The following is a 112,189-nucleotide window of genomic DNA, read 5'->3' on the forward strand; positions in this document are numbered from 1 at the left end:
CATACGCACCATTGGTTACATAGGACTGGCTGCCATCGACGCTGGCATAGAAGCCTTCCTTGATGTCTGGCTTCGATCCTTCGTCCAGAGTCTGCAAAGCCATGGGCTCATATCCGCGCATTGTTGGCGAGTGGCTCAACGCAATTTCATCCTTCTCGCTCTGGGGAAGGCTGAAGAAACGACGTGCACATTCAATTTGTGCTTGAAGCATACCTTCGGGGATGCCGTGGTTCTTGATATAGAAGAAACCTATGTCTCGACAGGCCTTGTGAATTTCCCACGCAACAGCACGCTTGGCTTCAGCATTATTGGAAAAGGTGTCGGCCAGGTCGATAACGGGAACAAACTTGGCTGCAGCGGGGGGGCTATAGATGATCATTTCAAACACCGGTCAAAGGAATTTCACACTTGCCCGAACCTCGCCTTGGCAAGCAGGGATGGGCCCTTGTTGCATAACATGATGTAAATATAGGCGTGGGAGGCCGGATTGAGGAGCGTCCGGCGGGAACATCATGTTCCAGATTTGGAACGGAAGGCGGTTCCGTGTGTGATCCTGTTCATCGCTGGCGCGGTGTCGTTTTATGGCAGAGTTCCCTTTGCCGCCGTAGTTCTAGCTTGTCGCTGTAACCGCCGTTCTCGCGCCCGTCCGCCTCCCCCGAACGCCCGCAACCTTGCCTGATCTTCGTTCCAACAAGATCAACGGTTAGAGCGGCGTATGTCGTGCACGCGCCTTCTCCCGGCAGTCTAGTGGGCATGGGCCACACCCATCAGCGATGCCACTGCAGCAAGCATCTGCTCACGCCTGAAGTTCAAGCGTTCATTGATGCTTGTGCACCAAAAACCAGCAAACTCGCTTGCTCCCGCACCACAACAGGGAAGGGTGAAAGAAATGGCACGCCAGTGGTGCGTTCCATATTTTCACCGGAGGTTTGAGGCTATTTATCTATCCACTTCGAGGAGGTGAGAAATACAGTCCTTCCAGGGCGCGCTCCAAATCAACTCTCTACCAAAGCTTGGACTCTGCGAGGAGTTCAATCAAGAATCACCCACCCTGGAGGTCAAATGAAGTTCAATTCGCTAGTAGGAACTGTTGGAATGGCGGTTGCCATGTCGGCCACGTCAGCAATGTCTGCCGACTGGAGCACAAGTAATTTTGAGTATCGCCGAGGCAGCAGCTATAACGACAACGGATCTACAGGCGGCCCGAAGTTTTCAAAAGATATATTGCAATTCGAGAACGTAAGTGGATTTGACTGGGGTCGCTCCTACTACTTTCTTTCGATGGCAAAATCAGACAACAAAGACGCCGGGTATAGTGAGTTGTATAGCGAGGGGAGTGTATACCTTAGTCTTTCCAAGGCCTTGAAAAGGGATTTTTCATTTGGCTTCATCAAGGATGCCAATCTTAACGTGGGCTACAACTTCGGTAGCAAAAACAGCGCTTTTGGTTCGAATCCGAAAGTGCTTACGTATGGACTCGGAGTTGAACTCGACGTGCCGAAGTTCTCCTACTTCAACGTCGACATTGCTGCCTTTAGAGATGTCGGAACATACAGCGGCTTCGGCGGAGGCAAGTTGTGCGGCAGGAACTCAACCACATATCAGATCACGCCGTATTGGAGCGCCCCCATTCGCATGGGGAATTTTCGATTCGTTTTTGATGGCTACATGGATATCATTGGGGCTCATGGAAGCTGTAGCCAGCAAGTTCTGACGCAGATTCAGCTGAAATTGGACGTTGGAAACTTCTGGGGAAAGCCCGACAGTGTATACATGGGAGTCGAATATCAATACTGGAAGAATAAATTTGGTAATAGCGCCAATACCGAAAGAGTTCCTCAGTTTGTGATTAACTGGACACTGTAACCAGAGATCACTTATGGGGTTCCAATTGGATTTATAGATTGACGGCGAGGTTCCAAGCATCTCACGATGCTTGATATCTGCTACAGGAATTTGGATTCATGGTGAGTCTTCGCTGCAGGTTCAGTGCGACTTGAGGAACGCCTGCCAATTGGTCTTGCCGTTGAACAAGAACCGATAGCTTTCCCTGCATCTCGGCCCAACTGCTACAGGCATTGGGAATGCTCTCGATAATAGGCTTGCCTACTAAACGCTCGGCCAGCAGTGCTGCCCGCCCCTCCAATCTTTCGTTCAATTCACGCTCCTTTAAGCCCCCAGGGGAAAAAGCGGCGCTGAAGAAAGGCCACGAGCCCGTACAGCGTCAACGATGTCAGGACCAGAATCGCCAGCGCTGCAAACGCAACAGGAACCTTGAACGAAGAAGTCGAAAACAGAATTAGATAACCGAGCCCCAGTTCGGCCGCAACGAACTCCGCGACAACTGCACCAATAATGCTCAAGGTGATTCCGACCTTCAATGCACTGAACAAATAGGGCATGGCATATGGGATGCGAATCTGCAAATACTCACGACGCACGGGTGCCCGAAGAGATCGTGAAAGCTCCACCAGCTCCGATGGTGCCGACGCAAGACCAGTTGCAGCAGAGATCACCAACGGGAAAAAAGTAATGAGCATCGTGATCACCACTTTTGGCAAGTGCCCGGTTCCAAGGGTCACCACGATGATCGGGGCTACCGCGATGATCGGTGTTGACTGAACGACGACCAGCCAGGGAAGAATCAAGCGAGACAGAAACTCGGAGTTGACGATCCCGATGGCCAGCGGCAAGGCGACCAAGATGGCGCAGCCGTAGCCAGCCAAGGCCACGGACAAGGTGGCGAATGCGTGGTCGAACCACCGTTGAGCGCCCACTTCTATCAGCGCACCAGCAATTGAGCTTGGTGCGGGCAGCACAAATTGGGGAATCTGCAGGCCCCGGCAGGCCAGTTCCCACAGCAGCAGCACCGCAAAGAACGCGATCATGGAGATATGGGTATTCACAACCGCCAGCAGCGGATTAACCTTGCGCTCGGATTCGCTCATGATTTGTTCCGACTGAAAAGCTTCAGTCGCATCTCGTTGGCCATCTGGTGGAACGTCGGGTCGGTCAGCGTCTCGAGGGCTCGCGGACGCTCGAACGGCACATCAATGATTTCCGTAACGCGGCCTGGGCGGGCACCCATCACCACGATCCGATCAGACAGGAGCAACGCTTCTTGAATGGAATGCGTCACGAACACCACGGTTTTTGGTCGCTCGGTCCATATGCGAAGGAGTTCTAGGCTCATTTCGTCACGGGTTAAAGAGTCAAGCGCCGAGAACGGCTCATCCATTAGCAAGATGTCCGGATCGTGCAGGAGCGAGCGCGCGATGGCGACGCGTTGTTGCATGCCGCCGGAGAGTTCGCCCGGACTGCGCTGCGCAAAGTCGGATAGGCCTATCATCGCTAGCAGTTCGTGCGCACGCTGTGTGTCCCGCGCGTCAACGCGTCCATACTTGTGCTTCATGGGAAACGTGATGTTGTCCAGCACGTTGGCCCAAGGAAGCAGTGTCGGCCGCTGAAACACGATGCCGATTTCATCGCGTGGTTCGACCACGGGTATGCCATAGATCTTCACTGCGCCTTGGCTCGGCGCGAGCAATCCCGCGATCAAGCGCAGGATCGTCGATTTGCCGCAGCCCGACGGCCCGATCAACGAGACGAACTCATGTCGGCGCAGCTTCAACTCGACGCCCTGAAGCGCGGCGACCTTCGATCCGTCCCTGCCAACGAACGTCTGGCCCACATTTTCCAAGCTGATGACGTCGTTCATCGCCCCGGCTTCGTGAGGAATGATCGATTGACCAGCGACTCGGGGTTCACCTTGTCCATGGGGTAGTTCATCGATTTGGCAACCCAGCTCCAAGTCGCGGCCAGCAGTTGGGGGTTGAAGGCACCGAATCCGTCCCGCTTGGCGATCGGGTTGTCGATGAGGGGGATAGAGGCGCGGAACATAGCGGCTGCCACCACAGCATCGGTTTCAGGGACGGCAGCCTTCAAGTCGGCCGCGGCCTGCTCCGGGTTGGCCACCGAGAACCGGATGGCCTTTTCCGTTGCCCTGAGAAAGCGCGCCAGCACCTGTGGACGCTCCTTGATGAGCTTGTCGGAGGCATAGAGGCTCATTCCGTAGCCATCCAAGCCGTACTTGGACCATGGAATAACCGTGAGCTTCTTGTTGCTCTGCTTGAGTGCGTCCTCGAACTGAGGCACCACCGTTGTCCAGTTGATACTTGCATCGACGCGGCCTTGGGCGAGCAATGGCGCCTGTGCACTCGGATCGACTTTCACGGTTTTGACCTTGGATGGGTCGATGCCGTTCGTCTGAAGGATGACGGGCCACAATACGTTGGAAGACGAGAAGGTGGGCATCGCGACTGTCTTCCCAACCAAATCCTTCAACTCGTTGATACCGCTGCCGCTCAGCGTAAAGACCGAGTCGGGCTGCATGGAGTAGATCGACATCACAGCCTTCACCGGAATTTGCGATTCAGCGGCGGCCATCATCAAAGAAGCGAGACCACCGTTGCTAACGTCGGCAGCACCGGTAGCAACCTTAGTGATGGCATCCGACGATCCGCGGCCGGGAATGATGGAAACCTCCAGGCCCTCAGCCGCATAGAACCCTTGCTTGAGCGCGACGTAAGCGAAGGCCTTGTCCCCATTGGGTAGCCAATCGAGCTGGAAAGTCAGCTTGTCGGCTGCGCTTACCCCCACCGACAGCAGGGTGCACGATAGGGTGGAAATAACTGCTTTAATTTTCATCGAAGTTCCTTGTTAAGCCGTCGCCGGTCTTGTTGTCGAAAACCCTGCCAGCATCTTGGCGAGTTGTTTGGTGAGTTCCCCAGGTTGGGCAAGTTGCGGAACGTGGCCGCAATCCAGGCTGATGCAGTGGGCACCCGGAACAAGTTCTTGCATGCGTCGCTGCAAAACCAACGGCACCGAGAGATCTTGGCGCGCCTCTACGTAGATGCGTGGCACCCTGCCGGCGCGTGCAGTTGTCCATTCGATGATGATCGCGCGACCGGCTTCATCCTGTGGGCGGAGCTTTGCCGCAGCTTGTCGCGCAGCCACCTCGTCGCAATCTTGAAGAAAAACCGCCAGGGCAGCATCCTCGGGGACGATGCTGAATCGGCGATCTGGTGTCCAGACCAGCCGAGCGCCGATCCCCGTAAGATCGACTCCGGGCATTTCAGAAGCCACCTGCCGAATAAGTTCCGCGTAACTCATACCGGAAGGCAGCATCATCCCCGCCAAATAGACCAAGCAGACAATCCTCTCAGGCATGCGTTCTGCAACGGCAGTGGCAATCAACCCGCCACCGCTGTGACCCACCAGGACGACAGGCTCACCGATGTCGTTCAGCACCGCACAAACGTGGTCCACGTATGCCGCCAGACTCGCGGGTCCCGGATTACCCCAACCATTTCCGGGTAGATCAATGCCATGCGGTTTCCAGCCCTGAGCTCGGAGGTAGGGTGTCCACGCATCGAACGCCCAGCTTCCCTGCCAGGCGCCATGAATCAGAACGATGTGGTGATTCATTTCTTAACCGTATGTGCGCTTATAGCAATCCATCAGATGCTGCTCGACCGTTATCGGCGCGTGCTTGGGCTCCTCGCCTTCCTTCAAACATGTCGGGATGCATTCGACGACCGTGTCGTAGTTACCCGTGAAGAAGAACGGAACTGAGTGCCGCTCGTGGCCAGAGCGGTTGATCACACGGTGGAGCGTCGACTTGTACCGACCATTGGTCCAGCGTTCGATCAAGTCACCGATGTTGACGACGTAGGTGCCCGCAATCGGAGGTGCATCCGACCACTTGCCGGTGTTCGCCGGCTGAACCTGAAGTCCACCTGAATCGTCCTGCAGAAGGAATGTCAGTGCGCCAAAATCCGTGTGCGCACCACAACCCTTCTCATCCGGCTGCGCGATGACAGGCTGCGGAGGGTAATGAAGAAGGCGAAGATTGGCCGTAGCGTCATCGAGAAAGTCGTCGAAGTGGTTTTCAGGCAAATCGAGGGACAACGCAAGGCCTCGCATCATGATGCCGCCAAGCTCGTAGAGTGCGCCGAAGTAGGCTGTGGTGACCCGGCGAAAGTCGGGCAAATCTTCTGGCCACTGGTTCGGACCATGATTGAATTTCCCGGCTTTGACGGAAGGATGATCTTCGGGTAGATCGATACCCAGATAGAAGCTTTCTTTCAGATCGGGGGGCGCTCCTGCCTCGAGCGTTTGCGCCCGCAGGGGCTCATAGCCTCGATTGCATTTGGATTTCGATTTGGAGACCGCCAGCTTCTTTTCTTCGGGTTGATCGAAGAAGGAGGCGGTTTCTGCCAACACCTGCTCGATCAGCACGGGGGCGATCCCATGGTTCTTGATGTAGAAGAAGCCACTGTTCTCGCACGCCTTGCGGAGTTCCCGAGCAACAGCCTGACGCTGGGATAGCTCGCCAGATCGGAGCCCGGAAATGTCGATGAGTGGAACGGTGGTGTGGTCGATCGGTTGGGTCACGGGAGTTCCAGTGAAAGTGAGTAGAGGAGAAGTGCTGGCATCGTAGAAAGGATTGCCTGATGCCGATAGCGTCAAATTTCGTGCATGGCGTTGCGGAAAACTCAGCATCCCTAAGTAGGTATGCCGCATGCACCATCCAGATGCGGACGCAAGCGCAGTTCAGCCCCCAACAGACAATGCATGCGCCGAAATGGGGAAATCTGCTTCAGAGACCGCACCATCCCAAGGCGTCGTCAGTGGAACGAACCGTACGACCCAAACAGCACGGGAAACTAGCGTTCTTCCTCGGCCTCACGCCTGGCGAGCTCCTCGGATAAAACCCGCAGCAACGCATCCACGGCAGGTGGTAGCCATCGCCCGAGCCTTGCGTACACGCCCAACTCCGAGACAATGGGCTTCGGGCCTGAAAGGGGCAAGTGCACCATCGAGCCCTCACGCATCTCTTTCTCAATGCCGATCCTCGTCTGAAAAGCGAGGCCCACTCCTCGAATGGCCATTGTGCGGGCCAGTTCGATGGATGCACTTTCCATCACAACGGTCAGGGGACGCTTGTAATTCAAAAGGATCTGTCGTATCTGTTCGTGTATCGACAGGCCTGGTCCGGGCAGGATCAAGGGGTAGCGTGCACAGTCAGCAAAGGAAACGCTCTTGCGCTTTGCCAGTGGATGGTTCGTTCTCATGATCACACCGAGATAAAAGCGCCCTACGGCATGCTGGTGCAAGAGTTCGGACCGCTGCACGTTGTAGCCGATGGCCAGGTCTACTTCACCGCTCGCCGCAGCTTGAGCGACCTGGCTAGAGCCGCCGGTTGAAATGGCGATCTTCACTAGAGGGTGCCGGGTAGCCATCGTTTCCAGCACGTTGGGCAACACGTCTGCGTTGACACCTTCAACAGCTGCGATGCTGAGTTCGCCTCGCCGGATGCCGCGCAAGGCGTCCAACTCGCTGATAAAACGGTTCTGGTCCTGCAGGACGGTGGTGACGTGGCGGGCAAACAGTTCTCCAACCGCAGTAAGTCGCATCCCCCCCACTACACGGTCAAACAATGGTGAACCGATTTCCTCTTCGAGTTGCAGTAGCTGGCGGTTAACGGCAGATGCCGAGACGTGAAGGTGTCGTGCGGCCTCTCGTATCGAGTGGCAACGGCGAATCATGTCGAAATACTTGAGTGTTCTTGCGTGGATGTGCATGGTGCTTTCTCTCGCTCTGGTGTGCCGATCTTGATGACAGGCAACGCGAGAAGCGTGCCCGCTGCCGAAACCGCAACGGGATGTCAAGAATTTGCTTGTATCGACGGAGCTTGAAAATTCCTAGCATGACGGCTAGTTCAACACCAATAGCGCCGTCACATGAATCAAGTCCTTTACGCTGGCGGGTCACTGCCACTGTGTCGCAATCGTCTCGTCAGGGCCTCCACACTGGCAATCTGCATCATGGTCGGCGTGTGCGTCGCTCCATCCGCTCTTGCCCAGTCCTCCATATCGTTTAATGGACTACTCGACCTGAGCTTGGGCAGCATCAAGTCTCCCGGCGACGAGCGCTCGCAAACGAACGTTTCCAGTGGCAGCATGACAACCAGTTGGTTCGGGCTCAGGGGAGCCGAAGACCTTGGCGGCGGTCTATCGGTGATCTTCCAGCTTGAGAGCTTTATCCGTGCTGACACGGGCGAGCAAGGCCGCTTTGCCGGCGACGCCTTCTGGAGCAGGAACAGCTTCGTCGGGTTCTCAAGCACGGACTGGGGGCGCTTAACCTTTGGGCACCATGGCACACCGCTATTCGTCAACTCACTGCGCTTCAATGCTGTAGAGGGGTCGTTCGGCTATTCGCCCACCATCCGTCACTACTTCACCAGCGGCACCGTGACAGGTGACTCGGTTTGGAGTGATTCGGTGGTTTACACGAGCCCCACGGTTTCGGGGTTCACAGTTGGCGCATCCACCGCGATGTCGGAAGGAGACGGCGGCGGCAACGTTGGAGCGAACGCGACCTTCTTCAAGTCCGGCCTCGGTTTAGGGGTCGCGTGGCAGAAGGTCAAGAAAGGGATTGCAGTCCAGGACTCCGAAACCTGGCAGCTCAGTGGCTCCTATGACACTGGGGCTTTCAAGCTCTTTGCCCAAACTGGGCGAGTAAAGAACACTTCGACAGCAAACCACTTCGACATCCACGGACTAGGGGTATCGGTGCCCTTTGGGGCAGGCCGATTTTTCTTTCAGAACAGCGTTCTCCTCAACGCCAACGGTGCCGATCGTCGAACGCTGACGGCTGGATACGCACATTTCCTTTCAAAGCGGACCGACGTCTATATCGTGGGCATGAGGGATCGCCTCCAAAACGTATCAGCAGGTCGGTCATTCTCAGTTGGCATGCGCCACCGATTCTGATTCGAGGCACCCATCACAAAATTGCGCATCCGCATCGACAACCTGGACGAGCTGGCCAGCAACGGATGTCGAGCCGGCAACGCCACATGCGCATCGCGCCAGACAGGGATGGCGAAGATGCCATCGCCTATCCAAAAGTGCCGTGGCGCGTGCCTTCAAAGCTGCTATCGTGGCACGGTTGCCAGCGTTGCAAGACACGGTACCCATGCGGCGTTATGAGCGAGCGTCGCCCGGCGAACTGAGCCCTCCAGAGTCTCGCCACCTGCGGCGAGTGTCCACGGTGTTTCGACACCTGTCGGAACACATGGTGCTCTGAACGCGTGCGCTTGCCGAGGAACCCGACTGCCAGCGCGCACCGGCGGGCAGACGTCAAACCAACCCTATCCGGCGCGCGACAGCAGCGACTGCTCCATGTGCAGTTTCTCCGCTCCACGGGCGAAGTGCAGTTCTTCGGCCACGGCCAAGAATCAGCGAAGGTGACGCTGCTTCATAACCGTCTCTCATTTCACGGCGAAGGCATTGATGCCGGTGAGCATGACCGATAGCATCCAAAGGCGCTCCGCCCGCTCGGGATCAACGGCGTTGGCCGGACACCGACGAAAAGGACACGGGAAGCACGGGCTGGGGATGCTGGGTTGCCTTGTCGGCGCCGAGCGCCAGCGCCACAACGCGGTAGACGGTGCCGACCAGTTTCTGGGTCAGCGGTGTTCCGGGCATGCCGGGAACACCGAACGGCATGATGTTCTTTATGATGGTCGGCCCGCAGCACGTAGGAACCGACCGGATGGCTTGCCGAGCGTGTCCGTATAGAGGCGCGGCTGCTTGCCGTCGATGTCGCGAATGCCATAGCCGAAGCCCAGCTCCGCCGCGATCAATGTCTCTCCCGATCGGGCCATGCGCTCGGGATCACGCCACAAGCGTTCGATCACCAGGCCCGAGAACTCCGGTGTCTCGAAGTTCGGCAGGTCATCGAGTACGTGCTGCGGAATATATTCGCGCGGCACTGCCTTCAGCTCGTCGGTCAAGATGAGCCCCGGCCAGATCGAAACCGAGGCGACATCGTGCTCGCGCAACTCAACGGCCATATCGAAGCTCATCTTGTCCGTGCCGGCCTTGGCGGCACCATAGGCTGGCCCGTAGTGGTAGGACACCGCGCCATAGAAGGAGATGTGTGCCATCAGGCTGGCACCGGTCTCGATCATCAACGGCGCGGCGTAGTACGCCGCCACGTAGCTGGAGCGCAGGCCAACGTCGATCATGTCCACCAGATCAAGCGGCTTCTCCCAGAAGCCACCAGGAGCGGTAAGTTCCCGAGCATGTACCTGAGTCGCGTTGTTGACCAGAATATCCAGATGGCCACTCTCGGCACGCACGCGCTCGAACAGCGCGCGCACTTGCGCATCATCGGAATGGTCGCAGGCGACGGGCACGCCCCGACCACCGGCCTGCTCGATTTCCCGAACCGCATTGGCCAAGCCCTCGGTGCTGCGCCCGGTCACGTACACGGTGAAGCCGCGGCTACCCAATGCGCGGGCTATGCCGCGACCCAATCCACGGGTTGCTCCCGTCACGACGGCGATGTGCTTGCTGTTCATTGGATCATCCTAGGTCTGTTGGTTTAAGTGGCCTGATTTCGCTTGCGCAGACGCTACCGTGAGTGCAAGCGACGCATTCGAAAATGCTAGTAGCGGTGCCGATGAATCGCCCCGAGGCGATTCAAATTCGACCTAGAACGTTGTGCTTGAACCACCACGGAACGCACTATATAGCGCATCCGCAGTCATTCAATTGATTGATGGCCCTCGCTGCTTTCCAATCTCCCAAGACACGCCGCTGCCGCGCACCGCCGCGGCGATCTGCTGCCCCAGCCGCTGTTCGATCACCGGCCGCCACGGCACCAGACTGAATCCCATGCCGTCATCAAGCATTGCGTAGCGTCCGCTGGCAAGCATGACGGAGCGCCGGTAGATGCCGGCCACGCGCTGCCCGTCGGCCACGGGGCGATGCTCCAGGCCGGTATCAGCGGCAATGTCCTTCGCGGCCTGCGCCAGTTCCCGGTTGCGCAGCGTGCCCAGCAGGTTGCGCGCCAGGATCACGCGCTGACCGCGCCGCTCCGCCAGTCCCTGTTCGGCCAGGAAGTCGGCGCGCTGCTGCATGGCCTGCTTCGCATCGCCGCCAAAGCCCAGGTCGCCCAGCCCTCGGCCGCCGCCGATCAATTGCTGGTCAAGCCAGGTCGCGCCGATGACGCGGGCCTGCCGCTCGATGGGCAAGTGCGATTTCAGTTCCACGGCAACGCCGCCCAGCCGTTGCGCGTCGTACTGGCGGCCACGCTCGGCCAGGTCGTCCGGCACCTTCCATAGCCCTTCGGCCACGCGCTCCACGATGCCGGCTCGGCGCAAGGCTTCCAGCCGCCGGACATGGGCGGCGACAACCTCCTGCGGGTGACGGCCGGGCTTGGTTCGGCCCTGCTCGATTGCCAAGTGATGATCAGTGCGGTACAGACCATCGCTCGCCAGCGCGGCAATGTTCTTGTCGGCAGCGCGCATGTCGGCTGAACCCTTCACTTCCACCACCGCGCCCGTGGGGTAGTTCGCCAGCTCGTCGCGGGCGTTCAGCGCAACGTAGTGGGCCTTGCCGTCGGTGCCGTCGATCACCAGATAGCCCCGGTCGTGCAGCTCGTCAGCCAGTCCCTTCGCAGCCACGCGGCCGATGATGCTGCGGCCACTTCCATTGTCATTCTGGCCCGGCTCGAACACCGCCAGTTCGCGCGGCTGGCCGCTCATGGCCCGCTGCATCGTTCGGATGATGTCGCCGCGCTCGCCCAAGGCGCGCAACGTCTTCTCCGCGTCCGTATGGACGGCCCAGGTGACGGGCTGCACCTCGTCGGCCAGGCCCAGGCGCTGCAAGCGTTGCAGGCGGCCGATCAGCAGCAGGCGTTGGCGCTGCAAGCGGGGTTCGTTGAGCCGTTCGACATGCACCCGGCCATCCTCGCCGGCCTCGCGTTGCAAGGTGCGATCCAGACTCGTCCACCGCTCCTGTTCCACCTCGCGCCCCAAGGTCTGCTGGATCTCCAGTTCGGTGCGCGGCCCCAGCCACTCGGTCGCCAGTTCGGCGGCCCGATGGCGGAAGCCGTGGGCGATGTAGTCGCCCGCGATGATGAGGTCTTTGCCGGTGTCATCGCGCCCGCGCACGATCAGGTGGGTATGCGGGTTGTCGGTGTTCCAGTGATCGACTGCCACCCAATCCAGCCGCGTGCCCAGGTCGGCTTCCATGCGGTTCACCAGATGCCGGGTGTAGGTGCGCAGGTCGTCCAGCTCGGCCCCGTCCTCGGGCGAGACGATGAAGCGGAAATGGTGTCGGTCGTCGGCACAGCGTTCCTTGAAGGCGTCCAGGTCGGCTTCGTCCGCCTGTGGCCCGTAGGCACGGCCCGGTTCGCCATCGCGGCCTGCTGCGCCGTCGCGCTCGACGTAGCGCAGGTGCTTGGCGAGCGATTGCGGGCTGGCCCGCTGGTGATTGACCAGCAGCGTCTTGATGGTCACGCGCCGCGACATGGGCGTTAGCTTCGCCCCGGCGAAGCGCGCCGCCGTATGGCCGCGTCCCAGGCGCGAGCCGGGCCGCTGGCCGGTGCCTGCCGCCCCAGGACGGCGCACCGCCGACTTGCCGCTGCTGGCTTTGCCGGCCTGCTTGAGCACCTTGGAAACGAAGCTCTGCCCCTGGCCTTTGCCCCGGTTCTTCGGGGCGCTGGGGCGCACGCGGAAATCGTCATCGCGGCGGTCAGTCATGGCTGTGCTCCCTGCAAGCTCTGGCGTGTCCTGTCGTGCGAAGCACGCGGACATGCCTGCATTGGCGCGACCCTCGCGCCGAACGCGGCACGGCGGCGAAGCCGCTCCGTGCTGCGTTCCCCCCATGTGCAGACTGGCTTTCGACGCGGCCCGGTGCCGCGTCCTTTTGTCTTGCCTTCCGCCTTTGCCCCTCGCTGGCGCTCCGGGCAGCGGCGGCCCGGCGGCGCTGCTGCGCGAGCAGCCAGCGCGCCGGCGAACGCGGCGACGGCCAAAGGCCGGGCGCATTCGAGGCAAGACTCCTGCACGTGGGAAGGCTGCGCGAAGTGCGGCGCGGATGCGCTCGCACTGCACGCGCGACGACACGCGGAACGCCACCGGATCGGCACGCCCGATAGCACGATGATGCGCAGCGAATCGGCGGCGATCATGGGCGCTTCTCCAGCCAGACCGGGTGCGCGACGCCGATCACGGCGGACGCGCGCACCGGCCCGAAGTACCGGCCATCGAACGATGCCGGGTTGGTCACGCTCAACAGGAACAGCTCGCCCGGTTCGAGGCGGCGGCACTGCTGCCAGGATGGCAGCGGCCGGCCCCAGCGGTCGGCGCGCAGCACGGCGGCCGACGGCACGCCGTCGATGCGGACGATGCCGCCAGCGATGCACACCTCCTGCGGCGCGGTCGCGCCCACGCGCTTGAGCAGCGGCACACGCGCCGGCAGGTAGCCGCGCTGCGCGGCCAGCGCGGCAGCGTCTGGCGGCAGCGTGGTCAGGACGATGCTGTCCACGGACAACGGACGTGGCGGCGAGCCGGGCCGATGGTGCAGCGGATCGACGCGATACCAGCCCACGGGAACGCTGTCGGACGGGTTGTAGATCAGGCGCGGGAATGGATGCACGAAGGACGCCCAGGCCAGCGCAGCAAGGCCGCAGGCGGCGAGGCCCGCGAGTACGATGCGAGCGCGCAAGCGTGAGCGGGTGTGCGAGCGAGGACGCGGCGCAGTGCCGCCAGTGGAAACGGCGGTCATGGCAGCGCCCTCCCGGTCAGCCAGGCGGCGTGCCGCTCGGCGGTGTAGTCGGGCAGCGGCAGGCGCGCCGCGAGCCGGTTGGCGAGCGTGCGCCAGTACGCGGGCGAGACGGCGATGGGTGCGATGCCCAGCGCCTCGATGGCGTCGATGCGCTCCAGCACGGCGCGCACTTGCCCGTCGCCCTCGGCGTGCAGCAGCAGGCGCGCGCCGGGCTGCACGCCGGGGATGCGCTGCGCGCCGTCCAGCGGCGTGCAAGCCTGCATCACCATGAGCTGCCAGCGGATCGTGCCGTAGTCGTTGGCCTGCCAGCGCACGCGGCAGAACACCGCGCCCGGCAGGAACACCGCGCTGCGCCGCCAGCGGTCGAGCTGGTGCGTGCGCGCGGGTTCACCGAAGCGCAGGTAGAGCTTGAAACGGGCCTCGATGTAGGCCAGCGCCACGCGCGTCAGCGGCGCGCTGGCGGGCTGGCCGACAGGCGCAGCCAGTGCAGCCGTGGCCGCGCCAGCGGCAGGCGCGGCAGCAGGTGCAGTGGATGCGGTCATGGTGTGTTCTCCCTGCGGTTCTCGGGAAACTCCCGCTCCAGCAGGCCGCGCAGCAGGTCGGCCACGGTCACGCCTTGCGTGAAGGCCGACACCTTGATGCGCGCCCGCATGGCGGGTGTGATGTCGAGCGTGAGGCGGGCCGTGTAGAGGTCGCCCTTGCCCAGCGCATCGGCGTCGCCTTGCCGAATCCACGCTTCAGCGTGCGGATTCGCGGGCGGACGCGCGCCGATGCCGACGCGCTTTGCTGCGCGCTTGCTGTTCGGTGGTGGCTTCGCGGTCATGTCGTCCACCGCAGCAGTTCGTCCACCAGGGCGGTGATTTCTCGCGCGGCGGCGCTGTCCGGTGCCGTCTCGCGTGCAAGCCGGCCAGCGGCCACGCTGTCGGCGAACACGATGCGCTGATGCACTTCGGCGCGCAGCGCAGGAAGCGGCTGGTCGGCGAGCGCCTGGCGCGCTTCGCGCCCGATCACGGTGGTACTGACGCGCCGATTGATGACGAAGGCCGCGCGCAGCGCAGGCCGAAAGACTTGCGCCTCGCGGATCAGCGCGACCATCTCGGCGCTGGCCCACAGGTCGTAGGGGCTGGGCTGCACCGGGATCAGCACGCGCTCGGCCGCCAGCAGCGCGGAGCGCGCCAGGGCGGCGATGCGCGGCGGCCCGTCGATGACGACGTGATCGGCCCGCCTGGCAAGCTCTGGCGCTTCCTGATGCAGCGTTTCGCGTGCGAGGCCCACGGCGCTGAAAAGCCGTGGCAAGCCTTGCTGGCTTCGGCGTTGCGTCCAGTCCAGCGATGACCCTTGCGGGTCAGCGTCCAGCAGCACGACGTGCTGGCCGCGCATCGCCAGCTCGCCAGCGATGTGGGTGGCGAGCGTGGTCTTGCCCACGCCGCCTTTCTGGTTGAGCAGCGCGACGATCATGACGCTGCCCTCCATGCTGGAAAGCCATGCCTTGATCGGTCTGCAAAACCTGTCGGCTGGTGGCAGGTTTTGCCTGCTGTTGGTGGCCGCGTGGCGGTTGTCCACCGCAGCGGCGTTTCCCTACTACAAGTTAGAGAATTTAAGTTAGGGAAGTTAGAGGGCGCGCAAACCCAGTGCTGGCGCGGGTTTGCGGCCGATTGGCACGCCTGATAGCACGATAGTCCCACGCCTGATAGCACGATACCCCGCACGCCTGATAGCACGACACTATTCACAGGCTCTCCCGGAGTTATCCCCGTGCCGTATGCGGCACGGGCCGGAAGGTCAGCAGCTCGGCGCCGCTGTCCGGCATCCGCTCGATGCCCAGGACGTAGCCGGGCAGCGACTGCCGCGCGACGAGCGCGCGCAAGTCGCAGGCGAAGTCGTAGGGCTTGGCGGTGCTGCCGGATTTCTGGTGCAGGTAGCGGAAGTCGAATTGCCAGCCGTATGCCTGCTTGCCGCCGTGCTTGCGCACCAGGCGGTACAGCCACCGCTCGATGCCGCCGGTCAGCCGGAAATACGCCGGGTCGATGGTCAGCACCAGGGCCGCATTCAGCACGCCCGTATAGAACCAGTCCGGCAAGATCAGCTCGATGCCCAACGGCGTGCCGCTGGCATCGGCCAGTTCCTTCCATTCGTTGATCCACGAGAAGCGGTGCAAACGCCGCCCGGTTGTCTCGCGGATGGACGTGGCCACCGTGGTCGATTGCAGGCGATCCAAGGCCGCTTTGAGGCGCTGGTAGTCGCGCAGCGACTTGCCGCGCCCGACGAAGCGCAGGATCTCGTAGGGCGTCGCGCGGATCAGCCGTGATGGCCGCAGGCCCGCATCCTTCGCCTCCACGATCTGCGAGGCCGCCCAAATCAGCACGTCGGCATCCCAAATCGTGGCGATGCCATGCTCCTGCGTGCCTTCCACGCGGATCGTGACGTTGCCCGCCCGGAAGTCGATGGGCTTGACCCGCTTGGACTTGGCGAGCGAGAAGAACGAATAGGCCATCAAGTCCTGGCTGTCGCGCGGTGCCATGTCGCCCGGCAAGGCGCGGAACAGGTCGAGCTGTTCGCGTTCTTGCGGGGGCCGCTGCCGGAATGGCAGCGCGGAGATGGACATGGCTGTGGCCTGGCGCGCGCCAGCGATCAGCGCGCACGGCTGTCCGCCGAGTGGTGCTCGGCGTACTCGGGATCGGAAGTCGTCTCGAAGCTGCGGTCGGCCGCCCAGGCGTCGAGGTCGGCCACGGCGTACATGACGCGCCGGCCGAACTTGCGAAAGCGCGGGCCGCCGCCGATCACGCGCTGCTTTTCCAGCGTGCGCGGCGACAAGCGCAGGTACTCGGCGGCTTCGTCGTTGGTGAGGTAACGCTGCGGCTGCGCGGCAGCGGTCGAGACAGTGGCGGCAGGCCGCAAGGGAGCTGGTCGCATGGGATGAACCTCCATCAAGCCCGGCCACACCACGCAGCCGGATGAAGGCACTTTCAAGAAAGCGAGGCTTCTTGCTAAGGGACGAATTGCAGGGGCTGCGAAACGTCCCCCCTACTGCAACGGCAGTGGCGGAAGCTGTGCCAGGCGGCGATAGCCGCCGCGCATCAGCGCATCGCCACGGCGCACCAGCCGACGCACGCGGGCGCGCAAGGCGCCGTCCTTGTGCCAGTCGCCCGCGACGGTATCGGCGCCGAACAGCCCTTCGGCCACTTCGCGCAAGGACGCGCCCGCCAGGGTCGCGTCGAGCGCCTGCAAGGTGTGCAGCTCCAGCAGTGCGGCAGGCGTGGGCCGCGAACGGGCCGCCGCCGCAGGCGCGGCAACCGTGGCGGCAGCCAGGGCGTCGAGTTCCGCCGCGAGCGTGCGATAGCGCGTGCAGGGCGTGGCGCAGGCACGAGTGGCGTAGAGGTAGGCCACACCGTCCTCCAGGCCCGGCGCGAGCGCGAGCCGCAGGCAGCAGCCGGGCCAATGCGCCACCAGCACCAGGCGCTTGCCATCGTGGATCAGTTGCTTGCGGCCAGGAACGCGCCAGAACTCGAAGGCATGGGCTTCGGGTGGCGGGTCGGCGTCGGGATAGAGCTGCACCACGGCATCGTGGTCAGGGAACCAGGCCGGATGCGCTTCGCGCGCATCCAGGGCTGGGTTTTCCAACAGGCGCAGGCTCCAAGCCTGCGCCGCGTCCGGTCGGCGGCGACGGCGCAGCCAGTCGCGGCGGTAGTCGGGATTCCTGCGCAGGTATTCCCAGGCCAGCGCGGGGCCATCGAGGTGCAGGACGTAGAGATAGGCGGCTGTCGGATACCAGTGGTCGGCGCTGCGATCAGTCATGGCGAAAGCTCCCTGTGCTTGGGATGCGTCGCCACGATTTCCGCGATGCGGGAGCTATCGAAATGCCATCAGGTCATCATCAAAAACGGTTAAGCTGTAACTGTCGGTGTCAAGACCGTTTGGCTCCGGCGTGTTGGGGAAATCGTCTGAATGCGACGGCTGCGCCACCCGGAAATGGTGCGCGGCACCGGATACCGTGCCGCAGCCCGCGCCAAAGATCAGGACTGTTTGCATCAGACTGGCATCGCTTCGGTGCATCAATGCCGATTCAGACCTACCCGGTCTTGACCAAGACTGAAATAGTCACAGTGCGCCCCGGCTGGCCGGGCCGCGCTGGCGTTCATCAGTCCGTGATCGCGTCGTTCTCCTGCGCCAGCCGGACGTACTCCGACAGCGGGCGCACCGCCTGGAAATACCGATCCCGCTGCAACGGCAGCTTGCGCGGCCCGACGATGCCGGCCAGGTCGGACAGCCTGACCGTCCCCAGCGAGGGCATGCCGATGCCGAGGTCGATCAGGCCATAGGCCGTATCGCCATCGGCGGGGTCGAGCGACACCAGCAGCCAGGTCACATGCGCGTCAGGGGTGAACAGGCGCACCACCGGCAGCGGGTCGAGGCGCTGACCAGCGGCGAGCGCCGCGCCGTGGGCCAGCAGCCGGGCGCGTTCATCAGCGGTGACAAGCGGCAAGGTCATGGGCAGAACCCCCACGGAACCGTGCATGCGTGTGGAAGCACGGATGCACAAGCCATCGCATCCGTAGAAGAACGGAAGCGCGGAAGCGCAATTGCAGGAAGCCGGAAAGACACGGATGCGATTCCCCGGTTCTGTGGAAATCCGTAAATGCGGATTTCCGTAAAAGCACGGAACAGCGATTTTTTGGCAATGAGTTAAAGATAACGTGGTTTTAATTGTCCTGCGATTTGACGCTTCTGTCCATGCAGAAGCGCTCCGTCCAACCTGGCCGCCCGGCCGGTGCCACCACCTTCGATGCCGAACTGGCGCAAGCCTTCGGCGCGGCGGTGCGCGCGCTACGGACGGAACGAGGGATCGCGCAGGAATCGCTGGCACACCTGGCCGGCATCGAGCGTTCGCACATGGGCAAGGTCGAGCGCGGCGAACACATGCCCACGCTGGCGCTTATCTTCAAGATCGCCAGCGCGCTCGAATGCAGCACGGCGGTGCTGATGAGCGAGGCTGAAAGCCAGCTCGCAGCAGCAGCGGCCCAGCCGTAGGCGCCGGCCCGGCCGATCCGGCGCAGGCCGGTTCGGCGGCGCTCAAGGGGTGCCAAGCGCAGCGCGGCGGGGATAGCCCGCAGGGCTTTCCCCTGGAGGCAAGCAAAGCGCGCAGCGCCGCAGGCGCGAAGGCGTGAGGGATTGAAGCCGAATGGCCGTGACGACAACGACGGCACGGGGCGCAGCCCGAAAGCCCGGCGGCGCATCGCGCCGACACGCCATGCCCTGACCGACGGCACCAACGCAGCTTCCGCGTATGGAAACGCAACCTGCTATGGATTGCTGCTTGCCGCTGCCAGGTTTGGGGCGAAGAAACAGCGCAGCGCCCCGCCGTGTGGCGGGGCGCTGCGGGCGGCGGTCACGCCGCCTGGGGCTTGCTGCGCGACCAGATCAGGTCGTGCGTGCCGTCCTCGCTTTCGATCAGGCGGGCATAGACCGTGGCTGGGAACGATGGATCGTCGAGGGTCACGGAGATGTACTCCCGCCCGGCCTCGCTGGTCTTCTTCCACGCCGCGCCGATGTCGTGGCTGGCCGCCTGCAAGCGGAAGTCAGGGGCTTTCTCGTTGTCCCCCTTGTCGTTGGGAACCAGCTTGGCCTTGACGTTGAGCGTCAGGGTGCGAAGCGTGCCGGTGAAGCCGTCTTTTTCTGCGGTGAAGGTGCCGATGTTGGCCATGATGTTTTCCTTTCGGTTGAACAAGGTTCGCGCCCATCGCGTCCTTGTTGTGATCCGGCCGGCGGGGGACGGGCTGGCTGCACCGCTTGCGGTCGAAACGCAGTGGAGAGCCGGGAGGCGAAAAGAATTTGCTGCGCGAGGAAGCCGCGCAGCGGCGGGGAAATTGTTTTCGAAGGACGGTTGCAGCCATGAAGCCCGAGGCGCAGCCGCGCCACCGCCAGGATTCACAACGAGACAAGGACGCCTTGGGCCGAACCGCTCCGAAAGGAGATGGGGCCGGCTCGGCATCCCCGCATGAAGGCTGCACCGGCTCGCCCGCTGACGCGGGCCAGGTCAACCCCCCGACGACACGCGAGAACGCCCCTGCCGCACCTTGCGGTGCCGGTCTTGAGGCGTGGCGTGGAAGCTCCATAGCGATGCCGGAAAGGCATACCGTGAACTGGCGTGAACCGTCCTTCGTGACGTGATGGGTACGAACCGCCAGCGTTGAGGACGGCCTGCATTTGCACAACCTGCCGCAGCAAGCGCCAGCGTGTTCGCCAGTGCCGCGCCCATCGCGGTGGGGCGCTGGCCGGGCCGATCCGGCGTAGGCCGGTTCGGCGGTATCAAGGGGTGCCAAGCATCGCGCGGCGGGGATAGCCCGCAGGGCTTTCCCCTGGAGGCAAGCGCAGCGCGCAGCGCCGCAGGCGCGAAGACGTGAGGGATTGAAGCCGAATGGCCGTGACAGCGAAGTCGGCACGGGGCGAAGCCCGCAAAGCCCGGCGGCGCATCGCGCCGACACGCCCAGGCCGTTCTATGCTCTCAGGAAGAAAACCAAGACCAGTCCATGACCCTCCAGCTCCGACACGAAACCCCGGACGACGTTGCCGCCATCGAGGCAGTCACGGTGGCCGCCTTCGCCGATGCACCACATACCAGCCACACCGAGCAATTCATCGTGCGGGCCTTGCGAGCCGCCGGCGAACTGACGCTTTCCATCGTGGCCGAAGAACATGGCCAGGTCGTCGGCCACGTCGCGCTGTCGCCGGTGACGATCACCGATGACCACGGGCGAGAGGCCCAAGGCTGGTACGGCCTGGGGCCAATCTCCGTCCTGCCGCCAAGGCAGGGAAACGGCATCGGTTCGCGCCTGATGGAACAGGCGCTGTCCGAACTGCGAGCCATGCAGGCCGCAGGCTGCGTGCTGCTGGGAGATCCCGCGTATTACGCGCGCTTTGGTTTTGAGGCCCATGCGGGTCTGCAACTGCCGGGCGTACCGCCCGGCTACTTCATGGCGCTGGCTCTGCACGGGCCAGTGCCGGAAGGCGTCGCGCACTACAGCGATGCCTTCAACGCCGCCGCCTGAGCGAGCGCGAAGGCGGCGGCGTTCTGATTCGGCTGTTGGCCTTGAACACCGGGCGCGGCCACCGCCGCGCCCGGATTTGCATTTCACCGCGCCCAGGACGGAACGGCCTGGGCGCGGTGCTGTTCGGGTTATTTCTTCGTCTCGATGAGCCACCATACGGCACGCGGCAAGGCGCGGCCCGTGATGGGGTGAATGTCGGTCAGGTCGGCACGGGCTAACCAGCCCGAGGGCGGGCGGTAGCCGCGCACGTCGCCGTCGCTGTGCCAGCGGCGGGCGCGTACCGCGCCGGGGGCGTAGATCGCCGCCATGCGTAGGCGGCTGGTGGTGGTGTGGGTCATGGGGCGTTCTCCTTCAAGCGAAGCGCCCCGGTTCAAGGCCGGGGCGCTTGCCATCGGCGCAGGTCAAGCGGCCAGCGCCACGGCGGGTTCATCCGCCAGTGCCTCGGCATCCTCCGGGGCGTCATCCTGCGCCTGCGGTTCTGCCTGCGTGGCTTCCTGCGTGCCTTCGGTGGCGAAGATGGCGGGCATCCATCCGGTTCCATCCGCCAGCCGCTCGGCTTCGCTGGCAATGTCGGCCTTCTTCAACTTCGCCAGCCGGGTGACGTGCGACGGTGCGAACTGCTCAACGGCTTCCAGAATCGCGGCCTTCGGCACATGCCGGAAATAACCTTCATTGGATGGCTTCCACCACGCGGCCATGTCCAGCCCCACGGCCTGCGCCAGTTCTTCGCCCGGCTGCTGCCGCGTGGTGCGGGGTGTCACCACGTCCACCGTGACGGCCACGCATACCGCCAGCAGCCGCACCAGTTCGTCTCGCGACTTCGCCAGCAGCGCGGCGAACAGTTCGGCGCTGTCCTCGGGCAAGGCTTCGCCCGCCACCTGTTGCAGTTCGCGCAGCGCCACGGCGGCGGGCGATTCCGGCCAGTCCGGGGCCATGCCTTCCAGCCGGTCTTGCACTTTCAGGCTCACGCCCAGCGGCAGATCGTGGCCGTAGTGGCTTTCCTGCAAAACGGTCTGCACCATGCCATGCACCAGCGCGGCCAGCGCCACTTGCGGATGCCGTGCCACTTCGATTTGCAGCGCGGCGGTGCGATGGGCGCTCAACCGTTGCGCCAGCCGGTCGGACATGGCGGCGGTCTTGGGCTGCCCTTCGCTGTCTCCGTCTTCGCCTTCGTCGTCGTTCACGGCATCCTCGCCGCTGAAACCTTGGCGCAGGCGTTCCAGCGTGCGCAGCGCCTTGGCCTCGGCCTCGCGCAGCAGGCCGCAATGGATGACGGCCTGCCCGTTGCGGTCGATGGTGACGATGGCACCGGCTGCGGCCTTCACGGTCGGGCTGTAGTCCTGCAAGCCATCTTCCAGCGCCTGCAACTGCTCGCCCACGGCTTCGCCTTCTTCCTGCAAGGCATCGGCCTTTTCCTCGTCGTCGACGTCCAGCGCGTCATCCACGGCTGCGGCCAGTTCCTGCATCTTGGCTTGCAGCTTTTCGATGCGCTGCGCTTCGCGCTTGGTCGGTTCGCGCCGCTCCCTCGGCGCACGCTGGAAGGCGTGCAGGTCGGCATGGGTCACGCCCGGCGTGGCATCCACCCATGCCCAGCCTTCGGCCTTCACTTCGGCGGCGATGCCCGCCAGCCGGTCTTGCGCCAGCCTGTCCAGCAACGCAGCATCGGTCAGGTACACGCCCGCGTCACCTTCGGCGAACAGGTCACGGCGCACGCCACCGCCTGCGGCCTCGTAGGTGTCCAGCCCGACGAAGCGCACCAGCGGATGCCGGTAGGCGTCGATTTCCCTTTCGGTGAGGCGGTCGCGCAGCGCGGACGGCTGGCGTTGCCATGTTGGCGCATCGTAGAAGGCGACTTCCTGCGCGGTGTGGTCGTCGGTGATGGCCAGGGCCATCAACTGGTCAAGGCTCACGGCTTCGGCGCGGTAGTCGGCCAGCAGGCGGGGCGATACGTTCGCCAGCTTCAAGCGGCGCTGCACCACCAGCGGGGACACGCTGAAATCCGCTGCAATGTCCTCGATGGGTCGGCCTTCGGCCACCAGCGCGGCGAATGCCTCGAACTGGTCTGCCGGGTGCATCGCTTCGCGCTGCACGTTCTCGGTGAGGCTGGCCGTGCGGGCGGTGCCATCGGCCACCAGCAGGCAAGGCACCTCCCATTCCTTGCTGATGCGGTGCTTCTTCGCCAGCAGCTTCAACGCGGCCAGCCTGCGGCCACCGGCCACGACTTCGTAGTGCTCGCCATCGGCGGATGCAATCACGATCAGGTTTTGCAGCAGGCCCACGCGCTGGATGCTCGCGGCCAATTCGGGGATGGACATGCGCGGGGTCTTGCGCACGTTGCGGCCCGTGGGGCGCAGCACCAGCCGCGACAGCGGAACCAGAATCAGGTTCTTGGTCGGGTCGGCGGCTTCCAGCGGGACAGCGGCGGCGGTGTTGACGGCGCGGGCTTCGGTGTAGGTGATGGCGTTCATGGTGGTTCTCCAATCAAGTGAAACAAGGGAATGGAGGGGAAACCGCCCCTCCGGCGGGTGAAACATCGGAAGGGGTCAGGCTTTCAACTGGCGCAGGCCATCGGCCAGCATCCAGAGGGCGCGGTTCAGGCGCACATCGGAATCAATGCCCTGCACCGGGCGGGTTTGCTGGCGGCGTCCGTTGGCGCTGCGGCCATGCAATCCGCCTTTGGTCAGGTTTTCTTGCGTGCGGTTGAACACGCTCCACAAGTCCGGGCGGCGGTCGTCGAACCGGCGCGGCATCAGGATTTGCGATTCGGTGATGGGCGCGGGCTTGTTGTCGGTGGGGTCGTACTTGAGGGCCAGCGCGGCGCGGGCGAACACTTCGGCCTCGCCTTCGTCCAGCGTGATTGCGCGCATGGCATCGCGGGAATCCTTCACCCGGTCGAAGCCGCGCAAAACTTCGTAAGCGCCTTCGATGACGTGCCCGGAAACGTCGCCCTTGTGGGGCACGCGCACATCGGCCACGGTGTCGCCGCACACAAGGCCATTGCTGCACACGAACCGGAACATCCCGGCCAGCATCTGATAGCTGCTCGTGCCATCGTGCGAGTTCAGCAGCACGATTTCATTGGCCTCCGCGCCGTTGATCTGGCTGGCGTGGCGCAGGCGAATCATGTGCTTGGTGTGCTCGCGCTTGCCTTCGTCGCGCACGCGGGTTTGCGTCACCATGAAGGGTTGAAACCCCTCTTTGCGAAGCTCGGTCAGCACGGCAGCGGTGGGGATGTAGGCGTACCGCTGCGAACGGCTTTCATGCGGCGCGTCCGCGAAGATGGACGGCGCTACGCGGTGAATCTGGTCATCGGACAGCGGGTAGTCGCTGCGCAGCGAGGGGGAACGGGAAGCGAATCGGGATGCGAGTTGCATTTCATTTCTCCTGACAAAGAAAAAAGGGTTTGCTGTTCACACCGCACACCGGATTCCTAGATTCGGAGCCCAGCCTTTCGGCTGTTTGGTGCGGTCGGCGAGAGGAACCCGGTTGGCCCTGTTGCCACCGTCTTTCCTGAGTTCATCGCCCGCGACGGTCAGGAGCGCGCGAACGTGTGCCGTCAAGGAGGCAAGCGCAGGGTTGGTGCGGCCCGCAGGCGCAGCCGAGGACACGGCCCTGCGCGCCTTGACGGCACACGGGCGCGGGCTACAGTCGCGGACAAGGTGATGAAGTCAGGGGAGACGGCTGGACATGGCAACGGCCTTCCCCTTGCGCTGACCGCACGGCAAGCGAAGCGCGCAGGCCCGAAGCTGGAAGCCGGGCCGGAGGCGTCAGCCGAGCGGAGCGAGGGAACGATGGAAGCCCGACAGGGGCGAAACCCCGAAGGGGGTTTGATGCGCTACGCGCACGACAGCGCGACCGGCCATCTCCCAGGTGGCCGGGGACGCCCAGCCTTCAAGGTTCGATGAGCACCAAGCGCACTACGCCCCACACATCGGGAAGCGGGTTCTGCTGTGGCTGCGGATTTCTGGCCGATCCGGCGCAGCCGGTTCGGCGGTCTTTAGGGGTGCCAAGCCTCGCGCGGCGGGGATAGCCCGCAGGGCTTTCCCCTGGAGGCAAGCGCAGCGCGCAGCGCCCCGGAAGGGGCGCGAAGGCATCAGGCCGAGTCGTCAGGGCGCAGGCTGGATTGCGCAACCGGCATCCACGGCGCTGACGAATCGAGGTAGTAGCGCATACCGCGCGCATACAGCCCCGAAGGCTCGGTCGGGCGGTAGAACCCGTTGATGCAGCTACGGAACTGCACGCCGTATTCGTTGGTGTAGATCACCGCGTCACCGATCTTGAAGCGCAGCGGCTGGCCGTTCTCCGGCGCGAACGGCTTGAGCGCATCATGCTGCGCGGTGATTTCGATGATGTAGTCGTGATGGCTGCTCATGGCATTGATCTCCTGTGATGGTCGAAAAAGCGCAAGGAGCGCCTTGCGGCGCTCCAAGGGCGAAGTCAGACGACGATTCGCCCGGCCAGCCGCGCATCACGCGCATAGCCGCTTAGACGCTTCTCTGCCCGGAAAGACAGGTCGCGCTCGATCGGCAGGCCCAGCCCGCCGCGCACGCTCGCCAGCTCGTCCAAGCTGACCCAGCCGATTTCCGGCTCCCCCAGGCCCAGGTCGCAAAGACCAAAGGCGTGGTCGTGGTCGTCTGGATCAATCTCGGTCAGCAGCCAAGTCGCGCCGCCGTCCGGCGTGAACAGCTTGACCACTGGAGCCGGATCGAAGTCCGGGTTCTCCAGCGATGCGCGGCCGTTGGCCAGCAGCACGATGCGCTGCTCGGTAGTGATGAGTAGGTTGTTCATGGTGAACTCCTGAAAGGTTGCCGGGCGGAATTGCCCGACCCTTCCGGGGCACGGCGCAGCGCAAGCAGTCAGGGGTCAACGACGGCCGCCAGGACGCAAGCGCCATCGGCGCGCAGCCCTTGACGGCGAGAACGCCGTGGCACGATGAAGGGAACAGCAAGACCGCCTCCCTCACACCTCCACGCACCCCGGCTTTCGGCAAGTGCGCAGCACGCGCAGGCCCGCGAGGGCCGGAGTTGCGCCACCAGGCGCAGCAAAAAGGGGCCGAAGCCCCCAAGGTCAAATCAGGCCGCGTTCGGCGAAGGATGCCGTGCTGTTGCCCGCGACGATGACGTGATCCAGCACGTGCACGTCCACCAGCCTCAGCGCCTCATTGAGCCGCTGCGTCAGTACCTTGTCGGCCTGCGACGGCTCGGGATTGCCGCTCGGGTGGTTGTGCGAAATGATGACCGCCGCCGCGTTGTGCCGCAGCGCTTCCTTGACCAGCTCGCGCGGATACACCGATGCGCCGTCGATGGTGCCGCGGAACATCTCGGCGTATTCGATCAACCGATGGTGTGTATCGAGGAACAGCACCGCGAAGACTTCATGCTCGAAGCCGGCCAGCTTGGCGCACAGGTATTCCTTGACTGCCGCCGGCGATGTGAACGACGTACCGCGCTGCATCTTGCGCTCGATGGCCTGGCGCGCGGCGTCCAGAATCTGCTCGGCAGTCGCCAGCAGGTAGCGGCCCTGCGTGTCACGCACCATCAGCGAGGAATCGAACGAGGAAAAGGACAGTTGCGACATGATCGTGCTCCGGTTGCTCGGGCGGAATTGCCCGGAACCGTCGCCAGCACGGCGCAGCGCAAGCAGTCAGGGGTCGCAGACGGCCGCCAGGACGCAAGCGCGCATGGCGCGCGCCGCCCTTGACGGCGAGAACGCCGTGATACGGTGAAGGGAACAGCAAGACCGCCTACACCCCGCCCACTGCACACCCTCGGCTGTTGGGGCAAGCGGAGCGCGCAGGCCCGCCAGGGCCGGAGGCGTCAGTGATGGAAGCCCGCATGGGGCGAGACTCGCGCAGCGAGGCTCGATGCGCAGCACGACAGCGCGACGGCGGAACGCCGGGACGCCCGACTGCTGGGAACAGGACTACCCGCTATCGGTCTTGCGCTGCTCGATCTGCAACTGTGCCCGCTGCGTTGCCTGTTGCAACCGCTCCACCAGCACACCCCTTGGCGGCAAGGCGGTCAGGTACTCGGCGACGTGGATGCCCGACTTGTCCAGCTCCAGCAACTCGATCTGCTCGCGCTTCTTGCCGGTGCAAAGGATGATGCCCAGCGGCGAGGCTTCCTCCGGCTCCCGTTCGTGCTTGTCGAGCCAGCGAAGGTAAAGCTCCATCTGGCCCTTGTAGGCCGCCTTGAACTCGCCGACCTTCAACTCCACCGCCACCAGCCGCCGCAGCTTGCGGTTGTAGAAAAGCAGGTCGAGGTGGAAATCCTCGTCGTCAATCGGGATGCGCTTCTGCCGGGCCACGAAGCTGAAACCTGCGCCCAGCTCCAGCAGGAATGACTCCATTTCACGAATGATCGCGGCTTCGAGGTCGCTTTCCTGCCAAGTGTCACGCAGCCCCAGGAAGTCGAGAATGTACGGGTCGCGCATGACCAGCGCGGGCGACATGCGCTGCGCATCGCGCATCGTCGCCAGCTCCTGCGCGATCATCTCCCCTGGCTTCTGCGACAGCGCCGTGCGCTCGTACAGCATCGAGTCGATGCGCTCGCGCAGCGTTCGCACGCTCCAGCGTTCGGCGCTCGCCATCTGCGCGTAGTAGTCCCGCTGGAGCGGGTCTTTCAGCGGGATCAGGGCGATGAAATGCGTCCAGCTCAATTGTCGTATCAGTGATACGACAATTCGCTCGTCCGGGTAGGCGGCGGCGAACTGCACCATGCGGCGCAGGTTCTTGACCGCGAAACTGCCGCCGTACTCCTTGACCAACTGCGCCGCCAGGGTCAACACCACTTCCTCGCCGTAGTCGGCTCGCCGGCCCTCCAAGACCTGCGTGTGGATGCGCTGGCCGATGCGCCAATAGAGCATCGTCAACTCGCTATTCACCGCCGAGGCGGCGCGTTGCCGCGCCGCCTCGATCAGTGCCCGAATGTCGCCCAGCAGCGCCGAAGGCGCTGCGGGTGACGCTACGGATGCCTTGCGCTGGTTCATGCCGCCACTCCTTCGGCCTGCCGTGCGCCAGTGATGGCCTGGCGTCGGCTGGCCACCAGCTCGGCCGCATCGCGCACCGGCTTGTCCTCGGTGTGGACGTAGTGCATGAACATCGCCACGGTCTTGTGGCCCGTCAGCTTCATGCCTACCTTGGTCGGTACGCCCGAATTGGCAATGTCGGTCGTGGAGCGGTGGCGGATGCCGTGCGTGCCGACATGCGGGACGCCAGCGGCCTTGAGTACCCGGCACCAGCCGCCATAGTGCTCGCCGAAGGTCAGGTGCCGGGCCGGGTCGTTGGGAGACGGCAGGACATACGGGCAACCCTCCCGGCGCGGGGCCGTCGAAAGCAGCCGATGGGCTTCCGCGCTCATGGGCTTGGAAAGGCCGCCGGTCTTGCTGTCGGGCCACACGACGCGGCGATTTTCCAGGTCGATCCAGCTCCATTCGAGCGTGCAGATTTCAGAACGGCGGCCAGCGAACTCGAATTGCAGGCGGATCGCCAGCGGGATGACGTAGTTCTCCAGCCCTTCGGCCTCCAGCTTCTCCAGTTGGCGAAAGATCAGCGCCAGCTCGTCGTCAACGATGAGCCGGGTTTCCTCGCCGGGCGGGAACATCGGAACGTGGCGGCACGGGTTCGTGCCGTCCGGGCGGTAGCCCCACACTTCGGCCAGATTGAACATCTTGCGCAGCACGCCAAAGGCGTTGTTCGCCTCGGCCGGCTTGTAGGCGAACTTTTCCATCAACGCGGCAATGTCGGGCCGCTTCACGTCCTGCACTTTCTTGCGCCCCAGCACCGGAACGATGCAGCGGTCAATGACGGCCTGGTAGCCGCGCTGCGTGGTGGGCTTGTTGCGCTTCTTGGAGTAGTCCTCCATGAACTTTTTGCACAGCGCCTCCATCGTGGGCGCCTTGCGCGCCTCGGCCTTGGCGCCGCCGGGGTCGCCACCCCGGCGAACCTCGGCCAGCCAGTCCTGCGCCATGACGCGCGCCTGCTCCACGGTCAGTTCCCCGTACAGCCCCAGCGAGGGCTTGCGGGGCTGACCGGCGTTCGTGCGGTACTGGAGCATGAACACCTTGCGGCCCGCTGGGGTAATCTTGCACAGGAAGCCGGGCACTACGGTATCCCGCAGTTCGACGTCCTTGGCCTGGGGTTGCGCCGCCTCTACGGCGGTCTTGGTGAGCTTGATCTTTGCCATGATGACTCCTTGGAACGACCCGGTTCCAAGAGCCACATAGGAGCGGCGCGAGGGGAAACCGGGTCAAGTTTCAGAAAGCACCGGCATATGATGGACGCGCCTAAGTTATTGATAAACCTGCTGTATCGAGCTTCGGCGTAGTCCAGCGAAGTACCGGGCTGGAGTCATCGTCAAACAAAAAACCGCCCTCTCGGACGGTTTCTTGTTGGGCGATTGCCCTTCGTAGCTTGGGGCGACATACCGGTTTCGAACCGGTGACCTTTGGAGCCACAATCCAATGCTCTACCAACTGAGCTAATGCCGCCGCCGTCAGGACCCTGTCAATGACAAGATCCAGAAACTTGTAAATCCATTCCAGACAACTTCTCTGGCCTGCCCGGCAGGAATCGAACCTGCAACCCCCGGCTTAGAAGGCCGGTGCTCTATCCAGTTGAGCTACGGGCAGATCCCGCGGGCATCGGGGTGAAGCTGGTCGGGGTGGTGGGATTCGAACTCACGACCCTCTGCTCCCAAAGCAGATGCGCTACCAGGCTGCGCTACACCCCGAGAGCCGCGCACTTTACAGACACTTTCCCGGCCCGTCAAACATTTTTCTAATAATCGCTTCAAGGCGTCGTTTCAGCCCCGCGGCCGCCGCTTGCCACAGCGCCGGAATCGCGATCGAGACCGCTTGTTTAGCCTCGTCATTTCTGATATTTAACGGAACTCCAACTTATTGCCGCCCAGATAAGGCCTCTCAAGTCATGGCTGAAGAATTCCTCCACAGACAGTTTCCGTCCTACACCCCGGCGCCCGGCGAAGATTACATGAGCGAGAAGCAGACCGCCCATTTTCGGGAGATGCTCACTGCGCTCAGACAGGAAATGTCCGACGACATCGAACGCACCGTCCATACCTTGCAGGACGAGACGACCTCCTTTGCCGATCCCAACGATCGCGCAAGCCAGGAGTCCGATCTGTCGCTCGAATTGCGCAGCCGCGACCGCGAACGCAAGCTGATCAAGAAGATCAACGAGGCGCTCCAGCGCATTGAGGAAGGCGAGTATGGGTACTGTGACAGCTGCGGCGTGGAAATCGGCCTGAAGCGCCTTGAGGCGCGTCCTACGGCCACTTTGTGCATCGACTGCAAGACACTCGAGGAGATCCGTGAGCGCCAGATCGCGCGCTGAATAGCGCCCTTGCATTCAGCACGCTGCGACAAGCGGCGAGCACACAAAAAAAGGGACGCCGAGGCGTCCCTTTCTCATGCTCGGCGACTTCAGCCGATCAGTTCGTTGCGGCCTGCTCGAGCAGCGCCTTCATGCTCAGGCGGATCTTGCCGCGCTCGTCGGTCTCGAGAACCTTGACGCGGACGGCCTGACCTTCCTTGACGTAGTCGGCAACGTTATTCACACGCTCGTTGGCGATCTGCGACACATGCAGCAGACCATCGCGGCCCGGCATGATGTTTACGATGGCACCGAAGTCGAGCAGACGCACGACCGTACCTTCGTAGATCTTGCCGACTTCGACTTCGGCGGTGATCGCCTCGATCTTGGCCTTGGCAGCCTGGGCACCTTCCGCGCTGACGCAGGAGATGGTGACGTTGCCGTCGTCCTGAATCTCGATCACGGCGCCGGTCTCTTCCTGCAGACCGCGGATCACTGCACCACCCTTGCCGATCACGTCGCGGATCTTCTCGGGGTTGATCTTGATGTTGATCATGCGCGGAGCGAACTCGGACACTTCGACACGCGCGGTGTCGAGCGACTGCTTCATCAGGCCGAGGATGTGGATGCGACCCTCACCTGCCTGCGACAGCGCGACCTTCATGATCTCCTTGGTGATGCCCTGGATCTTGATGTCCATCTGCAGTGCAGTGATACCGTTTTCGGTACCGGCCACCTTGAAGTCCATGTCGCCGAGGTGATCCTCGTCGCCCAGGATGTCGGTCAGCACGGCGAAGCGGTTGCCGTCCTTGATCAGGCCCATGGCGATACCGGCCACGTGCGCAGTCATCGGCACACCAGCATCCATCAGCGCGAGAGAGCCACCGCACACGGAAGCCATCGAGCTCGAACCGTTCGACTCGGTAATTTCCGACACCAGACGCACGGTGTAGCTGAAATCTTCCGGCTTCGGCAGCGCGGCGATCAGTGCGCGCTTGGCAAGACGGCCGTGGCCGACTTCGCGACGTTTGGTGATGCCGAAACGACCGGTCTCGCCGGTGCAGAACGGCGGGAAGTTGTAGTGCAGCATGAAGTTCTCGCGGTACTCGCCGGCGATCGCGTCGATGATCTGCTCGTCGCGGCCAGTGCCGAGGGTGGCAACCACCAGCGCCTGGGTTTCACCGCGGGTGAACAGGGCCGAGCCATGGGCACGCGGCAGCACACCGGTACGGATCTCGATCGGACGCACGGTGCGGGTGTCGCGACCGTCGATACGCGGCTCGCCATTCAGGATGCGGCTGCGGACGATGCCGGACTCGAGATTGAAGAAGATGTCCTTCACTTCGTTGAGCGAAGGCGGCACTTCGACGCCATCGGTCAGCGCGGCAACGGTCGCCTTCAGGATCTCGCTGATGCGGGCGCTGCGGGCCTGCTTGCTGGTGATGTTGAAAGCGGCCTCGAGGTCGGCCTTGGCCAGCTCCTCGATACGCGCAATCAGGGTCTCGTTGGCAGGCGGCGCCTTCCAGTCCCACTCCGGCTTGCCGGCGACTTCGACCAGCTCATTGATTGCACGGATGGCGTGCTGCATCTGCTCGTGACCGAACACGACGGCACCAAGCATGACTTCTTCGGACAGTTCGCGCGCTTCGGATTCGACCATCAGCACGGCTGCTTCGGTACCAGCCACCACCAGGTTGAGTTCGCTCGTCTTGAGCTGCTCGGTGGTGGGGTTGAGCAGGTACTGACCATCGGCGTAACCGACGCGTGCAGCGCCGATCGGGCCGCTGAAAGGCACACCGGAGATTGCAAGTGCGGCCGAAGCAGCGATCATCGCCGGGATGTCGGCGTCAACTTCAGGGTTCAGCGACAGGACCAGCGCGATGACCTGGACTTCGTTGTTGAAGCCTTCCGGAAACAGCGGGCGGATCGGGCGGTCGATCAGGCGCGAGGTCAGGGTTTCCTTCTCGGTCGGACGGCCTTCACGCTTGAAGAAACCACCGGGAATACGGCCGGCAGCGTAAAACTTCTCAACGTAATCGACGGTCAGCGGAAAGAAGTCCTGACCGGGCTTGGCTTCCTTGGCCGCAACCACGGTGGCCAGCACCATGGTGTCGTCCATATTGACGATCACAGCACCGCCGGCCTGACGAGCAATCTCGCCGGTCTCGAGGGTGACGGTGTGCGCGCCGTAGGCGAATGATTTCTTGATGGAAGTAGGCAAGGGAAATTCCTTTAAACATTGGATGCAGCGAACAACAACTGCAGGAACAGGCCAGAAACCCGTCCTGAATGTGACAAAGCCGGAGCGACCCTAAGGGGTCGCCCCGGCTTTTGCTTGCTCAGGCAGCCGTTTCGGGCGCTGTCGGGCTGATCACGAGCAGCGACTTACTTACGCAGGCCCAGACGCTCGATCAGGCTACGATAGCTCTCGGCATTGCGACCTTTCAGGTAGTCGAGCAGCTTGCGGCGCTGGCTAACCATCTTCAGCAGACCACGGCGGGAGTGATGATCCTTCGCGTGTTCCTTGAAGTGGCCGGTCAGGCCATTGATACGGGCGGTCAGCAGGGCGACCTGGACTTCAGGCGAACCGGTATCGCCCGGAGCGCGCTGGTAATCGGAGACGACTTGCGCCTTGGTTGCAATATCGAGAGACATGTGCGTGTTTACTCTTTTCGTTCGGCCAATCAGAAGCGGCGGATTATACCCATTGCCGCACCAAAAATTCAATCAAAATCACGTACTTTGATTCGCCTCACCCGTTGCGATGAGGCGTTTCGCCCACAATTTTCCGTCTGGCTTCCACTCGGCAAGGCCGAGAAAAGCATCCGGACCGTAGATCCGGGCAAAACCTTCGCCCTGCTCCGTCAGGCTCAACGGCCGCCCCTGGAGCATGTACTGGGCCTGCTGCGCATCGAGATCGATCCGCGGAAACGCGCTGACCAGCGTATCAGCCGGCGCCAGCATCCCGTCCCGAGCATCCATCTCCGCAGCTTCGAGCTGCGCCAGCGGAACACCGTCCTCGATGCCAAAGGCACCGATCCGGGTTCTCCGCAAGGCACACAGATGTGCGCCGCAACCCAGGGCCGCGCCGATATCCATTGCAAGCGAACGAATGTAGGTTCCCTTGCTGCAATCCACACGGATCACGAAACGGCTACCGTCGAAGGACACCAGGTCGATCGAGGAGATCCTTACCCTGCGCGCACTGCGCTCGAGCTCGATGCCCGCACGCGCATATTCGTACAAGGGTTTTCCATCGCGCTTGAGTGCCGAATACATCGGCGGCACCTGATCGATGTCACCGACAAACCGCGACAACACCTCGCGCAATGCTTCTTCGCTCACTGCAACAGGATGCGTTGCAAGCACCGTTCCCTCGGCGTCGCCCGTATCGGTATCGACGCCCAGCTGCACACCGGCCTCGTAGGCCTTGTCCGCATCGAGCAGCATCTGTGAAAACTTGGTGGCTTCCCCGAAAGTCAGCGGAAGCAGGCCGCTTGCCATCGGGTCGAGCGTGCCGGTATGACCGGCCTTTGCCGCGTTGAGCAGACGGCGAGCCGTCTGCAGTGCTGCGTTCGACGTCAGCCCCTGAGGCTTGTCGAGCAGCAGCACGCCGTCAACCGCACGGCGAATGATCTTGCGCTGGGTACGCTTCAAGACAGCACGCAATCAGTCGTCGTTCTCATCCCGGCTGCGTGCTTCGTCCTCGCGCACGGTCTGGTCGATGAGCTGGGACATGCGGCTGCCCTCCTCTACCGACTGGTCGTACTCGAAATGCAGCTCGGGGATGGTGTGAATACGAATCCGGCGACCGAGTTCACGGCGCAGGAATCCGCTCGCGCGCCGCAGACCCTGAAGGATCTCCGGCACGGTTTCCTTACCCATCATCGCGGTAAAGAAGACCTTGGCGTGCGCATAGTCTGGCGTGATCTCGACGTCGGTCAGGGTGATGAATCCGACACGCGGATCCTTCACCTCGAGCCTGATCAGCTCCGCCAGCTCGCGGCGGATCTGCTCCACCACGCGCTGACTGCGGGAATATTCCTTAGGCATTGATCAAAGCGTCCGTGCAATTTCCTTGATCTCGAACACCTCGAGCTGGTCGCCTTCGTGAATGTCGTTGTAGTTCTTGAGCTGGAGACCGCATTCGTAGCCGAACTTGACCTCCTTGACATCGTCCTTGAAGCGCTTGAGCGATTCGAGCTCGCCCGACCACACGACCGTATGGTTGCGCAACAGACGCACGGAAGAACCGCGCTTGACCATGCCCTCGAGCACATAACAACCGGCGACCGAGCCAACACGGGAAATCGTGAAGACCTGGCGAATCTCCACCAGACCGATGATCTCCTCGCGCTTCTCCGGCGACAGCATGCCCGACAGCGCGGAACGCACCTCATCCACAGCATCGTAAATGATGTTGTAGTAGCGGATATCGACGCCAAAGGTCTCGGCCAGCTTGCGCGCACCGGCATCGGCACGCGTATTGAAGCCGATGATCACCGCACCCGACGCCTGCGCCAGGTTCACATCCGATTCGGAAATGGCACCGACCGCACCGTGAATGACGTTGACACGGACTTCGTCGTTCGAGAGCTTGACCAGCGACTGCACCAGCGCTTCCTGCGAACCCTGCACGTCAGCCTTGATGATGAGCGGGAGGCTCTTGACCTCGCCGTCCGACATTTGCTCGAACATGCTTTCGAGCTTCGCCGCCTGCTGCTTGGCCAGCTTGACGTCACGGAACTTGCCCTGACGGAAGAGCGCAATCTCGCGCGCCTTCTTTTCGTCGCCGAGCACGATCGCTTCGTCGCCAGCTGCCGGCACGTCGGAGAGACCCAGGATCTCGACCGGAATCGAAGGACCTGCGGAATCGATCGCCTTGCCGTTCTCGTCGAGCATTGCACGGATGCGACCGAAAGTCGCGCCCACGAGCAGCACGTCGCCCTTGTGCAGGGTGCCGGACAGAACCAGCATCGAAGCCACCGGACCACGACCCTTGTCGAGACGCGCTTCCACGATCAGGCCCTTGGCTGCAGATTCGACCGGTGCCGTCAGTTCGAGCACTTCGGCCTGCAGCAGCAGCGCTTCGAGCAGCGCATCCACGCCTTCTCCACTCTTCGCGGAAACCGGCATGAACATGGTGTCGCCACCGTACTCTTCCGGGATCACGCTCTCGGCAACCAGTTCCTGCTTGACGCGCTCGAGATTGGCCTCGGGCTTGTCGATCTTGGTGATCGCCACCACGACTGGCACGTTGGCGGCCTTGGCGTGGTGAATCGCTTCACGGGTCTGAGGCATCACGCCGTCGTCCGCAGCCACCACCAGAATGACGATGTCGGTCGCCTTCGCACCACGGGCACGCATGGCCGTAAAGGCTTCGTGACCCGGGGTATCGAGGAAGGTGATCATGCCACGCGGCGTTTCCACGTGATACGCACCGATGTGCTGCGTAATGCCGCCATGCTCGCCGGCTGCAACCTTGGCGCGACGAATGTAGTCGAGCAGCGAGGTCTTGCCGTGGTCGACGTGCCCCATCACGGTCACCACCGGCGCACGCGGCAGCACTGCCACATCCTTCTGCTCCTCGGTGACGTCGAGGAAGGCATCCGGATCGTCGAGCTTTGCAGCAACAGCCTGGTGGCCCAGTTCTTCGACGATGATCATCGCCGTTTCCTGGTCCAGCACCTGGTTGATCGTGACCATCATGCCCATCTTCATGAGCGCCTTGATCACTTCGGTCGCCTTGACGGCCATCTTGTGGGCAAGATCGGCGACGGAAATGGTTTCCGGCACATGGATCTCACGCACGATCGGCTCGACAGGCGCCTGGAACGAGGTCTGGCGATCGTCCTGCTGATGGCGGCTGTGACGGCCACCACCCTTGGCACCGCGCCAGGCGTTGCCGGACGTCGATGCACCGACTTCGCCACGGGTCTTCAGGCCACGACGCTTGCTGCTTTCGCTTTCACGCGCACCGCCGCGCTTGTTTGCCGAATCCTTGGTCTTGTCTTCGGTCTTCGCCGGCTTGTGCAGCGTACCGGAGGTCGACTTGGCAGGCTTCGCAGCCGCCGGACGCGCAGCTTCTTCCTTCGCCTTCTGCTCGGCGACGACACGCGCCTCTTCTTCAAGGCGGCGGTTCTCGGCTGCAGCCTTGGCGGCCTGCTCGCGCTCCTGGCGGGCACGGATGTCGGCCTGCTGGCGCTCTACCAGTTCGCGGTGACGGCGCGATTCGCGCTCGCGCGCTGCAACCTCTTCGTCACTGATGATCTGGCTGATCGGCACCGGACGGGAATGAACCATGGTCGGTGCCGGGCCGGCTTTCGGAGCCGCCTGGCGGTTGTCACCGCCACGGGACGCGCCGGCACGGCCATCGGCCTGCTTGCGGTCACCGCTCTTGCGATCATTGCCTTTGCGATCACCGCCCTTGCGCTCGTCGTTCCTTGCTGCAGACGCAGCAGGTGCGGGCACAGGCGCGCTGACCACGGATTCGGGAGCAGCCACCTCGGCCACGGGCTCGGCTGCGACCGCTTCGACAGCGGCTTCCGCTACCGGCTCGGGCGCAACAACGGGCTCAGGCTCGGGTGCAGCCTCGACGACCGGAGGCGCCTCTGCAGGAACGGGCTCGACGACGGGCGCCGGCGCGGCAACAGCCTCGACCGGTGCAACCGCTTCAACCTTCTCGACCGGAGCCTGATCTTCCGCCGCCGCAGCAGTCGCTTCGCCACCTGCGGTGTCATCGCGCTTGACGAAGGTCCGCTTCTTGCGGACTTCGACCTGCACGGTGCGCGCACGACCGGTAGAGTCGGTCGCACGGATCTCGGATGTCTGTTTGCGGGTCAGAGTGATCTTGCCCTTGGATTCGACGTCGCCATGCGCACGCCGAAGATATTCGAGCAGACGCGCCTTGTCCTGCTCGGTCAGCATATCGTTCGCACCGGTCTTCACGACACCGGCACTCTTCAACTGCTCGAGCAGCGCCGCCGCCGGCATTTTCAGTTCGCCGGCAAACTGGGTCACGCTCATTTGTTCCATTACTGCCCTCCCGTCATTCTTCGAACCAGTGGGCGCGCGCAACGGAAATCAGCGCCTTGGCTCGTTCGTCGTCGATCCCGGCCATCTCAACCAGCTCGTCGACCGCGAGGTCAGCCAGGTCGTCCCGGGTGCGAATCTCATGACTCGCCAGCGTAGCGGCAAGCGCCTTGTCCATGCCATCGAGGTTCAACAGGTCGTCAGCGACGTTTTCCAGTTTTTCCTCGGTCACAATTGCTTCAGTCAGCAACACGTTGCGCGCACGGTTGCGCAACTCATTCACCGTGTCTTCGTCGAAGGACTCGATTTCGAGCATTTCGGCGAGCGGCACATAGGCGATTTCCTCAAGCGAGGAGAAACCCTCGTCGATCAGGATATCGGCCAGCTCCTCATCCACATCCAGCTTGGCCATGAAGACCGAGCGCAAACCGCCGCGCTCTTCTTCCGACTTGGCGGCCGACTCCTGCTCGCTCATCAGATTGATGGTCCAGCCGGTCAGCTCGGACGCCAGCTTGACGTTCTGCCCGTTGCGACCGATGGAGATGGCGAGATTGTTCTCGTCCACCACCACATCCATCGCGTGTGCTTCTTCGTCAACAACGATCGAAACCACTTCGGCGGGCTGCAGCGCCGACACCACGAACTGGGCCGGGTCGGCAGACCACACGATGATGTCGATCTGTTCGCCACCGATCTCGTTACGCACGGCGGTTACGCGTGAACCACGCAGACCGACGCAGGTACCGATCGGATCGATACGCGGATCGTTCGACTTGACGGCCACCTTCGCACGCAGACCGGGGTCACGTGCGCAGGCTTTCATTTCGAGCAGGCCGTCTTCGATCTCGGGCACTTCAAGCTCGAACAGCTTCATCAGGAATTCGGGTGCGGTGCGCGACAGGATGAGTTGCGGACCCCGCGCGCCACGATCGATCTTGAGCAGATACGCCCGGACGCGGTCACCCACGCGCAGGTTCTCGCGCGGAATGTGCTGATCACGCGGCAGCACGGCTTCCATCCGGCCCACTTCGATGATCGCATTGCCCCGCTCCATGCGCTTGATCGCGCCGGAAACCAGGAATTCCTTGCGTTCAAGGAAGTCGTTAAGTACCTGCTCGCGCTCGGCATCGCGAATTTTCTGCAGAATGACCTGCTTCGCAGCCTGGGCGCCGATACGGCCGAAGTCGATCGGCTCGAGCGCTTCCTCGATGTAATCACCCAGCTCGACGTCGGCCTTGACCTCGCGCGCATCGATGATGCCCATCTCGGCCTCATCGTTGGTCACGTCCTCGTCGAGCATGACCACCCAGCGACGAACCGACTCGTAATCGCCGGTATCGCGATTGATGCTGACGACAACGTCGGCATCGTCATGAACGCGCTTTTTGGTCGCGGAGGCAAGCGCCGACTCGAGCGCGGCGAACACGATGTCTTTGGCAACGTTCTTTTCACGTGCCAGCGCATCCACAAGCAGCAGAATTTCGCGGCTCATTTCAGTAAAACCTCCACATCCAGAGTCTCAGAATTTCGGAACAAGGCGTGCCTTTTCGATATCAGCATAGGGCAGGCTCAGCTCGCCCTTTTCAGTCGTGAGCAGCACCTCGCCGTCACGCACACCCTGAAGCACGCCTACAAAATTTCGTTGATTGCCGATTGGCAGGGACAGTCGCAACTGGATCTCGTGCCCGGCAAAGCGCTCGAAATCAACCAGCTTCTTGAGCGGCCGATCGAGCCCCGGAGACGACACCTCGAGGCGGTCGTAATCGATATTCTCGACTTCGAAAACCCGGGTCAGCTGGTTACTGACGGTCGCGCAATCATCCACGTTGATACCACGCTCGATATCGATGAAGACGCGAAAAAGCCGCCCCTTGGGCGACAGTTCAAGGTCAACCAGCTCGTATCCGAGCCCACTGACCACTTGCTCAACCAGACTTCCCAGATCCACCCGCATACTCACGCCATCCGCGACTACAAATAAAAAATGGGCAAAAAGCCCATCCCTGTTGACCCCAACCGGAGAATCGGGCTCCCCATTATTGGGAGCACCCGATAAAGCCCGCCGAGTATAGCGCGAAAAGCCCGCGACGGGCAAACCGGCACAATTCATGCACGGCATGCCCGACGGGCTGCAAACCTGGCGGATCGTTCCTTACCCAAATGGCAGGCTGTCATGCACCTCGCAGCAGTTATTCTCGCGCCCGAACGCTCAGGCGCGCGGCGCTGTGCGCCGCAACTTGGGCGGTTGCGCCTTGCCCGGCGGCCCCTGCTTTGGCGGGGGTGGCGGCAGGCCGGCAAGCTTGCACACCTCAACCTCGGGCATTTCCATCCACATCCCGCGCTTGAGCCGTGAAGGCAGTTCGACCGGACCGTAACGCACCCGTATCAGCCGGCTCACGGTGAGTCCGATCGCCTCGAACATGCGCCGGACCTCTCGGTTACGCCCCTCCGAGAGCGTCACGTGATACCAGTGGTTCACACCCTCGCCACCGGCAGCCTGCAGGGAGTTGAAGCGCGCCGGACCATCGTCGAGCACAACGCCGTCAACCAGTTGACGCGCCTGCTCTTCAGTCAGTTCGCCCAGCAGACGGACCGCGTACTGACGGTCGATCTCATAGCGCGGGTGCATCAGCTTGTTGGCGAGATCGCCGTCACTGGTAAACAGCAGCAAACCCGAGGTATTGAAGTCCAGACGCCCCACTGCGAGCCAGCGCCCCTTGCGCAGGACCGGCAGGCGCTCGAACACGGTTGGGCGGCCTTCAGGGTCGTCACGCGAAACGATCTCGCCCTCGGGCTTGTGATAGATCAGCACCCGCGGCGTGCGCTGCACGAAGCGCAGCGGAATCAGCTTGCCGTTGAGCTTGACCCGGTCACCCGGCCCGATCTTCTGCCCGAGCGCTGCGGGCAGACCATTGACCGAGATGCGACCTGCAACCACGAGCTCTTCGATCTCGCGGCGCGAAGCCACGCCGGCCTGAGCCAGCACCTTCTGCAGACGCTCGGGTTCGGTGAAGGTCGCCGGACCATTCTGGGCAGGGCCACGGCGACGCTCCCGCCCTGGCCCTTCGAGGGTCATGCCTTCGGGCGTACCCAGCGCGGACTTGTGCGCGTCCGGGCGCATGGCGGGACGACGATCCTCGTCCACGAATTCATCGGGCGCGTCGCGGCGCCCACCCTGGCGGGGCTGATGCCGCCCCTGCTCAGTCGGTTTCTTGGTCGGCGGCCGCAGCGGCCGATTGGATTTGCGTGGTGTCGACAAGATCCATGATCCTTTCGATTTCAGTGAGAGCCGGCAGCTCGGTGAGGCTGCGCAGACCCATATCATCCAGGAAACGTCGCGTGGTCGCGAACAACGCCGGCCTGCCGGGCGTGTCGCGATGACCGACAACGTCGATCCATCCTCGCGATTCCAGGGTTTTCAGTACGCCAGGGGAGACTGTGACACCGCGAATATCCTCGATGTCGCCACGGGTTACCGGCTGGCGGTAGGCAATGATTGCCAATGTTTCCATGACCGCACGCGAATAACGCGGCGGTTTTTCCTCCTTCAGGCGATCCAGGTACACCTGGAATGCAGGGCGCGTCTGAAAACGCCAGCCGCCTGCCAGTTGCACCAGCTCGACACCGCGCTCCGACGCATCCCAGTCGTTGCGCAGCTCGTCGAGCAGACGCCGCACCAGATCCGGCCCCGGATCTTCGTCGAACAGCCCGCGCAGGACGCCCACCGTCAACGGTGCGGGCGTCGCCAGCAGTGCCGTTTCGATGATGCGTTTGCACAGTTCAGGCGTTGTCGCGCGATCCATCAGCCAGTTTCACGTATATCGGCGCAAAGGCCTCGTTCTGCGTGACATCGACCAGTCGTTCCTTGACCAGTTCGAGCACCGCCAAAAAGCTCACCACCAGGCCGGCCGCACCCAGCTCAGGCTCGAACAGCGTATCGAAGACCACGAAATCGCCGCCCCCCAGCTTGCGCAGGATCGACGTCATGTGTTCGCGAACAGACAGCTGCTCGCGCCCTACCCGGTGATTCTGGGTCAGCCGGGCCTTCTTCATGATGCGCAACCAGGACAGCTGCAGATCGTGCAGGCTGACCTCGGGCAGGCGCTCGACCACCTTCTCGGCGACAAACACGCTCACCCACTCGAAATCGCGCTCGACCCGCGGCATGGCATCGAGGCGCGCCGCGGCAAGTTTGGTCTGCTCGTACTCGAGCAGCCTGCGCACCAGTTCGGCGCGCGGATCTTCTTCCTCGGCATCGTCCCGAGGCGGACGCGGCAACAGCATGCGTGACTTGATCTCGAGCAGCATCGCTGCCATCAAGAGATAGTCTGCAGCCAGATCGAGATTGCTGGCACGCATCGCTTCGACGTACGTCAGATACTGAACCGTCAACGGCGCCATCGGAATGTCGAGAACGTTGAGGTTGGCCTTGCGGATCAGATACAGCAGCAAATCCAGCGGCCCCTCGAACGCATCGAGGATGATCTGCAGTGCGTCGGGCGGAATATACAGGTCTTTCGGCATTTCGAGCATGGGCTCGCCGTAAAGACGTGCGATTGTCGCCACATCCTCGACCGTTTCGATCGGGACCAGTGGCAGCGGCAGCGTCGCTTCAGTCATTGCGAAGCATGCGGATCCCGACGTCGAAACTCAGCACGATCCGCTCACCCGTAGCTCAAGCCCATTGCTTCGCGCACATCCCGCATCGTCTCCTGGGCAAGCTTGCGCGCGCGCTCGCAGCCATCGGCAAGAATGTTGCGCACCAGCGACGGGTCCTCGATATAGGGACGCGCACGCTCGCGCAAACCAGCCTGCTCCTTGATCACCGCATCGACAACCGGCTGCTTGCACTCGATGCAGCCGATCCCCGCACTGCGACAGCCATTCTGCACCCAGTCCCGGGTCGATTCGTCCGAATAGACCACATGAAACTGCCACACCGGGCACTTATCCGGATCGCCCGGATCGGTGCGCCGCGCGCGGGCAGGATCGGTTTGCATGGTGCGTATCTTGCGCGCCACGCTGTCGTCATCCTCGCGCAGGAAAATCGTGTTGTTGTGAGACTTCGACATCTTCTGCCCATCGAGACCCGGTATGCGCGGGGCATCGGTCAGCAGGGCGTCCGGCTCGACCAGGATCATCTTGCCGTTGCCTTCGAGGTAACCGTAGAGACGCTCACGGTCACCGAGGCTCAGGTTCTGTGTTTCCTCGAGCAAGGCCTTGGCCTGTTCGAGTGCATCCTCTTCGCCGTCCTGCTGGAAGCGGACGCGCAATTCGGCATACATGCGGGCACGCCGGGAGCCGAGCTTGCGCACCGCATCCCTGGCCTTGTTCTCGAACCCGGGCTCGCGACCGTAAAGGTGATTGAAGCGCCGCGCCACTTCGCGCGTCATCTCGACATGCGGCACCTGATCCTCACCCACCGGCACGGTATCGGCGCGATAGATCAGGATGTCGGCCGCCTGCAGCAGGGGATAACCGAGAAAACCGTAAGTCCCGAGATCCTTGCCACTGAGCCTGTCCTGCTGATCCTTGTAGCTCGGCACACGCTCGAGCCAGCCCAGCGGGCACATCATCGACAGCAGCAGATGCAGCTCCGCATGCTCGGGCACGCGCGACTGGATGAACAGCGTTGCCTGCGACGGATCGACGCCGGCTGCGAGCCAGTCAATCAGCATCTCCCATACATGGTCTTCGATCACCGCCGGGGTATCGTAGGCGGTGGTCAGTGCATGCCAGTCGGCAGCGAAGAACAGGCAGGGATGCTCCTCCTGCAGCTTGACCCAGTTCTTGAGCACTCCGTGGTAATGACCGAGGTGCAGACGCCCGGTCGGGCGCATGCCGGAGAGAACGCGTTCAGCGTACATGGCAGGTCTTAGATTCCGAAAATCAGGGCGAGAAAAAAGCGGAACATGGCGAGCATGGGCCCCAGAATGGCGCCCAGCAAACCGCTAAACAGCAACAGCAAAAGAATAGGAAACCCGAAGGGCTCGATGCGCGAGAAGTGCCACGCGAGGCGACCGGGCAGCAGGCTGACTGCGATGCGCCCCCCGTCCAGCGGCGGAATCGGCAGCAGGTTGAGCAACATCAGCACGCCGTTGATCTGCATGCCCGCATCCGCCATTTTCATCATCGGAATGGTGAAGGCACCCTGCGGCGAACTGATCGCAAACTTGAACAGCAGCGCCCAGCCGATGGCCATTGCCAGGTTCGCACCCGGCCCGGCCGCCGCAACCCACAGCATGTCTGCCTTGGGGTGCCGCAAACGGCCAAAGTCGACCGGGACCGGCTTGGCCCAGCCAAAAAGAATGCCGCCTCCGCCGAACAGAACGCTCAGGCCAAGGATGCCGGCGGGGACCAGCACGGTACCGACCGGATCGATATGTCGCAGGGGATTGAGCGTGATGCGCCCGGCCCGGTCCGCCGTTGGATCGCCGAAATAGCGGGCCACATAGCCATGCGCCGCTTCGTGCAGCGTAATGGCGAGCAACACCGGCAAGGCCCAGATGGCCAGATTAGAGATCAGCGATTCCATGAAAGCGGGGGCACAAAGCAGCGCATTCTAGCAGAGCCGGCCCTAGTCCTCCTCAATCCCGAAGGGGGCCAGATCGCCCCGACCTGCGCGCACCAGGGTCGGGCCGCCGCCAGTGAGGTCGATCACCGTGGTTGCCTCGGGGCCGCAAAAGCCCGCTTCGATGACGAGATCGACCTGCTTCTCCAGACGATCGCGAATCTCCTCGGGGTCGGTCAGGGGCAGATCTTCGTCCGGCAGCAGAAGCGTGGACGACAGCATCGGCTCGTCCAGCTCGGCAAGCAGCGCCGAGACGACGGCATGCTCTGGAACCCTCAGGCCGATCGTTTTTCGCTTTGGATGCAGCAGGCGGCGGGGCAGCTCGCGCGTACCTTCGAGAATGAAGGTGTAGGGTCCGGGGGTCGTCGCCTTGAGCAGACGGTACTGGGTGTTATCCACCCTGGCGTAGGTCGAGATCTCGGACAGGTCGCGGCACAGCAGGGTGAAGTGATGACGATCGTCCACACCACGGATGCGCCGGATGCGCTCGAGCAGCGAGGCGTCGCCCGTCAGCCCGCCGAGGGCGTACGCGGAATCGGTCGGAAAAGCGACGAGCCCTCCGCCGCGAATGATTTCGGCGGCCTGTCGGATCAGGCGGGCCTGGGGTTGCTCCGGATGGAGCGAGAAAAATTGAGCCATATGCCTTTCTTGTTTTCAGTCGTTCAACCCAGGCGCGACCATACGGGCGTCAGGTCTGACGGAAGCGGATTGCACCGGCCGAGATCGACCGGGCTCTCGCTCTCGCCATGAAAGTCGGAGGCGCGGGAAGCCAGCAGGTTACGCCGCCTTGCAATGCTTGCAAAACGTCGCATCTCGTCTTCGGAGTGCGCACCGGAGACCACTTCGACCGCTTCGCCCCCCGCAGCGACGAACCGATCGAACAGCTCTTCGAGCGCGGCAGTCGACAGACGGTAGCGTGCCGGATGTGCAATGACGGCAATGCCGCCCGCCTCGCGAATCCAGCCTACGGCCTCTTCGAGACTTGCCCACTCATGCTCGACGAAACCCGGTTTGCCACGCACGAGGTAATGCTCGAACACGGTCTTGACGTCGGGCATGACGCCGCTGGCCACCAGGAAACGCGCGAAATGGGCGCGGCTGACGAGTTCGGGATTACGCGCAAACTGCCTCGCCCCGCCCAGTGCGTCGCGGATACCGGCCTTCTCGAGCGCCTCGGAGATCCGTCTTGCGCGGGCATCGCGGCCGCTTCGCACCTGCTTCAGGCCCTCGATCAGTGCCGGGTGACGGTGATCGAAGCCGAGGCCGACGATGTGAATGGTTTCTCCCGCGAACGACACCGAGATTTCGACACCATTGACGAAGCGCAGCCCCAGCTCCCCCGCCACCCGCGCCGCTTCATCGAGTCCGCCGAGTTCGTCGTGATCGGTCAGCGCGAGCAGTTCGACACCGTTGGCTGCCGCGCGGCGCACGACCGCCTCGGGTTCAAGCCAGCCGTCGGACACCGTGGAATGGCAATGCAGGTCTGCGTTCATTGAAAAGTCTCCGGTCATGCGTGTTCAGACCGCAGGAAGGCTTCAATGATCCCGGCCACCTGCTGCGGCTGATCGTGGTGCAGGTTGTGCCCCGCATCGGCAATCGTCGTTACCCGGACATCCCGCAGGCACGCCTTGGCACTCTCGTACAACTCGTCGTTCACCCCGATCCGTTGCCGCACGCTCTGATCATCCGGCTCCAGCCACAATACCGGCGCCGACACCCGGCGCCAGCAGGCTTCGGACTCGGCTCGACGGTAAAGCACCGGATTCACCCGTCGGTGCGCGGGATCGCCCGCCAGCCTGATGCCGCCCTGCCCGTCGTCCTCACCCAGGTGACGCGCCAGCCAGACGGCCTGCTCGGCACTCAGGCGCGGGTTGTCCCGGCACAGACGTGCCGCCAGGGCATCGAAATCGGCATAGGGCCTGAACTGGGCCGGCGAGCGGAGGTCGTGCAGCCATTTTTCGTAGCGGCCAGGCGCTTCTTCGGGCGAGCGGTCCACCAGACCGAAACCGTCCATGACCACCACCCGGCCGACCCGTGACGGCCGGATGCCGGCGTACATCAGCGCCACGTTGCCACCGAGGCTGTGACCGCCGAGACGCACCTCACCATTTGGCTGCAACTGCTCGAGAATGGCGTCCAGGTCGGCAAAGTAGTCCGGAAACCAGTATGCGTCGCCGCACCACTGGCTGAGACCGAATCCGCGCCAGTCGGGCGCAATGACATGCCAGTCGCCCTCAAGCGCATCGACAATGAACTGAAATGACGCCGACACATCCATCCATCCGTGAAGCAGGAACAGACGGGGCGCACCTTCCCGCCCCCACTCTCGAACGTGGTAACGCACACCCCGGACTTCGAGGAAACGGCTTCGGCTTGATTTCATGCTGCGATGATAGCAAATGACGCCCCGCTCATCGCACGCAGGCGGTGTCGCTTCGATATACTTCGCGCCATGTTCGCCCCCCCATCCCGGCTTGCAGCGCTCGCCTTCGCCTATACCCTCGCCGGCTGGCTTGCGCTTCAGCTTGCCGTCCCGCCCGGCTATGCAGCCCCCTTCTATCCGGCAGCAGGCATTGCACTCACCGGCCTGCTGATTTTCGGCTACCGGCTCTGGCCCGCGATTTTTGTCGGCTCCCTGCTGGTCAACCTGAATGCGCAGATGCAGAGCAGCGGACCAGAGTCCATCGGGTGGACGCTTGCACTCGTGCCCTTTGGCGCCGTAATCCAGGCTGTATTCGGCGCATGGCTGGCACAGCGATTGATCGGCTTTCCGAATCCGCTGGGATCCCCGCGCCAGATCCTGCGCTTTCTCGGCGTGGTTGCGCCGGTAAGCAGCCTGATCAGCCCCTCTCTGGCCATACCGCTGCTGTATGCCTCGGGCACCATTGGCGCCGACGACCTTGCCTTCAGCTGGTGGAACTGGTGGATTGGCGACGCCGTGGGCGTCATCATCGCCGCCCCGGTGATGTTCGTGCTCTTTGCTCAGCCGGCCGAAGACTGGCGCTCGCGCAGACTGGGCGTCATCGTGCCCCTCGGCATCGCCATCGCCCTGCTTGCCTTCGCGTTTCACAACGTCCGTAACTGGGAAGCCCTGCGGGTGCAGACCCAGTTCAACCGCGATGTTGAGCACGTCGCCAGCGGAGTGCGAAAACGCCTCGAAGTGCAGATCGACATGATGCAGTCGATCGAGCGCCTGATGGTCGTCAGCGAGGAGGTCACCCGCACCGAGTTTCATGATTTCGTCACCCCATGGCTCAAGCGCTACCCCGGGACACAGAACTTCGGCTGGAATCCGCTCGTCCGCCATGCCGAAAGAATGCGCTTCGAGCAGTCAGTCCGGAACACGGGCCAGCGTGACTTCCGGATTCTCGGACGTGACGCCGAAGGGCGCACCTTTCCTGCGCTGGAAGCCGAGGAGTATTTCCCGATTACCTTTGTCGAACCACTGACCGCCAACCTGAGCGCGCTCGGTCTCGACCCGGCGTCCCTGCCGACGACCGCCAGAGCGATAGATGCGTCGCGCCGCACCGGAATGCCGGTTGCCTCGGAGGCGATCCGCCTGGTGCAGGAGGAACAGGTTCAGCGCGGCGTCGTCGTCTATCTCGCGGCATTTGGAAAAACGACAGGCCCTGATCAGCCACGGCCACTGCTAGGGGTCGTTTCCGGCGCCTTCCGCATGGACGACTCAATGACCACGGCGCGAGAGCTGGCAAGACGCACGGGTATCGAACTGTGCCTGATCGATGCCGACGGCAGCCCCGGCAATCGCCGCCTCTCCGGCGCGGCCGGTTGCGAAACCGACGCCTGGCTCAATAAGGGGGTGCGCCGCGCGCTGCCCATCCTGTTCGCCGCGCGCAACTGGGAGCTGCGCCTGAGCGCGACGCCCGAGTACATCGCCGGCATGCGCAGCTGGGCCGCATGGAGCACCGTTGCCGTGGGGCTGCTCGCGATCGGCATGCTGGGCGCCTTTCTGCTGATCACGACGGGAAACACCCGGCGCATTGCGCGCCTGGTCGATCGGCGCACCGAAGAACTGAAAACGGCAAGCGACAGCCTCCGCGCCCAGCAGGACGCACTCGCCGAAGCACAGCGCATCGCCCGGCTGGGTAGCTGGGAGGTCGGCAGCGACGGCAGAACCCTGCAGGTTTCGGGAGAACTCCATCAGGTCCTGAACTGCGACGCGACGACGCTTCGCACGCTCACCGACCTCGTTGCCTGTGTCGAGGAGTCCGACCGCGAACGACTGCAAGCCGCAATCGCCCGGGCGGCCGAAACAGCCGGGCGGGTCACGCTCGACTGCGACCTTGGCGCATCACCGGGTCATGTACTGCAGTTCCAGATCGAAAGCACCCGGGAAGCCGACAGCCGGCACCACCTGAGAGGCACGGTCCAGGACGTCAGTGCCGAGCGAGAGGCAGAAGCCCATATTCAGTACCTCGCCCATTTCGACCCGCTCACCGGGCTGCCGAATCGCAGCGCCTGGATGAATCAGGCGCAAACGGCGCTGATCTCGGCACACCGCAACGGCGACCTCCTGGGCATTCTGTTCCTCGATCTCGACAACTTCAAGACCGTCAATGACTCCCTCGGTCACCCCGTCGGCGATCGGCTGCTGGCAGCCGTTGCGCGGCGCCTGGCGGGGTGCCTGCGCGAAGAGGACATTCTTGCGCGCCTTGGTGGTGACGAGTTCGTCGCCCTGCTGCCGCGCCTGCCTCACTCGGACGATGCCGCACAGGTCGCGCGCAAGCTGATTGAAGTGCTTGCAGCCCCGATTCACATCGACGATCACGAACTGTCCACATCGGTCAGCATCGGCATCGCCCTCTACCCGGCCGACGGCGAGGATGTAGACACCCTGCTCAAGCATGCGGATACGGCGATGTACGGCGCAAAGGCCGCGGGCCGCAACCACTACGAGTTCTTTGTGCCCGACATGAACGCGCGCGCGTTCGAGCGGCTCATGCTGGAGAACGCGTTGCGGCGCGGTATCGAGCGCAATGAGCTGGTGCTGCACTATCAGCCGCAGATCGAAGCCCGCAGCGGGCAGGTCAACGGATGTGAGGCGCTGGTGCGCTGGAACCATCCCGATCTCGGCCTGGTGCCGCCGCTGCAGTTCATCCCCGTTGCGGAAGACTCCGGCCTGATCGGGCCGCTTGGCGAATGGGTACTGCGCGAGGCCTGCCGTCAGCAGGCGCAGTGGCAAAACGGCTCGATGAGCGAGCTGCGGATGGCGATCAACATATCCGCCCTTCAGTTCCTCAAACCCGACTTCGTCGATACGGTGAAACGCGCGCTTGCCGACACCGGCGCGAATCCGCAGCGGATCGAACTCGAGATTACCGAAAGCGCGCTGATGCAGCCGGGTGCAGCACTGACCGGACGACTGCTGCAGTTGCGCGACATGGGGCTGACGCTGGCGCTGGACGACTTCGGCACCGGCTACTCCTGCCTGGCCTATCTCAAGCGCCTGCCGATCCGGCGCCTGAAGATCGACCATTCCTTCGTCAAGGACCTGCCCGGCGACCAGGAAGACGCCGCGGTAACCTCTGCCACGCTGTCGCTGGCGCGCGACCTCGGCCTCGAAGTGGTTGCCGAAGGTGTCGAAACCGTCGAGCAGCGTGACTACCTGCTTGCCCGCGGCTGCCATTCACTGCAGGGCTTCATGTATTCCAGGCCACTCACCATCGCGGACTTCGAAGCCTGGACCGAAGCCAGACGGCAGCCGGCCTGAACGAAGAAATGCCCGCGCCGGCAAACCGGGCGGGCATTTCGGGATGGGGTTCAGGCGGACACGATCGCGCGTCCGCCCTGCTCCGTCTTACTGCATGCGCGAGAACACGATCTGTCCGTTCTCGATGTCTGCCCGGATGCGGTCCTCTGCACCGAACTGACCTTCGAGAATGGCCCTCGCCAGCGGATTCTCGATCCGCTCCTGAATCGCCCGCTTCAGTGGACGCGCGCCGAACACCGGATCGAAGCCCGCCGAGGCAATGTCGGCCAGCGCCGCATCGCTGACCTCGAGCTTCATCTCCAGACGCGCCAGACGCTTCTCGAGATACTGCAGCTGGATCTTCGCGATCCCGGCGATGTTCTTCTCGTCGAGCGAGTGGAACACGACGACCTCGTCGATCCGGTTGATGAACTCGGGGCGGAAGAAGGTCTTCACCTCGGCCATCACCGCCAGCTTGACCACACCGTAGTCGCTGCCCGCCATCTGCTGGATCATCTGGCTGCCAAGGTTGGACGTCATCACGATCACCGTGTTCTTGAAGTCCACCGTGCGTCCCTGACCATCGGTCATGCGGCCGTCGTCGAGCACCTGCAGCAGCACATTGAACACGTCCGGATGCGCCTTCTCGACCTCATCGAACAGGATCACGCTGTAGGGCTTGCGCCGCACCTGCTCGGTCAGATAGCCGCCCTCCTCGTAGCCGACGTATCCCGGCGGAGCGCCGATCAGACGGGCCACCGAGTGCTTCTCCATGAATTCGCTCATGTCGATGCGGACCAGATGCTCCTCGGAATCGAACAGGAACTCGGCCAGCGACTTGCACAGCTCGGTCTTGCCCACCCCGGTCGGGCCGAGGAAGAGGAAGGAGCCATAGGGCCGGTTCTCGTCCGCCAGGCCGGCGCGGGAACGACGGATCGCATCCGAGACCAGATGCACCGCCTCGTCCTGACCCACCACCCGGGCGTGCAGACGCTCTTCCATCTTGAGCAGCTTCTCGCGCTCGCCCTGCATCATCTTGCTGACGGGGATACCCGTTGCGCGCGACACCACCTCGGCGATTTCCTCGGCGCCCACCTGGGTGCGAAGCAGCTTGTTAGGGGTCGCATTCTCGCCGGCCTGTTCGGCCATCTTCAGCTGGGCTTCGAGTTGCGGCAGCTTGCCGTACTGCAGCTCGGCCACCTTGTCGAGCTGGCCCTTGCGCTGGAAGTCGGCCATCTGCGCACGCAGCTGGTCGATTTCCTCCTTGATGTGCGCAGAGCCCGAGGCGCGGGATTTCTCGGCCTTCCACACTTCCTCAAGGTCGTTGTACTCACGCTGCAGCTTGGCGAGTTCGTCCTCGATCAGTTGCAGCCGCTTCTTCGAGGCCTCGTCCTTTTCCTTCTTCACTGCCTCGCGCTCGATCTTGAGCTGGATCATGCGACGGTCGAGCTTGTCCATGACCTCGGGCTTGGAGTCGATTTCCATCTTGATGCGCGCACCGGCCTCGTCGATCAGGTCGATAGCCTTGTCCGGCAGGAAGCGGTCGGTAATGTAGCGATGCGACAGCTCGGCCGCCGCGACGATGGCCGGATCGGTGATATCGACACCGTGGTGGATCTCGTACTTCTCCTGCAGACCGCGCAGGATGGCGATGGTCGCCTCGACGGTCGGCTCATCGACCTGCACTTTCTGGAAGCGGCGCTCGAGCGCCGCATCCTTCTCGATGTACTTGCGGTACTCATCCAGCGTCGTGGCGCCGATGCAGTGAAGCTCGCCACGCGCCAGCGCCGGCTTGAGCATGTTGCCCGCATCCATCGCACCTTCGGCCTTGCCTGCACCGACCATGGTGTGAATTTCGTCGATGAAGAGGATGACCTGGCCTTCCTCCTGCGCGATCTCCTTGAGTACAGCCTTCAGGCGCTCTTCGAACTCACCACGGTACTTGGCGCCGGCCAGCAGTGCGGCCATGTCGAGCGAAAGCACCTTCTTGCCTTTCAGCGTTTCCGGCACTTCACCGTTGACGATGCGCTGCGCCAGGCCCTCGACGATCGCAGTCTTGCCCACGCCAGGCTCGCCGATCAGCACCGGGTTGTTCTTGGTCCGGCGCTGCAGGATCTGAATGGCACGGCGGATCTCGTCGTCACGGCCGATCACCGGGTCAAGCTTGCCCGAGCGCGCACGCTCGGTCAGGTCGAGGCAGTATTTTGCCAGCGACTCGCGCTGCCCCTCGGCATCCTGACTGCCGACACTGGCGCCACCGCGAACGGCCTCGATTGCGGCCTCAAGCGGCTTGCGCGAGAGCCCGTGCTCTTTCATCAGACGACCGGTTTCGCCCTTGTCATTGCTCAGTGCGAGCAGGAACATCTCGCTGGCGATGAACTGGTCACCCCGCTTCTGCGCTTCCTTGTCGGTGAGATTGAGCAGGTTGCTGAGGTCGCGCCCGACCTGCACCTCGCCACCGTGGCCTTCCACCTTGGGCAGTCGCTCCAGGGCTTTTTGCAGGGCGGCCTTGAGCGGCGGCACATTGACGCCGGCGCGCTGCAGCAGCGACACCGTGCCGCCGTCGTCCTGGCCGAGCATGGCCAGCAACAGGTGCTGTGGCTCGATGAACTGCTGGTCGTTGCCCAGTGCAATGCTCTGTGCATCGTTCAGGGCCTGCTGAAATTTGGTCGTAAGCTTGTCGAAGCGCATGGCTGACATCCTTGGTGAATTCGGGTTGAGCCTTATGTGGGGCGCATCCTCTGTGCTTCAAGCCCCCAAACCCTGAACTTGGAGCCAAAACAGCAAGCCCGCTACCCGAATCGGGGCGTCTGTGCGCAGAGCGGACGATGAGCGCACCGCCCCGCGCACTTGCGCGCCTGGCCTAGGCGGTCCTGCGCAGCGCCTGCACCTCAGCCCCTGCCCAATGGCAACGAACCCTGTGCCCGCCGCCCATGCTCTGCTCGGCCGGATAGGCTGCACGACAGATGTCGCTGGCAAGCGGGCAGCGTGGATGAAAATGGCAACCTGCAGGCGGATCCAGCGGCGAGGGCAAGTCGGCGGAGACGGTCATTGCCGGCTGGTGAGCGTCCGCACCGGCGCTGACCTTCGGCACCGCCGCAAGCAGGGCACGGGTGTAAGGATGTGCCGGTGCGCCGAGTACGCGCGCCGCCGGGCCGTGCTCGACGATGCGGCCGAGATACATCACCGCCACCTCGTCGGCCAGATACTCGACCACAGCGAGGTTGTGGGTGATGAACAGATAGGCCAGCCCGAGCTCCTGCTGCAGTTCGCGCATCAGGTTCAGCAACTGTGCCTGCACCGAGACATCGAGCGCGCTGGTCGGCTCGTCGCAGACAATCACCTTCGGCGACACGGCCAGCGCCCGCGCAATCGCAATGCGCTGGCGCTGGCCGCCGGAGAATTCGTGTGGATAACGCCAGCGCATGGAGGGTGACAGCCCGATACGATCCAGCAGGGCATCGACCGTCTTGCGCCGTGATGCGGCATCGCCCGCCACACCGAGGCTGAGCATGCCCTCCTCGATGATTTCACCGATCCGGAGGCGCGGGTTGAGCGACGCGAACGGGTCCTGAAACACCATCTGCACGCCGCGTCGCATCGGCATCAAGGCGTCGCGTGAGAGGCCGGTCTGACGCTCGCCGTTGTAGAAAACAGCGCCGCCCGTGCTCTGGTTCAACTGCAGGATGGCCTTGCCCACGGTGGTCTTGCCACAGCCGGACTCTCCCACCAGGGCCAGCGTGCGCCCGGCGCTCAGGGCCAGGCTGACACCGTCGACGGCCCGCACCTGCCCGACGACGCTGCGAAACAGCCCCTTGCGCACCGGGAAATGGACTTCGAGGTCGCGCACTTCGATCAGCGGCGTCCCCTCGCTTCTGCTTGCCGACGCGACATCGCCGGCCTCCACCCGGTGCAGGGGACGCGGCACGCTGACGCCGTCGTAAAGATGGCAGCGCACGGTCTGCGCGCCGATCTGCTGCCAGCCGGGCGATTCGTCGTCGCAGCGGTCAAATGCCTGCGGGCAGCGATCGGCAAAGCGGCAACCGACGAAATCCTGATCGAGCGCAGGCACGCTTCCAACCGGCGCATCGAGCATCGTGCCGCGGCGCGCACCGTCGGGCAGCGCTGCGAACAGCTTGCGTGCGTAGGGGTGGAGTGGCGTGTTGAAAAAGGCCTGGCGCGGACCCGTCTCAACCAGCTCGCCGGCGTACATCACCCCTACCCTGTGGGCCATCCGCGCCACCACGCCGAGATCGTGCGTGATCAGCAGCATGGCCATGCCGCGTTCCGCCTGCAGCCCCGCCAGCAGATCGAGCACCTGAGCCTGGATGGTCACGTCGAGGGCAGTCGTCGGCTCATCGGCAATCAGCAGTTCGGGGCGACCGGCCAGCGCCATCGCAATCATCACCCGCTGCTTCATGCCGCCAGAGAACTGGAAGGGGTAGTCGTCGAGCCGGGCATCGGCACCGGGAATCCCCACGGATTCGAGCAGCAGCCGGGCCTCGGCACGGGCCTCGGCGCCACGCAGCTTGCGGTGCAGTTGCAGGGCTTCGCCGATCTGGTCGCCGATCGTCATGACCGGATTGAGACTGGTGGCGGGCTCCTGGAAGATCATGCCGATACGCCCGCCGCGTACCGAACGCATCCGCGTTTCGGGCAGCCGCAGCAGATCGTCGCCGGCCAGACCGAGCTCGCCCCCGTCGATCCTGGCGGCGTCGGGCAGAAGGCGGCTGATCGCAAGCGCCGTCATCGACTTGCCGCAGCCGGATTCACCGAGCAGGGCAAAGGTCTCGCCTGCGGCAATCGAGAAGCTGATGCCGTCAACCGGACGGACATCTCCGCCGGCGGCACCAATGGCCACCTTGAGCGCGCGCACGTCGAGCAGGGGCGCCGCGCCCGGGACGGATACAACGGGCGTCGTGCCACTCATTCAGGGGGGGCCATCCGGAAGCAGATATGAAAAGGGCCGCTACCGCGGCCCGTCAGACGATCAGTGATGATGTCCGCCAGCACCATGGACGTGTCCATGGCCAATCTCTTCTTCAGTACCGGCACGCACTTCGGCCACCGTCACGTCGAAGATCAGCGCCACGCCGGCCAGCGGATGGTTGCCATCGACCACCACCTTGCCTTCGGCAATGTCGGTAATGCGGTAGATGATCTCTTCCTCGCCGTCTTCGCTCACGCGCTCGAAGGACATGCCGACTTCGATGTTGTCCGGGAAGAGCTTTGCATCTTCCACCAGCACCAGTTCTTCGTCGTAGTCACCGAAAGCGTCTTCGGGTTGCAGCTTGATCTTGAAGTTCTCGCCTACTTTCTTGCCGTGCAGGGCTTCTTCCAGCGTCGGGAAGATGCCGTCGTAACCACCATGAAGATAAACCAGCGGATGCTGACCATCGTCGATCACCGCACCGTCCGGGTCGGTCACGGTGTACTTGAGGGTGACGACGCTGTTCTTTGCAATTTCCGTTTGCATGCTATGTATCCAGTTCCTTGACCAATTTTAGAACCGCAGCCACATGGCCGCGGGGCGTGACATCACGGAGCACGTGACGGATGACACCCTGTTTGTCGATGACGAAGGTTGTCCGCGCCACGCCCATCTTCTTTACCCCGTCGACTTCCCTGGCCTGCCACACATCGTAAAGACGCGCGACCTCGGCATCGGTATCGGAGAGCAGCCGGACGGACAGTCCGTGCTGATCGCGAAACTCGGCATGCGTCAGGGCGTCGTCGGGACTGACACCCACGATGATGCAGTCGCAACGGGCGAATTCGTCTTCATGGTCACTGAAGTCGGCCGCCTGAAGCGTGCACCCCGGAGTGTTGTCACGCGGGTAAAAATAGAGAATCACACGCTGCCTGCCGCGCGTGGACAGGAGGTCGAATGTCTCCATATCCGCGTCCGGCAGGGTGAAAGCGGGGGCAGTGTCTCCGCTCTGAAGCATGAATTCTCCCTGACGTTCAGCGGATTCTAGCGGAGTGGCGGTGCGAACTCTACCGGACTGTGATCGGGGCTCAACAAACATGATGTCGCTCCTTTCTGGTTTTGGCACGGCCAGGTGACGGAAATACGTACCTGAGTCATCAATAGCCCAGTCCTGCATCATGCTCAAGACGCAGTGCGTCATTCGCCGTTTGCTGATAAAGATTTGCACACCGCACTTTACTGTTTAAAATTACAGCAACGATCAGGAGATGGCCATGAGCACCCGCAGCGAACACCTGACTGCACGCCAGCAGGAAATTCTCGATTTCATCCGCCAGACGGTGGAGAGCGAGGGCCGCCCCCCCACCCGTCTCGAAGTATGTACGGCTTTCGGTTTCCGCTCTCCCAATGCGGCAGAAACCCATCTACGCGCACTGGCAGCAAAGGGCGCAATCTTGCTCGAGGAAGGACGCGCCCGCGGCATCCGGCTGGCGCAGGCGCTGGGCCTGCCGCTGATCGGCCGGGTTGCGGCCGGTAGCCCGATCCTCGCCGCAGAACATGTCGAAAAACGTTTCCAGCTCGACCCGGCGCTGTTCTCCCCCCGCGCCGACTACCTGCTGCGGGTGCGCGGCATGAGCATGCGCGACGCCGGCATTCTCGATGGCGACCTGATTGCGGTTCATCGGGCCGGCGAGGCGCGCAACGGCCAGATCGTGGTGGCCCGCATCGACGACGAGGTCACGGTCAAGACCCTGCAGCGCAAAGGCCGTACCGTGGAATTGCTGCCGGCAAACCCCGACTTCGAACCGATCGTGGTCGACCCGCAACGATCGCAACTTGTGATCGAAGGCATCATGGTCGGCCTGATCCGCAAGGACAACTGAGCACCGGGACGCGCTGCCCGCAACTCCGCAGCCCGCCCCTGAAGACGCCGTTATGCCGGGGGCGCTCTGCCAGGACAGCAAGCCGTCCGGTTTGTGCCGCCCGGCGTCTGCCGCTATCCGCCAGAGGCTTCCGGACCACATGCTTATTCATTCCACGGACGAGCGCTGCACGACCCACCGACCGACATCGACCTGAGCACACGCTGCCGCCATGCCGACTCACACCGCACTCGCCACGCTTCCTGCCGGACTGGTCTGGCAGGGACGGCAACTCGCACATCAGGGTGGCCCGGTACTGCCGACAGGCCATGCCGCGCTTGATGCAGAGCTGCCCGGCGGCGGCTGGCCGGGCGCCGCGATGACCGAACTGCTGGCAGACCAGCGCGGTGTAGGCGAGCTTTCGCTGCTGATGCCGCTGCTGCGCCAATCCGGACCGGCGCGCTGGCAGGTCTGGATTGCCCCGCCACAAATGCCTTATGCCCCGGCCCTCCATGCTGCCGGCGTCGATCTTGGATCGCTGCTGCTGCTGACCCCGGCCACCGCCGGAGAAGCCGTCTGGGCCGCCCGCCAGGCCCTTGGCTCGGCCAGCTGCCATGTCGTGCTGGCGTGGCTGCCGCAGATCGACAGCGCCGGCCTGCGTCGCCTGCAACTGGCAGCCGAACAAGGCTCGACCCCGCTCTTCCTGTTCCGCGCACTGGCCACCGCACGCCAGCCCTCACCGGCGCCGCTGCGGCTGGCGCTCTCGGCCCAGCAGGGTGCCTTGCGCATCGACCTGCTCAAGCGCAAGGGCCCGCTCGCACACGCCCCCGTTGTGCTGCCGCTGCACGGCGACCGGCCTTGACTCCGCAGGCATCCCGACGTGCTGTGGCTGGCCCTGATCCTTCCCGAATTGCCCCTGCAGGTCTACATTCGCGGCCTGGCAGCCTCCGGCCTGCTCGCCATTACCGAGAACAGGCCCAGCGCTCAGGTCATCGCCGCCACGCCTGACGCCCGCGCACAGGGCATACAGCCCGGCCAGGGCGTCGCCAGCGCGCTCGCGATGCTGCCGACGCTGCGCCTGATGCCACGCACTCCTGAACGTGAAGCGGCCCTGCTGAAGGAGCTGGCGGCCTGGTCGGGTGCGTTTGCCTCCCGCGTCTGCCTCGACCCACCCGACTGCATCCTGCTGGAGGTCGCCTCCAGCCTGCGCCTGTTCGGCGGACTCGACGCCCTCGAAGCCGCCTTGCTAGACGGACTGCAGCAGCAGGGACTCGATGCCTGCAGCGCGAGCGCACCCACACCGCTGGCAGCACGCTGGTTCGCGCGCCATGCACATCATGATCCGCAGTCCGTCGTCACACCTGCACCGGACTGGCACGCCCGCCTCGATGCCTTGCCGCTGGAACTGCTTGCCGACGACGGCGCGATCAGCACGAGCAGCTTCGATCTGCTCCATGGCCTCGGCCTGCGTACCCTGGGTGAAGTCCGTGCGCTTCCCGCAGCAGGCCTCGCCCGTCGTCAGGCGCAGGCGGTCAGCGAAACCCTTGCCCGCGCCTACGGCGAATGCCACGACCTGCGCCCGGCGTTCATCCCGCCCGAGCGCTACACGGCCCAGCTCAGCCTGCCCGCGGCAACCGTCAATACCGAGCCCCTGATGTTCGCCGCCCGGCGCCTGTTTGCCGGCCTGGCGAGCTGGCTCGCCGCACGACACACTGGCATCGACCACTGCCGCCTGAGCCTGCAGCACGAACGCGGCGAGGACACCGTGCTCGACATCCTCACCGGCATGCCGAGTCGCGACGAAGCCAGGCTCAACCTGCTCGCGCGCGAACGGCTGGCGGTACTCGAACTGTCATCGGCTGTGGAAGGCATGACGCTGAGCACCGACGCGCCACGTGCGCTGGCCGCCCGCTCGGACGACCTCTTCGGCGACCCTGCGACCGAACGTGAAAACGCCTTGCTGCTGCTGGACCGCCTGCGGGCACGGCTGGGAGAAGACTGCGTGAGGCAGCTGAGCATCGTTCCGGACCGCCGCCCCGAGTGCGCGTGGCGCAGCACCGCATTGGGCACGATCTCACCGCGCCCGGCTCGAAATGCAGACACGCCTGCCGGCGCCACCCGGCCGCTCTGGTTTCTGACCAGGCCGCGCCGGATCGATGCGCCGCGCAAGCTTCACCTGCTGCGAGGGCCGGAGCGCATCGAACAGGGTTGGTGGGACGGGCATGACATCCGTCGCGATTACTACCTCGCACAAACGGCCGACGAAGGCTTGTGGTGGGTATTCCGCGAACTGGACCCGCCACACGACTGGTACCTGCAGGGCTACTTCGGCTGAGCCGCAACGCCCTGCAAGCCCTCATGCATCAGGAGGCAGGCGGGAACAGTCCGTTCATGAACCCTGCCAGCGCCACATCCTTTGCAGTAAGTCCGCCTGCGTCATGCGTGCTGAGCACGACATGCACACGGTTATAGACATTGAACCACTCCGGATGGTGATCCAGCTTTTCGGCCTGCAACGCCGCTCGGCTCATGAAACCGAAAGCCGCATTGAAATCCGCAAACCTGAATTCACGCTCGATCGCATCCCGCCCATCCACCATCTTCCAGCCGGGCAAGCCGGCCAGAGCGGCGGTTCGTTCCGCATCGCTGAGTTTCATCCTGCCCTCCCGCTTCAACGCAAGGAAAACACCACCAGTCTGCCGCCAGCCTCGGCCTTTGCCGCTGTGGGCTTGACCATGAAAACGCGCTCGGGCGGCACCTTGCCCGTCGTCACCAGCCACTCGCGCACATTCTGCGCACGCTGCTGCGCAAGCAGCCTGAGGTCTTCGTCGCCCACCGTCATCGTCGGCAGCAGCAGTGCCTCCATCTCGGCAACCGGCAGACTCTTGGCGACACCGAGGAAGTTGCGCGGCTTCTCGATCTCGGTGTCGTCATAGACCTCTTCGAGCAAGGCGGCGTACTCGCCCTCCGCAATCTCGATATTCTGCAGCGAAGGCGCAGACTGTCCGCTCTTGACCATCGCCTTGAGCTTGACCGCACGCACCTGATCAAGCAGCTTTGCGCGGCGAATGCCCTCGGGGTCGCTCGCAGGATCGGCAAAACCGGTGATGTCGAGCCGCAAGCCGGCCCGGTCGACCAGCACCTTGGCGAGCGTCGCCAGCTTTTTCTGCTGCGCCTCACCCGGACGTGACACGCCGGAGTCGAACTCGACCTGGGACAGCTCCTCGCCCCCTCCAAGCACGGACCCGAGCAGTGCGAAGGGCGAGGTGATCGCCTTGCCCACCAGATTGAAGAGCGCCTTCACCACCAGTCCGAACACGCTGAACTCCGGATCGTCCATGGTGCCGCTCACCGGCAGATCAAGATTGATCTGCCCGCGACTGTCCTTGAGCAGCGACACGGCCAGCTGCACCGGCAGGTTGACCGCATCCGGACTGTCGACCGCCTCGCCGAAGGTGAGCTGGTCGAGGAAGATCTGGTTTCCCGCCGTGAGCTTGCGCTCCTCGATCTTGTACGTGAGTTCTGCCGACAACTTGCCGCGCTGGATGCCGTAGCCGACATACTTGCCCGAGTAGCTCGACAAACCGGTCAGCTCGAAATCCTTCACCGAGGCACCGATGTTCAGGTACTGATCCTGGCGAAAGGGGTTGAACTCGCCGTTGATCGATACCGGCGCCGAATTGTCGACCCTGCCATCCAGCGTCAGCTTGGCAATCGTGGTCGGGTCCGAAGACAGTCCGGACAACTCCCCCGCCATCCCGGTCAGGTTGGCGTCGTAGTTGGGGCGCACGAAACGGTCGCTGAAGGCGATGTTGCCACCCTTGACCCGGATCCGGCCGATCTTGATCGGCGGCATGTCGGCCTGCGCCTTGCCGTCGGCAAGTGCCGCTTCGGCTTTCTGCCGCTCCGCCTCGGCCTCCTCGGTTCCGGCCTGAATCTCGCGCAGGTTGAGCTTGCCCTGGTCGCTCAGGATCAGGCGGGTATAGAAGTCGTTGAGCGCGATGTCGCGCACCTCGAGCGCAAACGGCGCCAGGCGCATGTCGATGTCGTTCAGGCTCAGGCTGCCCCAGCGCACGAAATCGGTCGCATTCAGACGATCGATCGAGGAAAAGTTGGTGACGCCGACATCGCCAGTCAGCCGCCCCTTGATGCCGTCACGCGCTGACTCCAGCGCAAGCTTCGCCTTCGCGTACAGACTGCCGCGCGAGATCGCGATCTTGGTTTCTTCCAGCACATAGGGCTGCAGGGGCAGCAGATCGACGTTGTCGAGGTCAAGTGCCATCGACGTCTTCAAGGGGTCGAGCACCGCCGTCCCCAACACGCCCAGCTTGCCGCGCTTGTTGATCCGGCTCTTCAGGTCGAGCTTGAGTTCCGCCCCCTTGTCAGTGGAAAAGTTTTCCACCTTGAGCGCGATGCCCTCGGCCTCAAGCACCACGGGCTTGCCCGCACTGCGGTCATCGACCCGCAGCGATGCGTCCTCAAGCGCGAGCTTCCTGACCGTCACCGACCATGGCGCCTCACCCTTGGCTGCAGGTTTCGCCGGCGCTGCCTTGCCTGCCAGCGCCATCAGGTCGAAGTCGCCATTGCGCTGACGAACGGTCGACACTGCCGCACCCTTCACCCCGAGCTCGCCCACGACGACCTTGCGTTCGGCCACCAGTACCTGAGCATTGCTCACGTTCACTTGCGGCAGCTTCAGTGCAGCGCCCTTGTCGCCTTTCAGACCGAGCACGAAATCCTTCAGGTTCAGGGTTTCGGCGTTGACTTCGATCTGTGGCTCACCGCCCTTGAGGGCGAGCTTGTAACGTATCGAGCCGTCGAGACGACCGCCACGGATCTCGCCGCCAGGCATCGCCGCGGCCAGATAGGGACCATAGCGGGCAGGCTGCAGCTGTTCGACGATCAGGTTGCCATCCAGCTCGAAAGGCTCGAGCCGCAGGCTGTCCTGGTGGCTGAGCTTCTCGCCGGCGTCACTGACATAGTCGAGGCGGATCTCCGCCGGCATGTCTCCGATGGTCGACAGGTCACGCAGGTCGAGGTTGATTGCCTCGATCCGGGTGCGGAAGGGTCCCGGTACGCTGCGATCCTCGAAGCGCACCACGCCATCACGAATTCGCGCCGATGCCAGCAGGAAATCGAGCGTGGCCGGCGCAGCGGGCTTGGCACCATCCTGCGCCGCCGCTGGCTTTTCAACAGCGGCCTCCGTGGCCTTCTTTGCCCCGTTCGCGGCTGTTTTTGCGGACGCCTTGGCAGACTTTGGCTGTTCGCCAGGAGCAGACCTGGGCAGCAACTGCAGCACGTTGATCCCGCCGTCGGCGAGGCGCACGAGATTGAGCTCAGGCTGCATCAGGCGCAACTTGCTGAACTGGAAGCGGTTCACCAGAGGCTGTACGTCAGCCAGTTCGATACCGAACTCGGCCACGGTCAGCACCGGCGCACCCGCCTTGTCCTGAACCTCCAGCTTGTCGATCTGCACCTGTCCGCTGACTGCCACGACCGGTGACGCATCCACCGGCTGACGGAAGCTCAGCTGCATGTCGGCACCAAGCACACCCGAAGGCAGCTTGAAAGCCGGATCGAACGGCAGGTACGGCATCCACTCGGGCAGCTGAAAGTCCTTCAGCGAGAAGTCGACGACGGTCTCCCGTTCTTCGGTGAAGGGCTTGGTGCGCCCACTGATGCCCAGCGGCTTGCCGTTGAGCATGGCCGACAGCGACGGCTCGACGAACACATCGACCTTGACCGGCAGATTGGACACGAAGGGAATGCCGATATTGATGTCCGACAGTTCGTGCTGCAGACCTTCGACCTGGTCATCCACCGAGATGCGCCCGCTGGTGAGCTGAATATTGCCCACCGAGAAGCGCGACTCGCCCTCGCTCTCGGGCTGTTCGCCGAGGCGCTCGACGACATCCGACCAGTTGTGTCTGCCCGCGGGCAGACGTGTCAGCGCAAGCTGCAAGCCGTCGACCGAGAGCTCATGCAGCACCGGACCGCCACGAATGATGGATTCGAGTTCGAGATTGAGGTTGAGACGCTCGAAGGACAGGTCGGGCTTCTGCCCGTCAGCGGCCATGATCCTTGCCCCGCGAACTTCCGCTGCGAGGGTAAAGGGGTTGAACAGGACACCGTCGATCGAAACCTCACGCCCCAGTGTTTCACCCAGGATCTTGGTTGCATAGTGCCGCGCCACTGGCGGCACCACGCCAAACCCGATCACGGCCACGGCCAGCAAGACACCCACTCCCCATTTCGCCGGGCGGATTAACCGCTGCAGACGGGGATGTTGCGTCGGGCCGGGGGTTGAATCAGACATTCACATGCTCCATGTGCTCGAAAACCGTTATGAATCGACCTGTGAAACCCTGGGGCGAACCCCGAAAATCGTCAGTACGTTTGCCGCCGGTCGTCACCGGGCGTATTCTGCGCCGCTTTCCACGCACCGGGCGCGATTGTGGCTGACCAGCGTTTCGACCTTGTTGTAATCGGTGCCGGCGCCGCCGGCATGATGTGTGCAGCGACCGCAGGCCAGCGCGGCCGGCGCGTACTGCTGCTCGATCATGCCCCCAAACTTGCCGAGAAAATCCGCATCTCGGGCGGCGGGCGATGCAACTTCACCAACCGTCGCGTCACCGCAGAACACTTTCTGTGCCGCAATCCGCACTTCGTCCGCTCGGCGCTCTCGCGTTACACGGCGCGCGATTTTATCGACCTTGTGGAACGTCATGGGGTTTCTTATCACGAACGCGACTGGGGACAGCTGTTTTGTGATGATTCCGCGCAACAGATCATCGATCTGCTGCGCGCCGAATGCGAAGACGGGGCAGTCCAGTGGGCCATGCCGGCCAGCGTGCAGGCAGTGGACCGCACATCGGACGAGCATGATCGATTCGTCATTGACACGACCATGGGTCGATTCTACGCCCACAGCCTGGTGATCGCGACCGGCGGGCTTTCCATCCCCAAGATCGGCGCCAGCCCTTTCGGCTACCGTATCGCCGAGCAATTCGGCATCCCCGTCATCGCGCCCCGCCCCGCGCTGGTGCCGCTCACGTTACCCCCGGAAACACTTTCGCTGCTGGCACCGCTGGCCGGCGCCTCCTTCGAGGTCGAAGCCTCCTGCCGCGGCCCCGCCTTTCGCGAGGCCGCCCTGATCACGCATCGCGGGCTGTCCGGCCCGTCCATACTGCAGGCGTCGAGTTACTGGCAGGCGCAGGCCTATGACAAGGATGACTGGGCACCCGTCAGCCTCAACCTGCTGCCCGGAATCGAGGCCGAGGAATGGCTGATGGCGCATGCCAGCGAGCGCGGCCTGCTTGCAAACCTGCTGTCCGAGCGCCTGCCCCGGCGCTTCGCCCACGCACTGTGCGCGCTGCAAGGCTGGGAGAAACCGGTCAACGCGTTCCGCCATGCGGATCTGCGCCAGATTGCTGCCACCCTTGCCGACTGGCAGCTGGTGCCATCCGGCACCCAGGGTTATGCCAAGGCGGAGGTCACGCTCGGCGGGGTCGACACCAACGCGCTGTCGTCAAAGACGATGGAAGCGCGCAAGCAACCCGGCCTGTTCTTTGCGGGCGAAGTCATGGACGTGACCGGCCACCTGGGCGGGTACAACTTCCAGTGGGCATGGTCATCCGGTTACGCAGCAGGCCAGCACGCCTGAGCCCGGCATCCCCGGCCCCGACCGACATTCATCACCCTGTCACACGCCTGCGCCACGCTTGACGGCGACCCCATCGCCCCAGGCCGCACATGCAGGAAAAACAGGTTCGCTCGATCTTTCTGTCGGATATCCACCTCGGCACGCGCGGCTGCCAGGCAGAACGTCTGCTCGATTTCCTGCGTTACCACGAATCCGAGAATCTCTTCCTGATTGGCGACATCGTGGACTTCTGGGCAATGAGCAGAAGCATTCACTGGACCAGCACCCAGAACACCGTCGTACAAAAGGTGTTGCGGCGTGCGCGCAAGGGCACGCAGGTGGTCTTCATTCCCGGCAACCATGACGAGGCCTTGCGCGAATACATCGGCACCACATTCGGCGACATCCGACTCGAGTCAGACTGGATTCACGAGACCGCGGACGGGCGGCGCTTCCTGCTGCTGCATGGCGACGAATACGATCAGGTTACCCGCCATCATCGCTGGGTTGCGGTACTCGGTGACGTCGCCTACAACGCGCTGGTCCGCATCAACGGCGGACTGTCACGCATCCGGCGCCGCCTGGGCATCTCCGGCTACTGGTCGCTCGCCGGCTACGCCAAGCGCAAGGTCAAGACCGCGGTCAGCTTCATCTTCGACTTCGAGGACTCAGTGATGCACGGCGCGCGCGAGCGCGGCGTGGATGGCGTGATCTGCGGACACATTCACTGGGCGAGCATGCGTGAGGTCGATGGGCTGACCTATGTGAATTGCGGCGACTGGGTCGACAGCTGCACGGCCATCGTCGAGCATCTCGACGGCCGGCTTGAGCTGATCCACTGGGGCGCTCAGACCACAGCACAGAAGGCGCTGCCAGCGCCCCCCGCCGCCGCACAGACACCGGAGCAGGCGCCGGAGCGGGAACAGGAGGCCGCAGTCAGCGCCTGAACCCGGCCGCACGCCGGGCGCTCAGCCCGGTTGCGCCCGACGCCACGGCAACAGCGGCAAATAGGCGAGCACCTGAACTGCGATCAGGCCGCCAAATGCGAGGCTCAGGGATGCAGACAGCGTATGCCCTGTCAGCTGCAAGGCATCCAGCGCCAAACCCAGGCCCCACTGCACGGCGAAGGCACCGGCAAACGCCATCAGGTTGATTGCCGTCGATACGCGCGCGAACACCTGACGGGGAAAATTCGAGGCGGTTGCGAGGTAGGTCTGTGAATTGACCGACGACAGCGCACCGAGCAGAAACCACAGCACCACCAGCGGCCCCAGATCAAACAGGATGCAGAGCTGCACGCTCAGCATGCCCGCATAGCCGAACTGGATCAGGTTGAGCGGGCGCACGCCGCGCGTTGCAAGGCGCACCCCGAGAAGGCCGATGGACAGTTGCCCCGCCAGCATGCCGACATTGAGCGCCACCAGATAGCCTGCGGCCTGGGCCAGCGACAGCCCGTTTACGCTCATCAGCCAGGGCACGGCCCAAAGGCTCTGCATGGCCATGAAGCCGCCGGTAAAGAACATCGACGACGCCGCGAATTTCAGGAATGCAGGGGCAGGAAAGATCCGCACCGCCGCGCGCAAGGCATCGAGCAGACGCTCGTTGTCCCCGTGGATGGCCTCGTCGGGCAAGGACAGGAAAATCCACAGCGAGATCATCAGCGCAAGCGCGGCGATGGTCCAGAACACACCGCGCCACCCCATAAACGGCAGCAAGGCCTCGACCGGTGCGCTTGCAGTGAGCGCGCCCAGCGCGCCCGCGGCCATGATGAAGCCGGTCATCGAGCTCTGCCGTTCGGCCGGATACCACATTGCGAAGCCTTTCAGCGCCCCCATCAAGCAGGCCGACACACCAACCCCGACCAGCGCGCGCGCGCTACCAAGGCCGGTAAGCGAATCGCCCATCGCAAAGGCGGCACTGCCCAGCGCGGTCAGCAGCATCAGACAGCCTTCGACCCGGCGCGGACCGAAGCGGTCGAGCGCAATACCCACCGGAATCTGTGCCAGACCGAAGGCCAGAAAATAGGTGCTGGTCAGCAGCCCGAGATCAGCGGCGGAAAGGCCGAGCTCGCCCGTCAGCGTGGGCGAAATCACTGCATTGACCGTACGCAGCAGATAGGACAGGTAATAGCCCAGCGCAAAGGGCAGGAAAATCCGCCCCAAGGCGCCTGGGGCTTGGGCAGGACTCATTTCGGGGAATCCGTTCGGCAAAGGCGGCATTCTGCCCGTTTTGCACCATTAAGGGGCACCCGCGGAATGCAGCGGCATGTTCACGATATTGACCCGCGTCAAGGCTGTGAAGGGATCGATGCGGAGAATCGAGACATTCCAGAGGAGTTCTGCCAATGTCACTTTCCAGCCTGATGACCGATGACCACCGTGCCTGCGACCACGTTTTTGCCCGGGTAGAAACCCTCGTCGCCAAGGGCGACTGGCCTGCCGCCGCAGCTGCCATGTCGACATTCGCCGCGGCGCTGAACGCACATTTCCTGGCGGAGGAAGAACACCTCTTCCCCGCATTCGAAGCCGCGACCGGCATGCGCGGCGGCCCCACCGCAGTGATGCGGGCCGAACATGCCGAGATGCGAACCTTTCTTGACAGCATGCTGGCCGCAATTGGCGCCCGCGACGGCGACGATTTTGCGGGCGAAGCCGAAACCCTGATGATCATGATTCAGCAGCACAACATGAAGGAAGAAAACATGCTGTACCCGATGTGCGATGCCCGCCTTGCCGACCGCAGTGGCGAACTGGCAGGCGCGCTCGATACGGCCCTGCATGCCCGCACAGCCCCCGGAGCCATGGCATGAACACACCGACGATCGTCGACGCCCGCGGCATGGAACCGCCCGTGCCCTTCGAGATGGCGATGGAGGCCGTGGCCGACCTCGCCCCCGGTCAGGCAGTCACGCTGCTGCTCGACCGCATGCCCCATCCACTGTTCCGTATCCTCGATCGCGACGGCTACCGCTATACCCCGACGGTTCGTGACGACGCAGTGGTCGAGGTCCTGATCGAGCGTCCATGAGCGGCGCCAACCCCGGCCTGGGCTATGAGGCAACGCCGCCGTTTTCGGCACCGCTGCGCTTCTTTCTCACCGCACCGTTGTTCGGCATCGTCGCCGGGTTGGTGCTGATCGGCGACAGCGGCCTGCTTGCATCGCGCTGGACGCCGGGCACCCTGGCCGTGGTTCACCTGTTTGCAGTTGGCTTCCTGCTGCAGATCATGCTTGGCGCGCTGATCCAGATCATGCCCGTGGTCGCCGGGGCGGCGCTGCCCGCACCGCTGCTCACCGCCAGACTGACCCACGTCGGGCTCAGTCTGGGTGCGGCCGGACTTGCGGCCGGACTCGGCTTCGGCCTGCCGGTCGTGCTGATCGGCGCCGCGGCACTGCTCGGGCTGAGCATTTTCGGCTTTCTCGGCTGCGCCACCGTTGCCATCATTCGTGCGCCAAAGTCGTCCATGGCAAGCCACACGCCGCGTGATCTGCGCCTTTCGCTCACCGGCCTTGCACTGTCCGTCGTGCTGGGCCTCTCGATCGCACTCGGGCTCAGCGGCGGCGCTGGGCTTCCCCTGCCCTTCACGACTCAGGTCAATCTGCACGCGGGCTGGGCGCTGCTTGGCTGGGCCGGCATTCTCCTCGCGGCGGTGAGCTGGGTGGTGGTCCCGATGTTCCAGATCACGCCCGCCTATCCGGTCGCGCTTACCCGTTACTGGGCGCCCGCCATTCTCGGCCTGCTGTGCGCATGGTCCGTGCTCAGTGTCACCGGCTTCGACCAGACTGCGATCATGCTCGCGCTCACCCTGATCGCCGCCGTGATCTGCTTTGCCGGCATCACCTTGCGCCAGCAGGCGCGTACGCGACGCAGCACGCCCGACGCCTCCTTTCGCGCCTTCCGCCTGGCGATGGTAGCCCTGATTGCCGGCGCCGCCCTCCTGATTTTTCCCCAGTTCTCCGATGCTGAGCGCTGGCCAGTGCTGGCCGGCATCCTGATCCTGCACGGTGGCCTGGGCGGCGCCACCAGCGCCATGCTGTACAAGATCGTGCCCTTTCTGGCGTGGCTGCATCTCACCCAGGCCAAGGTCAAGGCACCCAACGTCAAGAAGATGCTCCCGGATGCGCGCGCCAAAGCACAGCTCAGGATGCACGTGCTTGCGCTTGCAGCGCTGCTTGCCGCTGCACTGGCGCCAGCGCTGGGGCCGCTTGCGGGACTCGCGCTGATTGTCGAGTTCGGCTGGCTCATGCTCAACCTCCTCCATGTCGTCAGGATGTGGCGGGCAAACGCCCCCACGCCACAGCGCGCCGTCACACCAGCCTGATAAGATCGGCGCCTGTTCCGACCTCAGGCACCCGTCCCGCTCATGCTCCGAATCCCGCCCGCCCTCAGTCGCGGCCTCTTCGTCTTCGCCCTTGTGGCCGTGTTCTGGCTCGCCCTGCAACCGGCACCCGATGTGGTCCAGATCGTCAGCTGGCAGGACAAGATCGAACACGCGGTGCTGTTCGCCGTGCTGATGGTGCTGGGCAGCCTTGCCTGGCCGGATCGCATGCTGCAGGTGGTGCTCGGTCTGCTCGCCTACGGTGCGGCGATGGAGGTGGCGCAGTCCTTCACCGACTACCGCTTCGGTGACCTGTGGGACTGGGTTGCCGACGCCATCGGGCTCTTGCTCGCCGCCATCCCGGCCCGCCTGCTTGCGGCCCGCTTTGGCGCGCCCCCGGCGCAGGCGTCGAGCACTGCCGGTGCACGAAACCAAGCCTGAGGATTCGCGAACCGGTATCATTACCGCCTTTCCGATCAAGACCTTGAAGTCGCGCCGCTGATGAACGCCCGTCACCAACTCGAACTCCTGTCCCCGGCCAAGAATGCCGACTTCGGCATCGAAGCCATCACCCACGGGGCAGACGCCGTCTATATCGGCGGTCCGTCGTTCGGCGCACGTGCCTCAGCGGAAAACACGGTCGCCGACATTGCCCGCCTGGCCGCCCATGCCCACCGTTTTCATGCGCAGGTGTTCGTGGCGCTCAACACCATCCTGCGTGACGATGAGCTCGAGGATGCACGCAAGCTCATCTGGCAACTCTACGACGCCGGTGCCGACGCGCTGATCGTCCAGGACATGGGCCTGCTCGAACTCGACCTGCCCCCGATCCAGCTCCACGCCAGCACCCAGACCGACATCCGCGACGCAGCCAAGGCCCGCTTCCTGCAGGACGTCGGTTTTTCGCAGATCGTGCTCGCACGTGAGCTCACGCTGGACGAGGTGAAGAAGATCGCCGCCGCCACCGAGTGCCAGCTCGAGTATTTCGTCCATGGCGCACTGTGCGTGGCCTTCAGCGGCCAGTGCTACATCAGCCACGCCCACACCGGACGCAGCGCCAACCGCGGCGAGTGTTCGCAGGCCTGTCGCCTGCCCTACGACCTGGCCGACAAGGACGGCAACATCATCGCCCGCGATCAGCACATGCTGTCGATGAAGGACAACAACCAGAGCGCCAACCTGCGCACCCTGGCTGCGGCCGGCGTGAGCTCGTTCAAGATCGAGGGTCGCTACAAGGACCTCTCCTACGTCAAGAACATCACCGCGCACTACCGTCAGCTGCTCGACGAAATCATCGAACACCCCGATGCCGACGGCCCCGCATGGCAGCGCGCCTCGAGCGGGCGCAGCACCTTCCTGTTCACACCGCAGGCGGAGAAGACCTTCAACCGCGGCTATACCGACTACTTCACCAACAAGCGCCAGCACGGCATCGAAGCCTTCGAGTCGCCCAAGTTCGTCGGAGAGGCGATCGGCCGCGTGACCCGCATCGACACCAAGGCCGGCAAGTTCTTCGAGATCGAGCGCGTGGCGCCGATCCACAACGGTGATGGCCTCACCTGGTACGACGCCAAGGGCGACCTCACCGGCCTGCGCATCAACCGTGCCGAGCACGACGCGGCAGGCGAAGGCGTGGATCGCATCTTTACTGCCGACGCGCTGCCGGCCGACCTGGTGCCCGGCACCTCGGTGTTCCGCAACCACGATCAGGCTTTCGAGCGTGCGCTGGAAAAGAAATCCGCCGATCGCCGCATCACGGTGGACGCACGCTTTTTCGCAACTGCCGAAGGCTATGCGCTGACCTTGACCGACGAGGACGGCGTGACCGCGACGGCCAGCATTCAGGCAGCCCACGAAGCTGCCCAGCAGGCCGAACGCGCACTGGGCACGATCCGCGACCACATCGCCAAGCTTGGCAACACGATCTTCACGGCACAGGAAATCACGCTCGATGTCACCGACGCGCCCTTCCTGCCGGCCTCGGCACTCAATGCGCTGCGTCGTGACGCCGTCGAACAGTTGGAAGCTGCGCGCCTGCAGGCCCACGCCCGTCCGCCGCGTGCCGCGCCGGTCGAACCGCCCGTGCCTTTCCCTGACGACTCGCTGAGCTATCTCGCCAACGTCCTCAACGAAAAGGCGCGTGATTTCTATGTGAAACACGGCGTCAAGCTGATCGACGCGGCCTACGAGGCCAATGAAGAGCACGGCGAGGTGTCAGTGATGATCACCAAGCACTGCCTGCGCTACAGCTTCAACCTGTGCCCCAAGGAAGTGAAAGGCATCCGCCCCGACCCGATGACCCTGGTCAACGGCAAGGAGACCCTCACGCTGCGCTTCGACTGCAAGCGCTGCGAGATGCACGTGATGGGCGAACTGAAGCCGCACGTCGCCAGGCTGCAGGCACAGGTCGCACCGCAGAAGATCAGCTTCCATCCCACGCGCCCCGGCGCGGGCGTTACCGCTCAGTAGTGCGGCGGCACTTCGTCTTCCGGACTCAGACGTCCGGGAGGCTGAACGGCCTGCATCTGCTGCGCAAGTTGCCGCAGATGCTGCTGCATCAGGTCGATCTGCTGTTGCTGGCGGTAGACGGTGCGATTGAGTTCGTCGAGCAGATCCTCGGCAAACATCAGCTTCGATTCGAGGCGTTCGATGCGCTCTTCCATGACGGCGGCGGCAGGGTGGCCGCAAATTGGCTTCGGGGCGCGGATTCTAACCCGCGCCACCGTCAAACGAGCGCAAATGCAGCCCGACTCAGCGCGCCACTGCCAGCGCCTCGACCGCAGCGGTGAGTGCGGGTACGACCTCTGCGCCATCGCTTTCCGCCAGCAGGTCACGTGCATGGGCGAGCAGTGCATCGGCCTTGCCGGCCTCGTTCCCCACCTTCAGCTCGCTTGCAAAACGCCCGATACTGCCCGCCACCAGGCGCGTGATGCGGCCGTTCTCGCCGGCAATCCGGCTGGTGGCAACGGCATTTGCGATCAGCTCGGAGACAATGCGCGGGTAGTCCTTGTCGGCCACGATCTCACTCCTCGACCGACGCCGCAGCATAGTTGCGCAGCCGGCGCTCGGCGCTGACACCCAGGATCTTGGCCAGCCAGGGCGGCGGCGAGCCCTTCATCATGTCCTGAAACTCGGCCATCACCTCCATCGCCGGTCCGCCCTCGATACGCTTGATCGGGTAGATATTGCCCTTGATCACCTTCGCCGCCGCCGGGCCACCGATGGAGACGACGTAGAGCACATGGCAATCGGAGATGAGCTGCACGCGAAAGCCATTCTTGTCGTCGGCAAAGTCGGCTTCGAGCGCGTCGCGGATATCCACCAGGCGGATCTCGGTCGCCGACACCTGATAGACCAGATAACGGATACAGGACCCGAAATGCCCGTTGAGCGCCTCGCCACTGTCGGAGGCAAGCGCCACCCGCACCGACCCCGGCATGTCGCCCTCAGCAAAAGCCTGCACCGGCGGCAAGGGCTCGCCCTGGGTGTCACCCCACAGGATGCGCACGGCGAGCTTCATCGCCTCCAGGCCGATTCCGATGTCTTCGCCGTCCTCCTCGCCATCCACGCTGGCAAAGGCCGTCTTCAGATCCGTCACGGTCACCGTGCGCAGATCGTCGGTGTCGATCTGCTCGCTGCCAATCCGGTTCTGCAGCACATCGATCAGTTTCGGCAGGGTGATGCCCGGCATCGACCGGGCTGCGAGGGCGACGCGCAGCGCGGCGTCACGGGTGATGGGCATTGCGCTCTCTTGCATGGGGAAGACTCCTCTTGGTCGGGGTTGCGCTCCCTCCAGCAGATTGAGTGCCAGCATCGCCAGCTCCGCTCCAGCACCCTATCCATCTGTTTTTCAATGGGTTTAATAGACGTGGATCAGGCATGCAGACTGTGCGTTTCTCGACAAACACGGGTAGCACGCCAACAAAGACGACATGGCGAGCGGTGAAAGGCGTGCCGTGGATGCTACGGACTGCGCTGCAGCAAACAGCGCGCTATCATCGGGGCAAGACTCAACCAACGGATCTTCATGTCGAACGCGCCCTCTCAGTCCGCTCCGGAAGCCCCTGCCGAACTGAGCGCCCGCCACAGCCCGCTAGACGACGTGCAAGCCCTGCTCGTGGGCACGCTGTTTCTGGCCCTGTCGATCTCGTTCTTTCGCGACGCGGGCATGCTCACCGGCGGCACGGCCGGTCTGGCCTTCCTGATCCACTACGCCTTCGACCTGCCCTTCGGCGCAGCCTTCTTCGCGATCAACCTGCCCTTCTACATCTTTGCGCTGCGCGCACTCGGACGCGAGTTCACGCTGAAGACCTTCTGTACCGTGCTGCTGCTCTCGGTGTGCACCGAGTATCTGCCCAGCATGCTCAGCATCGCCCACGTCGACCCGGTCTTTGCCGCGATCATGGGCGGACTGCTAGCGGGTACCGGCCTGCTCATGCTGATCCGCCACCGCTCCAGCCTGGGCGGGGTCGGCGTGCTGGCGATCTACCTGCAACAGCGCAAAGGCTGGCGCGCGGGCTGGGTGCAGATGGCGGCGGACTGCGTGATCATGGCGCTCGCGCTGCTGGCGGTCGACGCCCGGCTGGTCGGGCTTTCGGTGCTCGGCGCGGTGGCGGTGAACTTCGTCATTGCTGTGAATCACCGCCCCGGGCGTTATTTCGGGATCTGAGCGTGGCGGTCGAAATCGCCGAGCTGCGCCGCTGCCCGACCTGCCAGCGCTGGGACGGCACGCGTCAGCTGGCCGCAGACGGCAGCACGGTCGAGCTCGACCCGGCAAACAACCGCGGCAAATGCACCGAAGGCCCCTGGCACGGCTCCCTGCGCGGGCCGCGCAACGCCTGTGGCCAGTGGCTGCAATGGATCGAAATCCTGCCCGTCAATACGCCAGACGGTTCAACGACTGACAGCTGAGGGCAGCGAAGCCCCCAGCCCGGCCACCCTTATTCTTCTTCGTCCTCATCCACTGCAAGGTCTGGATTGACCGGCGCGGGCCCGTTCGCAAGCGCAGCCGCAAGCATCTGGCTGCGGCTGTCGGGCGTTTCCAGACTGATCCTGCCCAGCGCGCCGCTGCGATAGTCGAGCAACAGGATCTGGGCGGCTTTCTCCAGGTCGAGACCGCCCCCCTTCTGCAGGCAGCCGCGACGACGTCCGACCTCCTCGACCAGCCCCGGTCCGTCGAAGTTCGACGGGTCAATGCGATAGCGGGCGGCGAGCAGCGCAGGGTAGCGTTCAAGCAGCACGTCACCCAGGAAGGCCGCGACCTCCTCGTCGATCACCGCATTACGGCCGATCGCATGGCTCGCCGCGAGCATGAAGCCGTCGGCATCGTAGTCAATCTTGGGCCACATCAGTCCGGGCGTATCGGTGAGCGTCAGGCCGGGACCGAGATCGAGCGTCTGCTGGCTCTTGGTCACCGCCGGTTCGTCGCCAACCTTGGCCACCTTGCGCTTGATGAGGGCATTCATCAGCGTGGACTTGCCCACGTTGGGAATGCCCATCAGGATCATCCGCAGCGGCTTGATGTTGTCGCTGCGGTGCGGTGCGAGCTGGCGACACAGGCCGGTGATGCGTGCCACGTCAGCCGGCTTCTTGGCCGAAATCGACACGGCCTTCACCCCGGGCTGACGGTTGTAGAAATCCATCCACGCCTGCGTCGCCACCGGATCGGCGAGATCCGCCTTGTTCAGCAGCTTGAGGCAGGGGCGATTGCGGAAGCGGCGCAGCTCTCCGATCATCGGATTGCTGCTGGCTTCGGGCAGGCGGGCATCGGTCACTTCGATGACGACATCGATCGCAGCCAGCGTCTCTGCAGCTTTCCGGCGCGCGGAGTTCATGTGACCGGGGAACCACTGGATGGGCATCGGAAGTCCGGACTAACAAAAAAGGGTCTGCATTATCCCATCTTCCGGCCACATCTGAATCCGCAGCGCACTGCAGCTTATGTTCCGCCTCGTCATCGTCATATCTGTCCGGTTGCATGACGAATCAAAAAAAAATCCCACACCCCAATAAAACCGTGTATTGTGGCGTCGCAGTCGATTCAAGCAGTTGTCTTTGTGGTGTCGTTTCCGCGTGTTCGTTCCGCGAACTTTACGGTTTGATTCCCTCGATACTTGTTTCTTGATCGTTCCTGCACTCTGGGCGCGAGCCCCTTCTTATGTTTTAAAGGAACGCAAAATGAGCACTCAAACCGGTACCGTCAAGTGGTTCAACGACGCCAAGGGCTTCGGCTTCATCACCCCGGAACAGGGCGGTGACGACCTGTTCGCACATTTCAGCGAAATTCAAGGCAAGGGCTTCAAGAGCCTGGCCGAGAACCAGCGCGTAGAATTCGAAGTCAAGAACGGCCCCAAGGGCCTGCAGGCGGCCAACATCCGCCCGCTCTGATTAGCCCTCGCTGATCAATCAGAACGCGGCCTCAGGGCCGCGTTTTTGTTTTTGTGGTGCCGGACAGCCATACTTGGACATTGTCCCGGCTGCAGATCACCGCGCCCTCCTGGCCCCGGCCTCACTACGCATCATCCTCTGCCATGACCGAATCCATCGAATCCTTTGCCCAGCTGGGCCTGCCCGACAATCTGCTTTCGGCACTCGCCGCAGTCGGCTATGAAACGCCATCCCCGATCCAGGCTGCGTGTATCCCGCACCTGCTCGCCGGTCGCGACCTGCTGGGCGAAGCACAGACCGGCACCGGCAAGACCGCCGCTTTTGCCCTGCCGACGCTGGCGATGCTCGACATCGCCGACACCCGCCCGCAGGTGCTGGTGCTCACCCCGACACGCGAACTCGCCATCCAGGTTGCCGAGGCCTTTGGCAAATACGCGCATCACCTGAAGAATTTCCACGTGCTGCCTGTGTACGGCGGGCAGAGCATGGTGGTGCAGCTGCGCCAGCTGTCGCGCGGCGCACAGGTCATCGTCGGCACGCCGGGCCGAGTCATGGACCACCTTGAGCGCGGCAGCCTGAAGCTCGACGCACTCAAGATGCTGATCCTCGACGAAGCCGACGAAATGCTGCGCATGGGCTTCATCGACGACGTCGAATGGATTCTCGATCACACCCCGGCAACCCGGCAGACAGCGCTGTTCTCGGCCACCATGCCCAACGTGATTCGTGACGTGGCACGTCGCCACCTGCGCGAACCCGAAGAAATCAAGATCCGCGCATCGACCTCCACCGTTGCCAAGATCCGCCAGCGCTACTGGCTGGTGCGTGGCGTGGACAAGCTCGACGCGCTGACCCGCATCCTCGATGCCGAGGAAACCTTCGACGCAGCCATCACCTTCGTGCGCACCAAGATTGCGACCGAAGAGCTGGCCGACAAGCTCGCAGCCCGCGGCTACGCAGCTGCAGCGCTGAACGGCGACATGACCCAGGGCCTGCGCGAACGCGTCATCGAGCAACTCAAGAACGGCGCGCTCGACATCGTCGTGGCAACGGACGTCGCCGCCCGCGGCATCGATGTGCCGCGCGTGAGCCACGTCATCAACTACGACATCCCCTACGACACCGAAGCCTATGTGCACCGGATCGGGCGTACCGGCCGTGCGGGCCGTGAAGGCTCGGCGATCCTGTTCGTCGCGCCGCGCGAAACGCGCATGCTCAAGACCATCGAGCGCGCCACCCGCCAGCCGATCGAACCCATCGCCCTGCCCAGCCGCGAGGAAGTCTCCACGCTGCGGGTGAACCAGTTCAAGCAACTGGTTCTGGACACCCTGAGCGGCCAGGACCTCGGTTTCTTCATGGACGTGGTCAATAGCCTCACCGAAGAAAACGAACTTCAGGCACACGAGATCGCCGCCGCACTGGCTTATCTTGCCCAGCGCGAACGCCCGCTGCAGGTCGAAGAGTCCGGCCGTGGCTGGGACGTGGCAACCACCGCGACCAGCGCCGGCGGTCGTCCTCCGCGCGAAGAGCACTTCACCACCGGCGCACCGCGTGAGCGCACCGAGCGCCCGAACCGGGACGAGATCCTCGCCCGCCGCCGCTCGTTTGCCGATGGCGCGCTGGCGCGCTACCGCATCGAAGTCGGTCGCAACCAGGGCGCGAGCCCCAAGGAGATCGTCGGCGCAATCGCCAACGAAGGCGGAATCGACGGTCGCTTCATCGGCCAGATCCACCTCTTCAACGATTTCTCCACGGTCGAGTTGCCGGCCAACCTGCCCGACGACCTGCTGGGCGTGCTCAAGCGCACCCGGGTCAAGCAGTGCGCCCTCAACATCCGCCCGCTGACCGACGAAGAGGCGCTGGCCACCCCCGAGCGTCCGCGCGCACCGCGCGGCGACCATGCACCGCGTGGTGACCACGCACCACGCCGCGAGGACAGCCCGCGCCGTGAGCACACGCCGCGTCGTGACGACAGCTTCAGCGATCGCCGCCCGCCCCGCCCCGCAGGCGGTGATGGCAAGCCGACCTGGGGCAACAAGCCTGCCGGTGGCTATGACAAGCCCGCCGGCAGCTATGGCAAGCCCGGTGCGCCGAAGCCGTGGAGCGGTGCCCCGCGTCGCGACGATCGCGGCCCTTCGCGTTCAGGTCCCGATCGCTCGGGCTCTGCGCCCTTCTCGGCCGGCAAGCCGAAAAAGCGCAGGGAAGACTGAGTGCCCGGCACCGCAAGCAGCGGGGCGCCGTTTGCGGGCCTGACACCGGACTTCGTCCTCGATGCACTGGAGAGTGTCGGCCTGCGGCCTGACGGCCGCCTGCTGGCACTCAACAGCTACGAGAACCGCGTCTATCAGGTCGGTATCGACGACGGCCCGATGCTGGTGGTCAAGTTCTATCGTCCCGCGCGCTGGACTGACGCAGCCATCCTCGAGGAGCACAGCTACACCGCGGAACTGGCCGAACGCGAGATCCCGGTGGCGCAACCCCTCATCATCGACGGCCGCAGCCTGCACCTCCATGAGGGCATGCGTTTCACGCTGTTCCCGCGCCTGAGCGGACGCGCACCGGAACTGTCCGATCCGGCCACGCTGGAATGGCTGGGCCGGTTCATCGGCCGCATCCATGCAGTCGGCGCGCTGCACCCGTTCAAGTCCCGTCCGGCACTCGATATCGCCAGCTTCGGCGAAGAACCCCGTGCCTGGCTCCTCGCACACGATTTCATTCCCGCCGACATCCTTCCGGCGTGGAAGAGCACGGCGGATCAGGCGCTCGACGGCGTGCGCCGCGCCTTTGACCGTGCAGGCAAGTTCGCTTCACTGCGACTGCACGGCGACTGCCATATGGGCAACGTACTGTGGCAGCAGGGCGAAGGCGGCGGGCCGCAGTTCGTCGACTTCGACGATGCGCGCATGGGACCGGCAATTCAGGACCTGTGGATGCTGCTCTCGGGTGAGCGCCACGAGCAGGTCGGGCAGCTCGCCGACATCCTTGCCGGCTACGAGGACTTCATGGACTTTGCGCCGCGCGAGCTCCACCTGATCGAAGCCTTGCGCACGCTGCGTCTCATCCACTATTCAGCCTGGCTCGCACGACGCTGGAACGACCCCGCCTTCACCGCCGCGTTTCCCTGGTTCAACACGCAGCATTACTGGCAGGACCGCGTGCTCGAACTTCGTGAACAGATAGCGCTGATGGACGAGCCGCCGCTCTGGCCGGCCTGAGCCCCGGACAAGCGTCCGGTCACACCGACATTGCAGTGCACAACTGCAGCCACGAGCGCTAAACTCATGCCACGCGTCTAGCCCTTCCATTCGTTCACCATGCAACTTCAGGCCTGGTATCACTCCTGCACTGCCGGTTTCACGCTGCGCGGAGAGCACTCCCTGCCTTCGGGCAAGCCGGTGCTTCATTTCGTACACGGAAACGGATACTGCGGCCGGACCTACGAGCCGATGCTCGCGCGCCTCACGCCCCACTTCGATCTCTTCCTGTCGGACATCCAGGGCCACGGAGACAGCGACCACGGCGGCCGCTTTCATGGCTGGAATCGCACGGCCGCACTGTGCCTGGAAGCATGGCACGCGCGCGGCACCCTCTTCGGCGATGTGCCGGTGTTCGCGGTCGGGCACAGCTTCGGTGGCGTCATTACCAGCCTGATGCTGGCCAAAGCGCCTGATCAGTTTTCACGCGCTGTCCTGCTCGACCCGGTCCTCTTTCCACCAGCCATGATCGGGCTGATGGCGCTGTCCGACGTTGTCGGGCTGTACTCACGCAACACCCTCGCCCGCCGCACCCGCCAGCGCCGCCACCACTGGCCCGATCGCCAGTCGGCATTCACCTCGCTGCACGAGCGCGGCATGTTCAAGGGCTGGAAAGAAGAAGCCTTGTGGTCATACGTCAATCATGCGTTGCGCAACACGCCGGAAGGCGGGGTCGAGCTCAAATGCAGACCGGCCCGCGAAGCGGAGATCTTCAGCTCCTACCCGCGCCGGCTGTGGTCGTCACTGGCGCGCATCACCACGCCGACGCATGTGCTGCGCGGGGAAAAAACCTACCCATTCGCGGCCAAAGGCATCACCCGCTGGCGCGACAGCAATCCGGCAGTCAGCGAACAGGTGATGCCCGGCGGCCACTGCTTCATGCAGGAAGATCCGGCGCGCAGCGCCGAAGCCATCTGCGCTTTTCTCAGCAAGGACGCGCAGCGCCAGCCCGGCGGATAGGGTCGATCAGTATCTGGCCGGCCCCATCAGCAACTCGGGCGCGACCTCGACCGTTTCCTCACCGTTGGTTACCCAGACGTGACCATCCTGCAGGGTGCATTGCAGGCGCATGCTGCGATCGGTTAGGCGCGCCAGTGCAGGTGCAACCTCGGGGGCGATGCGGAGCACACTGAGGCTCTGCTGGCGCGTGAGCTTGGCCTTGATGCCCTCCCACCAGACAGGGGCGGCCCGACCGTAGTTGATGACCACCACCTTGTCCGAGCGACCGCAGGCTTTGCGAATCCACTTCTCGTCAGGCTGCCCGACGAAGATCCAGCGCTTGATCTCGCCGGTCAGGTCACGCTCCCACAGATCGGGCTCGTCATCGACGCAGAGTGCGTTGCCAAAGCTCAGCGCCGGGTCTGCATAGAGTGCGAAGGCGAGAAGGCGCACCATCATGCGATCGTCGGTTTCCGACGGGTGCCGGGCGAGCGTCAGCGCATGGTCGCCGTAGTAGCTGCGATCCATGTCTGCAATCTGCAGCTCAGCCTTGTAAATCGTTGCCTTCAGTGCCATCCGAACCGCCTCAGTAAAGACTTAATGAACCGTATCCGACGGACGGTTTGCACGTTGCCAGGCCACCACGGCCTGAGCCGCATGAGCCATGACCACGTCGCGCTGCGGCGCCGGCAACTCGCGCGCGAGCGATGCGAAGAGTGCCTGCGTGGCCTCCTGGGCCACGCCCTCGGCCGCCAGCCCTTCGGACAGGCAGCGAATCTGGATATGTGCCAGCGCATCGGCCACCAGGCGCCAGCCTGCAACCGGCATGTTCCCGACCAGCGCCAGCAGCAGGCTGCCGAGCTGGCCCGCCAGGCGCAGCGCTTCGTCGCGATTCTCGCTGGCAATCGACGAATGCCACAGCGCGAGGTGAATCCCGCGGCGCAGTTCGACCTTGAAATCGATCGCATTGGCCTCGGCCGCCGTCAGCGCCTCGAACTGCTGCAGAAAGCGGGACTCGGCCTGCGCATCGAGCCCGGTGCGCAGTGCGCCGAGAAGCTCGGAGAGCGCCGGAATTGCGGTGAGACCGAAAGCCTGACTCCAGGCCAGCCCCCATTGGTCCGCACCGGCCACCAGCAGGGCCAGGCGCAGGGCCCGTGCATCTTCGCCCTCCCCCGCGCGAGCCCAGTTGCGCATGGCCTCGCACAAAGCGGTCACGCCCTCGGCACGCTCCTGATCAGAGGCTTCGATGCTGAGCCGGAAAACGCGCGCAAAGGCGTCCTGCGCCGTGCGTGCGGCCTGACGCTGCACCTCGGGCGCGGCCAGCTTTTGCAGCGGGTCTGCGGGCAGAACGGTATCGGTGGAGGACGCTGATGACATGACTCGGTTCCGGAAAGCGGGCGCATATTGTGCCGATCAGGACGCAATCGGGCAACGAAGGCCTTGCATTGCAGACAGAGTCAGGCTGGGCAGTGCAGCGAGGCGATCAGTCTCGCAGCACTGCCACGATGCGGGGATTGCTACGCGCCGGCCGCAGTTCTGCAGCCGGGCACGCGCTCAGGATGCCCAGCGGAAGCTGGAGCGCGGCTTCTCAAGAGTGGGAACGCCGTCGCGCAGCGATGTCAGCATCCGGCTAAGGGCACCCGCATCCTCTTCGGTGAAGCCGCGCTTGAAATCGGTCAGGATGAGCCGCGAGCGGCTGAGCCAGTTGCCCGGTGCATCGTCGATCGCACACCAGGCAGCGGAAGCGACGTCGGGCTCGTGCTGTGCAAGCCAGAGCATGGATTCGCGCTCACGCAGGCCGTGAAGCTCGGAGCCCAGTTTGGGCAGCATGTGCGGCGTCACGCCGGCGACCCGCGGGCGGATGTCTTCGGAGAAGCGGGCGACCAGCTTCTGCAGCGAAAACAGCATGCGCCAGTCCGACGAAATCACGATGCGCGCTTCCTCGAACTCTCGAATCACGGCTTCGATCAGCGGCAGGCAGCGGAAATCCTCCACCTCGCCCCAAGGGTGGGTCACCCCGTCGAAATCCATGAAAATGTAGGTCGTTCGATTCATTCGTTGTGCTCTTTAGCACTGTCTGCAAAAAGGTTTTTTCGACAGTGGGTTCATTGATGCTGCAATGCAGAATATACTGGAATCCAGTTTTTGTGCACCGCACACAAGAGTTTCTTTTCCTGTGCCCGACCACGGCCGTAATCTTCGTCTGGTCGAATAGGTCGGTGCAAGCCAATCTTTCACGCGTAGACACATGGAGCCCATCATGACCCCGATTATCAATCTGCAAGGCAAGGTCGGCCTGATCACAGGCATCGCCAACGAGAAGTCGATCTCTACCGGTGTTGCCGAGGCCTGCGCTCAGGCTGGTGCGACGCTGATCATTACTTACCAGAACGAAAAGACGCGCGCCTTCATCGAGCCGGTGCTTCATCGTCTCGGCGTCAAGGACGCCTACCTGCTGGACGTCACCAAGCCCGAAACCATGGACAACGTCTATGCACAGATCGATGCCAACTACGGCAAACTCGATTTCGTGCTCCACAGCATGGCCTTCGCCAAGCGCGACGACCTTCACGGCCGTGTCGTCGACACCTCGGCCGACGGTTTTGCGCTCGCCATGGACGTGTCCACCCACTCCTTCGTGCGCCTCGCCAAGATGGTCGAGCCGCTGCTGGTCAAGGCAGGTGGCGGTTCGCTCGTGACCATGACCTACCTCGGCTCCGAGAAGGTCATCCCCAACTATGGCGTGATGGGTTTGTGCAAGGCAGCCCTCGAAGCAGCCACCCGCTACATGGCGGCAGAACTGGGCGAGAAGAACATCCGCGTCAATGCGGTCTCCCCTGGCCCGCTGATGACGCGTGCGGCATCGGGCATCGCCGGTTTCGACGGACTGATGGCCGCAGCGGTCGAACGCGCCCCGATGCACAGCCTGGTGACGCCGGAAGACATCGGCGCCCTCACCGCCTTCCTGGTTTCCGACGCTGGCCGACTGATCAGCGGCGGCGTACACTTCGTGGATGCCGGCTACAACATCATGGGCTGATCGAAGGGGCTGTCCTTGATCGATCTCGAGAGAGCGCGTGCAGAGCTGGGACGCGAGTGCCTGGTCCTCCCGGACCCGGTGCCCGCGCATCCTTTGGTCGACGGCAAACAGGAGATCGGTCGGGGCGAATATTCGATCGTGATCGACAAGGGCGACGACGAGCGGGTCTACAAGATCGTCAGTTCTCCCGCCGACTATTATCTCTACACTGCCGAAGACCGTCCCCAGGGCGAACACTTTCCGATCGTGTATGCCGACCACGGCATCATCGGTCGCTCGCAGTCAGGCTATCCCTTTCACCTGCTTGAGATGGAGCGCCTCTACCCGCTCAACGCCGATACGCCGGCCGCCGATCTTGCGACGCGCATGATCGAGTGCTACTGGTCGGCCTGTCAGCAGTGGAGCCGGTTGGGCATGGACATGGGCCGCATCGCACTCCACCACATGACGGTAAGTCCACTGGATGTGAGCGAGAGCCTGCAAGAGGCCCTCAAGGCACTGTCCGACTTCGTCGAGGAGTATCACGTCCTGCCCGACATCCTCAACGCAAACAACCTGATGATGCGCAAGGACGGCACGCTGGTGTTTTCAGACCCGGTGTTCATCGCCTGAAGCACCGCCCCTTCCGGGCACGAGGGGTATCATTCCCGTTCGGGCAACGGAAAACATTCATGAATCAGGACCTAGAACACGACGCAGGGCACGAACACGTACCGGCGCCGCATCCACGCAGCATCGGCATTCCGCGCACGGGAAGCTTTGATGCGCCTGCGTTTGAGCAGGCGATTACCGATCTGTTGCGCGCCAGTGGCATCACGCCCGACTCGAGTCACACCGGCCGCACCGCACAGCGCGTGCGCGAACTGTGGCAAAAAAGGCTGCTTGGCGGCTACGAACTCGATCCAGCCGAAGCGCTCGGCGACGGGTTCGAAGACGAACGGCGGGACATGGTCGTCGTGCGCGGCATTGCCATTCACGGCGTCTGCCCTCACCACCTGGTGCCGTTCCGCGGCTACGCCCATGTCGGCTATGTGCCGGGCGGGCGGCTTCATGGATTCGGGCGCATTGCGCGACTGGTGGACGCCATCGGCCACCGTTTTACCTACCAGGAATGGATGACGCGCGACATCGCCGACGCCCTCATCACGCACGGGCACGCTGCAGGTGCAGCCTGCGTAATCGAGGCCGAGCAATTGTGTCTGCTGCTCGGAGAAGATCGCCGCGGCGACGAGCGCGTCATCACGCAGGCTTTTGCAGGCAGCTTCGAACAGTCGCCCCAGTTGCGCAACGAGTTCCTGCGCGCCATCGATCATACGATGCGCTGACCGTCTGCCGCCTGCGCAGGCAGGCAGCAGGCACCGCCGAACAAGCTGGGGAGCTCAGGGAAAGAGCTGACGCACCGTGCTGCGGTGCTCGGTGATGTCCAGCATCGTCACCTCGCGCCCGAGCAGCACCACCGACCCCCGGTAACGATCGAAGCCCGACCCGGAATACTCGAAGTCGTACGCACGCCGTATCGCCATGCGTCCATCTTCGTCGCGCGCAAGCCGCAGGGAGCGGCCGGCGACGGTCTCGTCGAGCAGTTGCACCCCTTCGCGCTCGCACGCATTGCGCGCGGCGGCAATACCCGTTTCGCGCGCCTTGAGGCTGTCGAACCAGAACCAGGCCAGCAGGCCCAGCAGCGACAGCGCAGAGAGTTCAGCAATGGACATGGACACAGATTAGCACTGCATCAGCTGATCATCATGCCCCGGATCATGTAGAAGATGAGCGCGGCCATCAGCGCCGAGGCCGGCACCGTAATCACCCAGGCCGCAGCAATCCGGATGAGCTGCGAACGCTTCACGAGTTGCCGTTTATAGACCTTGCGCAAGCCCTTGCGCTCAACCTTGGAGAAGTTGGCCGGGTCCTCGTGACGCTTTGAGCGCAGCTTGAGGTCCCGCAGCATGTCGCCCTTCTCATCAACCGAGGCCTTGTTGAACAGCACGAGGAAGGCGTCGATGGCAGCCTGGTCGCCTTCCGGGTGGTGCGCCTTGATCTCGGCCATCATGCGGTCGTAGTTGCTCTTCAGGTACTCACGCAAGAAGCCGACACCGAATACGCCTCCCACCGCGATATGGGTCGAGCTGACGGGCAGGCCGAGCTGGCTGGCGATGATCACGGTGATGGTCGCCGCCATCGCGATGCAGTAGGCGCGCATCTGATCAAGCTCGGTGATCTCCGTCCCCACGGTGCGGATGACCTTGGGACCGAACAGCGCAAGCCCGAGCGCGATGCCTGCAGCGCCCACCCCCATTACCCACAAGGGAATGGCAGCCTTGTCGCTGATCACACCACCCGAGGTGATCACATCGACAATGGCGGCCAGCGGCCCGACTGCGTTGGCGACGTCGTTCGAACCATGCGCGAAGCTCAGCAATGCCGCAGCGAAAATCAGCGGCATCGTAAACAGCTTGTTCACACCACTCTTGGTGTTGGCGATCACGTGGACTTCACGACTCGCGCGATGACGCACGACACCGAAAACGATGACGGCAAAGCCGAAACTGTAGATCAGCGCCTCGATGAAACTCAGCTTCCAGACCTTGCCAAGCCCCTTGAGCAACAGGTAGGCGCCGAAACTCCACGCCATGAAGCCGATCAGCAGCGGCACCATCTTGCGTGCAGCGGCAGCCATGTCGGCCTGATAGGTGATGCTGCGCTTGATCACGTAGAGAAAGAAGGCTGCGACCAGACCGCCGAGCACGGGCGAGATCACCCAGCTCGATGCGATGGCCGACATCGAGCTCCAGTTGACGATGTCGAAGCCCTTTGCTGCCACACCGGCACCGAGCACGGCGCCGACGATGGAGTGCGTGGTCGAGACCGGTGCCCCCACTGCGGTGGCAAAGTTCAGCCACAGTGCCCCCGCGAGCAAGGCTGCGAGCATGACCCAGATGAAGGTCTCGGCGGAGTCGTGCAGCATGTCCGGATTGATGATGCCGCTGCGGATGGTGCCGACCACTTCGCCACCTGCGATCAGGGCGCCTGCCGCCTCGAAGATTGCGGCAATCACCAGCGCGCCGCCGAGCGTCAACGCCTTGGAGCCGACCGCCGGGCCGACGTTGTTGGCAACGTCGTTGGCGCCGATGTTCATCGCCATGTAGCCGCCGATCATCGCTGCGATCACCAGCACCATGCTGCCTTCGCCCTGGCCGCGTATCGCGGTGTACAGCATCACGCCGACGATAAAGAGGAAGGCAATGCCAATCCTGAACAGCTCGCTGCGACCATGCGCCGTGGCGCGCTCTATGTCGTTGATATTTTTGAGATCCATGCAAATGCATCCGGAAATCGGGAATTCGCCATTGTTTCAGAAAAAAGACAAGTTCCCAACGACAACCGAAAAATACGGGTCTTGAAGATGAAGGTCTCGCGGCATCGGCACAACACCCCGGGGCCGGGATGAGCCGGTCCGTCAGAGGCGGTGGTACTTGTCGGAACGCCCGCGGGCCTTGTCTGCCGGGTAACGCTCGGCGTTGATCGCCAGCTTGCGGCGTGCGGCATCGGCCAGATCCACCTCAAGCACGTCGGCCAGGCGGACGAGGTAGAGCATCACGTCCGCGAGTTCGAGGGCGACCTCTTCCCGCGTCCTGTCGTCGAGCGCAGCCGACTGCTCCGCACTCAGCCACTGAAAGTGCTCGATCACTTCGCCGGCCTCACCCGCCAGCGCCATCGCCAGGTTCTTGGGGGTATGAAACTGCTCCCAGTCACGCTCCTCCGCGAAACGGCGCAGGCTGTCCCGCAACTCGTGCAGCGCGTCCTTGCTCATTCGATGTGATGCTCCAGATCGAAGCCCGCCTCTGCATCCTCACCCAGCAGTTCGACCAGCCGGGGCAGGACTGCCTCCAGCCGCTCGGGCAGCACCCACGGCGGATTGACCACGAACAGGCCGCTGCCGAACATGCCGAAACCATCCTTGGGTGCGCCCCGCACGGCCAGGCGTACGTCGAGCCAGCTCTCGGCCCCGAGTGCAGCCAGTCGCTCGGGCAGCTGCCGTGCTTCCGGGCGCGCGAGCATCGGATACCACAGCGCGTAGGTGCCGGTAGGAAAACGCCGCATGGCATCGCGCAGGGTATCCACGGCCTGACGATAATCGTCCTTCACCTCATAGGGCGGGTCGATCAGCACCACGGCGCGACGCGACGGCGGAGGCAGGAGTGAGCGCAGGCCGGAGAAGCCGTCCGCCTTCCTGACCTGCACGCGCTCGGTTTCGGTGGCAAAGGTCTGCTGCAGTGACACCGCGTCGGCCGGATGCAGTTCGAACAACCGCAACCGGTCCTGCGGCCGCGCAACAGTCATCGCCAGCGCGGGCGAACCCGGGTAGAACACCAGCCGGCCATGCGGATTGAACTGACGCACCGCCTTCACATAAGCGGTCAGTGGCGCAGGCAGATCGTCGCAATCCCACAAGCGCCCCACCCCATCGGCGTATTCCGACGTTTTCTCTGCCTGATCGCCGTCCAGCGCATAACAGCCCGCGCCCGCATGGGTGTCGATATACACCCAGGGCTTGTCCTTGCGGTTGTAGTAGTCGAGCAGTTCGAGCAGCACGAGGTGCTTGAGCACGTCGGCGTGATTGCCTGCATGGAAGGCGTGGCGATAACTGAGCATGGGCGGAAACAATAGGCGAAGGCGTGGAATGCTACCACCACGGACAGCGATCATGCGCTGCCGGGCCTGCTGTACGCAGGCGATACCGATTACAATCCGCCCCTCTGGCGAGTCGTTCGCCCATCATCACAAGACCGGAACACCCATGCTGCGAATCACCGAGCTCAGACTGCCCCTGGACCATCCCGAGGAGGCGCTCAGAAGCGCCATCATCGAGCGGCTGGGCATTGCGGCGACCGACCTGCTCGCCTTCACCGTCTTCAAGCGCAGCTACGATGCGCGCAAGGCAGCCTCGCTGAGCTTCATCTACACCATCGATCTCACGCTGCAGAACGAAGCCGGTGTGCTGAAGCGCTTCGCCGGCGACCGCCACATCAATCCCGCACCGGACACCCGCTACCACTTCGTCGGTCAGGCGCCGGCGACGGTCGCGCACCGGCCGGTCGTCGTCGGCTTCGGCCCCTGCGGCATCTTTGCCGCCCTGATTCTGGCGCAGATGGGATTCAGACCGCTGGTGCTGGAACGCGGCAAGGCAGTGCGTGAGCGCACCAAGGACACCTGGGGCCTGTGGCGCAAGAACGTGCTCAATCCCGAGTCGAACGTGCAGTTCGGCGAAGGCGGTGCCGGCACCTTCTCTGACGGCAAGCTCTACAGTCAGATCAAGGACCCGAAGCACTATGGTCGCAAGGTGCTGACCGAGTTCGTCAAGGCCGGCGCGCCCGAGGAGATCATGTATGTGAGCAAGCCTCACATCGGCACCTTCCGCCTGGTCGGCATGGTGGAAACCATGCGTGCCGAGATCGAGGCCCTCGGCGGCGAAATCCGCTTCCAGCAGCGCGTCACCGACCTGCGTATCGAAGACGGCCAGGTGCGCGCCGTCGTGCTCGCGGACGGAGAAGAGATCCCCTGTGATCACGTGGTTCTGGCCCTCGGCCACAGCGCTCGCGACACGGTGGAAATGCTGCATGAACGCGGCGTATTCATGGAAGCGAAGCCATTCTCCGTGGGTTTCCGCATCGAACATCCGCAGTCCCTGATCGACCGGGCCCGCCTCGGCAAGTATGCCGGCCACCCACTGCTTGGAGCGGCCGACTACAAGATCGTGCACCATGCGAAGAACGGGCGCTCGGTCTACAGCTTCTGCATGTGTCCCGGCGGCACGGTGGTCGCAGCCACCTCGGAGCCGAACCGAGTGGTCACCAACGGCATGAGCCAGTACTCGCGCAACGAACGCAATGCCAACGCCGGCATCGTGGTCGGCATCACGCCCGAGGACTATCCCGGCGGCCCGCTGGCCGGCATCGCCCTGCAGCGCGAACTGGAATCACGCGCCTTCGAGCTCGGTGGCGGCACCTATGAGGCGCCCGGTCAGCTGGTGGGTGACTTCATCGCCGGGCGGCCGTCGACGGCGCTCGGATCGGTCGAGCCCTCCTACAAGCCCGGCGTGAAGCTGGGCGACCTGTCGACCGCCCTGCCCGACTACGCAATCGAGGCCATACGCGAAGCACTGCCTGCCTTCGAGCGCCAGATCAAGGGCTTCTCGATGCATGACGCGGTACTGACCGGGGTCGAAACCCGCACCTCGTCACCCGTGCGGGTCACCCGCGGCGAGAACTATCAGAGCCTGAACGTGAAGGGCCTCTACCCCGCGGGGGAAGGCGCAGGCTACGCCGGCGGCATCCTGTCTGCCGGTGTCGACGGCATCCGGGTTGCCGAGGCGCTCGCCAAAGACATCATCGACGGCCAGCCGGCAGACTGAGCCCGGCCCGCACCGCGCTCAGCGCGGTCAACAGGCGAGTCCGGGTCCGGCCTGGCCGGCTCGGGCTCAGTTCGTTGCCACCGCCGGCTTGGCGACGACCTTTTCGTCATGTGCCGCCGCCGGCGGCTCATCCGGCAGGATCAGCGTGAGCAGGATGGCGGTAATGCCACTGATCGTAATCGGCGATCCGATCACTTTCTGCACTGCATCGGGCAAGCCGCTCAGCGCATTCGGCACCATGCTGACGCCAAGCCCGAATCCGAAGGACAGGGCCATCACGTAGATCGCCTTGCGGTCGATTGTCTGCGTCGACAGGATGCGGATGCCAGCCACTGCGATCGAACCGAACAGCACCAGCGTTGCACCGCCCAGCACCGGCTTGGGCAGCAGCACGAACACCGCGCCGAAGATCGGAAACAGGCCGAGCAACACCAGCAGGCCAGAGATGTACTTGCCCACATGGCGGCTTGCCACGCCGGTGAGCTGGATCACACCGTTGTTCTGACTGAAGGTGGTGTTGGGGAATGTATTGAACACGGCTGCGAGGGCAGAGTTGAGGCCATCGCCGAGGATGCCGCCCTTGATCCGCTTCATGTAGACCGGGCCTTTCACCGGCTCACCGGAGATCACCGAGTTTGCGGTGAGATCGCCGGTGGTTTCGATCGCCGTGATCAGGTACAGAAACGCAATCGGGATGAACAGCGCCCAGTCGAATGCGAGACCAAACTTGAACGGTTCCGGAATCGCAAAAAACGGCTGACTGCCAAGTCTGGAGAAGTCGACCATCCCGGCGAACGCCGCGATCACGAAGCCTACCGCGAGGCCGATCAGGATTGCGCTGAGCCGGATCATGCTGTTGCGCGCAAAACTCAGCCAGATGATGATGGTGATCACCGTCAGCGCCAGCGCCATGTTGGAGGCAGAACCGAAGTCCTCCGCACCGAAGCCGCCTGCCATGTCGGTCACACCGACCTTGACCAGACTCAGTCCGATGATGGTGATCACGATGCCCGTCACCGTCGGCGTGATGATCCTGCCAAGCTTGTCGATGAACTGGCTCAGAACGATCTCGATCAGACTGCCGGCGAGACAGAGACCAAACAGCAAGGCCAGAATCTGCTCCGGCGTATCGCCCCGCCCCTTTGCCACCAGGCCGGCCGCGAGGATGGAGCCGAGAAACGCAAAACTCGTTCCCTGAAGACTGAGCAGACCGGAGCCGATAGGCCCGACACGCTGGGACTGAATCCAGGTGGAAACCCCGGAGACGAACAGCGACATGCTGATCAGGTAGGGGATGTACTGACCAAGACCAAGTGCGCCGCCAATAATGAGCGTCGGGGTGACGATGCCGACGATGCTTGCAAGAAGGTGCTGCAGCGCTGCAAGCAGACTGGCGGCGGTTCCGGGCCGATCCTCCAGCCCGTATAACAGGGCGGGCAGCCGAACAGCGGGGTTGTCTTGCGACATGATGAGGACTCCTGTGCGTCATTGGTAATGGCTCGGTCGGGAGCGCACACTCACCAGGCTTTGTGGCTCGATGAAATCCGCTCACTCGACGCATCCAAAGCACTCAGCAAGCCCCGTGCCGTCAAATCACGCCCTTTTCAGACCTCAAACCCCGGAAAACGCGATTTCTTTCGCGCCAAAATGGGGCATCGCTGAGTCCACGCACGCAAACCCTTGTTTAATAGCATTTTTCAATCCAACAACATTGGTGCAGACACTGCGCAGACGCACCTTGAACGTGAATCTATTTCGCATATCCCCGACGGCTATTCGCACTATAGGCATATCGACATATGCACGAAGCCATCACGTCCCGGCAGATCCGGAACCCCGCCCCGCCGGCTGCAGGGCGGGAAACACGATCAGGCCAGGTCCGAAATCGACCGCTCGCCGCGATGAAAGGCATCCGTGAAGCGGTCGAGACCGTGACTCCCGCCATTGACCAGCCGGCGTGCGTGACGCAGATCGCCCTCGATCAGCGCGCGCTTGATCCGGGCCTCCTTGTCCTTCAGAAAGGCCGCCAGCAAACGCCCGGCAATCAAGGGGTCGGAAGCAAGCTCGGGCTTGCGCACCAGTTCATCCCCCATCCCGAGCAGTTCTCCATAGCGCGCATAGTTGAAGCGACCGGTGAGCTGGATGTAACCCCGGCCACGAAAGCGCTCGCCATCAGGTGCGCCCTGGTTTCCAAGATCCCGACGCGCGTCGTAGAGGTCGAAGGGATGGCCACGCGGCGAGGTGTTGAAGCGTGAAAGCCCCTCCGGCACCGGCTTGAAACTCTCGGTCTCGGCACGAATCGTAGCCAGAGCCATCAACACCATCGGTTTGTCGGTCAGACCACTCTCGGCCAGTGCCGTACTCACAGGCGGCAGGTTCTCGCGGATATTGCGGATCGGCGTCGATGGAAACATCTCTGACACTGCCTGCACCGTCACTGCGGGCAGCACATCCGGCCACACGTCGGCACGTTTCGCCAGGTCGAGCGCCCCAAGCGTTCGCGGGCCGGCAATGCCGTCTGCCAGCAGCCCCTCACTCAGCTGGAATGCCATGAGTGCCGCCTCGGTCCCGCCACCGAACTCGCCGTCGAGCAGGCCCGGGTCGAAACCTCTCGACTTGAGTTCGCGCTGCAGGCGCTTCACCGCGGCGCCTTTCATTCCCCGCTTGAGCACTGTCATCGTTGTCTCCCCTGCATGAATGACGATTTCACTATAGGTCAGCGCAATCGCTTCGGCTGCAAGTCTGCACATTGTGCGGGCACATCTATACTGGACTGAAACCACGCGCGGCCGTCCATCCGACGCATATGTAGCGACACTTCACGAGCACCCCGCGTGCAACCGGAGGCTTCACATGTATGCCAGTTCGCAGGCGACCTTGATCACCACGGGCATGCTTCCGTTTCTGTTGCTCGTAAGCGCCGTGCTGACCGCACCGATCTCGATCGCCTTGCTGGCGCTCTACCGGCGTGCGGTCTTGCGCTCAATGGCGATCTCCAGTGCAGACGTGGCCACGCCTGCAATCAGTAACGGCGCCCCGCTCGCGCCCCCGAGGGCCGTGCTCAGGCTGTGCATGGTCGATGCCGGCACCCTGCCGGAACCGCGAGCCCGCGCCCCCATCCAGCGCTCGCTCGTCATGGCATCGCTGGTCTACGGTGCAGCCGGATTCACGTACGCCCTGGTCCTCGGTGGCGCGTGGATGATCCTGACCCGCGCAGATGGCTTCGTGGTGGTCCGGTTTCTGTGGTTGCTGTCCTGCTATGCGTGGCCAGCGGCACTCGCAATCGGTCTGCTGGTCGCCGTGAACCTGAAACAGCGCCTGATCGTCGCCTGCGCCTATTTCGTCATGCTGTTCGCGGTTGCGTTCTACGGCCTGCTGCGCAACGACGCGCTGAGCGTCGGCCAGGTCGCGAGCTTCTGGATGCTGACCAACGCCCCCGCCACCATCCTCTTGCTCGCATTTCTGCATCGCCGCGTACGCGCGGTCGGTCCGCTGGTGCTGGCCTTCATGGTGGTCGTCGTTACCGGATCGCAGATAGCACTGACCGTGGTCGGCAGCAGCGAAGCCGGCATGCGCGCAGCGGTACTGACTGGCGCGGCGGTCGGGCTCGGCGGAGAGGCCACCTTCTTTGCCACGATGTTGCTTGGCGCACTGCTGGCGGCGGTGGCGGGCTGGTTCTGTCTCAAGTGGCTGGGGCATCGCCATCTCGCCCGACGCAGCAGCGATCAGGCACTCACGCTCGATGCCATGTGGCTGCTGTTCGGGATGGTGCAGTCAATCACCCTCGCCTTCGAAGGCTGGGCCTGGATCCTGACCGGTCCGGTCGCCTTTGCTGGCTACAAGGCCGTCAGTACGGCAGGTTTTCGCGCCGCAGGCCTGCATCGTGCGCCACCGCACCCACCTTCGCTGCTGCTGTTGCGTGTGTTTGCGCTCGGTGCGCGCAGTGGTCAGCTGTTCGACGCACTTTCCAGGCGCTGGCTGCGCACCGGCGACATCAGCATGATCGCGGGCCCGGATCTGGCGACGAGCACGGTCGAGCCACATGAGTTTCTTGATTTCGTGGGCGGCCGCCTGTCGCGCCAGTTCGTGCGCGACGCCGACGATCTTGAGCACCGACTGCAAGCCCGGGCCAGCGGCCCCGATCCGGACGGCCGCTACCGGATCAACGAGTTCTTCTGCCATGCGAACACCTGGCAACTGGCAATGCGCCGCCTGGCCACATCGGCCGATGCAGTGCTGATGGACCTGAGGAGTTTCTCCGCCGCAAACCAAGGCTGCCAGTACGAGCTTCAGCAGCTCATCGACATCGTGCCCCTGGACCGGGTGCTATTCCTCATCGACGCCAGCACTGACAAGGCATTTCTTGAGCGCAGCCTGCTGGATCTGTGGAGCCGCGCCGCCAGCGACTCGCCAAACCGCGAACACCCCACGCCTCGGGCAAACATCGTCGACGTCGGCAAGCACGTCGAGACCATCATCCCGTCCCTGCTCGGACTGCTCGACACACCTCAGCTGCAGCCCGCCGTTGGAGCGGGCTAGCGCCCACGGGTCAGAGATCGACGCGCAGCGTTACCCAGTGACGCAACTCGACGACCCGGTCGGAGGGCTCGCCGCTGGCCTTGAATTCGCCGTGGGCGCCGTTGATCGACTGCGCGGTATACGCGATTTCGCCACGCTGACCGCCGATATTGAAGGGATAGCCCAGGCGTGCGTCGAAGCGACGATAGAAGTCGACCGAGCTGTTTCGCGTCCACTTCATCTCGCCCACCCAATAACCGGCCAGCGAGAAGTCCAGTCCGCCTGGCAGCTTCTGCATCAGCAGAAAGGACGTTGAGCTGCTTGGACTGGACCGACGCGTCAGCAGATCAATTTTCTCCTGATTGCTGGTTCTGACCAAAGTCGTCACCCCGGACCCCGGCATGACCGAACCCAGATATGTCGAAGAGATCTCGGTCCATGCCTGGCCGAGCATCAGCCGCGTCGAATCAAAAGGCTGCCAGCGCCACTGGAATTCAACGCCCTCGATCTTCACCCTCTGGATGGCCGTCGTGAAGTCGGCATCCGTCGCGGTACATGAACCGGGATAGACCTGAACGTCGCACACGGATGAAGGCAACAGCCGGTTCACCGTCAGCATCCGGTTCGGGATCCGCTCTCTGAACACCCGGATGTCCAAACTGCTGCGCAAGGATTTCCAGTCACCAAGATAGCCAATCTCGATCGTGTTGATCTCCTCCTGCTCCATGTCCGGATCGCCAAGAAACTCCTGCTTGTAGACCTGGCCTGCCGGAATGGGCGTACCACTGGCCGTCGAGTAAGGCGTCAGCACGCGGTTGCCAACGTAATCAACCGTACTGCCGGTCCGAAAGGCACGGGACGCCCCCAGACGCACCGTGTTCTCAGGGTTGAGGTGAAAGTTGAGGCTCAACCGCGGCGAGAAATTGCGACCGCCAAGCGAGTCGTACTCGCTCGCCGCCCCAAGGTTCCCGGTGAACCACTCCGCAGGCTTCCATTCAAGGTTGCCGAACAGTCGGGCGACACGCCGATAGACCGTGTCCCGTCCATACAGGAAATCGTCCGACTTCAGGCTGTCCAGCCGGTAACCCGCGCCCCACACCAGACGGGTAGCGTCGAACGGGGAAAACGTGTGTTGCGCCTCGAGTTCGTGCCGGGTACCGACATCGCCGTAGGCGTCGACCTTGTAGAGCAGATCGTCGTCACCATTCCAGGTCAGATCATCAGTGCGTTCGATATGGGCCTCGGAACCGTGGTCTTCCGCATATGAATAGCGCAGCTGAAAATCCGAGCCCTCACCCAGGGCACGACGCCACAGTGCCTGAATGTAGGTGTTGGACTGATCGAAGTCCCGGAGGGGATTACCGGGGTCATCGCCACCGGTGAGCACATCCACCCCATTGACTTCCTCTTTATTCAGACGCCCCTGAATCGTGGTGGCCTCGATATGGCCAAAGCTCAACTGCAGCTGATCGCTGTTGCTGAGCCAGAACCCGGCGTTCAGGTTGACGAGGCGCGAATTGAACGAGTCCTGCCAGTCAAACTGGTCAGTGAAACCAGTGTCGTTCTTCTCCTGGTAGGTGAAGCGGAAATCGCCGCTCTCGCCCAGACGTCCGCCGGCTCGCAGCGTGGTATCGCTCACACCCTGGTTGCCCTGATTGGTGCTGACCGACACGCCGCGCACCAAGGCCGGATCGACCGTAATGATGTTGATCACGCCAAGGAATGCATTCGAACCGTAGGAGACCGCGTTGGTGCCGCGCACGACCTCGATGCGCTCCACGTCCTCAAGCGCTACCGGCAGCGTCGCCCAGTTCACCCCGTTCTGGAACAAGGGCGAATACTGGGAACGCCCGTCGATCAGGACCTGCACCCGGGGGGAGAAATCCTCATTGGTCAGACCATGGTAGGTGACCCGTGCCGCATCGGTATTGTTCGGATAGGTCAGAAAGCCCGGAACGATGCGAAAGACATCATTGAGGTCTCGCGCGCCGATCGCCTTGATCATTTCGCGATCGATCACGGTGACCGAGGCAGAGGCGTCGGCAAGGCGCTGTGGCAGACGGCTGACCGAGGCAACGATGGGCAACTCGGCAAAAAACAGGTTGTCTTCTGCAAACGCGAAGGCTTCGATGCTCGAGGCACAGAGCAAGACCGGCAGCAAATTCGCAAGCATCCGCCTTCGCACAGGCGCGCCTATAACTAATTTATTAGTTCTGGCGTTTCCCGAACACAAGTCAGAAATTCCGAAGTGTTTTGCACCACAGTTCATGAATACATTGTCCGCATGTTTTTTCCGAGCGTATCGGGACCGACACATTCGCTTCTTGGACGAAGTATCCATTGCGTTTCCGGGAGCGTCAATCGCATACGAACGCCCCGGAATGAGCGTAAATGTACGCATTTGGGCAGAAGTTCCGTACTTTGTCGTACGGAAACCCGGCAGGAGCCGCACCAAGCCTGAACGACGCCTTGAGCGCAGCCTCCTTCGGGGCAGTTTCACAGAACTGAATACTGGCGCTGCACACTGTCGCAAAAATGCGACGTAACACCCGGCACTAATATACAAAAGGTATTAATTTTCAGCTTGACGAATACACCATACCGGTGATTTCAATCCCCGTCCGGAAGGCCTGTCGGGACCGTTGCTCCACGAAACCTCGCCGTATCCACGCCAAGTTTTGCGAGCTTGTCATAGAGTGTCTTGCGCGGCACACCGAGTGCCTCGGCCGCACTTGCAACATCCCCAAGCGTTTGTTCAAGCGCGCTTTCGATCAGGCGCAGTTCAAATGCTGCGACGCGCTGCGGCAAGGTTTCGCCTGACGGCGCGCCCCCCGACCCGGGTCGCCACACGCCAAGCACATAGCGTTCAGCCGCGTGCTGCAGCTCCCGCACATTGCCCGGCCAGTCGCAACTCATCAGCCAGTCGACCACTGCCGGCAGGACCGGCGGCTGCGGACGACGGTAACGCTCGGCCGCCTGGAGGCAGAACGCGTTGAACAGCAGGGGAATGTCCTCGCGCCGCTCGCGCAGGGGCGGCAGGTTGAGCGGAACGACGTTCAGGCGATAGTACAGATCGGCCCGAAAGCGGCCGGCCTTGCTTTCCTCGGCCAGATCGACCTTGGTGGCGGCGACGATGCGGCAATCAACCGGAACAAGCCGGTTGGAGCCAAGGCGCTCGACAACCCTCTCCTGCAACACACGCAGGAGCTTTGCCTGCAGCGCCAGCGGCATGCCCTCGATTTCATCGAGAAACAGGGTGCCGCCATTGGCGTGTTCGATCTTTCCGGCGCGGCTGCGTGTGGCGCCGGTAAAGGCCCCCGGCTCCACCCCAAACATTTCGCTCTCGAACACGGTTTCGGGCAGAGCCGCACAGTTGATCGCAACGAAATTGCCCTGCCGTCGGTGACCGGACTCGTGCAGGCCGCGGGCAACGCGCTCCTTGCCCGTACCGGTTTCACCATGCACCAGCACATCCACATCGGTGTCGGCCAGTTCGGCGACCAGCTCACGGACCCGGCTCATCGCCTGGCCATTTCCAAGCAGGCCGTCGGTACCCGTCGTCTGCGCAAGCTGCCTGCGCAATGCACGATTCTCCAGCACCAGGCGACGCTTCTCCATCGCACGGCGGACGACATCCAGCAATTGCTCGGGCGCAAAGGGCTTCTCGATGAAGTCATAGGCGCCGGCTCGCATGGCCTCGACCGCCATCGATACATCGCCATGACCGGTCACAAGGATTACCGGCAGATCAGGGTCGATGGCCACAACCCGCTGCAGCAGCGCCATGCCATCCATGCCCGGCAGGCGCACATCGGTCACCAGCACCGCGGGCGTTGCGGTCCCCACGCGCGCGACGACCGACTCTGCGCGGGCGTGATCCTCCACGTCGATGTCGGCCAATGCAAAGGTCTGGCATCCCGCAGCCCGCACCGCATCGTCGTCCTCGACGTACAGCACCTTCAACTCCCCGCTACTCATGCTCTCAACTCCTGATCCCTGCTCTCGTCATCCACATCCGACCCTGTCGGCCAGCTCGCACGGACGACTGCACCACCCGCCTGGCGCTGGTCGAACGAAATCTGTCCGCCCGCAGCCACCACCAGATCGCTGACGATAGCCAGGCCCAGCCCCAGCCCCTGGCCAAGCGGTTTGGTGGAAAAAAACGGCTGAGTGATCTTCTCTCTCAAGGCGGGGTCGATACCAGGGCCATTGTCCGCGACTTCAAGCACCAGAGCACTGCCACGTCTCCCCACCCAGACCTCGACCTCGGCACCCGATCGACCAACGAGCGCATCCAGCGCATTGCCGATCAGATTCAGCAAGACCTGCTCGAGCGCCTGAGGCTGGAGCGGCAGCGCGATATCCTCCGCGTAGGTCTTCAGATCGACCCCTCCCGCATCAATCCGGTGGGCCAGCCAGCCAACCACGGTGCGCACGGTCTGTGCCGCAGGCGCAGAGCCACGCACCGACTGCTGACGGGAAGCAAAGACCTTGAGCTGGGCCGTGAGCCGTGCCATGCGCTCCACCAGACCGATCATCTGCTTCAGGTTGTCGCCCAGCGGCTCATACCTGCCGCGCTCCAGAAAGGTCAGTCCATTGCCAGCAAATGCGCGCATTGCGGCCAATGGCTGATTCAATTCATGCGCCACACCGGCCGCCATCTGCCCAAGGGCAGCCAGCCGGTTGGCATCGATCAGTGCGCGCTGCGCCCCACGCAGCTTCTTTTCCGCGGCGGCCCGCTCCCCCACTTCACGCAGCAGTTGCGCATTGGTGGCGGCAAGATCCGCCGTGCGCTCGGCCACCGTGCGCTCCAGCACGGTCTGCGCCGCAAGGCGCTCGCGGATGCGGCGCGCACGCTGCGCCCAGTACATGCCGGCCACGCCAAGCACGCACAGCGCCAAGGCTGCCGCGAGGACTTCCACTCGCGCAGCCTCGCTCGCCGACGACGTATCGAGCATGATCATCATGCGCCAGTCTGCCCAGCCCAGGTCCTGCTGCCTGACCACGAAGGCCTTTCCATCAAGACGCAGCCGGTTGGCCTCCCGCCACACCAGGGGCAGCGGCTCAAGGCGCTCGGTAAAGTACTGGCGGGTATTGCTCAGCGCCTGTCGCGATGCCTCGGACAAAGGGGCGAGGGTGGAGAACTTCCATTCACTGCGTGAAGACAGCGCCACGACGCCATGGCGGTCCACGACCATGATCGACTCACCGCTCTCTGCCCAGGTACGTTCGAGCAGCGTGAGCTCGACCTTGACCGCAAGCACACCGACGACGCTCGTGCCATCAAGCACCGGATGCGCAATGAAGAAACCGGGAATGCGCGTGGTCGCCCCGACGGCGAAAAACGCACCGGAGTCGCCCCTCAGTGCATCCTTGAAGTAGGGTCGGAAAGCGTAGTTCTCTCCAACGAAGCTCTCCGGAAGCTGCCAGTTGCTGGCCGCCAGCGTGCGACCGGAGGGGTCGATCAGATACAGCACCCCGGCCCCCGTTCGCTCGTTCACCTGCTCCAGCAGGCGGTTGGCGAGATCGACCCGACGTGGATCGTTTGCATGTGCCAGGAGCTCGCGCAAACCTGGATGCTGTGCGAGCACCACGGGCAGACTTTCATAACGCTGCAATTCGGAATCCAGGCTGGCCGATAGCAGGGCCAGACGCTGACCGGCGCTGCTTTCGAGCTCGTCCATGGCCGACTGCAGCCGCCACTGATACCCGAACCACAGCAGCGGCAGGATGGCCAGGATCAGCGCCCCGCCACGAACCCGGGGCGTCCACCATGATGATGAGATGCGAAGGAACATTGATCAGGGCCTGCCGGCCGGCGCCGCATCACAGGCACGAAGCTCGGTCACTCCGCCGTCGGAGGGCAGCACCGCCGACATCGGCACACAGGCAGCGCCTTCGGCACACCACTGGTAATCAGCGGTAAAGCCGGAGCGGGTCAGGCGCAAGCGCTCGTGGGTGGTGCGGGGATGCCATTCCCACACCCCGTCATGCAGCACCGCGTCCGGCGCCGGTTCCATTCCGGCGCCGTAACCGCGCACCCGGACCGATTCGAGCACCAGCACGGCGTTCTCCACCCGCCAGTCCTCTTCCCACAGGATTTTCTCGATCGAGTGCGTCCACCCGAGGGTGAAGCTGTTGGCCGCGAGTGTTACCGCGGCCACCGCAGTTGCGAGGCAGACACCCATCAGGCCGTCAGCGGCGAGAGCCTGCGCGCCCGCCACAGGTGCCAGCCGAATACCAACGAGGCTAGCGCAAAGCCCAGCTCATCAGTGATCGGCAAGGCAACCACCAGCAGCGATGCCGCCACGAAGGCGAGCACGCGCTCGATCAGGTTCATCGGCGTACGGAAGAAACCCACCACAGCAACTCCCCACAGGGTCACGGCAAGCAAAGCCTTGAAGAATACATAGATTGTGGCATCGAAGCCCTTGTCACCCTGCAGCATCAGCTCAGGCGCAAACACGGCCATATAGGGCACGACGAAACCGGCCACCGCAATCTGCACGGCCCGCACACCGATCTTGAGCCCCGACTCCTTGGCGATCGGCGCAGCCGCAAATGCAGCCAGCGCCACCGGCGGCGTCAGGTCGGCAAGAATGCCGAAATAGAACACGAACATGTGCGACACCACCAGCGGCACACCAAGTTCCAGCAGGGCCGGCGCCGCAATCGAGCTGGTGATGATGTAGTTGGGAATGGTCGGAATCCCCATGCCCAGCACCAGGCAGGTCAGCATCGTCAGCACCAGCGACAGCAGCAGGCTGTGCGCACCAAGCTGAATGATATACCCGGCAAAGGCGGTCGCCGCACCGGTCAGCGTCAGCGAGCCGATGATCACACCCACCAGCGCGCACGCCACACCGACCGGCAGCGCATGCATGGCGCCATCGGCGAGCGACTGCACCGCCACCTTCAGCGTGGTGCGTCCATCCTTGTAACCTGCCAGCAGAACGGCGAGCACCGCGATCACGCCCATGACCGCAACGATGCCGACCGAAGCGAAAGCCGAGCAGGCGAGGCCGAGGACGATCCAGAACACCAGCCGCAGGGACAGGCCATTGAGGCGACCGGAATACGAAGCACCGAAGATCAGCACCACGGTGAGCGCCAGGCCGACCATGCCCGAAAACAGCGGCGTAAAGCCGGCGAACAGCAGATAGACGAGGGAAATCAGCGGCGCCAGCAGGTACCAGCGCTTGCGAATCGCCACCCAGGGATCGGGGCAGTCTTCCTTGGCCAGACCTTTCAGGCCGGCGCGGCCTGCTTCCAGATGCACCATCCAGAACACGGTGAAGAAGTAGAGCACGGCAGGAATCGAGGCTGCCTTGCAGATCTCGATGTAGGGCACGTTGATGGTCTCGGCCATGATGAAGGCCACAGCGCCCATCACCGGCGGCATGAGCTGACCGCCCATCGAACTGGTGGCTTCGACCGCGCCGGCAAAGTCGGCGCGATAGCCGAACTTCTTCATCAGCGGGATGGTGAACTGGCCGGTGGTCACGACGTTGGCCACGCCCGACCCGTTGATCGTGCCCATCAGACCGGACGACACCACCGACACCTTGGCCGGACCGCCCTTGGTGTGGCCGACGGTACCGAGGGCAAAGTCGTTGAACAGGTGAATCATGCCTGCCTGCTCGAGGAAGGCGCCGAACAGGATGAACAGGAAGATGTAGCTCGACGACACATAGGTCGGGGTGCCGAAGATGCCCTCGGTCCCGAAGGCCAGCTGGCCAACGACCTGATCGAGACCGTAGCCACGATGTGCGAACACACCCGGGAGGTACTCGCCGAACAGTGCGTAGGACAGAAAGCCGAGGCAGATCAGCGGCAGGGCGAAGCCCATGATGCGCCGCGCCGCTTCGAACACCAGTACCAGGGTCACAACACCGACGAACATGTCGGCATCCGTGAGCTCGCCTGCGCGCTGGACCAGCTCAGCCTCGTACACCCAGTGATAGGCGCCCAGCGCCAGCGCACTGAAACCGACCAGTTTCGTCAGGATGCTCGTGCCCGCTGCACTGCCGCCACGCAAGGGATAAATCAGGAAGGTGAGCAGCAACAGAAAGCCGACGTGCATGGATCGCACTACCGAGCTCGAGACCGGGCTGAAGGCTGCGGTTATGATCTGGAAGACCGAAAACAGGATGGCGACGTAGAAGACAACGCGCAGCATCCCATGGCCGGCTTCAGCGGCCGGCGAGGAGGCAGTTTGAGTCATGGAAACTCCGGACTGGATGTCGCTGGGCGACGGGGCAGACGGGTGCAGGCACCCTGCTCCACTCCACGGTCTTCCGCGGAGTGGCACAGGGCGCGAACGGATGATGCAGGCTTACTTGATCACGCCCTTTTCGCGGTAGTACTTCTCGGCACCGGGGTGCAGCGGAATCGGCAGCCCCTTTACCGCATTCTCGAGCTTGATCTGGCGTGCGGCAGCATGCGACGTGCCGAGGCGCTCGAGGTTTTCGAAGATGCCGCGGGTCATCTCGTAGGCCACTTCCGTGGACACCTTCTCGTGGGTCACCAGCAGGTTGTTGATTGCCGCCGTCGGCACGTCGACCGACTGCCCGTCATAGGTGCTGGCGGGGATGACCGCAGCCCCGTAGGCTGCATCGCCCACCTTGGCCACCACGTCAGCCGGGATCGCCACGAAGTTCACCTTCACCGCCGTCGACAGGTCGCGCAGCGCAGCCACGCCGAGGCCGGACGATTGCAGGGTGACGTCGATCTGGCGGTTCTTCATCAACTCGACCGATTCGCCGAAGGGCAGGTATTCAACCTTGGAGAAATCGCTGTAGCTCAGGCCGGCGGCCTTGAGGATGGCGCGGGCATTGATCTCCGTGCCCGAGCGCGGCGCACCGACCGAGATGCGCTTGCCCTTGAGGTCGGCAAGGGTCTTGATGTTCGCATCGCTGAGCGCGACGATCTGGATGTAGTTCGGGTACACCGAAGCGACCGCACGCAAGCGGTCGAGCGGCTTGCTGAAGCCGGCATCGGCATCGCCCTTCCACGCATCGGACACCGAGTCGGCCAGTGCAAAGCCGATCTCACCGCGCCCGCTCTGCAGCAGGTTGAGGTTCTCGGCCGAAGCCTTGGTCGATTGCACCTGAACCTTGGCGTCAGGAATCTTCTCGCCATAGATCTGCGACAGCGTCACGCCCAGCGGGTAGTACACGCCGCTGGTGCCGCCGGTCAGCACGTTGACAAAGGTCGCCGCCGAGGCGGTCTGGGTGACTACCGTAATCAGCGCGCCAAGCAGGCAGTTGCGCACAATGCTCTTCATCGATCGTCTCCTTCAATAGACTTTTTGAATTCGCCCATAAATCCTGAGCCCTCAATACATCGCAATCGTCGTGCCAGAAAGCATCGACAGGACGACGCTCGTAACTATCTGTTTTTATTTGCTTGTTCGTTTTTCACCCGCACCCGCCGAGGTGCAGATTCCGAACTTCCGGAATGCAGCCACCAAAACCGTCCGGACTTTCAGACAAACCGGGGCGCACTGCGATACCTTGTGCGGTTCAGCCGCTACCTGACGGCCGAACGATCTGGTAGAACTCGGCGCGCTCAACAAAACCCGCCACGCATGGCGGAACAACAGCGATACCGGAGGCATGAAACATGGAGACAATCGACTGTGTGGTCATCGGCGCAGGCGTGGTGGGCCTGGCATGTGCCCGCGCGCTGGCGCAGGCGGGACGTGAAGTGATCATCCTCGAACGCGAGACCACCTTCGGCAGCGGCATCAGCGCGCGCAACAGCGAGGTGATCCATGCCGGCCTGTATTACGCCCCGGGTTCGCTCAAGGCGCGCCTGTGCGTAAGCGGTCGCGACATGCTCTATCGCTACTGCGCCGAGCGCGGCATCGGCCACCAGCGCTGCGGCAAACTGCTGGTCGCTCCTCAGCCACAACAGACCGATGCCCTGAAGAACATCCACGCACGTGCGCAAACGAATGGGGTGCACGATCTGCGCTGGCTCGAGACCAGCGAAATCCGTGACATGGAGCCCGAGCTCGACGCGCACGCTGCGCTGCTGTCGCCCTTCACCGGCATCGTCGACAGCCACGGCCTGATGCTTGCACTGCTGGGAGATGCCGAGCATCACGGCGCCATGCTCGCACTTGCCAGTCCGGTGCGTGGCGGGCGGGTAGACGGCGACGGCATCGTGCTGCAGATCGTCGATGACAGCGGCACCGAGACCGAGCTGCGCGCCGGGTGCGTGATCAATGCCGCAGGGCTAGACGCCATCGACATCGCGCACCATATCGAGGGCGTGCCGGCTACAGCGCTGCCGCAGGCGCACTTCGCCCGCGGCGTGTACTTCACCTACCGTGGCCGCGCGCCCTTCTCCCGCCTCATCTATCCGATTCCGGAAGCCGGCGGACTGGGCGTGCACCTCACCCTCGATCTTGGCGGACAGGCAAAGTTCGGCCCCGATGTGGAATGGATCGACGCCCCCGACTACAGTGTCGACCCGGCACGCGCCGAGCGCTTCTACACCGCGATCCGCAAATGGTGGCCCGCACTGGAAGATGGCCGTCTCGATCCTGGGTACGCTGGCGTGCGCCCCAAGATTGTCGGCCCCGGCGAGCCCGACGCCGATTTCCGCTTCGACGGACCGGCGCAGCACGGCATTCCGGGGCTCATCCAGTTGTTCGGGATCGAATCACCCGGGCTGACCGCGTCGATGGCAATCGGGGAACATGTCGCCCAGCTCGCCCGGCGCGCCTGAGGACGCGATCGGGGCCTTACCCGCCCAGCAGCTTGCGCAGGTGATTGGGCAGCGCAAACTGGGCGCGATGCACCTCGCCGTTGTAGTGCTGCAGTTGCCCGATACCGCGCTCGGCGATGCGCCGATCGACCTCGTCAGCGTCCAGCGCAAGCGGGTCGAGCGTTGCCGATGCGGTGGCGAGGCCCCACAGGCTGCCGTAAAGCGGAATGTAGAGAAAATACGGCCTGACAACGGCAAACACGTGACGCAAGCGAGCGACCAGGTCGCGCACGCGCTCGGGCTGGAAAACCGGCGCACCGATATGCAGGCTGAGCGCACCGCCCGGGGTCAGCATGGCCGCGCAGCCGCGCAGGAAATCCTCGGCGTACAGCGCTTCGGCCGGGCCGACCGGGTCGGTCAGGTCGAGCACGATGAGATCGTAGGTATCGCCTGCAGCGGGACCATCCTCCATCACGTAGCGCAGCCCGTCGCCAATGCGGATCTCAAGACGGGGGTCGTCGAGGGCGCCGTTATGCACCGACTGCAGATGGTGGCGGGCGATGTCGATGACCTTCTCGTCGAGCTCGGCCAGCACCACGCGTTCCATGGTCGGGTGCTTGAACAGTTCGTCAGCCGAACCGCCGTCACCACCGCCGATGATCAGCGCGCTGCGTGGCGCCGGATGGGTGATTGCCGGCACATGGATGATGTTCTCGTGGTAGTAGAACTCATCCCGCTCCGAAGTCATGAAGCAGCCATCGAGCCGGAACAGGCGGCCGAACTGGGGTGAATCCCAGACTTCGTACGCCTGGAACTCGGAATGACCTTGCTCGATCAGCTCCCCGCCGCGGTAGAAGTACCCGGAATCGTCGTTAAGCTGCTCAAAGATCAGGCCTTCGGCTTCGGGCAGTTTCGCACCGCTCATCGATCAGACCTCGGCGGGCAGGCGACCGCGCACCACCTGGTGCTCGACACGGTCTTCGGGGCCCATTGCGGCGATCACACGCTCGAACACGCGACGCGCACGGTCGCTGTTGTCGCGCGAGTAATTGCACACATACACGTCGAGGGTGACATCGCCGCTCTCGGGCCAGGTATGGATTGCCAGATGCGATTCGGCCAGCACGACGGTACCGGTCACGCCTGCGGCCTCTCCGGTATTCTCGTCGCGAAACTGGTAGAAATATGCGCCAAGCGGCGTGAGCCCCGCTTCGCGACATTCCGCGACGCACAGGGACTCGAGATCGGCGCACTCGCACATGAGTTTGCCGGCGTCAGCGCACCGATACAGATCGGCAATCAGATGAAGACCATTCATTTACGGGTTCGATATTCCAGGTTGAGTCAAGCTGGCAATTCTAGCATGTCGTGCTTCGTTAATATTCGTGCAAATATTACGTATTGCAGCGCCTGTCATGCCCCGTTTTCCTGCATCTGCAGCCAGCGCTCGCTGGAAAAGGTGAACGACTCCCGGTCGCGCCGCCACACCACGGCATCCGGATACACCATCAGCCACCACGTCTGCGTGCCCGGATACGGCACAGCGCGCGCAAAGCCCTCCGGCTCCAGCAAGGCGACACACCACGACGGACGCGGATCGCGAACCGACTTGTAGAGAATCGCGCCAACGCCTGCGTCGCGCACCTGCCGCGAAAACGCCTGGGTTGCCGCGTAATCGGTGGGGTGCTGCCACAGCGCCGCATCGCGACTGAACGGCGCCGCACGCAGATCGACTGCAGAGGTGGCGATGGCAGCGCGAAAGGCCGTGTGGGCGACCGGCTCCATGCGCTCGAGATCGACCGCATCCATCAGAAAACGCCAGCGCCAGTAACCGAGTTCGGCACAGGCCGTGCGGACGGTTCCGGCACCGTAGAACACGCCCGGATCGGTTGCCGCACGAAAACGCGAACCACCGCGCCGCGTCGGATAACGAAACGGCGCAGCCAGCAGATAGTCCAGCCGTCCTGCAGCGTCGGGCAACGCCGGCTTGCTGTCCTCGAGCAGACTCTCCAGTACGTCCTGCTCGTCCCGGCTGTCGACGATCTTCATCGTGGACGCGACGTGCTGTGCCTCCACGATGCGCCAGGCCGCGCCGCGCCAGGCGCGCGCCTCAGACGAGACCGCGAGAGGCGTCCAGGTACTGGACGACACGGACCAGCCCCTCCGTACTGCGAATGAGATCGACCGGACGGCCGTTGAGTGCGCGGTTCTCGCTGTTGAGCCATGCGCGGGCACTGGATTCGTTGCCGACAATGGAGTCGAGCGCACGGAAAGCGCGCACGAACAGCAGCGCAAACTCCCACTCCTTGCGCCCCTGATCAAGCACATAGTCGCCACTGTAGAGTCGCGTCACCGTTGCCGGGCTGACGCCGAGCACCCGCGCCAGCAGCGCGCGCGAAACATTGAGCTGCTCGGCGGCACGCGCGACCGCCTTGCTCAGCACCGATGCGGCTTCAGGCCGGACTGCAAGCCCGGGGGAAATGACTGCCATAGGGCACCTCCTTTCTGCAGAAATTCTAGCACATCAATATTTCTACAGAAACCACGCGGTCGATCAGACCCGCTACATTTCCTCAGTCAGCGCGGCGATGCTCACAGCCTCGTCGCGCGCGAACGCGACAAGCTCCGGATAAAAACGCAGAAAGCCCGCCTCCATCTCTGCCCATCGTGCATCACTCAGGGTGTCGAGACTGGCGCCGAGTTCGAGCGGCCGGCGCAGACGACTGCCAATGCCATTGAGCGCGCGGCGCAGGCCATGCTCGCTGCGATAGGTCGACAGCCAGTCCTGCTCAGCCATGCGCCGCAGGGGCAAGGGCAGGCCGTCGGGCAGCACGTCCGGATGACGTGCTTCGCTCGCCAGCAAGGCAGCATAGTTCTCGCGCAAGAAGGCATCCAGGGGTTGCGTATTGAATCCGTCCCAGTGCAGCGTGAGCCAGTGATCGTAGAGCATGTCCACCAGCACCCCGCCAAAGCGGCGCCAGGGTGGCTCGAAACACCGCACCGCAGCACGGTGTTCATGATGCGCATCGGTAAATGCGTCGACGCGCCGGTGCAGGCGGATGCCGATCGCGAGCGCAGGTGCAAGATCTGCCGGCAGCGGCCCTTTCACGAAATCGCCCAGCAGGTTGCCTGCAGGCGAGGTGCGGCTGACCTGAGCAAGCTGCAGATGCGCGAGAAAGTTCATCCGCAGCTCATGCTGATATCGGGGGCGAGCCCTTCTGTTGCAACGCGCTTGCGCGCCAGCTGGCGATCATGCCAGCGCGCCAGTAACAGCACACTCACCAGCGCGCCCAGAAAAGCCATGAACATGTCGGACTGCGTATCCCACGGATCGCCCTGGGTGCCGAGAAACTCGTCCGCCCCCTGCCCCATGAGCAGGGCTGCGCCCCACTCCACCAGTTCGTACCAGGCGCTGACCGCCATCGCAACGCAAACCGACAGGAAGCCGGCCAGTCGCCTGCCGCTGACACGCCCTCCCTGCAACAGGATTTCCCGCGCCAGCAGCGCCGGCACCAGCCCCTGAGCAAAGTGTCCGATCTTGTCGTAAGGGTTGCGAGCGGTCGCCAGCACGTCCTGCAGCCAGAAGCCGAACGGAACCCGCGCATAGGTGTAGGCCCCGCCGACGATCAGGATCACCGCATGCACGAAGATCAGCCCGTACAGCAGATCGGTGAGCGGATGCCGCCGGTGGGTCAGGAACAGCGTCGGCAGTGCGATCAGCACTGGCGCAACCTCCATCAGCCAGGTGGCGCGGTCATACGGCTCGATGCCGGACATCACCAGCAACACACAGCAAACTCCTGCCGCAGCAAGCAGCACGGTCTCTCGGGATCGCACCCGGTGGTTCTTCGCGTTCATCGTTTGCCTCACAGCGGACATCTGGTCGTCATGCCAGACGAGAAGCGAATTCTACAAGGCTCGCGTGGGGCCGGACTCACCGCATCCAGAACTTTGCCTCTTCGCTTACCGTCACGGTCGAGTCTTGCGCATCCACCACCGAGAAGCGGAACGGGTGCGAACCCACGCGCAGCGCACCGGGTTCGACCCTGACTTGCGCCGTTGCCGACGCCGAAGCTGCCGCCGGCACGACGACCTTCAGCGGCGCCGAAAGGTGAATGCCGTCGATGCCCGTGACGCTGACGTCGAAGGTCCGCGCCTGCTCGCTGGCATTGATCAGGCTCAGCTGGAAGGCATTCTCGATCGAGCCGTCAGCGGCTTCCGTTGCGAGCACGGCGCGGTCACGCTCGATATCGAGCTTGAGCGGCACGCGCGTGGCGAGCGACCACACCGTCACCGCCAGCAGGGAGAAGAACACGGCAGAATAGATCAGCACGCGAGGACGCAGGCTGCGGCGAATGATCGTATTCGTCGACGAGCGGTTCTTGAGCGCATTTTCGGTCGAGTAGCGAATCAGCCCGCGCGGGTAGTTCATCTTGTCCATCACCTGATCGCAGGCATCGATGCAGGCCGCACAGCCAATGCACTCCAGCTGCAGCCCGTCGCGAATATCGATGCCGGTCGGACACACCTGTACGCAGATGCTGCAATCGATGCAGTCGCCGAGCCCCTCCTCGGCCGGCACCGCCTTCTTTGACCGGCCGCCACGGGCCTCGCCCCGCTTCTCGTCATAGGCCACGATCAGGGTATCGGGATCGAACATCACGAACTGGAACTGCGCGTAGGGGCAGATGTACTTGCACATCTGCTCGCGCATGAAACCGGCGTTGCCATAGGTCGCTGCACCGTAGAACAGCACCCAGAATGTCTCCCAGCCACTCAGTGAGAAACTCAGTGTCGCATCAGCCAGTTCGCGGATCGGCGTGAAATAGCCGACGAAGGTAAACCCGGTCCACAGTGAAAGCACCAGCCAGACGCTGTGCTTGGCCGCTTTCAGGCCGACCTTGCGTGCGGACCACGGCGCGGCATCAAGCTTGATGCGCCTGGGTCGATCGCCCTCGATCCGCTGCTCTATCCACAGGAAAATCTCGGTATAGACGGTTTGCGGACAGGTGTAGCCGCACCACAGTCGCCCGGCCACCGTGGTAAAGAGAAACAGCGCCAGGGCGGACAGCACCAGCAGGATCGCGAGATAGATGATGTCCTGCGGCCACAGCACGAAGTCGAAGACGAAGAAGCGGCGGGCATCGAGATCGAACAGCACCGCCTGACGCCCGTTCCATGGCAACCAGCACAATCCGTAGAATACGATCTGTGTAAGCCATGCAAACACCCAGCGCCAGCGCTGAAAGAGGCCGCTGACCGTGCGCGGATACACCTTGGGATCGGATGCAAAGAGCGGCTGTATCGGGATGACACGCTGGGGGCTGTTCGGCTCGGACATTGGGGCGACCACGGGGTTGGAGAACACCGGTCATGACCGCCGGCTTAAGGTTTATTTTTGATGCATGTTAAGGTTAGCAGCGTCCTGGCTCATAATCAACACTTCGGATACACCTTATAAAATCATGCGCCTCAGTGCCTTCTCCGACTACTCGCTGCGTGTCCTGATGCATCTGGGCACGCATACCGACCGACTCGCCACGATCGGCGAAATTGCCAAGTTGTACGACATCTCGGAGAACCATCTGACCAAGGTCGTGCATCAACTCGGTCGTGCCGGTTACATCGACACCTTGCGCGGCAAGGGTGGCGGCATCCGCCTGGCCCGCGCCCCGCGGCAGATCCCGCTCGGCGAAGTGCTGCGTCACACCGAGACCGACTTTGCGCTGGTGGAGTGCTTCGGCGAGGCTTCGCGCTGCCACATCGAACCCGACTGCCAGCTCAAGCCCATCCTGAACGAGGCGCTCGTGGCAATGTTCCGGGTGCTCGATGGCTACACCTTGGCCGACATCCTGACACCGGGCCTTGAACGCCCCGCGGTGATCAAGGTCATCAGACACTCCATCGCAGAAGACAAGGCCTGAGCAGCGACTGCGCCCGGCTCACGCCGTTACCGCAAGCCGCCCCCGGTACAGTTCGGTAATCAGATCGCGTGGGGTGACGATGCCGCTCAGCCGCCCTTCGTGATCCACGATGGGTATATGGCTGTGCCCCGCGCCGCCCAGCAATGCAATCACATCGATCAATGGCGTGAGCTCTTCCGCCGTCTGTACCGGCGTGCTCATGACCTGACCGACAACCTCGGCCTTGTCGCTGTGCGTGCGTCCGCTGCGGCGGACAAAGCGCCGCAGGCGTTCGTCGAATCCGCGATAGCCTCCAGGACCGGCCCGTCTCATCAGGTCGGCGCGGGTCATCATGCCCACAACTCGGCGCGCCCTGTCCACCACCGGCAAGGCCTTGATCTGGTGTCGCTGCATCACCTCCCAGGCCTCTTCAAGCAGGGTTCCATACTCGACCGAGATCACGGCTCGCGTCATCACGTCTGCACAGCTCACGCTGCCGAAGCGGCGCCGGTAAGCATGTGCTTCTGCACGCAGAAACAGGTCCCGCAGGTCTTCGCGGCTGACGTCGAGCACCTGGTTGTACTCGTCGAGTACCGCATCCAGATCCTCGGCAGCCAGCCCCCGGAGCGATGAGGGTGCAGCGCCCGCCGGTTCGGCGGCAGCGATCACCGCCTTTCGTTGCGGGTACTCACGCCCGGTCGCACGGTTGTAGAGCACCGCCAGCGTCAGCAGGCAGACGGAATTGATCAGGACAGGATAGATCACGAAGCCGAAGCCGAGGCCCTCGATCGCGGGGCCACCGACCACTGCGGTCAGCGCCACCGCGCCGGCGGGCGGATGAATGCAGCGCAGCACGAACATCAGACCGATTGCAGCAGAGACCGCGACCGCAGCGGCCATCATCGGCTCCGGAATCCCGCGCGCACACGCGACGCCGATCACCGCCGCCAGCAGGTTGCCGCCGAGCATCGCCCACGGCTGTGCCAGCGGACTCGCCGGTACGGCGAACAGCAGCACGGCGGAGGCGCCCATCGGCGCGATGATCCAGGGCAATGCAGCCGCATCGACAAACAGGCGTCCAAGCAAGGCGGTTGTGAACAGCCCGAGCAAGGCACCGAACGCTGCACGCAGACGCTCCTGCCCGTTGACGTGCTGCTGGTTTGGCAGAAATCCGTGGCGTGCCGCCCAGACGCGACGCAGCACCCCCGTCATGGCGCGCAGACGCCCGGGCATGTTCGCCCGGGCGAGGCACTGTGCAGACGACTCAGGGCAATACAAACGTGCATGGAAACCGGCTTCCTCGTATCGACTCGAATCCCAACGCATCCACCGCGCGCGTTCTCGCGCGGGTGGACCATGGGCAGCGATTGGACCCGAGGACGGGCAAAGACGGAATGACGATGGTCAAGCGTCAGCGCACCCGCATCGACACCGACCGGGGCGCATGCCGGTATTGCACCGGCACATCTCAATCAGTCGCAGCGATCAGCCCTTGCCGGACGCACCCTCGGCGCCAGGGCCAAACGCCGTGCGGACCTTGCCGAGAAGCCTGAGCGCAACCAGGGTCAGGGCGCCCGCGATGATGCCGACCACGACGTCGAGCACAAGCGGCGTTGCCACACCCAGCACACCGCCGATGCCGGCCACCGCGCCGGCCACCTCTGCAGCGTTTTCGATACCATGGTGCAGCAGCGGCACACCATGAGTCAGGATGCCGCCCCCCACCATGAACATGGCCGCGGTTCCGATGACCGCAAGCGCCTTCATCAGGCGGGGCGCCGCCAGCAGCAGCCCGCGTCCGACAAGTTGCCAGACAGCGCTCGTCTTCTCCAGCAGGTGCTGACCGACATCGTCCATCTTCACGATGCCCGCCACCAGGCCGTACACCGCAACCGTGATCAGCACCGCAATAGCGGACAGGACCGCAAGCTGGGTCACGAAGGGCTGACCGGTCACGGTACCCAGTGCGATCACGATGATCTCGGCCGAGAGCACAAAGTCGGTGCGGATCGCGCCCTTGATCTTGTCCGCTTCAAACGCGGCCAGATCGACACTTTCATCCGCCACCGCCGCCAGTTGCCTGGCATGGTGAGCCGCATCCTCTGCCGGATCGTGCAGAAACTTGTGCGCCAGCTTCTCGACACCTTCGTAACACAGGAACAGCCCCCCGAGTATCAGAAGCGGCGTCACCAGCCAGGGGATGAAGGCGCTGATCGCCAGTGCCGCCGGCACCAGAATCACCTTGTTCAGCATCGACCCCTTGGCAACCGCCCACACCACCGGCAGTTCGCGCTCCGCTCGCACGCCCGAAACCTGCTCGGCATTGAGTGCAAGGTCGTCGCCGAGCACACCAGCCGTTTTCTTGGCGGCGACCTTGGTCATTACCGCGACATCGTCAAGGACGGTCGCAATGTCATCCAACAGGGCAAGCAGACTGGCTCCGGCCATCAGGGTATCCGTTCTCGGCAAGCGCGCGACCGGTGAGGTCGCGCAGATTTGAAAGGTGTCACTATAAAACCTTAAGCAGGCAAATCCACGACTGCCGGGCACAACCTCGGTCCGGCAATCGATCCGACGCTCACGAAGGCGTCCGGCACGGCGCTCAAAAGCCCCGTAGCCGTGGGTTCTCGACCTGGGCGGCAGGCCTTCATTTTGCCTTGACTATCAGTCACCTCGCCACCCACCCAATCCAAATGGAATTCCCGCTGCAACTCCTCTATGCTTCCCAATACAAGGCGGGACAAGAGGAGACAGACAATGGACAGGAACGGACGAGTGGCAACATGGCTCGAACTCGCGGTTGCGCCCGAATGGCGACGCAAGTCGATGCATGTGTGTGTTCACCCGGTTGGTGCGGGAGACGATCAGTGCTTTGCGATCTCCATGGATGGTCGTCGCCTGTGCGCGAGCAATGGTCAGCTCACGACCTTTCGCGGA

General features: G+C 63.5%; 110 protein-coding genes and 3 tRNA genes (1 of these 113 cut by a window edge). 31 read left to right on the plus strand and 82 right to left on the minus strand.

The window, feature by feature from the left end; genetic code table 11:
- The coding region (locus tag AC22G6_RS10740; protein WP_487366788.1) for a 2-oxoglutarate and iron-dependent oxygenase domain-containing protein at positions 1-379 on the minus strand (379 nt) is incomplete at its 3' end.
- 683 nt (positions 380-1,062) lie between these two features.
- Between AC22G6_RS10740 and AC22G6_RS10745 the strand changes: the two genes are divergently transcribed.
- Positions 1,063-1,866 carry a hypothetical protein gene (locus AC22G6_RS10745; protein WP_487366789.1) on the plus strand — a complete coding sequence of 268 codons (804 nt, stop codon included), beginning with the start codon at positions 1,063-1,065 and terminating at the stop codon, positions 1,864-1,866.
- A 293-nt stretch (positions 1,867-2,159) separates the two neighbouring features.
- Here AC22G6_RS10745 and AC22G6_RS10750 read toward each other — a convergent pair whose 3' ends face one another.
- The 6 genes from AC22G6_RS10750 to AC22G6_RS10775 all read right to left on the minus strand — a co-directional run bounded on the left by AC22G6_RS10750 (position 2,160) and on the right by AC22G6_RS10775 (position 7,646).
- A complete protein-coding gene (locus AC22G6_RS10750; RefSeq protein ID WP_192840330.1) occupies positions 2,160-2,948 on the minus strand; it encodes an ABC transporter permease in 789 nt (262 codons plus the stop codon).
- The gene (locus AC22G6_RS10755; protein WP_034046938.1) at positions 2,945-3,718 is read right to left on the minus strand and encodes an ABC transporter ATP-binding protein; all 774 of its coding nucleotides are present in this window, start codon (positions 3,716-3,718) and stop codon (positions 2,945-2,947) included. Before AC22G6_RS10755 ends, AC22G6_RS10750 begins: the two co-directional genes overlap by 4 nt.
- Positions 3,715-4,707 carry an ABC transporter substrate-binding protein gene (locus AC22G6_RS10760; RefSeq protein ID WP_034046940.1) on the minus strand — a complete coding sequence of 331 codons (993 nt, stop codon included), beginning with the start codon at positions 4,705-4,707 and terminating at the stop codon, positions 3,715-3,717. Before AC22G6_RS10760 ends, AC22G6_RS10755 begins: the two co-directional genes overlap by 4 nt.
- Positions 4,708-4,719: 12 nt before the next feature.
- Positions 4,720-5,487: an alpha/beta fold hydrolase gene (locus tag AC22G6_RS10765; RefSeq protein WP_034046942.1), complete on the minus strand. Its 768-nt coding sequence runs from the start codon at positions 5,485-5,487 to the stop codon at positions 4,720-4,722.
- A gap of 3 nt (positions 5,488-5,490) precedes the next feature.
- Positions 5,491-6,456 (minus strand): isopenicillin N synthase family dioxygenase, encoded by a 966-nt coding sequence (locus tag AC22G6_RS10770; RefSeq protein WP_049285619.1) that lies wholly within the window; start codon positions 6,454-6,456, stop codon positions 5,491-5,493.
- Between the two features lie 272 nt (positions 6,457-6,728).
- The gene (locus tag AC22G6_RS10775) at positions 6,729-7,646 is read right to left on the minus strand and encodes a LysR family transcriptional regulator (RefSeq protein WP_049285618.1); all 918 of its coding nucleotides are present in this window, start codon (positions 7,644-7,646) and stop codon (positions 6,729-6,731) included.
- 159 nt (positions 7,647-7,805) lie between these two features.
- Between AC22G6_RS10775 and AC22G6_RS10780 the strand changes: the two genes are divergently transcribed.
- Positions 7,806-8,837: a porin gene (locus AC22G6_RS10780; RefSeq protein ID WP_448254348.1), complete on the plus strand. Its 1,032-nt coding sequence runs from the start codon at positions 7,806-7,808 to the stop codon at positions 8,835-8,837.
- Positions 8,838-9,217: 380 nt separating this feature from the next.
- Here the strand turns inward: AC22G6_RS10780 and AC22G6_RS10785 are convergent, their stop codons facing one another.
- From AC22G6_RS10785 to parA, 8 genes are all read right to left on the minus strand, one after another.
- Positions 9,218-9,295 carry a hypothetical protein gene (locus AC22G6_RS10785; protein WP_487366894.1) on the minus strand — a complete coding sequence of 26 codons (78 nt, stop codon included), beginning with the start codon at positions 9,293-9,295 and terminating at the stop codon, positions 9,218-9,220.
- Between the two features lie 115 nt (positions 9,296-9,410).
- Positions 9,411-9,554: a hypothetical protein gene (locus AC22G6_RS10790; RefSeq protein ID WP_487366790.1), complete on the minus strand. Its 144-nt coding sequence runs from the start codon at positions 9,552-9,554 to the stop codon at positions 9,411-9,413.
- Positions 9,555-9,583: 29 nt separating this feature from the next.
- Positions 9,584-10,432, minus strand: a complete 849-nt coding sequence (locus AC22G6_RS10795) for an SDR family NAD(P)-dependent oxidoreductase (protein ID WP_034046948.1) — start codon at positions 10,430-10,432, stop codon at positions 9,584-9,586.
- 189 nt (positions 10,433-10,621) lie between these two features.
- Positions 10,622-12,619: a relaxase/mobilization nuclease domain-containing protein gene (locus AC22G6_RS10800; RefSeq protein ID WP_487366791.1), complete on the minus strand. Its 1,998-nt coding sequence runs from the start codon at positions 12,617-12,619 to the stop codon at positions 10,622-10,624.
- Between the two features lie 424 nt (positions 12,620-13,043).
- The gene (locus tag AC22G6_RS10805; protein WP_037018516.1) at positions 13,044-13,643 is read right to left on the minus strand and encodes a S26 family signal peptidase; all 600 of its coding nucleotides are present in this window, start codon (positions 13,641-13,643) and stop codon (positions 13,044-13,046) included.
- The gene (locus AC22G6_RS10810; RefSeq protein ID WP_049285642.1) at positions 13,640-14,185 is read right to left on the minus strand and encodes a DUF2840 domain-containing protein; all 546 of its coding nucleotides are present in this window, start codon (positions 14,183-14,185) and stop codon (positions 13,640-13,642) included. Before AC22G6_RS10810 ends, AC22G6_RS10805 begins: the two co-directional genes overlap by 4 nt.
- Positions 14,182-14,466, minus strand: a complete 285-nt coding sequence (locus AC22G6_RS10815) for a hypothetical protein (protein WP_023101676.1) — start codon at positions 14,464-14,466, stop codon at positions 14,182-14,184. The genes AC22G6_RS10810 and AC22G6_RS10815 overlap by 4 nt, the downstream gene beginning before the upstream one ends.
- Positions 14,463-15,101 (minus strand): ParA family partition ATPase, encoded by a 639-nt coding sequence (gene parA, locus AC22G6_RS10820; RefSeq protein ID WP_016452353.1) that lies wholly within the window; start codon positions 15,099-15,101, stop codon positions 14,463-14,465. The genes AC22G6_RS10815 and parA overlap by 4 nt, the downstream gene beginning before the upstream one ends.
- Here parA and AC22G6_RS10825 point away from each other — a divergent pair.
- Complete coding sequence (locus tag AC22G6_RS10825) at positions 15,100-15,249, plus strand: hypothetical protein (protein ID WP_160315476.1); 150 nt, start codon at positions 15,100-15,102, stop codon at positions 15,247-15,249. The genes parA and AC22G6_RS10825 overlap by 2 nt on opposite strands.
- A 141-nt stretch (positions 15,250-15,390) precedes the next feature.
- Here the strand turns inward: AC22G6_RS10825 and AC22G6_RS10830 are convergent, their stop codons facing one another.
- The 5 genes from AC22G6_RS10830 to AC22G6_RS10850 all read right to left on the minus strand — a co-directional run bounded on the left by AC22G6_RS10830 (position 15,391) and on the right by AC22G6_RS10850 (position 18,132).
- Positions 15,391-16,248: a replication initiator protein A gene (locus AC22G6_RS10830; protein ID WP_487366792.1), complete on the minus strand. Its 858-nt coding sequence runs from the start codon at positions 16,246-16,248 to the stop codon at positions 15,391-15,393.
- A gap of 26 nt (positions 16,249-16,274) precedes the next feature.
- Positions 16,275-16,556: a helix-turn-helix transcriptional regulator gene (locus AC22G6_RS10835; RefSeq protein WP_003107109.1), complete on the minus strand. Its 282-nt coding sequence runs from the start codon at positions 16,554-16,556 to the stop codon at positions 16,275-16,277.
- Between the two features lie 111 nt (positions 16,557-16,667).
- Positions 16,668-17,438, minus strand: coding sequence for a DUF7011 domain-containing protein (locus AC22G6_RS10840; protein WP_023101679.1), 771 nt, complete (start codon positions 17,436-17,438; stop codon positions 16,668-16,670).
- Between the two features lie 54 nt (positions 17,439-17,492).
- Positions 17,493-17,672: a hypothetical protein gene (locus AC22G6_RS10845; protein ID WP_071560086.1), complete on the minus strand. Its 180-nt coding sequence runs from the start codon at positions 17,670-17,672 to the stop codon at positions 17,493-17,495.
- 109 nt (positions 17,673-17,781) lie between these two features.
- A complete protein-coding gene (locus AC22G6_RS10850) occupies positions 17,782-18,132 on the minus strand; it encodes a DUF2958 domain-containing protein (RefSeq protein WP_023101680.1) in 351 nt (116 codons plus the stop codon).
- Between the two features lie 242 nt (positions 18,133-18,374).
- On the opposite strand from AC22G6_RS10850, the gene AC22G6_RS10855 reads away from it, so the two are divergent.
- Complete coding sequence (locus AC22G6_RS10855; protein WP_023101681.1) at positions 18,375-18,671, plus strand: helix-turn-helix domain-containing protein; 297 nt, start codon at positions 18,375-18,377, stop codon at positions 18,669-18,671.
- Positions 18,672-19,029: 358 nt separating this feature from the next.
- Here the strand turns inward: AC22G6_RS10855 and AC22G6_RS10860 are convergent, their stop codons facing one another.
- The gene (locus tag AC22G6_RS10860; protein WP_023101682.1) at positions 19,030-19,344 is read right to left on the minus strand and encodes a DUF736 domain-containing protein; all 315 of its coding nucleotides are present in this window, start codon (positions 19,342-19,344) and stop codon (positions 19,030-19,032) included.
- Between the two features lie 826 nt (positions 19,345-20,170).
- Between AC22G6_RS10860 and AC22G6_RS10865 the strand changes: the two genes are divergently transcribed.
- Positions 20,171-20,689, plus strand: a complete 519-nt coding sequence (locus AC22G6_RS10865) for a GNAT family N-acetyltransferase (protein WP_023101683.1) — start codon at positions 20,171-20,173, stop codon at positions 20,687-20,689.
- Positions 20,690-20,817: 128 nt separating this feature from the next.
- Here AC22G6_RS10865 and AC22G6_RS10870 read toward each other — a convergent pair whose 3' ends face one another.
- From AC22G6_RS10870 to AC22G6_RS10920, 11 genes are all read right to left on the minus strand, one after another.
- Positions 20,818-21,027 carry a hypothetical protein gene (locus AC22G6_RS10870; protein WP_037010033.1) on the minus strand — a complete coding sequence of 70 codons (210 nt, stop codon included), beginning with the start codon at positions 21,025-21,027 and terminating at the stop codon, positions 20,818-20,820.
- Positions 21,028-21,090: 63 nt separating this feature from the next.
- Positions 21,091-23,157 carry a ParB/RepB/Spo0J family partition protein gene (locus AC22G6_RS10875; RefSeq protein WP_487366793.1) on the minus strand — a complete coding sequence of 689 codons (2,067 nt, stop codon included), beginning with the start codon at positions 23,155-23,157 and terminating at the stop codon, positions 21,091-21,093.
- Positions 23,158-23,232: 75 nt separating this feature from the next.
- The gene (locus AC22G6_RS10880; protein ID WP_023101686.1) at positions 23,233-24,063 is read right to left on the minus strand and encodes a DUF932 domain-containing protein; all 831 of its coding nucleotides are present in this window, start codon (positions 24,061-24,063) and stop codon (positions 23,233-23,235) included.
- Positions 24,064-24,782: 719 nt separating this feature from the next.
- Entirely contained in the window at positions 24,783-25,061 is a 279-nt protein-coding gene (locus tag AC22G6_RS10885) for a hypothetical protein (protein ID WP_023123544.1), read from the minus strand.
- A gap of 65 nt (positions 25,062-25,126) precedes the next feature.
- On the minus strand, positions 25,127-25,477 hold the full coding sequence (locus tag AC22G6_RS10890) for a DUF2958 domain-containing protein (protein WP_023101688.1): 351 nt from the start codon (positions 25,475-25,477) through the stop codon (positions 25,127-25,129).
- Between the two features lie 279 nt (positions 25,478-25,756).
- Entirely contained in the window at positions 25,757-26,266 is a 510-nt protein-coding gene (locus AC22G6_RS10895) for a JAB domain-containing protein (RefSeq protein WP_487366794.1), read from the minus strand.
- Positions 26,267-26,611: 345 nt separating this feature from the next.
- The gene (locus AC22G6_RS10900; protein ID WP_023101690.1) at positions 26,612-27,676 is read right to left on the minus strand and encodes a PDDEXK nuclease domain-containing protein; all 1,065 of its coding nucleotides are present in this window, start codon (positions 27,674-27,676) and stop codon (positions 26,612-26,614) included.
- Positions 27,673-28,872: a tyrosine-type recombinase/integrase gene (locus AC22G6_RS10905; protein WP_023101691.1), complete on the minus strand. Its 1,200-nt coding sequence runs from the start codon at positions 28,870-28,872 to the stop codon at positions 27,673-27,675. Before AC22G6_RS10905 ends, AC22G6_RS10900 begins: the two co-directional genes overlap by 4 nt.
- Before the next feature lie 228 nt (positions 28,873-29,100).
- Positions 29,101-29,176 (minus strand) — tRNA-His (locus AC22G6_RS10910).
- 64 nt (positions 29,177-29,240) lie between these two features.
- Positions 29,241-29,317, minus strand: a tRNA-Arg gene (locus AC22G6_RS10915).
- 24 nt (positions 29,318-29,341) lie between these two features.
- Positions 29,342-29,418 (minus strand) — tRNA-Pro (locus AC22G6_RS10920).
- 197 nt (positions 29,419-29,615) lie between these two features.
- Between AC22G6_RS10920 and dksA the strand changes: the two genes are divergently transcribed.
- Complete coding sequence (dksA, locus tag AC22G6_RS10925) at positions 29,616-30,041, plus strand: RNA polymerase-binding protein DksA (protein ID WP_108948672.1); 426 nt, start codon at positions 29,616-29,618, stop codon at positions 30,039-30,041.
- 97 nt (positions 30,042-30,138) lie between these two features.
- On the opposite strand, the gene pnp is transcribed toward dksA, so the two are convergent.
- The 15 genes from pnp to AC22G6_RS11000 all read right to left on the minus strand — a co-directional run bounded on the left by pnp (position 30,139) and on the right by AC22G6_RS11000 (position 46,006).
- Positions 30,139-32,241, minus strand: coding sequence for a polyribonucleotide nucleotidyltransferase (gene pnp / locus AC22G6_RS10930; protein WP_487366795.1), 2,103 nt, complete (start codon positions 32,239-32,241; stop codon positions 30,139-30,141).
- A 164-nt stretch (positions 32,242-32,405) separates the two neighbouring features.
- A complete protein-coding gene (gene rpsO / locus AC22G6_RS10935; RefSeq protein ID WP_108948674.1) occupies positions 32,406-32,675 on the minus strand; it encodes a 30S ribosomal protein S15 in 270 nt (89 codons plus the stop codon).
- Between the two features lie 78 nt (positions 32,676-32,753).
- On the minus strand, positions 32,754-33,677 hold the full coding sequence (gene truB / locus AC22G6_RS10940) for a tRNA pseudouridine(55) synthase TruB (RefSeq protein WP_108948675.1): 924 nt from the start codon (positions 33,675-33,677) through the stop codon (positions 32,754-32,756).
- Between the two features lie 12 nt (positions 33,678-33,689).
- Entirely contained in the window at positions 33,690-34,073 is a 384-nt protein-coding gene (rbfA, locus tag AC22G6_RS10945) for a 30S ribosome-binding factor RbfA (protein WP_108948676.1), read from the minus strand.
- A gap of 3 nt (positions 34,074-34,076) precedes the next feature.
- The gene (infB, locus tag AC22G6_RS10950; RefSeq protein ID WP_487366796.1) at positions 34,077-37,055 is read right to left on the minus strand and encodes a translation initiation factor IF-2; all 2,979 of its coding nucleotides are present in this window, start codon (positions 37,053-37,055) and stop codon (positions 34,077-34,079) included.
- 13 nt (positions 37,056-37,068) lie between these two features.
- Entirely contained in the window at positions 37,069-38,544 is a 1,476-nt protein-coding gene (gene nusA / locus AC22G6_RS10955) for a transcription termination factor NusA (protein WP_487366797.1), read from the minus strand.
- Between the two features lie 27 nt (positions 38,545-38,571).
- Entirely contained in the window at positions 38,572-39,006 is a 435-nt protein-coding gene (rimP, locus tag AC22G6_RS10960; protein ID WP_108948679.1) for a ribosome maturation factor RimP, read from the minus strand.
- Positions 39,007-39,261: 255 nt separating this feature from the next.
- Positions 39,262-40,311, minus strand: a complete 1,050-nt coding sequence (gene rluB / locus AC22G6_RS10965) for a 23S rRNA pseudouridine(2605) synthase RluB (RefSeq protein WP_108948680.1) — start codon at positions 40,309-40,311, stop codon at positions 39,262-39,264.
- Positions 40,253-40,855, minus strand: a complete 603-nt coding sequence (gene scpB / locus AC22G6_RS10970; protein WP_108948681.1) for an SMC-Scp complex subunit ScpB — start codon at positions 40,853-40,855, stop codon at positions 40,253-40,255. The genes rluB and scpB overlap by 59 nt, the downstream gene beginning before the upstream one ends.
- Positions 40,833-41,672, minus strand: coding sequence for a segregation and condensation protein A (locus AC22G6_RS10975; protein WP_108948682.1), 840 nt, complete (start codon positions 41,670-41,672; stop codon positions 40,833-40,835). Before AC22G6_RS10975 ends, scpB begins: the two co-directional genes overlap by 23 nt.
- A gap of 44 nt (positions 41,673-41,716) precedes the next feature.
- Positions 41,717-42,919, minus strand: coding sequence for a tryptophan--tRNA ligase (locus AC22G6_RS10980; RefSeq protein WP_487366798.1), 1,203 nt, complete (start codon positions 42,917-42,919; stop codon positions 41,717-41,719).
- Between the two features lie 8 nt (positions 42,920-42,927).
- Positions 42,928-43,587, minus strand: a complete 660-nt coding sequence (locus AC22G6_RS10985; protein WP_487366799.1) for a site-2 protease family protein — start codon at positions 43,585-43,587, stop codon at positions 42,928-42,930.
- Between the two features lie 42 nt (positions 43,588-43,629).
- Positions 43,630-44,262 (minus strand): L-threonylcarbamoyladenylate synthase, encoded by a 633-nt coding sequence (locus AC22G6_RS10990; protein ID WP_108948685.1) that lies wholly within the window; start codon positions 44,260-44,262, stop codon positions 43,630-43,632.
- 23 nt (positions 44,263-44,285) lie between these two features.
- The gene (locus tag AC22G6_RS10995; RefSeq protein WP_487366800.1) at positions 44,286-45,116 is read right to left on the minus strand and encodes a 3',5'-nucleoside bisphosphate phosphatase; all 831 of its coding nucleotides are present in this window, start codon (positions 45,114-45,116) and stop codon (positions 44,286-44,288) included.
- Positions 45,117-45,130: 14 nt separating this feature from the next.
- Positions 45,131-46,006 carry an alpha/beta fold hydrolase gene (locus AC22G6_RS11000; protein WP_487366801.1) on the minus strand — a complete coding sequence of 292 codons (876 nt, stop codon included), beginning with the start codon at positions 46,004-46,006 and terminating at the stop codon, positions 45,131-45,133.
- A 69-nt stretch (positions 46,007-46,075) separates the two neighbouring features.
- Between AC22G6_RS11000 and AC22G6_RS11005 the strand changes: the two genes are divergently transcribed.
- Complete coding sequence (locus tag AC22G6_RS11005; RefSeq protein ID WP_487366802.1) at positions 46,076-49,354, plus strand: EAL domain-containing protein; 3,279 nt, start codon at positions 46,076-46,078, stop codon at positions 49,352-49,354.
- An 87-nt stretch (positions 49,355-49,441) separates the two neighbouring features.
- Here AC22G6_RS11005 and clpB read toward each other — a convergent pair whose 3' ends face one another.
- The 4 genes from clpB to AC22G6_RS11025 form a co-directional block, all read right to left on the minus strand.
- Positions 49,442-52,024 (minus strand): ATP-dependent chaperone ClpB, encoded by a 2,583-nt coding sequence (clpB, locus tag AC22G6_RS11010; protein WP_487366803.1) that lies wholly within the window; start codon positions 52,022-52,024, stop codon positions 49,442-49,444.
- Positions 52,025-52,196: 172 nt separating this feature from the next.
- The gene (locus AC22G6_RS11015) at positions 52,197-54,263 is read right to left on the minus strand and encodes an ABC transporter ATP-binding protein (protein ID WP_487366804.1); all 2,067 of its coding nucleotides are present in this window, start codon (positions 54,261-54,263) and stop codon (positions 52,197-52,199) included.
- A 60-nt stretch (positions 54,264-54,323) separates the two neighbouring features.
- A complete protein-coding gene (locus AC22G6_RS11020) occupies positions 54,324-54,809 on the minus strand; it encodes an FKBP-type peptidyl-prolyl cis-trans isomerase (RefSeq protein WP_108948690.1) in 486 nt (161 codons plus the stop codon).
- 1 nt (position 54,810) lies between these two features.
- Entirely contained in the window at positions 54,811-55,281 is a 471-nt protein-coding gene (locus tag AC22G6_RS11025; RefSeq protein ID WP_108951245.1) for a peroxiredoxin, read from the minus strand.
- Positions 55,282-55,537: 256 nt separating this feature from the next.
- Between AC22G6_RS11025 and lexA the strand changes: the two genes are divergently transcribed.
- The 3 genes from lexA (at position 55,538) to AC22G6_RS11040 (ending at position 58,460) form a co-directional block, all read left to right on the plus strand.
- The gene (gene lexA / locus AC22G6_RS11030) at positions 55,538-56,146 is read left to right on the plus strand and encodes a transcriptional repressor LexA (RefSeq protein WP_487366805.1); all 609 of its coding nucleotides are present in this window, start codon (positions 55,538-55,540) and stop codon (positions 56,144-56,146) included.
- Between the two features lie 211 nt (positions 56,147-56,357).
- Positions 56,358-56,987 (plus strand): translesion DNA synthesis-associated protein ImuA, encoded by a 630-nt coding sequence (gene imuA, locus AC22G6_RS11035; protein WP_108948691.1) that lies wholly within the window; start codon positions 56,358-56,360, stop codon positions 56,985-56,987.
- Between the two features lie 18 nt (positions 56,988-57,005).
- Complete coding sequence (locus AC22G6_RS11040; RefSeq protein ID WP_487366806.1) at positions 57,006-58,460, plus strand: Y-family DNA polymerase; 1,455 nt, start codon at positions 57,006-57,008, stop codon at positions 58,458-58,460.
- Positions 58,461-58,488: 28 nt separating this feature from the next.
- Here the strand turns inward: AC22G6_RS11040 and AC22G6_RS11045 are convergent, their stop codons facing one another.
- Together AC22G6_RS11045 and AC22G6_RS11050 are read right to left on the minus strand one after the other, a co-directional pair.
- Complete coding sequence (locus tag AC22G6_RS11045; protein ID WP_487366807.1) at positions 58,489-58,782, minus strand: 4a-hydroxytetrahydrobiopterin dehydratase; 294 nt, start codon at positions 58,780-58,782, stop codon at positions 58,489-58,491.
- Positions 58,783-58,796: 14 nt separating this feature from the next.
- Positions 58,797-62,441: a DUF748 domain-containing protein gene (locus AC22G6_RS11050; RefSeq protein ID WP_487366808.1), complete on the minus strand. Its 3,645-nt coding sequence runs from the start codon at positions 62,439-62,441 to the stop codon at positions 58,797-58,799.
- A gap of 192 nt (positions 62,442-62,633) precedes the next feature.
- Between AC22G6_RS11050 and AC22G6_RS11055 the strand changes: the two genes are divergently transcribed.
- Together AC22G6_RS11055 and AC22G6_RS11060 are read left to right on the plus strand one after the other, a co-directional pair.
- The gene (locus AC22G6_RS11055; RefSeq protein WP_487366895.1) at positions 62,634-63,788 is read left to right on the plus strand and encodes a BaiN/RdsA family NAD(P)/FAD-dependent oxidoreductase; all 1,155 of its coding nucleotides are present in this window, start codon (positions 62,634-62,636) and stop codon (positions 63,786-63,788) included.
- 89 nt (positions 63,789-63,877) lie between these two features.
- Entirely contained in the window at positions 63,878-64,714 is an 837-nt protein-coding gene (locus tag AC22G6_RS11060; protein WP_487366809.1) for a UDP-2,3-diacylglucosamine diphosphatase, read from the plus strand.
- Positions 64,715-64,735: 21 nt separating this feature from the next.
- Here AC22G6_RS11060 and AC22G6_RS11065 read toward each other — a convergent pair whose 3' ends face one another.
- On the minus strand, positions 64,736-65,956 hold the full coding sequence (locus AC22G6_RS11065) for an MFS transporter (protein ID WP_487366810.1): 1,221 nt from the start codon (positions 65,954-65,956) through the stop codon (positions 64,736-64,738).
- A 155-nt stretch (positions 65,957-66,111) separates the two neighbouring features.
- Here AC22G6_RS11065 and AC22G6_RS11070 point away from each other — a divergent pair, with 155 nt between their 5' ends.
- From AC22G6_RS11070 to AC22G6_RS11090, 5 genes are read left to right on the plus strand one after another with little or no spacing between them, the layout of a single operon-like run.
- Positions 66,112-66,576 carry a hemerythrin domain-containing protein gene (locus AC22G6_RS11070; RefSeq protein ID WP_487366811.1) on the plus strand — a complete coding sequence of 155 codons (465 nt, stop codon included), beginning with the start codon at positions 66,112-66,114 and terminating at the stop codon, positions 66,574-66,576.
- Positions 66,573-66,794, plus strand: coding sequence for a DUF2249 domain-containing protein (locus tag AC22G6_RS11075; protein WP_108948699.1), 222 nt, complete (start codon positions 66,573-66,575; stop codon positions 66,792-66,794). The genes AC22G6_RS11070 and AC22G6_RS11075 overlap by 4 nt, the downstream gene beginning before the upstream one ends.
- A complete protein-coding gene (locus AC22G6_RS11080; RefSeq protein ID WP_487366812.1) occupies positions 66,791-68,086 on the plus strand; it encodes a hypothetical protein in 1,296 nt (431 codons plus the stop codon). Before AC22G6_RS11075 ends, AC22G6_RS11080 begins: the two co-directional genes overlap by 4 nt.
- A gap of 42 nt (positions 68,087-68,128) precedes the next feature.
- On the plus strand, positions 68,129-68,524 hold the full coding sequence (locus AC22G6_RS11085; RefSeq protein ID WP_487366813.1) for a VanZ family protein: 396 nt from the start codon (positions 68,129-68,131) through the stop codon (positions 68,522-68,524).
- A 60-nt stretch (positions 68,525-68,584) separates the two neighbouring features.
- Positions 68,585-70,552: a peptidase U32 family protein gene (locus AC22G6_RS11090; RefSeq protein WP_487366814.1), complete on the plus strand. Its 1,968-nt coding sequence runs from the start codon at positions 68,585-68,587 to the stop codon at positions 70,550-70,552.
- On the opposite strand, the gene AC22G6_RS11095 is transcribed toward AC22G6_RS11090, so the two are convergent.
- From AC22G6_RS11095 to AC22G6_RS11105, 3 genes are all read right to left on the minus strand, one after another.
- Positions 70,546-70,746 (minus strand): SlyX family protein, encoded by a 201-nt coding sequence (locus tag AC22G6_RS11095; RefSeq protein ID WP_108948703.1) that lies wholly within the window; start codon positions 70,744-70,746, stop codon positions 70,546-70,548. The two genes, AC22G6_RS11090 and AC22G6_RS11095, sit on opposite strands and share 7 nt — an antisense overlap.
- A gap of 88 nt (positions 70,747-70,834) precedes the next feature.
- Entirely contained in the window at positions 70,835-71,101 is a 267-nt protein-coding gene (locus AC22G6_RS11100; RefSeq protein ID WP_487366815.1) for a hypothetical protein, read from the minus strand.
- 4 nt (positions 71,102-71,105) lie between these two features.
- Positions 71,106-71,840: a dinitrogenase iron-molybdenum cofactor biosynthesis protein gene (locus tag AC22G6_RS11105; RefSeq protein ID WP_487366816.1), complete on the minus strand. Its 735-nt coding sequence runs from the start codon at positions 71,838-71,840 to the stop codon at positions 71,106-71,108.
- A 270-nt stretch (positions 71,841-72,110) separates the two neighbouring features.
- Here AC22G6_RS11105 and AC22G6_RS11110 point away from each other — a divergent pair, with 270 nt between their 5' ends.
- Positions 72,111-72,752, plus strand: coding sequence for a YitT family protein (locus AC22G6_RS11110; protein ID WP_108948706.1), 642 nt, complete (start codon positions 72,111-72,113; stop codon positions 72,750-72,752).
- A 2-nt stretch (positions 72,753-72,754) separates the two neighbouring features.
- A complete protein-coding gene (locus tag AC22G6_RS11115; protein ID WP_487366817.1) occupies positions 72,755-72,994 on the plus strand; it encodes a hypothetical protein in 240 nt (79 codons plus the stop codon).
- Between the two features lie 29 nt (positions 72,995-73,023).
- Here the strand turns inward: AC22G6_RS11115 and ylqF are convergent, their stop codons facing one another.
- Positions 73,024-73,944 carry a ribosome biogenesis GTPase YlqF gene (gene ylqF, locus AC22G6_RS11120; protein WP_487366818.1) on the minus strand — a complete coding sequence of 307 codons (921 nt, stop codon included), beginning with the start codon at positions 73,942-73,944 and terminating at the stop codon, positions 73,024-73,026.
- A 316-nt stretch (positions 73,945-74,260) separates the two neighbouring features.
- On the opposite strand from ylqF, the gene cspE reads away from it, so the two are divergent.
- The 4 genes from cspE to AC22G6_RS11140 all read left to right on the plus strand — a co-directional run bounded on the left by cspE (position 74,261) and on the right by AC22G6_RS11140 (position 78,684).
- Complete coding sequence (gene cspE / locus AC22G6_RS11125) at positions 74,261-74,470, plus strand: transcription antiterminator/RNA stability regulator CspE (protein WP_108948709.1); 210 nt, start codon at positions 74,261-74,263, stop codon at positions 74,468-74,470.
- 143 nt (positions 74,471-74,613) lie between these two features.
- Positions 74,614-76,680 carry a DEAD/DEAH box helicase gene (locus AC22G6_RS11130; RefSeq protein WP_487366819.1) on the plus strand — a complete coding sequence of 689 codons (2,067 nt, stop codon included), beginning with the start codon at positions 74,614-74,616 and terminating at the stop codon, positions 76,678-76,680.
- Complete coding sequence (locus AC22G6_RS11135; RefSeq protein WP_487366820.1) at positions 76,681-77,685, plus strand: serine/threonine protein kinase; 1,005 nt, start codon at positions 76,681-76,683, stop codon at positions 77,683-77,685. It begins immediately after the preceding gene.
- A 99-nt stretch (positions 77,686-77,784) separates the two neighbouring features.
- Positions 77,785-78,684: an alpha/beta fold hydrolase gene (locus AC22G6_RS11140; RefSeq protein ID WP_487366821.1), complete on the plus strand. Its 900-nt coding sequence runs from the start codon at positions 77,785-77,787 to the stop codon at positions 78,682-78,684.
- 6 nt (positions 78,685-78,690) lie between these two features.
- Here AC22G6_RS11140 and AC22G6_RS11145 read toward each other — a convergent pair whose 3' ends face one another.
- The 3 genes from AC22G6_RS11145 to AC22G6_RS11155 all read right to left on the minus strand — a co-directional run bounded on the left by AC22G6_RS11145 (position 78,691) and on the right by AC22G6_RS11155 (position 80,718).
- A complete protein-coding gene (locus AC22G6_RS11145) occupies positions 78,691-79,239 on the minus strand; it encodes a YaeQ family protein (protein WP_108948713.1) in 549 nt (182 codons plus the stop codon).
- A 21-nt stretch (positions 79,240-79,260) separates the two neighbouring features.
- Positions 79,261-80,040 carry a hypothetical protein gene (locus AC22G6_RS11150; protein WP_487366822.1) on the minus strand — a complete coding sequence of 260 codons (780 nt, stop codon included), beginning with the start codon at positions 80,038-80,040 and terminating at the stop codon, positions 79,261-79,263.
- A gap of 177 nt (positions 80,041-80,217) precedes the next feature.
- Positions 80,218-80,718 (minus strand): HAD domain-containing protein, encoded by a 501-nt coding sequence (locus AC22G6_RS11155; protein WP_108948715.1) that lies wholly within the window; start codon positions 80,716-80,718, stop codon positions 80,218-80,220.
- A gap of 205 nt (positions 80,719-80,923) precedes the next feature.
- Here AC22G6_RS11155 and fabI point away from each other — a divergent pair, with 205 nt between their 5' ends.
- From fabI to folE, 3 genes are read left to right on the plus strand one after another with little or no spacing between them, the layout of a single operon-like run.
- A complete protein-coding gene (gene fabI / locus AC22G6_RS11160; RefSeq protein WP_108951247.1) occupies positions 80,924-81,703 on the plus strand; it encodes an enoyl-ACP reductase FabI in 780 nt (259 codons plus the stop codon).
- A gap of 15 nt (positions 81,704-81,718) precedes the next feature.
- A complete protein-coding gene (locus AC22G6_RS11165; protein ID WP_487366823.1) occupies positions 81,719-82,315 on the plus strand; it encodes a hypothetical protein in 597 nt (198 codons plus the stop codon).
- A 59-nt stretch (positions 82,316-82,374) separates the two neighbouring features.
- Positions 82,375-83,028 (plus strand): GTP cyclohydrolase I FolE, encoded by a 654-nt coding sequence (gene folE / locus AC22G6_RS11170; protein WP_487366824.1) that lies wholly within the window; start codon positions 82,375-82,377, stop codon positions 83,026-83,028.
- A 54-nt stretch (positions 83,029-83,082) separates the two neighbouring features.
- Here the strand turns inward: folE and AC22G6_RS11175 are convergent, their stop codons facing one another.
- The 4 genes from AC22G6_RS11175 to AC22G6_RS11190 form a co-directional block, all read right to left on the minus strand.
- Positions 83,083-83,415 (minus strand): DUF3301 domain-containing protein, encoded by a 333-nt coding sequence (locus AC22G6_RS11175; RefSeq protein WP_108948718.1) that lies wholly within the window; start codon positions 83,413-83,415, stop codon positions 83,083-83,085.
- A gap of 20 nt (positions 83,416-83,435) precedes the next feature.
- A complete protein-coding gene (locus AC22G6_RS11180; RefSeq protein ID WP_487366825.1) occupies positions 83,436-85,019 on the minus strand; it encodes an inorganic phosphate transporter in 1,584 nt (527 codons plus the stop codon).
- 141 nt (positions 85,020-85,160) lie between these two features.
- Positions 85,161-85,514, minus strand: coding sequence for a nucleotide pyrophosphohydrolase (locus tag AC22G6_RS11185; RefSeq protein ID WP_487366826.1), 354 nt, complete (start codon positions 85,512-85,514; stop codon positions 85,161-85,163).
- Positions 85,511-86,356: a 23S rRNA (adenine(2030)-N(6))-methyltransferase RlmJ gene (locus AC22G6_RS11190; protein WP_487366827.1), complete on the minus strand. Its 846-nt coding sequence runs from the start codon at positions 86,354-86,356 to the stop codon at positions 85,511-85,513. Before AC22G6_RS11190 ends, AC22G6_RS11185 begins: the two co-directional genes overlap by 4 nt.
- A gap of 145 nt (positions 86,357-86,501) precedes the next feature.
- Here AC22G6_RS11190 and AC22G6_RS11195 point away from each other — a divergent pair, with 145 nt between their 5' ends.
- Positions 86,502-88,115: an NAD(P)/FAD-dependent oxidoreductase gene (locus tag AC22G6_RS11195; protein WP_487366828.1), complete on the plus strand. Its 1,614-nt coding sequence runs from the start codon at positions 86,502-86,504 to the stop codon at positions 88,113-88,115.
- Between the two features lie 66 nt (positions 88,116-88,181).
- Here AC22G6_RS11195 and AC22G6_RS11200 read toward each other — a convergent pair whose 3' ends face one another.
- Entirely contained in the window at positions 88,182-89,582 is a 1,401-nt protein-coding gene (locus AC22G6_RS11200; RefSeq protein ID WP_487366829.1) for a nucleobase:cation symporter-2 family protein, read from the minus strand.
- Positions 89,583-89,983: 401 nt separating this feature from the next.
- Positions 89,984-90,793, minus strand: a complete 810-nt coding sequence (locus tag AC22G6_RS11205; protein WP_487366830.1) for a peptidoglycan-binding protein — start codon at positions 90,791-90,793, stop codon at positions 89,984-89,986.
- Between the two features lie 175 nt (positions 90,794-90,968).
- On the opposite strand from AC22G6_RS11205, the gene AC22G6_RS11210 reads away from it, so the two are divergent.
- A complete protein-coding gene (locus AC22G6_RS11210) occupies positions 90,969-92,654 on the plus strand; it encodes a hypothetical protein (RefSeq protein WP_487366831.1) in 1,686 nt (561 codons plus the stop codon).
- Between the two features lie 10 nt (positions 92,655-92,664).
- Here the strand turns inward: AC22G6_RS11210 and AC22G6_RS11215 are convergent, their stop codons facing one another.
- From AC22G6_RS11215 to AC22G6_RS11240, 6 genes are all read right to left on the minus strand, one after another.
- Positions 92,665-94,806 (minus strand): TonB-dependent receptor plug domain-containing protein, encoded by a 2,142-nt coding sequence (locus tag AC22G6_RS11215; RefSeq protein WP_487366832.1) that lies wholly within the window; start codon positions 94,804-94,806, stop codon positions 92,665-92,667.
- A gap of 437 nt (positions 94,807-95,243) precedes the next feature.
- Positions 95,244-96,611, minus strand: a complete 1,368-nt coding sequence (locus AC22G6_RS11220) for a sigma-54-dependent transcriptional regulator (protein ID WP_487366833.1) — start codon at positions 96,609-96,611, stop codon at positions 95,244-95,246.
- Positions 96,608-98,431: a sensor histidine kinase gene (locus tag AC22G6_RS11225; protein WP_487366834.1), complete on the minus strand. Its 1,824-nt coding sequence runs from the start codon at positions 98,429-98,431 to the stop codon at positions 96,608-96,610. Before AC22G6_RS11225 ends, AC22G6_RS11220 begins: the two co-directional genes overlap by 4 nt.
- 3 nt (positions 98,432-98,434) lie before the next feature.
- Positions 98,435-98,821, minus strand: a complete 387-nt coding sequence (locus tag AC22G6_RS11230; RefSeq protein ID WP_487366835.1) for a DUF1850 domain-containing protein — start codon at positions 98,819-98,821, stop codon at positions 98,435-98,437.
- Entirely contained in the window at positions 98,821-100,857 is a 2,037-nt protein-coding gene (locus AC22G6_RS11235) for a TRAP transporter permease (RefSeq protein WP_487366836.1), read from the minus strand. Before AC22G6_RS11235 ends, AC22G6_RS11230 begins: the two co-directional genes overlap by 1 nt.
- Positions 100,858-100,968: 111 nt before the next feature.
- Positions 100,969-101,919: a TAXI family TRAP transporter solute-binding subunit gene (locus AC22G6_RS11240; RefSeq protein ID WP_487366837.1), complete on the minus strand. Its 951-nt coding sequence runs from the start codon at positions 101,917-101,919 to the stop codon at positions 100,969-100,971.
- A gap of 338 nt (positions 101,920-102,257) precedes the next feature.
- On the opposite strand from AC22G6_RS11240, the gene AC22G6_RS11245 reads away from it, so the two are divergent.
- On the plus strand, positions 102,258-103,370 hold the full coding sequence (locus AC22G6_RS11245; RefSeq protein WP_487366838.1) for an NAD(P)/FAD-dependent oxidoreductase: 1,113 nt from the start codon (positions 102,258-102,260) through the stop codon (positions 103,368-103,370).
- 16 nt (positions 103,371-103,386) lie between these two features.
- Here the strand turns inward: AC22G6_RS11245 and speE are convergent, their stop codons facing one another.
- From speE to ccoG, 7 genes are all read right to left on the minus strand, one after another.
- Positions 103,387-104,274 carry a polyamine aminopropyltransferase gene (speE, locus tag AC22G6_RS11250; protein WP_487366839.1) on the minus strand — a complete coding sequence of 296 codons (888 nt, stop codon included), beginning with the start codon at positions 104,272-104,274 and terminating at the stop codon, positions 103,387-103,389.
- A gap of 3 nt (positions 104,275-104,277) precedes the next feature.
- Entirely contained in the window at positions 104,278-104,667 is a 390-nt protein-coding gene (locus AC22G6_RS11255; RefSeq protein WP_199917068.1) for an S-adenosylmethionine decarboxylase family protein, read from the minus strand.
- Between the two features lie 95 nt (positions 104,668-104,762).
- Positions 104,763-105,500: an RES family NAD+ phosphorylase gene (locus tag AC22G6_RS11260; protein ID WP_487366840.1), complete on the minus strand. Its 738-nt coding sequence runs from the start codon at positions 105,498-105,500 to the stop codon at positions 104,763-104,765.
- Positions 105,460-105,840: an antitoxin Xre/MbcA/ParS toxin-binding domain-containing protein gene (locus tag AC22G6_RS11265; RefSeq protein ID WP_108948731.1), complete on the minus strand. Its 381-nt coding sequence runs from the start codon at positions 105,838-105,840 to the stop codon at positions 105,460-105,462. The genes AC22G6_RS11260 and AC22G6_RS11265 overlap by 41 nt, the downstream gene beginning before the upstream one ends.
- A 72-nt stretch (positions 105,841-105,912) precedes the next feature.
- Positions 105,913-106,533, minus strand: coding sequence for an acyl carrier protein phosphodiesterase (locus tag AC22G6_RS11270; RefSeq protein ID WP_487366841.1), 621 nt, complete (start codon positions 106,531-106,533; stop codon positions 105,913-105,915).
- Positions 106,530-107,207, minus strand: a complete 678-nt coding sequence (locus AC22G6_RS11275) for a DUF2238 domain-containing protein (RefSeq protein ID WP_487366842.1) — start codon at positions 107,205-107,207, stop codon at positions 106,530-106,532. The genes AC22G6_RS11270 and AC22G6_RS11275 overlap by 4 nt, the downstream gene beginning before the upstream one ends.
- Before the next feature lie 76 nt (positions 107,208-107,283).
- Positions 107,284-108,690 (minus strand): cytochrome c oxidase accessory protein CcoG, encoded by a 1,407-nt coding sequence (ccoG, locus tag AC22G6_RS11280; protein ID WP_487366843.1) that lies wholly within the window; start codon positions 108,688-108,690, stop codon positions 107,284-107,286.
- 124 nt (positions 108,691-108,814) lie between these two features.
- Between ccoG and AC22G6_RS11285 the strand changes: the two genes are divergently transcribed.
- Positions 108,815-109,273 carry an RrF2 family transcriptional regulator gene (locus tag AC22G6_RS11285; RefSeq protein WP_487366844.1) on the plus strand — a complete coding sequence of 153 codons (459 nt, stop codon included), beginning with the start codon at positions 108,815-108,817 and terminating at the stop codon, positions 109,271-109,273.
- A gap of 18 nt (positions 109,274-109,291) precedes the next feature.
- On the opposite strand, the gene AC22G6_RS11290 is transcribed toward AC22G6_RS11285, so the two are convergent.
- The gene (locus tag AC22G6_RS11290; protein ID WP_487366845.1) at positions 109,292-110,485 is read right to left on the minus strand and encodes an HPP family protein; all 1,194 of its coding nucleotides are present in this window, start codon (positions 110,483-110,485) and stop codon (positions 109,292-109,294) included.
- Positions 110,486-110,737: 252 nt separating this feature from the next.
- Entirely contained in the window at positions 110,738-111,700 is a 963-nt protein-coding gene (locus AC22G6_RS11295) for a DUF808 domain-containing protein (protein WP_487366846.1), read from the minus strand.
- Positions 111,701-112,009: 309 nt separating this feature from the next.
- Here AC22G6_RS11295 and AC22G6_RS11300 point away from each other — a divergent pair, with 309 nt between their 5' ends.
- Positions 112,010-112,189, plus strand: partial view of a hypothetical protein gene (locus AC22G6_RS11300; RefSeq protein WP_487366847.1) — the start only. 261 nt of this gene lie beyond the right edge of the window; the window shows 180 of its 441 coding nt (coding positions 1-180); the start codon lies at positions 112,010-112,012; the stop codon falls past the right edge of the window.

This window comes from Parazoarcus sp. PS-13 R2A, from assembly GCF_057621855.1.

What these genes read in the sequence shown, in the direction of transcription:
- AC22G6_RS10875 (WP_487366793.1), bottom strand. Translation starts at nt 23,157, where the DNA reads ATGAACGCCATCACCTACACCGAAGCCCGCGCCGTCAACACCGCCGCC.
- AC22G6_RS11080 (WP_487366812.1), top strand. Translation starts at nt 66,791, where the DNA reads ATGAGCGGCGCCAACCCCGGCCTGGGCTATGAGGCAACGCCGCCGTTT.
- imuA (WP_108948691.1), top strand. Translation starts at nt 56,358, where the DNA reads ATGCCGACTCACACCGCACTCGCCACGCTTCCTGCCGGACTGGTCTGG.
- AC22G6_RS10755 (WP_034046938.1), bottom strand. Translation starts at nt 3,718, where the DNA reads ATGAACGACGTCATCAGCTTGGAAAATGTGGGCCAGACGTTCGTTGGC.
- AC22G6_RS11065 (WP_487366810.1), bottom strand. Translation starts at nt 65,956, where the DNA reads ATGAGTCCTGCCCAAGCCCCAGGCGCCTTGGGGCGGATTTTCCTGCCC.
- rpsO (WP_108948674.1), bottom strand. Translation starts at nt 32,675, where the DNA reads ATGTCTCTCGATATTGCAACCAAGGCGCAAGTCGTCTCCGATTACCAG.
- AC22G6_RS11055 (WP_487366895.1), top strand. Translation starts at nt 62,634, where the DNA reads ATGTGTGCAGCGACCGCAGGCCAGCGCGGCCGGCGCGTACTGCTGCTC.
- AC22G6_RS11045 (WP_487366807.1), bottom strand. Translation starts at nt 58,782, where the DNA reads ATGAAACTCAGCGATGCGGAACGAACCGCCGCTCTGGCCGGCTTGCCC.
- AC22G6_RS10830 (WP_487366792.1), bottom strand. Translation starts at nt 16,248, where the DNA reads ATGTCCATCTCCGCGCTGCCATTCCGGCAGCGGCCCCCGCAAGAACGC.
- AC22G6_RS11270 (WP_487366841.1), bottom strand. Translation starts at nt 106,533, where the DNA reads ATGAACTTTCTCGCGCATCTGCAGCTTGCTCAGGTCAGCCGCACCTCG.
- AC22G6_RS11205 (WP_487366830.1), bottom strand. Translation starts at nt 90,793, where the DNA reads ATGACAGTGCTCAAGCGGGGAATGAAAGGCGCCGCGGTGAAGCGCCTG.
- AC22G6_RS11220 (WP_487366833.1), bottom strand. Translation starts at nt 96,611, where the DNA reads ATGAGTAGCGGGGAGTTGAAGGTGCTGTACGTCGAGGACGACGATGCG.
- AC22G6_RS11110 (WP_108948706.1), top strand. Translation starts at nt 72,111, where the DNA reads ATGTCGAACGCGCCCTCTCAGTCCGCTCCGGAAGCCCCTGCCGAACTG.
- nusA (WP_487366797.1), bottom strand. Translation starts at nt 38,544, where the DNA reads ATGAGCCGCGAAATTCTGCTGCTTGTGGATGCGCTGGCACGTGAAAAG.
- AC22G6_RS11295 (WP_487366846.1), bottom strand. Translation starts at nt 111,700, where the DNA reads ATGGCCGGAGCCAGTCTGCTTGCCCTGTTGGATGACATTGCGACCGTC.
- AC22G6_RS11070 (WP_487366811.1), top strand. Translation starts at nt 66,112, where the DNA reads ATGTCACTTTCCAGCCTGATGACCGATGACCACCGTGCCTGCGACCAC.
- AC22G6_RS11215 (WP_487366832.1), bottom strand. Translation starts at nt 94,806, where the DNA reads ATGCTTGCGAATTTGCTGCCGGTCTTGCTCTGTGCCTCGAGCATCGAA.
- AC22G6_RS10815 (WP_023101676.1), bottom strand. Translation starts at nt 14,466, where the DNA reads ATGACCGCGAAGCCACCACCGAACAGCAAGCGCGCAGCAAAGCGCGTC.
- AC22G6_RS10795 (WP_034046948.1), bottom strand. Translation starts at nt 10,432, where the DNA reads ATGAACAGCAAGCACATCGCCGTCGTGACGGGAGCAACCCGTGGATTG.
- ccoG (WP_487366843.1), bottom strand. Translation starts at nt 108,690, where the DNA reads ATGTCCGAGCCGAACAGCCCCCAGCGTGTCATCCCGATACAGCCGCTC.
- AC22G6_RS11090 (WP_487366814.1), top strand. Translation starts at nt 68,585, where the DNA reads ATGAACGCCCGTCACCAACTCGAACTCCTGTCCCCGGCCAAGAATGCC.
- AC22G6_RS11050 (WP_487366808.1), bottom strand. Translation starts at nt 62,441, where the DNA reads ATGTCTGATTCAACCCCCGGCCCGACGCAACATCCCCGTCTGCAGCGG.
- AC22G6_RS10805 (WP_037018516.1), bottom strand. Translation starts at nt 13,643, where the DNA reads ATGACCGCCGTTTCCACTGGCGGCACTGCGCCGCGTCCTCGCTCGCAC.
- infB (WP_487366796.1), bottom strand. Translation starts at nt 37,055, where the DNA reads ATGGAACAAATGAGCGTGACCCAGTTTGCCGGCGAACTGAAAATGCCG.
- AC22G6_RS10890 (WP_023101688.1), bottom strand. Translation starts at nt 25,477, where the DNA reads ATGAACAACCTACTCATCACTACCGAGCAGCGCATCGTGCTGCTGGCC.
- AC22G6_RS10765 (WP_034046942.1), bottom strand. Translation starts at nt 5,487, where the DNA reads ATGAATCACCACATCGTTCTGATTCATGGCGCCTGGCAGGGAAGCTGG.
- AC22G6_RS11155 (WP_108948715.1), bottom strand. Translation starts at nt 80,718, where the DNA reads ATGAATCGAACGACCTACATTTTCATGGATTTCGACGGGGTGACCCAC.
- rimP (WP_108948679.1), bottom strand. Translation starts at nt 39,006, where the DNA reads ATGCGGGTGGATCTGGGAAGTCTGGTTGAGCAAGTGGTCAGTGGGCTC.
- AC22G6_RS11235 (WP_487366836.1), bottom strand. Translation starts at nt 100,857, where the DNA reads ATGACTCAAACTGCCTCCTCGCCGGCCGCTGAAGCCGGCCATGGGATG.
- AC22G6_RS10810 (WP_049285642.1), bottom strand. Translation starts at nt 14,185, where the DNA reads ATGACCGCATCCACTGCACCTGCTGCCGCGCCTGCCGCTGGCGCGGCC.
- AC22G6_RS10760 (WP_034046940.1), bottom strand. Translation starts at nt 4,707, where the DNA reads ATGAAAATTAAAGCAGTTATTTCCACCCTATCGTGCACCCTGCTGTCG.
- dksA (WP_108948672.1), top strand. Translation starts at nt 29,616, where the DNA reads ATGGCTGAAGAATTCCTCCACAGACAGTTTCCGTCCTACACCCCGGCG.
- AC22G6_RS11285 (WP_487366844.1), top strand. Translation starts at nt 108,815, where the DNA reads ATGCGCCTCAGTGCCTTCTCCGACTACTCGCTGCGTGTCCTGATGCAT.
- AC22G6_RS10995 (WP_487366800.1), bottom strand. Translation starts at nt 45,116, where the DNA reads ATGAACGCAGACCTGCATTGCCATTCCACGGTGTCCGACGGCTGGCTT.
- AC22G6_RS11185 (WP_487366826.1), bottom strand. Translation starts at nt 85,514, where the DNA reads ATGAGCAAGGACGCGCTGCACGAGTTGCGGGACAGCCTGCGCCGTTTC.
- AC22G6_RS11275 (WP_487366842.1), bottom strand. Translation starts at nt 107,207, where the DNA reads ATGAACGCGAAGAACCACCGGGTGCGATCCCGAGAGACCGTGCTGCTT.
- AC22G6_RS11145 (WP_108948713.1), bottom strand. Translation starts at nt 79,239, where the DNA reads ATGGCACTGAAGGCAACGATTTACAAGGCTGAGCTGCAGATTGCAGAC.
- AC22G6_RS10790 (WP_487366790.1), bottom strand. Translation starts at nt 9,554, where the DNA reads ATGCCCGGAACACCGCTGACCCAGAAACTGGTCGGCACCGTCTACCGC.
- AC22G6_RS11180 (WP_487366825.1), bottom strand. Translation starts at nt 85,019, where the DNA reads ATGGATCTCAAAAATATCAACGACATAGAGCGCGCCACGGCGCATGGT.
- AC22G6_RS10900 (WP_023101690.1), bottom strand. Translation starts at nt 27,676, where the DNA reads ATGAACCAGCGCAAGGCATCCGTAGCGTCACCCGCAGCGCCTTCGGCG.
- AC22G6_RS11225 (WP_487366834.1), bottom strand. Translation starts at nt 98,431, where the DNA reads ATGTTCCTTCGCATCTCATCATCATGGTGGACGCCCCGGGTTCGTGGC.
- clpB (WP_487366803.1), bottom strand. Translation starts at nt 52,024, where the DNA reads ATGCGCTTCGACAAGCTTACGACCAAATTTCAGCAGGCCCTGAACGAT.
- AC22G6_RS11025 (WP_108951245.1), bottom strand. Translation starts at nt 55,281, where the DNA reads ATGCTTCAGAGCGGAGACACTGCCCCCGCTTTCACCCTGCCGGACGCG.
- AC22G6_RS11290 (WP_487366845.1), bottom strand. Translation starts at nt 110,485, where the DNA reads ATGCCCGGGCGTCTGCGCGCCATGACGGGGGTGCTGCGTCGCGTCTGG.
- AC22G6_RS11095 (WP_108948703.1), bottom strand. Translation starts at nt 70,746, where the DNA reads ATGGAAGAGCGCATCGAACGCCTCGAATCGAAGCTGATGTTTGCCGAG.
- AC22G6_RS11210 (WP_487366831.1), top strand. Translation starts at nt 90,969, where the DNA reads ATGTATGCCAGTTCGCAGGCGACCTTGATCACCACGGGCATGCTTCCG.
- AC22G6_RS11240 (WP_487366837.1), bottom strand. Translation starts at nt 101,919, where the DNA reads ATGAAGAGCATTGTGCGCAACTGCCTGCTTGGCGCGCTGATTACGGTA.
- AC22G6_RS11005 (WP_487366802.1), top strand. Translation starts at nt 46,076, where the DNA reads ATGTTCGCCCCCCCATCCCGGCTTGCAGCGCTCGCCTTCGCCTATACC.
- AC22G6_RS10895 (WP_487366794.1), bottom strand. Translation starts at nt 26,266, where the DNA reads ATGTCGCAACTGTCCTTTTCCTCGTTCGATTCCTCGCTGATGGTGCGT.
- AC22G6_RS10745 (WP_487366789.1), top strand. Translation starts at nt 1,063, where the DNA reads ATGAAGTTCAATTCGCTAGTAGGAACTGTTGGAATGGCGGTTGCCATG.
- AC22G6_RS10990 (WP_108948685.1), bottom strand. Translation starts at nt 44,262, where the DNA reads ATGGCTCAATTTTTCTCGCTCCATCCGGAGCAACCCCAGGCCCGCCTG.
- AC22G6_RS10980 (WP_487366798.1), bottom strand. Translation starts at nt 42,919, where the DNA reads ATGTACGCTGAACGCGTTCTCTCCGGCATGCGCCCGACCGGGCGTCTG.
- ylqF (WP_487366818.1), bottom strand. Translation starts at nt 73,944, where the DNA reads ATGCCCATCCAGTGGTTCCCCGGTCACATGAACTCCGCGCGCCGGAAA.
- lexA (WP_487366805.1), top strand. Translation starts at nt 55,538, where the DNA reads ATGAGCACCCGCAGCGAACACCTGACTGCACGCCAGCAGGAAATTCTC.
- AC22G6_RS11085 (WP_487366813.1), top strand. Translation starts at nt 68,129, where the DNA reads ATGCTCCGAATCCCGCCCGCCCTCAGTCGCGGCCTCTTCGTCTTCGCC.
- AC22G6_RS10880 (WP_023101686.1), bottom strand. Translation starts at nt 24,063, where the DNA reads ATGCAACTCGCATCCCGATTCGCTTCCCGTTCCCCCTCGCTGCGCAGC.
- AC22G6_RS11255 (WP_199917068.1), bottom strand. Translation starts at nt 104,667, where the DNA reads ATGAATGGTCTTCATCTGATTGCCGATCTGTATCGGTGCGCTGACGCC.
- AC22G6_RS11015 (WP_487366804.1), bottom strand. Translation starts at nt 54,263, where the DNA reads ATGAGTGGCACGACGCCCGTTGTATCCGTCCCGGGCGCGGCGCCCCTG.
- AC22G6_RS10840 (WP_023101679.1), bottom strand. Translation starts at nt 17,438, where the DNA reads ATGACTGATCGCAGCGCCGACCACTGGTATCCGACAGCCGCCTATCTC.
- AC22G6_RS10775 (WP_049285618.1), bottom strand. Translation starts at nt 7,646, where the DNA reads ATGCACATCCACGCAAGAACACTCAAGTATTTCGACATGATTCGCCGT.
- AC22G6_RS11245 (WP_487366838.1), top strand. Translation starts at nt 102,258, where the DNA reads ATGGAGACAATCGACTGTGTGGTCATCGGCGCAGGCGTGGTGGGCCTG.
- AC22G6_RS11175 (WP_108948718.1), bottom strand. Translation starts at nt 83,415, where the DNA reads ATGTCCATTGCTGAACTCTCTGCGCTGTCGCTGCTGGGCCTGCTGGCC.
- AC22G6_RS10780 (WP_448254348.1), top strand. Translation starts at nt 7,806, where the DNA reads ATGAATCAAGTCCTTTACGCTGGCGGGTCACTGCCACTGTGTCGCAAT.
- AC22G6_RS11130 (WP_487366819.1), top strand. Translation starts at nt 74,614, where the DNA reads ATGACCGAATCCATCGAATCCTTTGCCCAGCTGGGCCTGCCCGACAAT.
- AC22G6_RS10975 (WP_108948682.1), bottom strand. Translation starts at nt 41,672, where the DNA reads ATGACTGAAGCGACGCTGCCGCTGCCACTGGTCCCGATCGAAACGGTC.
- AC22G6_RS10860 (WP_023101682.1), bottom strand. Translation starts at nt 19,344, where the DNA reads ATGGCCAACATCGGCACCTTCACCGCAGAAAAAGACGGCTTCACCGGC.
- rbfA (WP_108948676.1), bottom strand. Translation starts at nt 34,073, where the DNA reads ATGCCTAAGGAATATTCCCGCAGTCAGCGCGTGGTGGAGCAGATCCGC.
- AC22G6_RS11140 (WP_487366821.1), top strand. Translation starts at nt 77,785, where the DNA reads ATGCAACTTCAGGCCTGGTATCACTCCTGCACTGCCGGTTTCACGCTG.
- AC22G6_RS11195 (WP_487366828.1), top strand. Translation starts at nt 86,502, where the DNA reads ATGCTGCGAATCACCGAGCTCAGACTGCCCCTGGACCATCCCGAGGAG.
- AC22G6_RS11190 (WP_487366827.1), bottom strand. Translation starts at nt 86,356, where the DNA reads ATGCTCAGTTATCGCCACGCCTTCCATGCAGGCAATCACGCCGACGTG.
- fabI (WP_108951247.1), top strand. Translation starts at nt 80,924, where the DNA reads ATGACCCCGATTATCAATCTGCAAGGCAAGGTCGGCCTGATCACAGGC.
- cspE (WP_108948709.1), top strand. Translation starts at nt 74,261, where the DNA reads ATGAGCACTCAAACCGGTACCGTCAAGTGGTTCAACGACGCCAAGGGC.
- AC22G6_RS10750 (WP_192840330.1), bottom strand. Translation starts at nt 2,948, where the DNA reads ATGAGCGAATCCGAGCGCAAGGTTAATCCGCTGCTGGCGGTTGTGAAT.
- AC22G6_RS11150 (WP_487366822.1), bottom strand. Translation starts at nt 80,040, where the DNA reads ATGTCATCAGCGTCCTCCACCGATACCGTTCTGCCCGCAGACCCGCTG.
- AC22G6_RS10905 (WP_023101691.1), bottom strand. Translation starts at nt 28,872, where the DNA reads ATGGCAAAGATCAAGCTCACCAAGACCGCCGTAGAGGCGGCGCAACCC.
- AC22G6_RS11265 (WP_108948731.1), bottom strand. Translation starts at nt 105,840, where the DNA reads ATGGCAGTCATTTCCCCCGGGCTTGCAGTCCGGCCTGAAGCCGCATCG.
- AC22G6_RS10855 (WP_023101681.1), top strand. Translation starts at nt 18,375, where the DNA reads ATGCAGAAGCGCTCCGTCCAACCTGGCCGCCCGGCCGGTGCCACCACC.
- AC22G6_RS10865 (WP_023101683.1), top strand. Translation starts at nt 20,171, where the DNA reads ATGACCCTCCAGCTCCGACACGAAACCCCGGACGACGTTGCCGCCATC.
- speE (WP_487366839.1), bottom strand. Translation starts at nt 104,274, where the DNA reads ATGAGCGGTGCGAAACTGCCCGAAGCCGAAGGCCTGATCTTTGAGCAG.
- scpB (WP_108948681.1), bottom strand. Translation starts at nt 40,855, where the DNA reads ATGGATCGCGCGACAACGCCTGAACTGTGCAAACGCATCATCGAAACG.
- AC22G6_RS10985 (WP_487366799.1), bottom strand. Translation starts at nt 43,587, where the DNA reads ATGGAATCGCTGATCTCTAATCTGGCCATCTGGGCCTTGCCGGTGTTG.
- AC22G6_RS10885 (WP_023123544.1), bottom strand. Translation starts at nt 25,061, where the DNA reads ATGAGCAGCCATCACGACTACATCATCGAAATCACCGCGCAGCATGAT.
- AC22G6_RS11000 (WP_487366801.1), bottom strand. Translation starts at nt 46,006, where the DNA reads ATGAAATCAAGCCGAAGCCGTTTCCTCGAAGTCCGGGGTGTGCGTTAC.
- AC22G6_RS10825 (WP_160315476.1), top strand. Translation starts at nt 15,100, where the DNA reads ATGACGCTGCCCTCCATGCTGGAAAGCCATGCCTTGATCGGTCTGCAA.
- AC22G6_RS10870 (WP_037010033.1), bottom strand. Translation starts at nt 21,027, where the DNA reads ATGACCCACACCACCACCAGCCGCCTACGCATGGCGGCGATCTACGCC.
- AC22G6_RS11060 (WP_487366809.1), top strand. Translation starts at nt 63,878, where the DNA reads ATGCAGGAAAAACAGGTTCGCTCGATCTTTCTGTCGGATATCCACCTC.
- AC22G6_RS10800 (WP_487366791.1), bottom strand. Translation starts at nt 12,619, where the DNA reads ATGACTGACCGCCGCGATGACGATTTCCGCGTGCGCCCCAGCGCCCCG.
- AC22G6_RS11105 (WP_487366816.1), bottom strand. Translation starts at nt 71,840, where the DNA reads ATGCAAGAGAGCGCAATGCCCATCACCCGTGACGCCGCGCTGCGCGTC.
- parA (WP_016452353.1), bottom strand. Translation starts at nt 15,101, where the DNA reads ATGATCGTCGCGCTGCTCAACCAGAAAGGCGGCGTGGGCAAGACCACG.
- AC22G6_RS10850 (WP_023101680.1), bottom strand. Translation starts at nt 18,132, where the DNA reads ATGACCTTGCCGCTTGTCACCGCTGATGAACGCGCCCGGCTGCTGGCC.
- AC22G6_RS10835 (WP_003107109.1), bottom strand. Translation starts at nt 16,556, where the DNA reads ATGCGACCAGCTCCCTTGCGGCCTGCCGCCACTGTCTCGACCGCTGCC.
- AC22G6_RS11200 (WP_487366829.1), bottom strand. Translation starts at nt 89,582, where the DNA reads ATGTCGCAAGACAACCCCGCTGTTCGGCTGCCCGCCCTGTTATACGGG.
- folE (WP_487366824.1), top strand. Translation starts at nt 82,375, where the DNA reads ATGAATCAGGACCTAGAACACGACGCAGGGCACGAACACGTACCGGCG.
- AC22G6_RS11230 (WP_487366835.1), bottom strand. Translation starts at nt 98,821, where the DNA reads ATGGGTGTCTGCCTCGCAACTGCGGTGGCCGCGGTAACACTCGCGGCC.
- AC22G6_RS11075 (WP_108948699.1), top strand. Translation starts at nt 66,573, where the DNA reads ATGAACACACCGACGATCGTCGACGCCCGCGGCATGGAACCGCCCGTG.
- AC22G6_RS11020 (WP_108948690.1), bottom strand. Translation starts at nt 54,809, where the DNA reads ATGCAAACGGAAATTGCAAAGAACAGCGTCGTCACCCTCAAGTACACC.
- AC22G6_RS10845 (WP_071560086.1), bottom strand. Translation starts at nt 17,672, where the DNA reads ATGCAAACAGTCCTGATCTTTGGCGCGGGCTGCGGCACGGTATCCGGT.